Annotated in this window: 76 protein-coding genes, 1 tRNA gene and 1 pseudogene; 34 read left to right on the top strand and 44 right to left on the bottom strand. The window is 67.9% G+C overall.

Annotated elements, in window-relative coordinates; all coding sequences use genetic code 11:
• On the top strand, positions 1–335 hold a 335-nt coding region (locus HUA78_RS31480; RefSeq protein WP_174477818.1), incomplete at its 5' end, for a peptidyl-prolyl cis-trans isomerase.
• 610 nt (positions 336–945) lie between these two features.
• On the opposite strand, the gene HUA78_RS31475 is transcribed toward HUA78_RS31480, so the two are convergent.
• From HUA78_RS31475 to HUA78_RS31465, 3 genes are all read right to left on the bottom strand, one after another.
• The gene (locus HUA78_RS31475; protein ID WP_174477817.1) at positions 946–1,227 is read right to left on the bottom strand and encodes an SUKH-3 domain-containing protein; all 282 of its coding nucleotides are present in this window, start codon (positions 1,225–1,227) and stop codon (positions 946–948) included.
• 6 nt (positions 1,228–1,233) lie between these two features.
• On the bottom strand, positions 1,234–1,776 hold the full coding sequence (locus tag HUA78_RS47795) for a pentapeptide repeat-containing protein (RefSeq protein ID WP_174477816.1): 543 nt from the start codon (positions 1,774–1,776) through the stop codon (positions 1,234–1,236).
• A gap of 832 nt (positions 1,777–2,608) precedes the next feature.
• A complete protein-coding gene (locus HUA78_RS31465; protein ID WP_174455313.1) occupies positions 2,609–3,724 on the bottom strand; it encodes a hypothetical protein in 1,116 nt (371 codons plus the stop codon).
• A gap of 566 nt (positions 3,725–4,290) precedes the next feature.
• Between HUA78_RS31465 and HUA78_RS31460 the strand changes: the two genes are divergently transcribed.
• Positions 4,291–5,286 (top strand): peptidyl-prolyl cis-trans isomerase, encoded by a 996-nt coding sequence (locus HUA78_RS31460; protein ID WP_174455311.1) that lies wholly within the window; start codon positions 4,291–4,293, stop codon positions 5,284–5,286.
• Positions 5,287–5,667: 381 nt separating this feature from the next.
• The gene (locus HUA78_RS31455) at positions 5,668–8,223 is read left to right on the top strand and encodes an RCC1 repeat-containing protein (protein ID WP_254623985.1); all 2,556 of its coding nucleotides are present in this window, start codon (positions 5,668–5,670) and stop codon (positions 8,221–8,223) included.
• Between the two features lie 62 nt (positions 8,224–8,285).
• Here the strand turns inward: HUA78_RS31455 and HUA78_RS31450 are convergent, their stop codons facing one another.
• Positions 8,286–9,491: a PLP-dependent aminotransferase family protein gene (locus tag HUA78_RS31450; protein ID WP_174477815.1), complete on the bottom strand. Its 1,206-nt coding sequence runs from the start codon at positions 9,489–9,491 to the stop codon at positions 8,286–8,288.
• Between the two features lie 224 nt (positions 9,492–9,715).
• On the opposite strand from HUA78_RS31450, the gene HUA78_RS31445 reads away from it, so the two are divergent.
• On the top strand, positions 9,716–11,302 hold the full coding sequence (locus HUA78_RS31445; protein ID WP_141644535.1) for an MBL fold metallo-hydrolase: 1,587 nt from the start codon (positions 9,716–9,718) through the stop codon (positions 11,300–11,302).
• On the opposite strand, the gene cysC is transcribed toward HUA78_RS31445, so the two are convergent.
• The 3 genes from cysC to cysD are packed head-to-tail and all read right to left on the bottom strand — an operon-like array spanning position 11,299 to position 14,025.
• Positions 11,299–11,856 carry an adenylyl-sulfate kinase gene (gene cysC / locus HUA78_RS31440; protein ID WP_174455310.1) on the bottom strand — a complete coding sequence of 186 codons (558 nt, stop codon included), beginning with the start codon at positions 11,854–11,856 and terminating at the stop codon, positions 11,299–11,301. The genes HUA78_RS31445 and cysC overlap by 4 nt on opposite strands.
• Before the next feature lie 7 nt (positions 11,857–11,863).
• Positions 11,864–13,120, bottom strand: coding sequence for a GTP-binding protein (locus HUA78_RS31435; protein ID WP_174477814.1), 1,257 nt, complete (start codon positions 13,118–13,120; stop codon positions 11,864–11,866).
• Complete coding sequence (gene cysD / locus HUA78_RS31430; protein WP_220137878.1) at positions 13,120–14,025, bottom strand: sulfate adenylyltransferase subunit CysD; 906 nt, start codon at positions 14,023–14,025, stop codon at positions 13,120–13,122. The genes HUA78_RS31435 and cysD overlap by 1 nt, the downstream gene beginning before the upstream one ends.
• Before the next feature lie 164 nt (positions 14,026–14,189).
• Here cysD and HUA78_RS31425 point away from each other — a divergent pair, with 164 nt between their 5' ends.
• Positions 14,190–14,975 (top strand): thioesterase II family protein, encoded by a 786-nt coding sequence (locus tag HUA78_RS31425; RefSeq protein WP_141644539.1) that lies wholly within the window; start codon positions 14,190–14,192, stop codon positions 14,973–14,975.
• 3 nt (positions 14,976–14,978) lie between these two features.
• Here HUA78_RS31425 and HUA78_RS31420 read toward each other — a convergent pair whose 3' ends face one another.
• Positions 14,979–15,758, bottom strand: a complete 780-nt coding sequence (locus HUA78_RS31420) for a 4'-phosphopantetheinyl transferase superfamily protein (protein ID WP_141644540.1) — start codon at positions 15,756–15,758, stop codon at positions 14,979–14,981.
• A gap of 83 nt (positions 15,759–15,841) precedes the next feature.
• Between HUA78_RS31420 and HUA78_RS31415 the strand changes: the two genes are divergently transcribed.
• The 6 genes from HUA78_RS31415 to HUA78_RS31390 all read left to right on the top strand — a co-directional run bounded on the left by HUA78_RS31415 (position 15,842) and on the right by HUA78_RS31390 (position 23,499).
• The gene (locus HUA78_RS31415; RefSeq protein WP_174477813.1) at positions 15,842–17,056 is read left to right on the top strand and encodes a phosphatase domain-containing protein; all 1,215 of its coding nucleotides are present in this window, start codon (positions 15,842–15,844) and stop codon (positions 17,054–17,056) included.
• Positions 17,057–17,299: 243 nt separating this feature from the next.
• The gene (locus HUA78_RS31410) at positions 17,300–18,550 is read left to right on the top strand and encodes a glycosyltransferase family 2 protein (RefSeq protein ID WP_174466168.1); all 1,251 of its coding nucleotides are present in this window, start codon (positions 17,300–17,302) and stop codon (positions 18,548–18,550) included.
• Complete coding sequence (locus tag HUA78_RS31405) at positions 18,547–19,647, top strand: hypothetical protein (RefSeq protein WP_174466169.1); 1,101 nt, start codon at positions 18,547–18,549, stop codon at positions 19,645–19,647. Before HUA78_RS31410 ends, HUA78_RS31405 begins: the two co-directional genes overlap by 4 nt.
• Before the next feature lie 33 nt (positions 19,648–19,680).
• Positions 19,681–20,811 carry a hypothetical protein gene (locus HUA78_RS31400; RefSeq protein ID WP_174477812.1) on the top strand — a complete coding sequence of 377 codons (1,131 nt, stop codon included), beginning with the start codon at positions 19,681–19,683 and terminating at the stop codon, positions 20,809–20,811.
• Between the two features lie 143 nt (positions 20,812–20,954).
• Complete coding sequence (locus HUA78_RS31395; protein ID WP_371745697.1) at positions 20,955–21,533, top strand: hypothetical protein; 579 nt, start codon at positions 20,955–20,957, stop codon at positions 21,531–21,533.
• Positions 21,534–21,618: 85 nt separating this feature from the next.
• Complete coding sequence (locus tag HUA78_RS31390) at positions 21,619–23,499, top strand: Vps62-related protein (protein ID WP_174477810.1); 1,881 nt, start codon at positions 21,619–21,621, stop codon at positions 23,497–23,499.
• Between the two features lie 27 nt (positions 23,500–23,526).
• Here HUA78_RS31390 and HUA78_RS31385 read toward each other — a convergent pair whose 3' ends face one another.
• Positions 23,527–24,630, bottom strand: coding sequence for a mannosyltransferase family protein (locus HUA78_RS31385; RefSeq protein ID WP_254623984.1), 1,104 nt, complete (start codon positions 24,628–24,630; stop codon positions 23,527–23,529).
• A gap of 210 nt (positions 24,631–24,840) precedes the next feature.
• On the opposite strand from HUA78_RS31385, the gene HUA78_RS31380 reads away from it, so the two are divergent.
• Positions 24,841–26,427, top strand: a complete 1,587-nt coding sequence (locus HUA78_RS31380; RefSeq protein WP_174477808.1) for a carboxypeptidase-like regulatory domain-containing protein — start codon at positions 24,841–24,843, stop codon at positions 26,425–26,427.
• Between the two features lie 67 nt (positions 26,428–26,494).
• Here the strand turns inward: HUA78_RS31380 and HUA78_RS31375 are convergent, their stop codons facing one another.
• The 5 genes from HUA78_RS31375 to HUA78_RS31355 all read right to left on the bottom strand — a co-directional run bounded on the left by HUA78_RS31375 (position 26,495) and on the right by HUA78_RS31355 (position 33,683).
• Positions 26,495–27,082: a hypothetical protein gene (locus HUA78_RS31375; RefSeq protein WP_174477807.1), complete on the bottom strand. Its 588-nt coding sequence runs from the start codon at positions 27,080–27,082 to the stop codon at positions 26,495–26,497.
• Positions 27,083–27,550: 468 nt separating this feature from the next.
• Entirely contained in the window at positions 27,551–28,804 is a 1,254-nt protein-coding gene (locus tag HUA78_RS31370) for a carboxypeptidase-like regulatory domain-containing protein (protein WP_174477806.1), read from the bottom strand.
• Positions 28,805–29,100: 296 nt separating this feature from the next.
• Complete coding sequence (locus tag HUA78_RS31365) at positions 29,101–30,402, bottom strand: ankyrin repeat domain-containing protein (RefSeq protein ID WP_254614415.1); 1,302 nt, start codon at positions 30,400–30,402, stop codon at positions 29,101–29,103.
• 348 nt (positions 30,403–30,750) lie between these two features.
• Complete coding sequence (locus HUA78_RS31360) at positions 30,751–32,367, bottom strand: Rieske 2Fe-2S domain-containing protein (protein WP_174477805.1); 1,617 nt, start codon at positions 32,365–32,367, stop codon at positions 30,751–30,753.
• Positions 32,368–32,612: 245 nt separating this feature from the next.
• Positions 32,613–33,683, bottom strand: a complete 1,071-nt coding sequence (locus HUA78_RS31355; RefSeq protein ID WP_174455297.1) for a carbohydrate-binding protein — start codon at positions 33,681–33,683, stop codon at positions 32,613–32,615.
• Between the two features lie 350 nt (positions 33,684–34,033).
• On the opposite strand from HUA78_RS31355, the gene HUA78_RS31350 reads away from it, so the two are divergent.
• Positions 34,034–35,020 carry a TerC family protein gene (locus HUA78_RS31350; protein ID WP_174455296.1) on the top strand — a complete coding sequence of 329 codons (987 nt, stop codon included), beginning with the start codon at positions 34,034–34,036 and terminating at the stop codon, positions 35,018–35,020.
• Positions 35,021–35,175: 155 nt separating this feature from the next.
• Here the strand turns inward: HUA78_RS31350 and HUA78_RS31345 are convergent.
• From HUA78_RS31345 to HUA78_RS31320, 6 genes are all read right to left on the bottom strand, one after another.
• A tRNA-Val gene (locus HUA78_RS31345) sits at positions 35,176–35,247 on the bottom strand.
• A 74-nt stretch (positions 35,248–35,321) separates the two neighbouring features.
• Positions 35,322–35,591, bottom strand: coding sequence for a hypothetical protein (locus HUA78_RS31340; RefSeq protein ID WP_141641290.1), 270 nt, complete (start codon positions 35,589–35,591; stop codon positions 35,322–35,324).
• A 14-nt stretch (positions 35,592–35,605) separates the two neighbouring features.
• On the bottom strand, positions 35,606–36,031 hold the full coding sequence (locus tag HUA78_RS31335; RefSeq protein ID WP_141641289.1) for a hypothetical protein: 426 nt from the start codon (positions 36,029–36,031) through the stop codon (positions 35,606–35,608).
• A gap of 6 nt (positions 36,032–36,037) precedes the next feature.
• On the bottom strand, positions 36,038–37,657 hold the full coding sequence (locus HUA78_RS31330; RefSeq protein WP_141641288.1) for an Hsp70 family protein: 1,620 nt from the start codon (positions 37,655–37,657) through the stop codon (positions 36,038–36,040).
• A gap of 89 nt (positions 37,658–37,746) precedes the next feature.
• Entirely contained in the window at positions 37,747–39,828 is a 2,082-nt protein-coding gene (locus tag HUA78_RS31325) for an ATP-dependent helicase (protein WP_174477804.1), read from the bottom strand.
• A gap of 53 nt (positions 39,829–39,881) precedes the next feature.
• Positions 39,882–41,573 (bottom strand): HEAT repeat domain-containing protein, encoded by a 1,692-nt coding sequence (locus HUA78_RS31320; protein WP_174477803.1) that lies wholly within the window; start codon positions 41,571–41,573, stop codon positions 39,882–39,884.
• 136 nt (positions 41,574–41,709) lie between these two features.
• Between HUA78_RS31320 and HUA78_RS31315 the strand changes: the two genes are divergently transcribed.
• Positions 41,710–42,576 carry a CHAP domain-containing protein gene (locus HUA78_RS31315; protein ID WP_141641285.1) on the top strand — a complete coding sequence of 289 codons (867 nt, stop codon included), beginning with the start codon at positions 41,710–41,712 and terminating at the stop codon, positions 42,574–42,576.
• Positions 42,577–42,637: 61 nt separating this feature from the next.
• Here HUA78_RS31315 and HUA78_RS31310 read toward each other — a convergent pair whose 3' ends face one another.
• The 5 genes and pseudogenes from HUA78_RS31310 to HUA78_RS31295 all read right to left on the bottom strand — a co-directional run bounded on the left by HUA78_RS31310 (position 42,638) and on the right by HUA78_RS31295 (position 48,432).
• Positions 42,638–43,822: a glycosyltransferase family 2 protein gene (locus tag HUA78_RS31310; protein WP_174455291.1), complete on the bottom strand. Its 1,185-nt coding sequence runs from the start codon at positions 43,820–43,822 to the stop codon at positions 42,638–42,640.
• Between the two features lie 169 nt (positions 43,823–43,991).
• Entirely contained in the window at positions 43,992–46,619 is a 2,628-nt protein-coding gene (locus HUA78_RS31305; RefSeq protein WP_254623983.1) for a hypothetical protein, read from the bottom strand.
• Between the two features lie 6 nt (positions 46,620–46,625).
• Positions 46,626–46,724 (bottom strand): annotated as a pseudogene (locus tag HUA78_RS47790) (zinc-ribbon domain-containing protein); the annotation flags it as partial.
• Positions 46,725–46,733: 9 nt separating this feature from the next.
• Positions 46,734–47,150: a helix-hairpin-helix domain-containing protein gene (locus HUA78_RS31300; protein WP_174477801.1), complete on the bottom strand. Its 417-nt coding sequence runs from the start codon at positions 47,148–47,150 to the stop codon at positions 46,734–46,736.
• A 4-nt stretch (positions 47,151–47,154) separates the two neighbouring features.
• A complete protein-coding gene (locus HUA78_RS31295) occupies positions 47,155–48,432 on the bottom strand; it encodes an aspartate kinase (protein ID WP_174477800.1) in 1,278 nt (425 codons plus the stop codon).
• Between the two features lie 107 nt (positions 48,433–48,539).
• On the opposite strand from HUA78_RS31295, the gene hutH reads away from it, so the two are divergent.
• Positions 48,540–50,066 (top strand): histidine ammonia-lyase, encoded by a 1,527-nt coding sequence (hutH, locus tag HUA78_RS31290; protein WP_174462065.1) that lies wholly within the window; start codon positions 48,540–48,542, stop codon positions 50,064–50,066.
• Positions 50,067–50,153: 87 nt separating this feature from the next.
• On the opposite strand, the gene HUA78_RS31285 is transcribed toward hutH, so the two are convergent.
• The 7 genes from HUA78_RS31285 to HUA78_RS31255 form a co-directional block, all read right to left on the bottom strand.
• Entirely contained in the window at positions 50,154–50,429 is a 276-nt protein-coding gene (locus tag HUA78_RS31285; protein ID WP_174462064.1) for a hypothetical protein, read from the bottom strand.
• A gap of 115 nt (positions 50,430–50,544) precedes the next feature.
• Positions 50,545–51,174 carry a violacein biosynthesis enzyme VioE gene (gene vioE / locus HUA78_RS31280; RefSeq protein ID WP_174455285.1) on the bottom strand — a complete coding sequence of 210 codons (630 nt, stop codon included), beginning with the start codon at positions 51,172–51,174 and terminating at the stop codon, positions 50,545–50,547.
• 7 nt (positions 51,175–51,181) lie between these two features.
• On the bottom strand, positions 51,182–52,471 hold the full coding sequence (locus HUA78_RS31275; RefSeq protein ID WP_174462063.1) for an NAD(P)/FAD-dependent oxidoreductase: 1,290 nt from the start codon (positions 52,469–52,471) through the stop codon (positions 51,182–51,184).
• Positions 52,472–55,483 carry an iminophenyl-pyruvate dimer synthase VioB gene (gene vioB, locus HUA78_RS31270; RefSeq protein WP_174477799.1) on the bottom strand — a complete coding sequence of 1,004 codons (3,012 nt, stop codon included), beginning with the start codon at positions 55,481–55,483 and terminating at the stop codon, positions 52,472–52,474.
• Positions 55,480–56,784 (bottom strand): FAD-dependent oxidoreductase, encoded by a 1,305-nt coding sequence (locus tag HUA78_RS31265; RefSeq protein ID WP_174455282.1) that lies wholly within the window; start codon positions 56,782–56,784, stop codon positions 55,480–55,482. The genes vioB and HUA78_RS31265 overlap by 4 nt, the downstream gene beginning before the upstream one ends.
• A gap of 518 nt (positions 56,785–57,302) precedes the next feature.
• Entirely contained in the window at positions 57,303–59,069 is a 1,767-nt protein-coding gene (locus HUA78_RS31260; RefSeq protein ID WP_217442654.1) for a thiamine pyrophosphate-binding protein, read from the bottom strand.
• Positions 59,070–59,327: 258 nt separating this feature from the next.
• Positions 59,328–60,275, bottom strand: coding sequence for a pirin family protein (locus HUA78_RS31255; protein WP_254614411.1), 948 nt, complete (start codon positions 60,273–60,275; stop codon positions 59,328–59,330).
• Between the two features lie 69 nt (positions 60,276–60,344).
• Here HUA78_RS31255 and HUA78_RS31250 point away from each other — a divergent pair, with 69 nt between their 5' ends.
• The 4 genes from HUA78_RS31250 to HUA78_RS31230 all read left to right on the top strand — a co-directional run bounded on the left by HUA78_RS31250 (position 60,345) and on the right by HUA78_RS31230 (position 82,248).
• Entirely contained in the window at positions 60,345–63,290 is a 2,946-nt protein-coding gene (locus HUA78_RS31250; RefSeq protein WP_254623982.1) for a hypothetical protein, read from the top strand.
• 178 nt (positions 63,291–63,468) lie between these two features.
• Positions 63,469–75,597 carry a non-ribosomal peptide synthetase gene (locus HUA78_RS31245; protein WP_174477797.1) on the top strand — a complete coding sequence of 4,043 codons (12,129 nt, stop codon included), beginning with the start codon at positions 63,469–63,471 and terminating at the stop codon, positions 75,595–75,597.
• Positions 75,598–75,660: 63 nt separating this feature from the next.
• On the top strand, positions 75,661–76,962 hold the full coding sequence (locus HUA78_RS46775; RefSeq protein WP_254614409.1) for a hypothetical protein: 1,302 nt from the start codon (positions 75,661–75,663) through the stop codon (positions 76,960–76,962).
• 207 nt (positions 76,963–77,169) lie between these two features.
• A complete protein-coding gene (locus HUA78_RS31230) occupies positions 77,170–82,248 on the top strand; it encodes a tetratricopeptide repeat protein (protein ID WP_174477796.1) in 5,079 nt (1,692 codons plus the stop codon).
• 24 nt (positions 82,249–82,272) lie between these two features.
• On the opposite strand, the gene HUA78_RS31225 is transcribed toward HUA78_RS31230, so the two are convergent.
• On the bottom strand, positions 82,273–83,010 hold the full coding sequence (locus HUA78_RS31225) for a molybdopterin-binding protein (protein ID WP_174462056.1): 738 nt from the start codon (positions 83,008–83,010) through the stop codon (positions 82,273–82,275).
• Positions 83,011–83,172: 162 nt separating this feature from the next.
• Here HUA78_RS31225 and HUA78_RS31220 point away from each other — a divergent pair, with 162 nt between their 5' ends.
• Positions 83,173–83,796, top strand: coding sequence for a hypothetical protein (locus tag HUA78_RS31220; RefSeq protein ID WP_174462055.1), 624 nt, complete (start codon positions 83,173–83,175; stop codon positions 83,794–83,796).
• Positions 83,797–83,805: 9 nt separating this feature from the next.
• Here HUA78_RS31220 and tmk read toward each other — a convergent pair whose 3' ends face one another.
• Both tmk and HUA78_RS31210 read right to left on the bottom strand, forming a co-directional pair.
• Positions 83,806–84,462: a dTMP kinase gene (gene tmk, locus HUA78_RS31215; protein WP_141641270.1), complete on the bottom strand. Its 657-nt coding sequence runs from the start codon at positions 84,460–84,462 to the stop codon at positions 83,806–83,808.
• The gene (locus tag HUA78_RS31210) at positions 84,459–84,797 is read right to left on the bottom strand and encodes a hypothetical protein (protein WP_217440105.1); all 339 of its coding nucleotides are present in this window, start codon (positions 84,795–84,797) and stop codon (positions 84,459–84,461) included. Before HUA78_RS31210 ends, tmk begins: the two co-directional genes overlap by 4 nt.
• A gap of 214 nt (positions 84,798–85,011) precedes the next feature.
• Between HUA78_RS31210 and ribB the strand changes: the two genes are divergently transcribed.
• Positions 85,012–86,166 (top strand): 3,4-dihydroxy-2-butanone-4-phosphate synthase, encoded by a 1,155-nt coding sequence (gene ribB, locus HUA78_RS31205; RefSeq protein ID WP_141641268.1) that lies wholly within the window; start codon positions 85,012–85,014, stop codon positions 86,164–86,166.
• Between the two features lie 69 nt (positions 86,167–86,235).
• Here ribB and thrC read toward each other — a convergent pair whose 3' ends face one another.
• From thrC to greA, 5 genes are all read right to left on the bottom strand, one after another.
• Positions 86,236–87,573, bottom strand: coding sequence for a threonine synthase (thrC, locus tag HUA78_RS31200; protein WP_174464923.1), 1,338 nt, complete (start codon positions 87,571–87,573; stop codon positions 86,236–86,238).
• The gene (locus HUA78_RS31195) at positions 87,570–88,130 is read right to left on the bottom strand and encodes a hypothetical protein (protein WP_174477795.1); all 561 of its coding nucleotides are present in this window, start codon (positions 88,128–88,130) and stop codon (positions 87,570–87,572) included. Before HUA78_RS31195 ends, thrC begins: the two co-directional genes overlap by 4 nt.
• A 124-nt stretch (positions 88,131–88,254) precedes the next feature.
• Positions 88,255–88,899: a protein-L-isoaspartate(D-aspartate) O-methyltransferase gene (locus tag HUA78_RS31190; protein ID WP_174462053.1), complete on the bottom strand. Its 645-nt coding sequence runs from the start codon at positions 88,897–88,899 to the stop codon at positions 88,255–88,257.
• A 156-nt stretch (positions 88,900–89,055) separates the two neighbouring features.
• The gene (gene recG, locus HUA78_RS31185) at positions 89,056–91,854 is read right to left on the bottom strand and encodes an ATP-dependent DNA helicase RecG (RefSeq protein ID WP_254623981.1); all 2,799 of its coding nucleotides are present in this window, start codon (positions 91,852–91,854) and stop codon (positions 89,056–89,058) included.
• A gap of 185 nt (positions 91,855–92,039) precedes the next feature.
• Positions 92,040–92,558, bottom strand: coding sequence for a transcription elongation factor GreA (gene greA / locus HUA78_RS31180; protein WP_141641263.1), 519 nt, complete (start codon positions 92,556–92,558; stop codon positions 92,040–92,042).
• A gap of 185 nt (positions 92,559–92,743) precedes the next feature.
• Between greA and HUA78_RS31175 the strand changes: the two genes are divergently transcribed.
• The 10 genes from HUA78_RS31175 to HUA78_RS31130 all read left to right on the top strand — a co-directional run bounded on the left by HUA78_RS31175 (position 92,744) and on the right by HUA78_RS31130 (position 102,585).
• The gene (locus HUA78_RS31175) at positions 92,744–93,274 is read left to right on the top strand and encodes an FHA domain-containing protein (RefSeq protein ID WP_174459380.1); all 531 of its coding nucleotides are present in this window, start codon (positions 92,744–92,746) and stop codon (positions 93,272–93,274) included.
• Positions 93,275–93,328: 54 nt separating this feature from the next.
• Positions 93,329–93,739: an MGMT family protein gene (locus HUA78_RS31170; RefSeq protein WP_174467316.1), complete on the top strand. Its 411-nt coding sequence runs from the start codon at positions 93,329–93,331 to the stop codon at positions 93,737–93,739.
• A gap of 96 nt (positions 93,740–93,835) precedes the next feature.
• Entirely contained in the window at positions 93,836–94,378 is a 543-nt protein-coding gene (locus HUA78_RS31165) for a D-alanyl-D-alanine carboxypeptidase family protein (protein WP_174459378.1), read from the top strand.
• 190 nt (positions 94,379–94,568) lie between these two features.
• Positions 94,569–95,444, top strand: a complete 876-nt coding sequence (locus tag HUA78_RS31160) for a TIGR04222 domain-containing membrane protein (protein ID WP_174477793.1) — start codon at positions 94,569–94,571, stop codon at positions 95,442–95,444.
• Positions 95,445–95,628: 184 nt separating this feature from the next.
• The gene (locus tag HUA78_RS31155) at positions 95,629–96,621 is read left to right on the top strand and encodes a TIGR04222 domain-containing membrane protein (protein ID WP_174477792.1); all 993 of its coding nucleotides are present in this window, start codon (positions 95,629–95,631) and stop codon (positions 96,619–96,621) included.
• Entirely contained in the window at positions 96,618–97,463 is an 846-nt protein-coding gene (locus HUA78_RS31150; RefSeq protein ID WP_174477791.1) for a DUF692 family multinuclear iron-containing protein, read from the top strand. Before HUA78_RS31155 ends, HUA78_RS31150 begins: the two co-directional genes overlap by 4 nt.
• Entirely contained in the window at positions 97,460–97,924 is a 465-nt protein-coding gene (locus tag HUA78_RS31145) for a hypothetical protein (RefSeq protein ID WP_174477790.1), read from the top strand. The genes HUA78_RS31150 and HUA78_RS31145 overlap by 4 nt, the downstream gene beginning before the upstream one ends.
• A gap of 108 nt (positions 97,925–98,032) precedes the next feature.
• Entirely contained in the window at positions 98,033–100,306 is a 2,274-nt protein-coding gene (locus tag HUA78_RS31140) for a DUF4139 domain-containing protein (RefSeq protein ID WP_174467314.1), read from the top strand.
• Positions 100,306–101,868: a mucoidy inhibitor MuiA family protein gene (locus HUA78_RS31135; RefSeq protein WP_141641299.1), complete on the top strand. Its 1,563-nt coding sequence runs from the start codon at positions 100,306–100,308 to the stop codon at positions 101,866–101,868. Before HUA78_RS31140 ends, HUA78_RS31135 begins: the two co-directional genes overlap by 1 nt.
• 12 nt (positions 101,869–101,880) lie before the next feature.
• Entirely contained in the window at positions 101,881–102,585 is a 705-nt protein-coding gene (locus HUA78_RS31130) for a hypothetical protein (RefSeq protein ID WP_174467313.1), read from the top strand.
• Positions 102,586–102,619: 34 nt separating this feature from the next.
• On the opposite strand, the gene HUA78_RS31125 is transcribed toward HUA78_RS31130, so the two are convergent.
• Positions 102,620–104,848, bottom strand: coding sequence for a transporter substrate-binding domain-containing protein (locus HUA78_RS31125; protein ID WP_174467312.1), 2,229 nt, complete (start codon positions 104,846–104,848; stop codon positions 102,620–102,622).
• Between the two features lie 188 nt (positions 104,849–105,036).
• On the opposite strand from HUA78_RS31125, the gene HUA78_RS31120 reads away from it, so the two are divergent.
• The gene (locus tag HUA78_RS31120) at positions 105,037–105,630 is read left to right on the top strand and encodes an HD family hydrolase (protein ID WP_174459372.1); all 594 of its coding nucleotides are present in this window, start codon (positions 105,037–105,039) and stop codon (positions 105,628–105,630) included.
• A 16-nt stretch (positions 105,631–105,646) separates the two neighbouring features.
• On the opposite strand, the gene HUA78_RS31115 is transcribed toward HUA78_RS31120, so the two are convergent.
• Positions 105,647–106,495, bottom strand: a complete 849-nt coding sequence (locus tag HUA78_RS31115; RefSeq protein ID WP_174462231.1) for an MBL fold metallo-hydrolase — start codon at positions 106,493–106,495, stop codon at positions 105,647–105,649.
• Positions 106,496–106,589: 94 nt separating this feature from the next.
• Here HUA78_RS31115 and HUA78_RS31110 point away from each other — a divergent pair, with 94 nt between their 5' ends.
• Complete coding sequence (locus tag HUA78_RS31110) at positions 106,590–107,402, top strand: hypothetical protein (protein ID WP_174477789.1); 813 nt, start codon at positions 106,590–106,592, stop codon at positions 107,400–107,402.
• Complete coding sequence (locus HUA78_RS31105; RefSeq protein WP_174467310.1) at positions 107,399–108,307, top strand: DUF3396 domain-containing protein; 909 nt, start codon at positions 107,399–107,401, stop codon at positions 108,305–108,307. Before HUA78_RS31110 ends, HUA78_RS31105 begins: the two co-directional genes overlap by 4 nt.
• A gap of 12 nt (positions 108,308–108,319) precedes the next feature.
• Here the strand turns inward: HUA78_RS31105 and HUA78_RS31100 are convergent, their stop codons facing one another.
• Together HUA78_RS31100 and def are read right to left on the bottom strand one after the other, a co-directional pair.
• The gene (locus HUA78_RS31100; protein WP_174467309.1) at positions 108,320–108,961 is read right to left on the bottom strand and encodes a glutathione S-transferase N-terminal domain-containing protein; all 642 of its coding nucleotides are present in this window, start codon (positions 108,959–108,961) and stop codon (positions 108,320–108,322) included.
• An 88-nt stretch (positions 108,962–109,049) separates the two neighbouring features.
• Entirely contained in the window at positions 109,050–109,664 is a 615-nt protein-coding gene (gene def / locus HUA78_RS31095; RefSeq protein WP_174467308.1) for a peptide deformylase, read from the bottom strand.
• Positions 109,665–110,192: the final 528 nt, after the last annotated feature.

Below are 110,192 nucleotides of genomic sequence, written 5' to 3'. Positions count from 1 at the left end.
TGACCCAGGCCTGGGGCGCCGCGCTGGCGGATGCGGCGTTCGGTCTGAAGTCGTCGTCTGAGATTGGCCAGGTCGTGGAGACCGACAAAGGCTTCCACCTGGTGAAGTTCCAGAGCCGGCAGGTCGGGATGAACCAGACCTTCGAGCAGGCGAAGCCGCGCATCGAGGCGCGCCTGACGGGCGAGCGCCGCTCCAAGGCGATGGAGGGCTTCATCGACGGACTGAAGGCCCAGGCGAAGATCGAGGTGAAGGAAGACGCCCTCGAGCAGTTGAAGATCGAAGGCGCGGAGAACAAGCCCGCCGCCCCTGCTCCGACCTCCCAGCCTCACCCGTAGCCGGCTCGCGCGCCCCACGACCGCCTCAGAGGCTCAGTTCGCGATCCATCCGCAGGGAATGCGGCCGGTAATCATCGTCCCCTTGCAACACAAATACGCGGACCTGGACGCCTAGAACAAATTGCCCCGAAGGCAGAACATCGCCTCGGTCGAATTGCATCAGATCATACACACCGAACCACGGACGCGTTGGAGAGACTATCATCTCTCCACGAACAATCCCCAGATGCCCTCGGGTAGCTCCGCCATAGCCAGCGGACTCTCCATCAGGCAACCAGAGACAGAGTTCAGTGACGTCTACACGGTCGGACAGGGTCACCTCTGAGCTGGACGACAAGCAAAAAACAACGGGTAGGGTATTGAGTCCGGCCTTCGGCAAAAAGCCCTCGACGAAATGAACACTCAACTGAAGGTCTGGCGTCATAATGGATTGCCCGCTTTAAATATCTGAGCCCCCTTCAGGGGAGCCAGGTCGCGCACGTCGCAGTGAGAGATATCCCTCAGAAACTGAAGGGCCTCCTCGAGTGTGCTGAAGCCCTTGACGACCTCGGTCGCAGCCTCCTCAAGAACCATTTGCGCCTCAGGAACCTCAAAGGAATGGGCGACAAACTCACCTCCAGGGCCATGCAGAACCAGAAAACAACGCCTGAACACAGGCCAGATCATCCACATCAATCCATTTACACGCCGCACCAACATCAAAACGCATCAAATCGCCATTCCGACCATGAAACTGCAGCCCGCCAAGCGACCGAAGAATCTTCATTGCGGCCGAGTGCATGACAATTCCTTCATCCTCCAACACCCTTTGCATCGGCTCAGTTGGAATTTCGCGCTCAACGAACCACCCACCGGCCACTAGAACAGAAACAACATCGTCATCGAGAATCACGACCAATCACCGTTTCGTCGCCTGAAGTCTCGCACCATCAAGCTGTACATACTCCATGTAGGCCCCAGTCAGATCAGCCCCTTCCAAGTCCGCCCCACGAAGATCCGCACGACTCAGATCGACGCCATCAAGCATCGCTCGCTTCAAGGATGCCCCCTCCAAGTCCATTGACGACATATCCGACATACTCAGAGTCGCATCATCGAAACATGCGGACGGCGCCCGTGCCCCATGCAGCATGACACCTGACGCCTTTACTCGTTTGAGCGACGCAGCACTCAGATTAACTGCCAGCAGATAGGCCCCCGTCAGGTCACAATCATCTAGGACAGCATAGTTCAACCAAGACCCATGAAGTTCGACTCCGGCCAAACTCATCCCGCTGAGGTCTATTCCCCGGAGGTCGGCTCCAGCAGGAACCCCATCCACACCAGGCAGCTCCCGGACCTCATCCAACCACAATCCACTGTGGAGCCCTATACAGACCCGGCGCCAGATGTCCTGACCACTTGGCGTATGCCATCGCCGCACCAGAAAGTCGCTTTCCATTCCCATCTCCCATGACATCACTCACATACAAAACCGTCAACACTCGCAAGTAACGCTGAAACAACACCGATACAAGTCAGAGCCCACTCTCCCTCATTCGCCTGAAACACTCTTCCACGGGCCTTCCCTGAAATCGCTCAGCAAGCGCAAGCACCTCGCGCCACTTATACAAATTCTGTGAGACAACCTCCTCCGTGCCCCCGACTGCCGTGAGCACCAAAAGGAAATCTTTCTCATACGCGTTCTGCTTTCCGGGGGGTCTGTTCGGATCAACTACTCGACCCGCTGGCCTGAACCGTATCTCCACCAGGTCCATCGCGACATCCCGAGACCCCGTAACCGCCGGATGCCCCTTGGAACAGAGCTGCTCCGCGAAGTTCGGCACAATTTCGTCATCCCGCTCGATGTGCCAGGCATGGCCGAAGTCACAAACATACAACCAGTAAATACGCATACTCCGCCTCACTCAGTTCACAGAACGCAATGCGCGGCATTCGCAGGTTCGCCAGTGTGAGGAAGTCACTGTGAGTCGCGGAGAGCCCCCATCCACAGCTCCCACTGAATTCCCCTCCTCCTGGCAAACTCGCGCAATTCACCATCAAGTCCGTGGGCCGCAGTATATCGCGACTCAGTCGTGCACACCTCATTCGATGGCAGCCCCGACGCATCAAGCTCAGCCAGTTCAGCATCAGGCTCGTGTCACACCAGCACGGAAACTCCGCGTCACTGCCAGCAGGGGACTCTCACTCCGCGGCAAGGGCCTTACCCATGCGCGGGCCCCTACAGCGGGGTCCGCGATGGGGAGGCGGAAGCATCGCTCGTGACGTGGGCGCTACAGCGCGGCCTGGAGCGTCTGCTCCAGCTCTTCGCGCGTCTGCCAGCTCACGGGACGCAGGCCCGCCACCAGTTCCAGCGTCCCACTCGAGACGGTGACGGCGGCGTGAAGGTCCGTACGCAACTGGATGCGCTTCACCTTCTCCCTCAGCGCGGTGCGGCCGATATCGTCCTTCTGGAGGGACTCCAGCACCTCATGTACACGCGCCACGAGGAAGCCGAGCGCGCGCAGCTCCTCGGCGCTCGCGGGATTGACTCCCGGGGCCAGCGCCAGCGTCAGCGGAGACTCCGTGACGGCTCGAAAGCGGGATTCCAGCGCGCCGAGCTGACGACGAAGCTCGAGCAGTGAAGGAACAGGCACGGCATCGCGCTTCAGCTCACCGAACGACGCGACATCGTGGACCGTGACGGTCTCGATGGTGCCCACGGGGATGATGACCGCGTCCTCTTGGGGGTAGCCGCTCTCGCGGGGGATGAGGAGCAGGATGGCACGGCCCTCGCGACGGTCCTCCAGCATCTCTCGGACGATGCCGGTGACGGCGCGGCCACTGCGCAGGGACAACGTCGCGCGGGGCAGCAGCAGGGGAATCCCCGAACGCTGCCGCCCGCTGATGCGCAGCAACACCTGGAGCACGGCGTCCAGCCCCTTGGCATCCGCATCCAGAAAGGCACGCAGGGAGTCACCCGTGTACGGGTTCGGCAGCTCCGGGGCGGCCTCGATCGTCCTCCGGATGGACTCCTTGCGGTCCTCCACCTGGTCCACATTCGTGACGGGCTCGTGGTCCAACGTGAGCACCCCGTCCTGAAACGTGGCGATGCTGGACGAAGAGGAGTTGCTCGACGAATTGCGGATGACGATGCGCTTGAGCGCGCCTCGCAGGAACTCCCGGCCCAGGTCGTCCTGGCCCAGGGCCGCCAACGCACCGATGAGCGGCCTGAAGTAAACCTGGGGCCACGCCTCCGCGTAGAGGTCCGCATAACCCTCCGCCGTGAGACTGGCCCAGTCGACCTCGATGGGCACCTCGAAGCGCGCGGCGGCCTCGAGGTCCTTCTTTATCTTCGGGTAGTGCGTCTCCTCGAACTGCTTCGCGGCCTTGCGTTCGGCGAGTCCCATTCAATTCTCCAGACGGAGGGGATGGGCGAGGAGTCTCGCCCGATCCCCCACAAGACGCCCAGGGCCGCCCGCACGTTCCGTGTCTCCTTGAGTTCTCCCCGGCCCCACGCACTGACCGGCCTCCCCCTCGAAGACCCCACATTCCTGGGATGGACCTGCCCGGGTGGCTCCCTCCACCCTGCTCTCCTACCGGACACACCCTGTTCGCGAGAGGAGAGGACCCCGGATGTTCATCCCCCTGCCGTTGTCACGCCTCGCGACCCAACGCGTCCTCCTCCTCTGGATTGCCCTGGGCATCGTGAGTCTGGTGGTCAGTCTGGGTGGGTTCCTGAGCCCCTGCCAGTGGACCCCCGAGCGGGCATTTGCTCGCGCCTGTTCGCCACAACAACCCAAGGAGCCGTGACTGCGGGCAGGACGTTCCACCGGGGTGGCCGTCATCACACCAGGGAGAGCCGCGCCTGGCTGGCACACGGGGCCTTCAGGGCATGGGCGCGCTTGGATGCTCACTCGGAACAACGGGGTTCGCACCTCCCTCCCTGTTGGATATACGCTGGTCGAGTCCGCCCATGCACACGCCCTCCGTCCGAACCCGAGTCCTGTCCGCCATCGTCGCCGTCCTCGCCCTCTCCGCCTGTGGCGGTGGCAGCGCCCCCCCAGCGGAACAGAGCGCCAAGGACACGGGCCCCGCGGTCGCGGTCGTCAATGGCCGCTCCCTGTCGACCCAGGAGGTGAAGGCGAAGCTGGACGAGCAGCCACTGTTCGTGCGCAGCCGCTACGCCACACTGGAGAAGAAGAAGGAGTTCCTGGACAACCTCATCCGCTTCGAGCTGCTGGTGCAGGAAGCTCGCAAGCAGGGGCTGGAAAAGGACCCGGAGATCAAGGCGACGCTGGAGAAGGTGATGGTGCAGAAGCTGCTGCGAAAGCAGCAGGAGGCCGCCGCCGGGACGATTTCCGAGCCGGAGCTGCGCAAGTACTTCGACGAGCACACCTCCGAGTTCGTGAAGCCCGAGCGCGTCCGGGTGAGCCACATCTTCCTGGAGGCGCCGCCGGCTGACGCCGCGAAGCGCACGCAGGCGCGCACCACCGTGGTGAAGCTGCTCGCGGACCTGAAGACAAAGGAAGCCGGCCCCATCAAGAGCGCCTTCGAAATGGCGGCCACACAGCAGTCCCAGGATTCCGCCACCAAGGCCGCCGGGGGCGACCTGGGCTTCCGCAGCCGGGAGGAGCTGACCCAGGCCTGGGGCGCCGCGCTGGCGGATGCGGCGTTCGGTCTGAAGTCGTCGTCTGAGATTGGCCAGGTCGTGGAGACCGACAAAGGCTTCCACCTGGTGAAGTTCCAGAGCCGGCAGGTCGGGATGAACCAGACCTTCGAGCAGGCGAAGCCGCGCATCGAGGCGCGCCTGACGGGCGAGCGCCGCTCCAAGGCGATGGAGGGCTTCATCGACGGACTGAAGGCCCAGGCGAAGATCGAGGTGAAGGAAGACGCCCTCGAGCAGTTGAAGATCGAAGGCGCGGAGAACAAGCCCGCCGCCCCTGCTCCGACGTCCCAGCCCCACCCGTAGGCGGCTCGCTGCGACACACCGAGCCGGCGTACCGCCTCAGCGGTTCGCGCCGGCTCGCGAGCCCGACCTGATCGCGACAGAAGGCATCACAGACATCACGACCCCGCCAAGGACCCGCGTGTGGTGCGGAGGGCCAGCTGTGCAGCCCCCTATACACGTGCGTCATTGGGCATACATGGGCGTGCACACCCCTGCATTCTCGAGTGACTCCTCTTCGTGGGAGCAGGCGGGGCACGCTTGGTGCACAGGTGGCCCGGAGTCGGCCCCTCGTTCACTTCATGTGAACCCGGCATGAAGTAGGCTGCGATTGCCAGCGCCCGCGTGCCGAACACCGTCCGCAGCCGTTCAGTCCCTCGAATCTTCGCAAGGATTGAAATGCCCATGCAGCGACACAGTCGTTTCGCCCTCCCACTCCTGCTGGCCTCGGCGTTGCTGACCCTCGGCGCCGGCTGCTCCTCCAACCCGGAGCCGACCGACGATTGTACGACAACCCCCGCGAGCTGCACCCCAGACGCGGGCCCACCCGATGCTGGCCCTCCTCTCGAGCCGCCCACGCTCATCGAAACCACCCAGTCCGCCGTCAACACCAGGCCTGGAGAGGTGGTCTCCCTCCGAGTCATCACGCGGGACGACAAGACGCCCCAGCTCACCTACACGTGGACGGCCAGCACGGGCTCGCTCGGGACTCAGACCGACACAGTCAACATCAGCGAGGTGAAGTGGACCGCGCCCCCCTGTCTGCCCGCGGGGACTCGCATCTCCGTCACCGCCACCGTGACGGATGATGACGACCTCTCCACCACCCAGACGTTCCTGCTGTCAGCCCACCCCTGCACGGGCCCCATGGTCTCCGGGGGCGCTCGCCACTCGCTGACCTTGCGCGCGGATGGCACCGTCTGGGCATGGGGTAGCAACGCTTTCGGCCAGCTTGGCGATGGGACCGCCCTCGACCGCGACACCCCTGTCCAGGTGGCCGGATTGACGAACATCACCGCCGTGGCCGCGGGAGAGTCCCACTCGCTGGCCCTGCGCGAGGACGGCACTGTCTGGGCCTGGGGCTACAACGTCCGCGGCCAGCTCGGCGATGGAACGACCACGGACCGTTCCACGCCCACACAGCTGCTCGGGCTGACCCGGGTCATCAGCATCGCCGCGGGGAGCTATCACTCCATCGCGCTCCGCGAGGACGGCACCCTCCGGACATGGGGTAGCAACTCTTTCGGCCAGCTTGGCGACGGAACGACCACGACCCGAAGGTCGCCCGTGCCGGTATCGGGGCTGAATCGAGTCACCCGCGTCGCCGTCGGCAAAGCCTCTCAATCCCTGGCGGTGCGCGCGGACGGTACCGCCTGGGCGTGGGGCTTCAACGCCTCGGGCCAGCTCGGCGATGGAACGACCACGGACCGCTCCACGCCCGTGCGAATCGCGGGGTTGGGGCCGGTCGTTGCCCTCTCCGGCGGCCTGGGCCGGTCCATGGCCCTCCTCACCAACGGCAGCGTCTGGGCATGGGGCTTCAATTACAAAGGCGCCCTGGGAGATGGGACGGAGTTCTCCCGGAACGAGCCCGTGGAAGTCACCGGGTTGAGAGGTGTGACGACCCTCGAAGTGGGAACCAGCCACTCCCTGGCCACGCGTGACGACGGGACGGTCTGGGCGTGGGGGGAAAACCAATACGGTCAACTGGGAGATGGAACGGCGGTGGACCGCCACACGCCCGTCCAGGTGCCGGAGCTGACCGGCGTCGTTTCCGTCTCCGCCAGCGAGGAGCACTCTCTCGCGCTCCTTCGTGACGACACCCCGCTGGCCTGGGGCCACAACGGAGACGGGCGCCTCGGCGTGGGAGCGCCTCCTCGACGCCACACACCCACCCAGGTCCCCGGGCTGACAGGTGTGCTTCACGTCGCCTCGGACGACCACCACTCACTGGCCCTGCGCGAGGATGGCACCGTCTGGGCATGGGGTGACAACGACAACGGCCAGATTGGCGATGGGACCTTCCTCCGGCGCCCCTCCCCGGTGCAGGTGTCCGGACTCACCGACATCGTCGCCATCGCCGTGGGCGACACGCACTCACTGGCCCTGCGTGGCGACGGCACCCTCTGGGCATGGGGCACCAATGCTTCCGGCACACTCGGCGATGGGACAACGGTCATCAGCCGCAAAGCCATCCAGGTACCCAACCTCACCCACGTCACCCGAATCGCCGTGGGCATGAAACATTCGCTCGCCCTGCGCGAAGACGGCACCGTCTGGGTCTGGGGCAGCAACCTCTTCGGCCAGCTTGGCGACGGAACAACCACCGACCGAAGCGTGCCTGTTCAGGTGCCCGGCCTCACCCACGTCACCCGAATCGCCGCGGGTGGGTACCACTCACTCGCCCTGCGCGATGACGGCACCCTTTGGGCCTGGGGCCTCAACGTCGTCGGCCAGCTCGGCGATGGAACGAACACCCACCGCCACGTGCCCTTCCCGGTGTATGCGTTGACCAACGTCTTCGATGTGGCCGCGGGCAGGGACCACTCGCTCGCCATGCGGACGGATGGCACCGCCTGGGCCTGGGGATGGAACAAGCAGGGACAGCTCGGCACCGGACGGGACACAGGTGGACGGATAGCGGATCGGATGAGCGGGCTGACCCACATCCGAGCCCTGGCCGGCGGCGGCGAGCATTCCCTGGCCCTGCGCGAGGACGGGACGCTCCTGGCCACGGGTAGCAACAGCCACGGCCAGCGCGGAGACGCCAGCTCCGGAGACCAACTCACCGCGCTCCAGGTGGCCGGCATCTCCAACCTCATCCACATCGCCGCGGGCAACCGCCACTCCCTGGCCGTCCGCGATGACGGCACCGTCTGGACCTGGGGCGACAATCTCATGGGTCAGCTTGGCGACGGGACCTCGGCCGACGTCCACCACCCGAGGCAGGTCACGCTGCCGTAATCGACTGAAGGGAGGGGGCCTCCTAAGCACCCGTCCCCTTCCCTTCGCGTCCAAAGCCAGACTCAACCTGCCCGAAGCACCGTGCCCAGCCGACGCACGGCCTCCTCGATGCGCGCTGGATCACAATTCGAGAAGTTCAATCGCAGCCCATGTGACGCCGAACGCCCGCCACTCACGCCGAAAGCCTGCCCCGGAAGAAACGCCACCTGCTGCGTCTCCAGCGCCCGGGCCAGCAACACCGTGGTGTCGCTCCCCTCCGGCAACTCCACCCAGACGAACATCCCGCTCGTGGGCTTCGTCCACGAAGCCCCGGCCGGCAGGTGCGTCTCCAGCGCCCTCAGCAACGTGTCCCGCCGCAGCCGGTACTCCCCTCGCAGCCGCGTCAGGTGTGCCTCCAACTTCCCCGACTGGAGGAACGAGAGCACCATCCGCTGCGTGAAGGTCGCCGTGTCGATGTCACTCGACTCCTTCACCGTCGCCAACCGGAAGACCAGCGACTCCGGCACCACCACCCAGCCCACCCGCAGCGCCGGCGCCAGGATTTTCGAGAACGAGCCGACGTAATAGACCCACTGCGCGTCCAACGAGCGCAGCGGAGGCAGTGCCCCGCCCTCCTCGTAGTGGAGCAAGCCGTACGCATCGTCCTCGATGATGGGCATGCGGTACTCCCGCGCCAGCCCCACCAGTCTCTCCCGCGCATCCATCGCGAGGCTCGTCCCGAGCGGATTGTGCCCGTCACTCATCGTGTAGAAGAACGCCGGCCGCTCCCCTGACGCGAGCAGCGACGCCAGGCCGTCCAGGTCCAACCCCGTCCGCGCATCCCTGCGCACCGTGAGCCGCCGCGCCTGGAACGGATCCAACACCTGCTGGAAGCCCGAGTACACCCGGTCCTCCAGGAGCACCGTCTGCCCCGGCTCCAGCAAGAGCCGCGTCAGGAGGTTCAGCCCCTGCTGCGCCCCCGTCGTCAGGAACACCTGAGTCGTCGAGCAGCGCACCCCGCGCTTCGCCATCAGCGCCACCACCTGCTCGCGCAGCGGCTCCAGCGTCGGCGAGTACTGCAACGCCCCCACCTGCTCCGCCAGCACCCGCGCCGCCGCCTCCGCCATCCCCTCCGTGGGAAACAACTCCGCGGCCGGCAGCCCCAACGCAAGCGAGAACACGCCCGGCCGGGTGATGATCTGCAGCATGTCCTGGATGGCCGAGGGCGCCAGCCGCCGGGCCCAGGACGCCAGCGGCAACTCCGAAGAGGAAGTCGAGGATGCCGTCACGTGGAGAAGCCTCCGGACGCTGACGCACAAAACGTGCGCACTCTTGAAGGTCCGACGTAATGGTAGCGCAGGCGAAATCCGCGAGGGCTAAAAGCCGTTAGAGGGAGAGACTCGCGGTGTGGACTCAGGGCCCACCCTTACAGGTCCAGCAGGCAGGCGAACGTCATCAGGGGCTTCCCTGTCTCCATGCCCTCCCAGATAATCAAACCTCGCCTGGAGAACCGATGCTGGACCGACCGATGTACCTCAAGCCCAACGTGGCGATCGAGCCACTGTACAACCAGTGGTACGCCTGGTGGTACCTGCTGTCTCCCGCCACCGCGCCGCTGTTCGTGACGAACCTGCACCAGAAGTTGATGCAGTCCTTCGTCGCAAACCCCGACGTCCACGTGGCCGCGCTGAAGAACCCGATGTTGATGGGCGGCCCGTTCATCAACCACCCCACGGCGCGCGCGGCCCGGGTGAAGGAGCTGCTCGAGCGGACGCTGCGAGACCAGGCGCACATGCTCGCGTACACCAAGGCGGTGGCGGAGCTGGAGCAGCTGATGGCGCCAAACAACGGCGGCTCGCTGGAAGCGCTCTACCCCAAGGTCCCGGACCTGCTGCGCGGCTACGTGGAGCTCACGTACGACCTGAGCAACCGCGCCAGCGCGCGCTTCATCGAGCCGCTGCTGTACAAGAGCCGCTTCTATCAAGAGTCCTCGCAGAGCGTGACGCTGATGCAGGTGGACGGCGACTGGCGCCCGTACATCTTCAGCACGCCGCGCCTCGAGGAGGACATGCCGGTGCACCTCAAGGTGCCCTACCGCCACGAGGGCCTGGACGCGCTGTTCCGCATGCGCCACACCCCGGGCTCGCCGGGCCAGGTGGCGGAGATGCTCGGCGTGCCGTCCTCGGCCGCCGCCGCGTTCGCGGACCTCTTCACGGACGCCGTGCCTCGCAAGGCGCCTCGCTATGACGGCGAGGGCGTGCGGGTGCGCTACTTCGGCCACGCCTGCGTGCTGCTGGAGACGAAGGAGGTCAGCATCCTCACCGACCCCGTCATCAGCTACGAGTTCCCCACGGACCTGCCGCGCTACACGCACGCGGACCTGCCCGAGCACGTGGACTACGTGGTCCTCACCCACGGCCACGCGGACCACTTGATGATGGAGACGCTCCTCCAGCTGCGTCACCGCGTGGGCACCATCATCGTCCCGCGCAACAACGGCAACTCGCTGGCGGACCCCTCCCTGCGGCTGATGCTCCACCACACGGGCTTCAAGAACGTGGTGGAGATCGACGACCTCCAGGAGATCACCATCCCCGGCGGCTCCATCACCGGCCTGCCCTTCCTCGGCGAGCACAGCGACCTGGCCATCCAGGCCAAGACGGCCCACCTGGTGCGCGTGGGTGGCAAGTCCATCCTGATGGCGGCGGACTCCAACGCGATTGAGCCGCGCATGTACCAGCACCTGCGCGACATCATCGGCCCCATCGACATCCTGTTCCTCGGCATGGAGTGCGAGGGCGGCCCGATGAGCTGGATGTACGGCCCGCTCCTGTCCAACCCGCTGCCCCGGAAGATGGACCAGGCGCGGCGCCTCAACGGCTCCGACTGCAACCGCGCCATGGAGATCACCAACCACCTGACGCCCAAGGAGGTCTACGTCTACGCCATGGGCCAGGAGCCCTGGCTGCGGCACGTGATGATCCTCGTCTACAACGAGACCACCCCGCAGCTCATCGAGTCGAACAAGTTCATCGACCACTGCCGCTCCAAGGGCATGCAGGCCGAGCGCCCCTACGTGCGCATGGAACGCGTGCTCTAGGCGGCGCGAGGCACCAGGAGTCCCCGGGTCTGGAGCGCGGCCAGCACGCGCTCAAGGCCCGCCTCCAAGGGCTCCGAGCTCGAGCGGACGGTGACTTCGGGCGCCTCCGGAGCCTCGTACGGGTCCGACACGCCGGTGAAGTGGGGCAGCTCACCGGCGAGGGCCTTCTTGTAGAGCCCCTTCACGTCGCGCGCGATGAGCGCCTCCAGCGGCGCCTCGATGTAGACCTCCAGGAAGGCCAGCCCCGCGTCCGCGGCCAACTGCCGCACCTCCGCGCGCGAGCTCTGATAGGGCGAAATCGCGGCGACGATGACGCCGACGCCGTGCCGGGCCAGAAGGCGCGCCACGTGGCCGATGCGCCGGACGTTCTCCTCCCGGTCCTCCCGCGAGAAGCCCAGTCCGCGCGTCAGCCAGGTGCGCACCTCGTCACCGTCCATCACCTCCACCGGACGCAACGGCTCCAGCCGCGAGCGCAGCGCCCGCGAGAGCGTGCTCTTGCCCGCGCCCGACATGCCCGTCAGCCAGAGAATGAATCCGGAGCCTTGCCGATTCATGCGCACCTCAGACCGCGGGTCCGTTGATCATCCCGGCACCCACCGTCGCGTTCGTGCCTTCGTCGATGAGGATGAAGCTGCCCGTGTGCCGGTTGCGGCGATACTCGTCGAAGAAGAGCGGCACCGTGGTGCGCAAGGTCACCCGGCCAATCTCGTTGAGCGCCAGCCGGGGACTCGTCTCGTCCCGGCTCAGCGTGTTGACGTCCAGCCGGTAGTGCAACTGCTTCACCTGGGCCCGCGCCGAGCGCGTGGTGTGCTTGAGCGCGAACCTGGCTCCCGGCTGGAGCGACACGCCCTCCGCCAGCCAGCACACCATCGCATCCAGGTCCTGCCCCACCATGGGCGGATTGCCCGGCCGGCACAGCATGTCGCCCCGGCTGATATCCAGCTCGTCCGCCAGCGAGACATTCACCGACATGGGCGGGAACGCCTGCGCCACGGCCTTCCCCGCCAGGTCCAGTTCGCGGATGCGCGTGGTGAAGCCGGAGGGGGGCGCCATCACCTCGTCGCCCGGCCGCAGCACGCCGCCCAGCACCTGCCCCGCGTACGCCCGGTAGTCGGGGAACTTCGAGGACATGGGGCGGATGACGCTCTGCACGGGGAAGCGCACGTGGATGAGGTTGCGGTCCGACGCGATGTGCACGTTCTCCAGGTGGTGCAGCAGCGTGGGGCCCTGATACCAGGGCATCCGCTCCGAACGCGTCACCACGTTGTCCCCGCCCAGCGCGGAGATGGGGATGAACGACAGGTCCGCCACGTCCAGCTTCATGGAGAACTGGCGGAACTCCTCGCGGATGCGCTCGAAGACCGCCGCGTCGAAGTCCACCAGGTCCATCTTGTTCACGCAGAGGACCAGGTGAGGCACGCGCAGGAGCGAGGCCAGGAACGCATGGCGCCGCGTCTGCTCCAGCACGCCCTTGCGCGCATCGACGAGGATGAGCGCCAGGTCCGCGGTGGAGGCCCCCGTCACCATGTTGCGCGTGTACTGGAGGTGCCCCGGCGTGTCCGCGATGATGAACTTGCGCTGCGCCGTGGCGAAGTACCGGTAGGCCACGTCGATGGTGATACCCTGCTCGCGCTCGGCCTTCAGGCCATCCAGGAGGAGCGCCAGGTTGACGTACTCGTCCCCTCGCGCGCGGCTGGTGCGCTCCACCGCAGCGAGCTGGTCCTCCAGAATCGAGCGGGTGTCATGGAGCAACCTGCCGATGAGGGTGCTCTTCCCGTCATCGACGGAGCCCGCGGTCGCGAATCGAAGCAGTTCCACTAGAAGTAGCCCTCGCGCTTGCGGTCTTCCATCGCCGTCTCACTGAACTTGTCGTCCGCCCGGCTCGCGCCCCGCTCCGTGACACGCGAGGCGACAATTTCCGTGATGACCTCCGCCACCGTGACGGCGCCGGACTCCACGCACGCGGTGCAGGTCATGTCCCCCACCGTGCGGAAGCGCACCGGCGCCGTGGTGACCTCCTCGCCCGGAAGCAGCGGCAGGTAGGGAGACCACGCCATCAACATGCCGTCCCGGCGGAACACCTCGCGCCGGTGGCTGAAGTAGATGGACGGCAGCGCCACGCCCTCCCGCGCGATGTACTGCCACACGTCCAGCTCCGTCCAATTGGACAGCGGGAAGACGCGCAGGTGCTCTCCCCGGCGGTGGCGGCCGTTGTAGAGGTTCCACAGCTCCGGGCGCTGGTTCTTCGGGTCCCACTGACCGAACTCGTCGCGGAACGAAAACACCCGCTCCTTCGCGCGCGCCTTCTCCTCGTCGCGGCGCGCACCACCGAAGACGGCGTTGAAGCGGTGCTTCTCGATGGCCTCCAGCAACGGCACCGTCTGCGCGCGGTTGCGCGAGGCGCGCGGCCCCTTCTCCTCCGCCACCCGGCCCCCGTCGATGGCCTCCTGCACGGACGCCACGAGCAGACGCGCGCCCAGCTCCGCCACGCGCGCGTCGCGGTACTCGAGCACCTCCGGGAAGTTATGCCCGGTGTCCACGTGCATCAGCGGGAACGGGAGCGGCGCGGGCGCGAAGGCCTTCACCGCCAGGTGCAACATCACCGCGGAGTCCTTGCCGCCGGAGAACAGCAACACCGGGCTGTCCAGTTCGGCGACCACTTCCCGGATGATGAAGACGGACTCCGCCTCCAGGGCGTCCAGGTGCGACAGCTCGTAGCTCACGCGAAAAACGCTAGCACGTCTTCCGAGGAGTCCCGCCAGTCCACTCATTCACGAATTCCGAGCAGAGACAGCCAGTCCTGTACGCTGGGTAGAAGTCTTCAACACGCTCGAAGTACCGGGGCCTTGACCCGTTTTCCTCGGCTGTGCGACAGAACCATACCGCCATGCCCAGTGCTCCCACCCCGAACCCGAACTCTCCCGAACGTTGGTTTCCCTCCCGGAAGCCGCTGACAGACCCTCGCCTGCGGCTGTTCTGCCTGCCGTTCGCCGGAGGCAGCGCGTCCATCTACAGCGGCTGGCAGGGAGGCCTGCCTCCGGGCGTGGAGCTGTGCGCGGTACAGCTGCCCGGCCGTGAGCGGCGGTTGATGGAGAAGCCCTTCGACAACATGTCCGCGCTGATGGACGTGCTGCTGCCGGTGCTCGCTCCGCTGCTGGACAAGCCGTTCGCCTTCTTCGGCTACAGCATGGGCTCGCGCATCTCCCTGGAGCTGACGCGGCGCCTGCAGGCGCGCAACGGCCCGCTGCCCCGGGGCCTGGTGCTGGCCGCGTCCGGCGCGCCCCGCGAGTCGGACCGCAAGCCCATCCACCACCTGCCGCAGGAGCAGTTCATCGAAGAGCTGCGGCGCTATGACGGCACGCCGGAGGAGATCCTCCAGCACCGGGAGCTGCTGGAGCTGCTGGTGCCCACCCTGCGCGCGGACTTCGCGCTCGCGTGGTGGGAGAACGGCCCCGGGCCCGTGAAGCTCGACGTGCCCATCTCCGTCATGGGCGGCACCGAGGACAAGCACGTGTCCCTCGCGCGCCTGGAGACGTGGCGCGAGGAGACGCGCAACGCCGACTTCCGCATCCGCCACTTCGAGGGCGGCCACTTCTTCCTGCGCAAGCAGCAGCCCGCGATGCTCGCCGCGCTGGGCGAGGACCTCACGCGCTGGATGGCCGCTCCGGCCTGAGGCTCACGCCGCCTCGTCGAAGCGGGGCGGCGCGTCCGACTCCAGCGGCACGGTGAACTGCCACCGCACGCGGAAGGGCCGCTCCCTTGGCCCCCGCATCGCCACCGCCGCTTGATGGCGTTCGGAGGGACGCAGTTGCATGAAGCGCCAGGTCTCCGGCGTGTCCACCATCCGCGCATCGAAGGAGATGCGCGGCTCCTTGCCGGCCTCCAGGTGGAAGGCGAACTGGTCCAGCGGCAGGGACAGCCCCGCGCCCCGGGCCTTGATGTAGGACTCCTTGAGCGTCCAGTACTCGAAGAAGCGCCCGCGCTGCTCGGCGGCGGGCAGGGCCCGGAGGGCGGAGATCTCCGGGGGGGCGAAGAAGTGGTCGGCGATCTCCACCGTCTCGCCCGGCCGCTGGGCGTCCTCCACGTCCGCGCCCAGCTCCGCGTCGAGCCCCACCGCCACCAGCGCCATGCCGTCCGTGTGCGACAGGTTGAAGCGCAGCCGCGCGCCCCACTCACCCCGCACCTCCGGCCTCCCGTACGCGTTGGTCGAGAAGCTCCACGCCGAGGGCGCCACCGGCGCGTAGCGCGACAGCGTCAGCCGCACCAGCGCGTGACTCACCAGGTATTGCCGCTGGTGACGCTCGAAGCGGAAGCGCTTCTGCTTCTCGCGCTCCCCTGAATCCAGCAGCCCCCAGTAGGCGTCCAGGAGCCGCTGTTCCTGGATGCGCTCGGGCTCGACAATCCACACATGGACTTCGTCCGGACGAAGCTCCAGCGGAACGGCGACAGTCGACATGCCTCACCTCTACCACGCCGGGCCGCACCCCGCGTAGGCTCGGAAATCCAAGTCCGGCCTCGCGCCGGAATGGGGGGAGCAACATGGATCCGCACGCCGCGACGAAGAAGCTGGAGACGCTGCGCACGCTCATGGCCGGCCACACCGATACCAGCGAGGAGCGTCGCATCCTGGACCTCCTGCGCGACGCCAACGCCGCCGAGCTGAACTACCTCCTGGCCAACATCGACCTCGAGTCCCTGCTGGGGGACATGGATGACCGCATCTTCGGGCCGGACCACCACACCGCCCTGTTGACGATGCTCTGTCGCGAGCGCGCCGCCCAATTGGCCCTGCCGGTGCGCGCAAGCCTGGTGACAGCGCTCCAGCGCGGGGGCACCCCCGCCACCGCGGAGCGCGCCCTGCGCGACATGTTCCTGAGCGTGCACGGCCGAGAGCTGACCGCCTTCAAGAACCTGCTCGACGCCGGCAACAACCACCAGGACCTGGAGAAGCTCCTCTTCGACGACGTGGACGACCCGGCGCTGCGCGAGGAGATCCTCGCGCACATCCTCCGCGAGGGCGAAGCGGCACCCAGTGGCGAGAACAAGGTCCTCAGCGACATCGACGACACCTTCTTCGCCAACCTCAAGGACACCCGGTACCCGTCCAAGACGGTGTACCCGGGCGTGCTCGCCTTCTACGCGGAGCTGGACCGCGGCCCGGGCATCATCCCCGGCCGGGAGGGCGACCTCACCTTCGTCACGGCCCGGCCCATGGACCCGCTGGGCGCGGTGGAGAACCTGACCTTCGACTCCCTGCGCAAGCACGGCGTCCCGCCCCATGTCGTGCTCTCCGGCAGCCTCACCCACCTGCTGGGCAACTCCCGCATCGCCGCGAAGAAGTTCGACAACTTCCAGCGCTACGTGCGCGTCTTCCCGGAGTACGGCTTCGTCTTCGTGGGCGACAGCGGACAGGGCGACGTGGAGTTCGGCGACAAGATGCTCACCGCCGCCCCGCACGCCGTCCACGCCGTGTTCATCCACGACGTGGTGGACACCCCGGAGATCACCCGGCGCGCGTGGCGCGAGAAGCGCATCCACTTCTTCGACACCTATGTGGGCGCCGCGCTGGAGGCCTTCGCGCTGGGCCTCATCTCCCGCGACGGACTTGCGCGGGTGGCCATCGCCGCGCGCGAGTCGATGGAGGGCATCGCCTTCACCTCCGCGGCCCAGCGAGATGCCCGCAAGGTGGAGCTGACCCGGGACCTCCAGCGCGCGGACGCGCTGACGTCTCCGTCGCCTCCCGCGGCGCACTGACGCCTCCCAGGCGTCGAGCACGAGAAGCTCGGGGGTGCCCTCCGGGCCCGGCGCGCTGACGCGTACCGGACGGCCTCCGGCGCGCGATGACGCCTGGGTGAGCAATCCCCTTCCACCGTCCCTGGGGGCAGTTGGCGTGGGCCCAACCCCCACCAACTTTCCCCCCGCTCCCTCATGGGAGAAATGGGGGCGGCGCGGGCCGCCACGGGGAAGGGGTGGCGGCGTGATGGGGGACGGGACCTGATGGAGCTCTTTCCCATCCAACTGCTGTTCATCGTCGTCTTGATGAACCGCTACATCCTCGGTCCGTTCCTGCGGCGCCTGCGCGGGTCCAGCATCGACCGGGTGGACGACACGTACCGGCCTCGCGTCGCCATCGTCATCCCCCTCTTCAACGAGGGGAAGGGCATCTTCCACGCCATCCGCAGCCTGCTGGAGCAGGACTACCCCAGCGACCTGCTGCAAATCGTGGTGGTGGACGACTGCTCCAACGATGACAGCTACACGTGGGCCCTGAAGGCCGCGGAGGGACACGCCAATGTCCTGGTCATGCGCAACCCGGAGAACATGGGCAAGCGCAAGGGCATCAACCGGGGCGTGAAGGCCGCGGTCGACGCGGAGATCATCGTCTCGGTGGACTCCGACGTCATCGTGGACCGCTCCGCGGTGCGCAACCTCGTGCGCCGCTTCGTCAGCTCCCGCATCGCGGCCGTGGGCGGACGGACGTACGTGACCAACCGGCACCAGAACTGGCTGACGCGGATGGTGGAGATCAAGTTCCACTTCGCCCAGCAGTGGCTGAAGGACCTGGAGCGCAGCTTCCGCCAGGTGATGTGTCTGTCCGGCTGCCTCACCGCGTATCGCCGGCATGTGCTCCTGGAGCTGGAGCCCATCCTGGAGGCGCGCTCCATCGCCGGCATCCCCATCAAATACGGCGAGGACCGGTTCCTCACGCGGCAGATCGTCAAGCACGACTACGAGACGGTCTACACGCTGGACGCGTTCTGCTTCACCGCCGCGCCCGCGACGCTGGCCGGCTACTTCTCCCAGCAGCTGCGGTGGCGGCGCTCCAACCTGGTGGACCTGCTCGGCGGCCTGTCCCACGCGTGGCGCCTGCACCCGGTCATCACCATCCACTACGTGTCCCAGCTCGCGCTGCTGCTCGCCTACCCCGTCGTCATCGTCCACAACGTCCTCACCGGCGAGTTCCTGGACATCCTCTCGTTCCACTTCCTCGTCATCGGGTTGCTGGGAATCATCTACCGACTGGAGACGCGGCATCTGCCCGAGGACCGGCGCGTGCATGGGGCGTGCTTCCTGCCCATGGCGCTGCTGATGCCGGTGACGTACGCGCTCTTCACGCCGTTGGCACTGCTGACACTGGACTCCGGGAGTTGGGAGACGCGGGGCAGCCCCAGCGTCGCCCCGGCTCCCTCCACCGAAGAAAACCGGAGCGGACTGCCGCCCAACCCCGCCGGAGAGGGCTCGCCATGAACCAACGTGTCGCGAATCGCATCAATGCCATCGCCGTGTCCACGTACAAGCTCCTGGGCTCGGTGCTCCTGGGGATCATCCTGGCGGCGCTGGTGTCCTTCCTCGCGGTCCAGGGCTTCTTCCTCCTGAGCCATGGCTGGGTGACGCCCACGGTGGTGTCCCCCACGGACCCGCAAATCCTCTCACTGAACACGCAGCTCGCGGCGCAGACGTCGGCGAGAGACCACGTCGTCGCCGAGCGGCGCGCGGTGGAGAACCGCATCGAGGATGCGGAGCGCACCGTGTCCGCGGAGCGCGCCTTCCAACAGCGCTTCCTGGTGGCCCTGCGCGGCGAGCGTGCATCCAAGGACCGCGCCGCGAAGCGACTGGCCTCCCTGCGCCATGAGTACGGCCGGGCCCGTGAGGAGATCCTCAAGTCCAACCGGGCCTACGCGGGGCTGTCCCGCGCACGCACGGACGCGATGTATGGCGCGCGGCTGCTCCAGCAGGAGGACAAGCTCACCATCAATCACCACCTGGCGCAGCTGGCGCAGAGCAACCTGGCCCTCGCGCAGACCACGGTGGACATGGAGACTCGAGTCGACTCGCTCCATCGGGAGCTCGCGGGGCTGACGGCGGTGCAGAACGGCATGGGCAAGGACGGCACGCCGGTGGGAATCACTCCGGACGTGCTGCTCCTGGAGCGCGAGTACACGCACTCGGTGCTGGAGCAGGCCCGCGCCGTGGCGACGCTGCGAAGCCTGGAGCATGACCTGAAGGCGCTCGACGACGTGTCCCAGCGCTACGAGGCGCTCATCGTGTCGCTGCGAGCCTCGCCCTATCTGCGCGCCATCGAGAAGGACCTGACGGTGGCCTTCGTGCCCTACGAGAACCTGAACAACGCGGCCGTGGGCACGCCCCTCTTCGCGTGCGCCGCGAAGGTCGTCTGGTGCCGCGAGGTGGGCGTCGTGGGCCGGGTGCTGGAGGGTGAGGTCTCCATCAAACACCCCATCCGTCAGCACATGCTGCGCGGGGTGATGGTGGAGGTGAAGCTCACGGACTCCGCGTCGGCGCGCGAGGACCTGCTGCACCTGGGCCGCGCGCCCCTGGTGCTGTGAGGGCATGCGCACATGAAGACGTGGAGAAGCCCCATGCGGAAGACTCTCACTTGTGGCGTGTTGGTGTTGCTCGCCGCGCGAACCCCGGCGGCTCACGCGGAGCAGCCCACCGAGCCGGCCACTCCCGACGCCAGTGTGGAGCAGCGCGCCGCGGGTTACTGCGACTGGGTTCAAGGACTGGGCGACGCGGAGGCCGCGCTGGAGCTGGCACCCGAGGTGTTCGGCAGCTTTGGCGTGGTGAACACCGGTGAGGCCGAGGGCGGCGTCCCGCTGGGCAAGCCGAAGCTGCGGGTGACGGCGGGCCTGAGTTACGACTTCGTGGGCCTGTACCGGAGCCACAAGATTCACCGACGCGCGGCGGCGGAGTGCCGCCGACACCAGGCGCTCTCCTCGCTCCAGGCGGCGGTGAGACAGGGCATGGGGCTGGGTGAGGACTCGGCGCTGGAAGCCCGGGCCCGCGTCCTCCAGGACGCCCTGCCCCGCGCCGAGGAGCTCGTCAACGCCTTGCGCGCGGACCTCCGGGACGGCCGGGCGACGCTGGAAGAACTCAACGCGATGCAGGTGCGCCTGGACAACCTGCGCTCCCTGAGCACGGACACCGCGCTGGCGCGAGAGCGCCTGGCGTCGCGCCCCGAGTTTCCTCGCGGACAGCGACTGGAGCCCTTGCTGGAGGAGCTGCGCGCGGCGGATGACGCGGTGGAGGTCGCCACCGGAAGCCTGCGCCGCGCCAAGGCGTGGGAGCTGAGCGTGCGCGGAGGGTATGACGAGGTCTTCGACGTGGAGCAGGAAGTCCCCCTCTTCGGGCAGGTCATGCTGACGTATGACCTGGGCCACCTGTGGCAAGGCAAGGCGAATGCCCGGGCCCGCGACGGTCGTCGACGTTCGACGACGAATGACGTGGACGGCGTGCATCAGAAGATCTCCGAGTTGCTTGTGGAGCTGCGCTCGCGGCATCGGACGGAGGAGGCTCGGCTGAGGGAGGTCTCCGCGCTCGTGTCGGACCTGGAGGGACAGCTTCGCGAAGTGGAGGCACTCCAGACGCGGGAGATACGCCGCTTCCGCGACTATCTCCTCCTGGAGCTGGCACGGTTGCGCGCGGAGCAGGCGTACCTGACGGCGCACGTGGAGGCGCTCACGTCCTTCCTCGGGACGACGCGTCCCTGATGTCAGCCAGGGCCCCGAGCCGTGTCCTCGTGGCCTGTCTGGGGTTCGGCGTGCTCTCTGTCCTCGGGTGGGCTCGGCCTCCGCCCGGTGACGCCCAGAGTCCCGGCGCCATCCGAGGCGCGGGCGCGCGGAAGAAGGAACGTGTGACGACCTTCGCCCTGGTGCCCTTGTCGAAGTTGCGGGTCACGCAGGGCGCGCTGCGCGAGCGGACCGATGGACGGCTCGACGTGGAAGGCGCACGGCTGCGAGCCATCGTTCCCGGCACGAACACGACGTCACGCGCGGAGCTGCGCTTCTCGCTCCGAGGCTCCTCCAGCGAGCAGCGGGCCCTGCAGTCCGGAGAACAGCGACAGCAGGTGGGCCTCAAGCTGCGCGCGCGCGACGGCTGCAACGTGCTGTACGTGATGTGGCGCTTCGCTCCGAAGGCGGACGTCGTCGTCAACTACAAGCGCAACCCCGACCAGCACCACAGCAGTGATTGTGGCAATCGAGGCTATGTCACCGTCCGCCCGTTCCGACGCAGCGCGGTGAGCGCGCCCTCCAAGGGAGAGGAACACGCCCTGCGCGCCGAGCTGGCCGGAGTGACGTTGCGCGTCTGGGCGGACGACTCGCTGGTCTGGGAGGGCGACCTTCCCCCAGAGGCCCTCGCGCTCGACGGCCCGGTGGGTCTGCGCTCGGACAACGTGCGATTGACGCTCCAGCTCCGAGTCCCCCCACCCTGACGCATTCCTTCCAGGTGCCAGACTGGTGTCTTGAAGAGACTTGAGGGCATCCTGCGCGTCCACGCAGGGACATGAAGAGGCCCGTATGCTCGCTGGACGTCTGGGTTCACTCCGCTGGCTCGTGCTGTCGTCGTTGGGAGTGGGCGCGCTGGGGTGTGGCGGTTCGCTGGAGGCCGTCGAAGACACGTCGCCGCGCGACACGGAGGCCGCCCTCACGGGACTCCAGGGTAACACCGTGTATGGGCGATGGCTCGGCTCTGGTGGACGCAATCCCACCCATCCCGGCAACCGCACGTTCTTCGTCGACCACGCGGGCCCCACGGCGACGGTGACCTTCACCCTCACCTCGTCCGTGGATGCGTACCTCTACCTGCTCGACGCCAGCGGCAACGTGCTCGCGGAGGACGACAACAGCGCGGGCAACCTGGGCGCGCGCGTGTCCCTCTCCCTGGCCCCGGGCACCTACAAGCTCGTCGCGGCGACCGCTTCACCGGGCCAGAGCGCGGACCTCACTCTCGCCTCCGACAGGGCGCCGGTGCGCTTCAGCCAGCGACTGCTCTTGAAGCCCGTGTCGACCTTCCAGTGGATCTACGACGACAGCGGCACGGGCTCCAACAACGACGTCTCCATCTGGCGCCCCAACCTCGCCCAGGCGCCCGGCTATTACTCACTCGGCGATGTCGCGATGCCCAACGGCGGCGGAGGCCCCACTCCCGCGACAGCGCTCGTGGTGCAGGGCGAGGGAGACCTGCTCGCCCGCCCCGTGGACTACGTCTGGGTCTGGGACGACAAGGGCTCCGGAGGAACCCACGATGGCTCGTTCTGGGAGCCCGTGGCGCCCGCCGGCTACACCTGCCTGGGCGCGGTCGGGGTGCTGGGTTACGGCAAGCCCTCCACGGACCTCATCCGCTGCCTCAAGAGCGAGTACGTGGTGGCCGCCGACCCTGGCGCCGTGTGGAACGACAGCGGCTCTGGCGCGAACAACGACGTGGGCCTCTGGCAGAGCAACGCCAGGGACCACCGGGGACTGCCTGTCGCCACCTTCGTGGCACGGCCCAGCCACTCCGACACGGGAGGCAGTCGCTACTGGGCCCTCAACAAGAGCGCGACGGCGCACCCGGAGCTCCAGGGGCTGCCCGTGAGCGCCGCGACGGCGGCGGCCTTCGCCCCTCGCGTGTGGATGCACCCCGGCGAGGCGTACTTCCCCTCCTCCACGGAGTTCCACCTCGCCAACGTCCACGTGGAGGGCGGCCATCAGGTGACGAACCAGGCCCTGGGCTGTGACTCGTGTACGGACCCGCAGTTCCTGGATGGGCAGCGGCCGAACCAGGCGCCCGTGCCTGTCTATGCGGAGCTCATCACCCGCACCGTGAATGGGCTGCCCACGTCCACGACCGACGTGGTGTATTGGATGTTCTACCCGTACAACAATGGCAAGCGCGTCTGCATTGGCTGGTACTCACCCTGGGGCTGCGTGGGGGGCTACTCCACCTTCGGCAACCACGTGGGGGATTGGGAGCACGCGACGGTGCGCTTCGTGGAGGGCCGGCCGGCGCAGGTCTACCTGAGCCAGCACTCCAACGGGCAGACCTTCACCTATGGCGACAAGGGCATGGGCTTGCTGGGCTGGCGGCCGGAGCTCTTCTCCGCCCAGGGCTCCCACGGCGTCTACGCGGATGCGGCCCGGCACATCTACCGGCAGTTGCCCAACGGCGACTTCCTGGCGGATGACACCGGACGCGGCATCGCCTGGGACACGTGGAGCGCCCTGGTGCCGTTCGACTGGCGCACGCCGGGCACCTTCGAGGGGAGCCTGGCGTGGCTCAATCGCACCGAGCGCTGGGGCAATCCGAAGTCGGGCTGCGAGGTCTCCGAGCCCATAGCGGGGGAGTGCGTCCTCAACGACGGGCCCACCGGCCCCATGTCGAAGAGCGCATCACGGCCGGACTTCCTGCCCCTCGACTGACACGAGAGGGGCACTCGCCTTGCGGCCCTAGTTGATGGGGTACGCGTGGACGAAGAGGAAGACGAGCATGCCCTGGAACAGCGCGAAGCCGAGCACCACGGGCCCTCGCAGCGCGGGGTGCCGGCCGAGCCAGGCCCCCAGGGGCAGGAAGGCGGGCCACACGGCCGCGCTGTAGCGGCCCAGGCCCACCAGCCCGACGATCCACAACACGAGCATCAGCGGAACGCCAAAGGCCGCCAGCGCCCACCAGCGCCGGCGCGCCAGGAGCAGCAAGGCCCCCACGCCGGGGACGAAGGAGAGCGCCACGTAGAGGCTGACCTCGGGCGCCCAGTCACCCTTCCACCAGGTCAGCAGCCCCGCCCAGGCCCCCGCCCACTCGCCTCCGCGCACCTTCCACCAGATCTGCGGGTCTCCGAACTTCCGCCAGAGGAAGACGAAGTAGAGCGAGGTCATCACCAGCGGTATCGCCAGCGCGAGCATGTCGCGGTGGAACCACGCCCGAAGCCCGCCCCCACGAGAGCGCACCTGCTGGAACAAGAGGGACAGGCCCGCCGCCAGGGACAGGTGCCGCGCCAGACCGCCGAAGCCCAGGGCGAGCGCCGCCCACCAGTGACGGCCGCGCAGACTCAAGAGCAGCGCGAGCGCGGTGAGGAACACCATCCACGACTCGGGGTAGCCCGCGGACTGGAAGAAGGCGAAGGGATACGCCGTGAAGAGCAGCAGCGAGACACGGGCCGTCTCCTCGCCTTCCAGCGCGCGAAACAGCCGATACAGGACGATGAGTCCCAACAACCCGGCGACGTTGGCCACCAGCACCAACGAGACCTGGATGCTCAGGCCCGTGGCGTCTCGCACCCACCGCCCCAACATGGGCAGCAACGGGAAGAAGTTCGTGGCCTGGGGGCGCTCATAGCCCTTCTGCGCGATCTCCATGTACCAACCACAGTCCCACCGACAGAACGCATCCAGCCCCGCCGGGCCCACCTGCTGGAAGGGCGCGCGGTGGAGCCTGTTGTCGAACGCGAGCGATACGCGCGCGAGCAGCAACAAGGCCAGACGGCTGAAGAAGAAGAGCCCCACGGGAAAGGCCAGCTCCGCGCCCAGCACGCGCAACCGCGCGCCCAGGGACATAGGCAGCGGCGCCTCTCCTGAAACAGGAACATCGGTGGACATGCGGTGGAGAAATCCGAGGGTGCGGGAACGGCGGACACCCTACCCTACTCCTTCGCCCTTCACAGCGGGGAAGACCCCGGCGGCCGTGCCCAGAACGACCCCGGGAATGGTAGTCTCATCTGTCTCGCCCAGGTTGCGCGGGTGCGAGGAGCCTGGGAGGTCCACATCATGCGTGCAAAGGCTGGCTGGGTCGCGACCGCGGGAGTCGTGACGGCCCTTGGAGTCGCCGCGCTGCTGCGCCAGGAGCTGACGGCGCGAATCCGTCCGCCTCCTCCGGCCGCCATCACGCCCGTCCCCCTCCAACCCACGGCCCCTCCCGCGAGCCCCTCCGCGCCCAGGCCTCGTCCACCACTGACGCCGCCCACGCGGGATGGGACGGGACTCGCGGAGGTCCGCGTCGTCTCCGCCCAGGACCAGCGGCCTCTCGCGGGAGCCATGGTCGCCATCATTCGCGAGCCCGTCGACCTGGCCAATCCCTTGGAGTCCGCGCTCACGGATGAGCAGGGCCTGGCGCGGTTCCCCGCCGCGCTCCCCGGGCACTTCCACCTCTGCGCGCGCGGCGCGGGGCACGGCGAGGACTGCGAGCCGGACGTGGGCCTCGTCGCCGGAGGAACCATCACCGCCCACCTGGCGCTGCCTCCCGGCGCCACCGTCACCGGACAGGTGCGCAAGCTCGATGGGACGCCCGCCCAGGGGGTGCGATTGATGGCCAGGGGCGAGCGCTCAGTCGAGAAGTGGATGCCCACCCAGGCCATCACGGACGCGCAAGGCCACTACCGCCTGGATGGCGTTTCGCCGGGCCCCGTCTACATCCATCCCTTCTCCCCCGAGGGCCAGGGGCTGGGTCGCGACCTCGACGTCAAAGCGGGAGAGGAGGCTCGGCTGGACATCCAGTTCGCGGGCTTCACCACCGTGACAGTCCAACCCTCGCGCAGCCGCAATCGCCGCTGGTCCCGGTTCAAGAAGTCCAACAACGTGGATGTCATCGAATCCGTCTCCGTCGGCGTTCCGCTGCGGCGTCAGGACGATGGCGGTTGGACCGGCAACGTCGAGGTGGGAAGCCACACCGCGCACGTGAGCGGCGTCCACGGCTGGTCGACCCTCGACGGATGGAAGAAGGTGGAATTGGCCCCCGGAGTCCCGCTGTCCATCAAGGTTCCGTATGACTCGAACGTCCACGGAGTCACCATCGGGCCACCCCATCCTCCGGTGCCGCACTACTTCGAGCTGGCGGGTCATGTCCTCATGCCGGACGGCACGCCCGCGAAGGGGGCACGCATCTCCGTGATGAAGCCCACCCAGTACTGGAGAGGCTGCAGTCAGAGCCCTCGTTACTTCAGCCAGATCCGCTTCGAGGGCTCGGCCTTCGTGGTGAATCCCGTCGTGGGGACGCAGACCGTCGTCCATGCGTGGCTCGATGACGGCCGCGCCGGCAGCGTCACCGTCACGGCCACCGAGGGCCAGAGGGTGGTCGCGGACATCCGCTTGGAGGACACCGGCGCCGTCGTCGGCCACGTCGACGTCACCCAGGAGGGGACGTATGTCGTGGGCCCGCGCCTGAACGTCGACGACTGGATCTACCACCCCATGTCCTTCCGGGGGGCGGACGGGCGCTTCATCGTGGCGGGTCTTCCCCCGGGAGAGCACTTCCTGACGATGGAGGGGAGTCTCGACAAGCGCCCCTTCGTCATCGAGGGCGGGGCTCGCACGGACCTGGGACACCTCAAGGCGGACACGCTGGCCCGGACGCCCTGACTCGCGCGAAGCCCTCGCGTCGGGTCCCGGCGCGCCTCGGCGAGGGCCGAAGCGCTCGGGCGACACTTCAGAGCACGGTGCGGATGGACCGGTCCCCGGCGATGTACTGGTTCAGCGTGTAGCCGAAGTCCGACGTACAGCCGGCATCCACCTTGCGGAGCGCCGCATACAGCGCGCGGCCCACCGGGACGGTATCGAGCACGGACCTCACGCTGAAATGCTCTTCATGCGCGGTGACCTTGAGGTCCTCGTCGAGCACGACCTTGTGCACCGCTTGATAGGTGAAGGAATCCCCGACCAGCTTCTGCCAGGGGCGCCACAGGAGGAAGTGCTTGAAGACCAGCGTGCACGTCACGTCGGCCAGCACGACGTGCGAGCCGTCCGGACGGACGGTCTCCGCGACATCCCCGAACACGATGCGGCAGTCCGTGAGGAACGTCCGGTTGACGTAGACGAGCCGCCGGATGCTCTCGATTCCCTGCACCGTGAGGAGCGGATCCTGGAAGGTGGCATCGGGATGGTAGTGCTTCGTCGCGGCCGCCCGAGGCGGGCGCTCGTCGACGCCATAGAGGATGGGCAGGATGCTCCGGACGAGCTCCGCCGCACTGCTTCGGGACTCATGGAGAGACAGGGTGGAATGCGCGACATCCCTCATCTGGGATACCTCCGACTGGGGTGGTGAAGCTGCTTCGAGCCCGAGCACGCATCAAGCCCGGACAGAAAAACCACGCGGCGGCGCCAGGCCCGTCAGCGCGCCCTGGAGCAGCGCGGAGCGCGGGGAACTCAGCGGCAGGGCTGGCGGCATGGAAGGCGCGACGGTCACCGCGGCGTTGCGAGGCGCTCCCCAGCAGTCGCCCCGAACAAGCATGACGGCGTCGCGCGCGACCCCCGCGCCAATGACAGCCACACGACGTCGACGGAAGGGGGTTCGCCCTGTGGGAATGGCACGCATTCGGAGGCCGGGATGGTCTCCGTTCGGGCGGGGGCTCGTAATCGCCTGTCAGTCGCGGATGGCTGTCGGCTGCTGGACGGCGACCTTTCCGGACACGGCACCCTTCATTTCGGCGACGACAAGGCCCCGGCGCGCGAGCACGCCGGAGCCCCTTGCAACCATCGACTCAGGTCAAGGCAGCGGCGGCAGCGTCAGCACGCCGTTGCACTGGCCGGGGGAAGCAGGCACGCCGGCGCCGCCCCACGGCGCGCCCGTGTTCACCGTCACGCTGCCGCTGGGCGGCGGCGGACACCCGAAGCCCGAGGCCTGGCGCACGGTGACGTTGACGTTGGCCGGCAGGTTGTAGAGGACGTCGGTGCCCGCCCCCACGCACATGTTGCGCGTCTGCGTCCCACCGGTGGGGATCGGAATCTCCAGCTCCAGGCAGATGGGCAGCACGGTGCCGGGCGGCAGCGACGCGGCGTTCACCACCACGCGCAGACAGGCGGGGTTCGTCTTTTCGATGTCCGCGTTGACGAAGCCAATCTCGCTGGTGTTGCCCCCGAAGCCGGTGGACGAGATGCGGCTGCAGTCGTCAGGGTCACACGTGACGGTCTCACGCACCCCGCACTGCGTCGGGTTGGGCGCCCGCGTGGCGGGGGCGGCCTGCTGGTTCCACACGTTGGTGCCGACACCCATGGACCACAGCGCGATGGAGCTCGGCGCGGAGCCGGCCATGTCGTTGGTGAGCGGGATGAAGATGCGGGCCGTCGCGCCCGCGCGCAGCTTGAGCAGGGTGCCCTTGGCGTCACGCACCTCCGTGTAGATGGCGCCACGCGACTCCAGGAAGACCGTCTGGCCCGCGCGGTTGATGGCGGCGTCCGCGCCCGGCATCGCGAGCAGGCCCGTGTCGATGTAGCGCACGCCCACCGTGAACGGGGGGACGGGCTGCTCACCGGAGGGGCCCTGGAGCGCGCTCAGGTTCACCTGGATGGAGGCGCCGCTGCGCGGGTCCGCCACCGTGGGGGTGCCGCCAGTGAAGGTCTGACGGTGGAGCGTGTGGAGCACGAACCGGGCCCCGAGCACGTTGCGCGTGATGGCGCCGACGTGGGGCATGTACCCCGGCGCGGTGATGGTCAGCGCGGAGCCCATCGGCGCCGGCGCGGACACGGAGAACGAGCCATCCGCGGCCGTGAGCGTCCCAATGCCACGCAGGTCCACCATCGCGCCAGCGACCGGCGCGCCCGTGGCCGTCGTGACGACGCCACAGGCCGTCAGGCCCGTCGACGAGGGCGTACACTGGACGAGCGGACGCGCCTGCTCCACGGAGGGCTGAGGCTCGACCTCCGCGTCAGGCGCGCCACAGCCGCCACCGAGCACCACCGCGCCTCCGAGCAGACCGCACAACCACAGCCACTGCTTGCCAGCGATTCTCGACAGAGACATCACATACCTCCGGATTGGGAGAGAGGTGGCATCGGGCTCGATGACACCCAGGAACACGATATGTGATTCGTCTGACGTTGACACGACTGGCACAGGCGTTTCAATCCCGGCGTCAATATCCATCCAAACACAGTCATACCACACACGACCCACGGCAGGCGGGACCCTCATGTGACATGAAGCGCTACAAACAATGCCTCTCAGCTGGCGGCGTGTGACATGGAATGCCACAAACATCGACGTCCGACCCCAGCACATACGGGATTCCCGCAAGCGCCGGGGCGAACCAAGTCTCATCATTTCGCCAGTGTGGCTTTCCTTCCGCCCGGCGGCCGCGGCGCCCCCAGGAGTTCGGCGAGCCGCGGGTTCTTGTGGCGCAGCGCTTCCTGGGCGGGGGTCTTCTCCCCCGCGTCCTTGCGCGTGACGTCCGCGCCCGCGCGAAGGAGGAGCTCGATGACCGGCTCCCGGTCCAGGAAGCACACGTGCTGGTGCAGCGGTGTCCAGCCGTCGCCCCCGTTGGGGTCGGCGCCCACGTCGAGCAGTGCCTGGGCCACCTCAGGCACCTGGGCGTTGAAGAGCGGGGTGCGTCCATTCTCGTCGAGCGCGTCCACCTGGGCTCCGCCCTTGACGAGCACGGGGATGCAGGAGACCGCGCCATCCTCGGCCGCGAGGTGCAGCGGCGTGGCCGACTCGGCGGCGACGGCGGACGTGGAGAGTCCCAGGGCGAGCAACTCCCGCACCAGCGCCGCGTCATCCACGCGGGCGGCCAGGTGGAGCAGCCCCTGCTCATCCTCGTCCTGGACGTCCAGGTTCGCGCCCAGCGCGCGCAAGGCCAGCACCCGGGCCACTCGACCTCCGCCGAAGCCCGGGCCGAAGAACGGGGCGGCGTCCTGCCCCGCCGCGAGCAGCAGGCCCGCGTCAAGCTGACGGGCCTTCTTCCCCTTGGGCCGCGCCGCCGGCTTCTGCTTTCGCAGCCACGCCACGAAGCCCTCGTCGGAGAAGGCCCCCTGCAGACCGCTGAAGCAATCCGGGCCGTCGTCCTCCACGTCGAGGGTTCGCTGCTCGGGCGCCGCTTCCAGCACGGCGAGCAGCTTCTCGTAGCCCTTCGTCCCCGGGCCCTTCCGCAAGGTGCGCCAGGCGTCGAGTCCCCGGCGCGCCCGCGCATGGTCCGGCAGCGGGCGCAGCCCCTCGGCCTCCTCCAACGCGGCCTCCACGGCGTCGAGCTGGGCGTCCGTGGGACTGCCCCCGACGACCTCCTCCGCCCACAGGCTCAGGGCCAGCGAGCGCGCCCGCTGGGCATCGCTCAGGTCGCCACCGGCCCGGGTGCCTCGCGTCAGCTCGAGGACGCGGTCCCTGGCCCTCCAGTGCTCCGCCTTCAGCGTTCGCTCCCAGCGACGCGGATCGGTGCGACGCGAGGCGTCCAGCGCCCAGCTCAGGGAGTGCAACGCCATCAGTCGCTCTGGCTCGGCCTCCAGCACCTGGCGCAGAAGGGGAACCGCGTCATCCAGTTGAGGCGGCGACTCGTCGAGCAGGCCGTCCACCTTCTTCATCAGCCTGGCGACATCCATCTTCTTCGGGGGCTTGGGGGCATGAGACATGGCGGACCGAAAATACCGCCCATACCGGCCGCCGGGCTCACCTTTTCACCCAGGGACGCCCGATGAATCCACCGGCTCCCATGAATCCCCGGATTCATTCCGATACACAGACAGACATCCACCAGAACCCAGGGATTCCCGAGCGGGTCAGACGCTCCTCCTGCCAGCCCATTCCAAGCCATCCATGGAAACCCTCGGGCGGCATTGATTCATCGAGTGCTTCGGTCAGGCGGGAGCTCAGAACGTCACCGTGAACGCGAGGCTGGCGTCCATTGGCATCCATTCCTCGCCCAGGGCGGCGTCAGCTTCGAGCCCTGAGCGCCCCACCTCACACCTCGCGTCCGCGAGCTACACGCGAGGCTCGACGACTGGCGCGGGGACGGTGGGCTTCTCCGTCTCCTCGGGAACGGCGTCCGTCGCCGGCTCCGCGCAGAGCGTGGAGCCATTCATCAAACAGCGACCTCCGTCGTCCAGGTCGAACTGCCAGCGGTGGCGAGGACAGACGAGGTACTTGCCCTCCTCCACCCAGCCCTCCGCCAGGTCCGCGCCCTGATGCGGACAGAACCGCTGCACGGAGAAGCGCTTCTGCCCCACGGACACCACCGTCCGCTCGCGCTGCGACTCCGTGGAGCGCACGCCTTCGCAGAAGGCGCGCATGTCTTCGATTTCCACCCCCAGGAAGCCATGGAGGATGGGCTCATAGACGTCTGGCGACCGGCTCAGCCGCAGGCGGAACGACAGCAGGAAGTCCTCCCACGTCAGCTTCCTGTCGAGCACTCGCACCATGTCCGCGGCGGAGACCTTCATCGTGTAGCGCGTCGTCTCGCGAAGCTCGGAGACCTCGTCCACGCGCCGGCCCTTGAAGTCCACCCGCAACAACCGCTCCGGCAACTCCGTCAGCTCCACGTACAGGGGCATGCCCACGCGCTCGTGCAGGTCCAAAAGGTCCAGCTTGCGCTGCAGCTCGACGCGCAGCCGCGCGTGAATCTCATCCACCTCCGCGCGCAGCATGTTGCGGCGCCGCTCCCGGAACAGCGGCGCCATGTCGTCCGCGTACTTCCGGAGGTACGCATCGAAGCCCCCTTCCGTCACGCGCTCCTGGTCGAGCGAGACGAAATCCAGCGAGCCGATGTCCAGCACGTCCCCGGGCATCGGCTCCAGGTACTTCGACGCGGCCCCCGGAAGACGCTGCTCCAGGAACCGGAACAGCGTGGTGGCATTGGGGAAGATGTTCACCTTCTCGAAGTTGAGGTGGAACAGCGTCGGGTCCAGGAAGCACGCGGGCCCCGCGGACGCGAGGTAGGCCCGAGGGCGCACCACCTCCAGCGCCCGCGCCACCGCCTCGAACTTGCTGTCGCGCTTCTTCAGCGAGATGGCCGCGTACGTCTCCGGCGAGTACTCGTAACAGGTGGGGTGCCAGATGGCGCCGGAGAACTGGGCCGTGAAGACGTCGATGGGCCCCTCCTCCTCGGTGATGCGCGCCAGCCGGTCATGCAGCTTGCAGTCGTTGAGGTTGATGAAGCACTGGCCGTCCCCTCGCACCATGACGGCCGAGTCCCGGTTGGTGCCCTGCTCCGACACGTAGAGCTTGAGGTAGCCCCCCTTGAAGGGGATTTCGCGGCCATCCTCACAGGCGATGACGCGCTTGCAGCCGTACTTCGCGAAGATGTCCTGCAGCTCCGAGCGCAGGAAACGAGGAATCACCACCGTGAAGTCGCGGCGCTGGAGCGTGGCCAGGAACTCCGGGTCGAAGTGGTCCTTGTGCTCGTGGCTGACGTAGAGGAAGCGCTCCCGGCCCGGCGTCTCCAGCAGCTCGCGCACGCGCGGAGCCAGGTGGTGGTTGCGCGGCAGCTGCATCCACGCCGAGTCGAAAGCGCCCCGCTCGGTCAGCCACGGGTCCATGACGACGACGCTCCGCGCGGTTTCCACGGCGAAGCCCGCATGGCCCAGGAAGGTGATTCGCATGAACGCCGCCCCTCGCCCGAAGTGGACCGGCGAAGCGCCGCGCCCACACCCTCGGATGCCGTCCGCTCCCGCGCCGGCGCGAAGAAGGCTGCGCGTTCCCGGACACTCCGGCCACCTGCCTTGGGGTCTCGCACCTCGTTGGCGCGGAGACATGAAGCCCCCGGACACGAAAAAGGGCGCGGAAGGCTTCCGCCCTCCGCGCCCTGACACGGCCGCGTCCACCGCGGTCCGTGACGCCCCATCAACTACGGCTGGATTTCACGAACGGACAGCCACTTGAAGTCGACGTCCTCCGCGTTGTCCCAGCGGAACGTGGCGATGGGGCCACCCCAGGTGATGGGCATGGGACCGACGGAACCACCGCAGTGCTCGGCGTCACCGCCCCAGTCTCCCGCGTCGACCATGTCGTGGACCTTCTTCCACGTCACCTTGTCGGCGTTCTCGTTGACGTACAGCTCCAGCTTCACGGCCTCCTTGCCGCTGACGGTGGTGTTGCGCATCACCGCCTTGAAGCCCACCCAGCGGCCCTTCAACGCCGACGTCGCGGGCTTGTAGGGCGCCTGCTCGTAGGACACGTGCCACGTCTCCTTCTGCCAGCGGGCACGGCCGTCGTAGTGCAGACCGCCCTTGTAGCTGCTGCCCTCGCAGCCCGACTCCTTGTCGTTGTGCTTCCCGCCCCGCGCATACCAGTCGAAGTTGTCCGAGCCGTCGGAGGCGGAGTTGAGCTTCACGAAGCCCGTCATCTCCAGGTTCTTCCAATCGTTCGCCGCCTGCATGTAGCCACGGCTGGCCAGCACGTCCCGGTCATAGGTGGGGATCTTCGCCGCCGAGTAACCCGTCGACGTGGTGACCCCCATGCGAACCTGGCTGCTCTTCATCTTCCAGGAGCCATCCGAGTTGCGGGTGATGGTGCCCTGGGGATCGAACCGCGAGTCCGACGTGGGGTTGTCCGACAGTGACCAGGCCTCGCCCCCTGCCTTGGAGGGATAGAGCATCGTCACGCCGAACGCGTCCGCGCCTGGCTGCTCGGGCGTGGGGTCCGGATTGGGCGTCGGCGTCGGGTCTGGATCGGGCGTCGGCGTCGGGTCCGGATTGGGCGTCGGCGTCGGGTCCGGATTGGGCGTCGGCGTCGGGTCCGGCGTGGGCGTCGGGTCCGGAGTGGGCGTGGGGTCAGGCGTGGGGACCTGGGGCTGCTCGGGAGGCGACTCGGTGCCACCACCGGGGGACGTCGTACCAGAGGAGTCAGCGCCACAAGCCGTGGCGGACAGGGCAAGCAAGGCCCCGCAAATCGAGGAGAGAAGACGGTTCCGGGTCAAAAGGGCGGTCCTTCTTCGAGGGGCCACGAGAGTGACAGGAGCCGCGGACGCCAATCGCCCTGCGAGCCCTCGCCGCGCCCGTCCCGCCGGAGGCCAGGAATGCCTCCGAGCGCGGACGCCTGGTTGGTCTCAATGGCCCGGTGACTGTCGAGTTCCAACCGGACGGGCCGAAACCCACCACGTCCCGCAACCCTTCCCCAGCCAGCGTCGCCCGCTCCAGCCCCCCTCGGGCTGGCCCCTCCCGGGACAGGCCTCCATCCGCTCCCGGCATCTCTTAGGTTTTCTCGATGGAGCGCAACCGGAATCCCTATTTGTCGATGAGAACGGGCGCTCTTATCTGAAATCCACCTATGGAATCCCTACAAACCGTCGGCAGTCCCGCCCTGTGGGGCGGCTTCATTGCCTTCGTCATCGCCATGCTCGCCCTGGACCTGGGCGTCTTCCACCGGAAGGCCCACGCGGTCGGCTTCAAGGAGGCGCTGGGCTGGAGCACGGTGTGGATCAGCCTGGCGCTCGTGTTCAACGCGGGGTTGTGGTGGAAGTTCGGCGGGGGTCCGGCGGTGGAGTTCCTCACCGGCTACCTCATCGAGAAGTCGCTCTCCGTCGACAACATCTTCGTCTTCGTCGTCATCTTCTCCGCGCTGCGAATCCCCGCGCTGTACCAGCACCGGGTGCTCTTCTGGGGCATCCTCAGCGCGCTGGTCCTGCGGGCCATCATGATCTTCGCGGGCGTGGCCATGCTGGAGCGCTTCCACTGGCTCATCTACGTCTTCGGCGCGTTCCTCATCCTCACGGGCCTGAAGCTCTTCTTCCAGCGCAACAAGGAGGACCACCCGGAGGACGGGTGGATGATGAAGATGGCGCGGCGGACCATCCCCTCCACGCCCCGCTTCGACGGGCACCACTTCTTCACCGTGGAGAACGGACGCAAGCTGGCCACGCCGCTGTTGATGGCGCTCATCCTGGTGGAGGCGTCGGACATCCTCTTCGCGCTCGACTCCATCCCCGCCATCTTCGCCGTCACGCGGGATCCGTTCATCGTCTTCACGTCCAACATCTTCGCCATCCTCGGCCTGCGCTCGCTGTTCTTCCTCCTGGCCGGGGCGGTGGAGAAGTTCAGCTACCTGAAGGTGGGCCTGTCGGGCGTGCTCGTCTTCGTGGGCACGAAGATGGCCATCATCGACTTCGTGAAGATCCACCCCGCGGTGTCCCTGGGCGTCATCGCGGGCCTGCTGGGCCTCAGCATCGTCGCGTCGCTCATCAAGTCGCGGAACACGCCGCCCCACGCGCCGGTGACGCCCGGCGCCGAGCCGCTCGCCAAGCCGTCGGAGGGCTGAAGTCCACCCCGCACGGGGAACTCGCGGCGCGCCTGGGAGTCCATGCCCGGGCGCGCCGAGCCGACACTCCGAAGAGACATCCGGCGCTGCCTGAGCCGAAAAGCGAAGAGGCCGTGAACCCTTGGGTTTCCCCTTGGATTCACGGCCTCTTCTGTTGGGCGCAGCAGGGCTTGAACCTGCGACCCCTGCCGTGTGAAGGCAGTGCTCTACCACTGAGCTATGCGCCCGCGCTTCGTGTGCGACCGAGACGCGACGAGGGGGTAAATGCCATCTGCCCCCGTGGGTGTCAACGCAATTTCAACTACAGCCCATCCAGCTTCTCTTCCAGTTCGCGCAGCCGACGCTTGAGTCCGGAGAGCTGCTTTCCCACGGCCTTGAACTCGCTGCGCGGCGCGAAGTGGAACGCCTTCAACAGCTCCTCCTGGCCCCGGTCCAGCGCCTGTTTGCCACGCTGAACCTTGCCAATGGCGTTGGCGATGGCCATGGCGCGACTCTCGTCGGCCATCAGCTTCTCCACCGCCTTGCTGGAGACCTCCAGCGCCTGCTTCTTCAAGTCGTCACGGATACCCATGATTGCCCCCCGGCCTACGGCTCGTCGACGAACTGCGTCTGCAGCTTCGCGAAGACTCGGTCCGCGATGCCCTTGTACTTCATGCGCTCGATGAGCGGCTGCAGGTCACCCTTCATGGTGATGCGGCGCTTGAGCACCGCCTCCACCGGGTCCAACGTCCCCTGGAGCAGCTGCTTCCAGACGGTGTACGGGGCGCGCGCCAGATAGATGGGCTCGAGCTCATCCAGGTCGTCCGGGTCCGCGAGCACACGCGCCTTCTCGATGCGGCAGTCACCGGGGACGACGTGGATGACGAACGCCTTCGCCAGCTTGCCGGGCTCCGCTTCGATGACCGCCCCGAAGTCGCCCTTCCAGCCCCTGCCGGCCACCGCGCACTCGGGATCTTCGTTCGTGAGCCGGACCGCTTCGTCCAGCCACTCTTTCGACGGGAACTTCGCCATGCCCCACTAACCTCTCCGGAAGATGCTCTTGATGCTCGAGAGGAGGCCCCGGTCATCGTTGGTGCCGTTGGAGCTGGGCACCGGCTGGGTGTCGCGCTTGATGACGACCTCCTGGAGCGCCTTCTTGAGCTGCTCCGGGGTGTCTCGGGTCGCCAGGTCCACCTTCCGCATGCCGCTGGCCTCTTCCACCATCACCTGGAGCAGACACTCCTCGGTGAGGCGGAAGTCGATCTTGCGACCGGCGGCGGCGGAAGGAACACGGACGGTGCCCAGGTACTCGTTGTCCACCATCAGGTCGCTGTCGCCCTGGAAGATGTCCAGCTCGATGAAGGGCGCGCCGGGCTCCTTGGGAGGAGGCAGGCGGAAGCTCTTCACCATGGGGATGAGCGAGTTCTTCTCGATGATGCGCTTCACGCGGCCATTGGGCAGCGCGTAGCCAATGGGCATGGACAGCGCGTCCAGCAGCGTCACCGCGTCGATGCTGCCCAGCGAGTCACCCAGCAGCGCCGCGCCCAGGGCCACGCACTCGTCGGGGTGCACGCCCTTGCGAGGCGGCTTGCCGAAGTGCGCCTGGATCTTCTGCTGCACGAGCGGCATCCGGCTCTGCCCGCCGACGAGGATGATCTCGTCGATCTCCGAGCGGGCGATGCCCTTCTCCGCCAGCACGCGATCACAGATGTCGAACGTCCGGTCCACCAGGTCGCCGGTGAGGCTGTTGAGGAACTCGCGCGTCAGGGGGATGCGCAGGTCCAACGGCTTGCCCTTGCGCTCGTCGATGAAGGGCAGGTCGATGACGACGTTGGGGATGAGCGTCAGGTCGATCTTCGCCGCCTCGGCGGCGTTCTTGATGCGCTGGAGCGCGATGGGGTTCTCGGCGAGGTCGACCTTGGTCTCCTCGCGGAAGCGCTCCAGCACGTACTCCATGATGCGGTTGTCGAAGTCCGCGCCGCCCAGGAAGGTATCGCCGCCCGTCGCGAGCACCTCGAAGACATTGCCGGACAGGTGCAGGACGGAGACGTCGAAGGTGCCGCCGCCCAGGTCATAGACGAGGATCTTCTGGTCCAGGCCCCGGTTGAAGCCGTAGGCCAGCGCCGCCGCCGTCGGCTCGTTGACGATGCGCTTGACGTCGAAGCCGGCCAACCGGCCCGCCTCCTTCACCGCCTGGCGCTGGTTGTCGTTGTAGTAGGCCGGGACGGAGATGACGGCCGCGTCGATGGGGCCGCCCAGGAACTGCTCGGCGATGGTCTTCAGCTGGGACAACACGAAGCTGGAGACCTGGGGCAGCGAGTAGAGCTTGCCGTCCAACATCACTGCGGCGTCACCGCCAGGGCCTTCGACGATGTCGTACGGGAAGGCACCGCGGAGGTCTTCCACGGACTTGGAATGGTACTTCCGTCCGATGAGCCGCTTGGTCCCCCACAGCGTGTTGCGGGGGTTGGTGACCATCTGATCCTTGGCCACCCCACCCACCAGCAGGTCACCCTTGGACGACAGGGCGACGACGGAGGGGAGGATGAGATTGCCGCGGTCCGTGGGGACGATCTTCGGGATGCGGTTGCGCACGGACGCCACCAGCGTGTTGGTGGTGCCCAGGTCAATCCCGACGATGCGAGGTCTGTCCGCCATGAAGTTCACAGGCGCGGGTCACAAGACGCACGCCCTCGTCCCACTCTGTATCACGTCGCGACTTCGCGCGCGCGTTTCTGGGCGTCCGCTCAGTCCTCCGGCTCGGACCCCATCGGCCCAGGCCCAGGCAACCCCAGGGGGAGCCCCCCCAGTACCGCCTCGGCGGAAGCCAGGACGAGCCGATCATAGGGAGCCCCCTCCCCGGCTGGCAGCTCTTCCAGGAAGCGGGACGGCCGCAGGAGGATGCGCTCCCCCTCCCGGGGCAGCACCGACAAGGGGTACACCAGCGCCAGGTGGTCCCGGGCCCGAGTGGTGGCGACGTAGAAGAGTCGTCGCTCCTCCTCTTCCTCCTCCGCCGAGCGGGCGGCCTGGGACATGGGAAACCGCCCGTCCACCAGCCAGAGGACGAAGACGGCCCGCCACTCCAGCCCCTTGGACTGATGGACGGTGGTGAGTGTCAGGACGTCTCCGGGAGCCCCGGCCCCCAGGGCCTCCTTCGCGGCGAACTCCGCGACGAGCGCGAGCTCCGACAGGAAGCGGGGCAGGTCCTCGAACCGGCGCGCGTACTCGGCCAGCTGCCGCAGGTCGTCCTCCCGGCCTTCCTCGGGTGAGGACTCCGCCGCGAGGACCTCCGCGTACCCTCCCGCCAGCACCTCCTCGATGAGAAGACCCGGGTCAGCCGCGGCCTCCGGACGTCCGAGCCGACCCATCAGCTGAGCGAAGCGCTCGAAGCCCGGGCGCGACTTGCGCGACAGATGGGTCCGGACCTCATCGCGCGCGAGGCCTTCCGCCAGGGACAGTCCCTCCGGCAGCGCGCGAAGGGACGTCCACAGGTGCTCCGCCGTCGTGGGCCCCACCCCGGGCACCGCGCGCACCACCCGCTTGAAGGCGAGCTCATCCCCGGGGTTGTTCACCAGCCGCAGGTGGGCCAGCACGTCCTTGACGTGGGGCTGCTCGAAGAACCGCACCCCCGAGCGGACCCGGAACGGGATGCCCAGGCGCGTGAGCTCCAGTTGGAGTTCGAGCGAGTGGTTGTGCGCGCGATAGAGGACGGCCATCGCCTCCAGGGACAGGCCTCCGTCGCGCAGCTCCAGGACACGGCGGGCCACCCAGGCGGCCTGGTCGGCGGCGTCGAGCGCGGGGACGACGACGGGACGGGCCCCCGAAGGACGCTCCGCGACGAGCGTCTTGGGAAACTGCCGCTCGTTGCGGGAGATGGCCGCGTTGGCGAGCTGGAGGACCTCAGGGGTCGAGCGGTAGTTGCGAGTGAGCGTGAAGACGGCGCAGCCGGGATGGCGCTCGGGAAAGCCGATGATGTTGGAGAAGTCCGCACCCCGGAAGCTGTAGATGGACTGGCAGTCGTCCCCCACCACCGTCAAGTCACAGCGCTCGCCGGCGAGCAGATCCACCAGCTCTCCCTGGAGCTTGTTGGTGTCCTGGTACTCGTCCACGAGGACGCTGTGGAAGCGCTCGGTGAGCTGGGCGCGCACCGTGGGGTATTCGGTGATCAGCCGCTTCAGGTTGAGCAGCAGGTCATCGAAGTCCATCAGGTGCAGCTGCGCCTTGCGCTGCCGGTAGCGCGCCGCCGTCGCGAGGATCTCCGGGGCCAGGGGAAGAAACTGGGGCCGCCGGTCGAAGAGGACCTCGGAGACGGCCTGCTGGAGATTGGTGGCCAACGACACCAGGTCCAACACCAGCTCCGGTCGAGGGAAGCGCTTGTCGCTCTTGAGCTTGCGCTCGGCCAGACAGGTGACCATCAAGTCCCGGGCGTCCTCCCGGTCCAGCACGGTGAAGCGGTCCGAGTAGCCCAGCATCCCCGCGTGCTGGCGCAGGAGCAGGTGCGCCGCGTGGTGGAAGGTCCCTCCGAGGATGCGCCGCACGTCCGCGAACGAGCCCGCCAGGTCCGCCACCCGCCGGGTCATCTCCCGCGCTGCCTTGTTGGTGAAGGTCAGCAGCAGGAGGTTCTCGGGCTGGACGCCACGCTCCAGCAGACGCGCCACGCGGAACGTGAGCGTGCGCGTCTTGCCGGAGCCCGCGCCGGCGATGACCAGCACTGGCCCGGCCTCCGCCTCCACCGCCCGCAGCTGCTCCTCGTTGAGCAGGCCGGCGTAGTCGATGCGCGACGAGGCGCTCGTCGGAGCGACGGTCCGAGGGGTGGGCTGGGTGACCATGGGGCGGCGAACTCTAACCGCCCCGCCCTCCGGGGACGAACGGATCAGTCGGCTCAGGGCACCGGCTTGAGCGCCGTCAACCGCGCGGAGGCCGCCTCGCGGACCTGGGGCGAGGGGTCTCTCTCCCGCGCCAGCTCCAGGAGCAGCCGTCCCACCTGCGGCAGTTTCGTTCCCACCGTGGCCAGCGCCGCGGTGCGCTCCTTCACCCCACCCTCCAGCCGCTCGCTGACACCCCGGTCCGCGCAGGTGCGCACGCCCGGGCTCTGCTCACGCAGGAGCAGCTCCGCGTCCGCCAGTCGCGCCTCGGCCAGCCGCCGCGCCTCCTCCGCCCGACGCTCGAACTCGGCCAGGTCCTCGGGGAACTCGTTGGACGCCGCGCGGGCCCGGGAGATGGCCCCGGCCGCGAAGCGAGCGTTGACGGCCGCCGCGCACAGCTGCCGCGCGGAGGCCAGGGGCACGCGGCCCTCCGCCGTCACCGTCTCCTCGCGCGCCACGCCCAGCGCCCACACGGCGAGCTGCCGCGCGGCCACCGCCGCGGAGAACGGCTGCTTGCGCGCCTCGCGGATGTCCACCCAGCGTCGCAGGACGACGGGGTCCGGCACGCCCGTATCGAAGGCGCGCTGATACTCCGTGGAGGCCTGGGCGAGCTGACCGGACAGGTCCAGCAGCACCGCCACCGTGAGGTACATCTCCGCGCTGCCGGCCCGCTCGCGCAAGGCGTCCAGCCGCGAGGCCACCTCGTAGTCGGCCACCGGACGCGGCAGCGAGGCCAGCACCGTGCGCAGCGACTCGAGCGCGTTCTGCCGGATGAGCGGATTGCGCGCGGAGCGCAGCGCATCCAGCAGCGGATCCACCGCGCGCACGGACACATGCTGACCCATCTCCTCGGCCGCCTGCCACCGGTCCAACGCATCCGGCGCCACCATGGCGCGCTTCAGGTCCTCCAAGTCCCTCAGGTAGTGCCCCACGTACGCCGCCTGCACCAGCGGCTCCGGCTGGGCCAGCGCGGCCTTCTCCGCGCGAGCGCGAGCCAGCCGCGCCGGAAAACCCGTGAGTGTGGGCCCCAGGGGATGCGTCTTCACCCGGGCCTCGGCCTCGTCCACCAGGCCCGAGACGAGCAGCCCTTCCACTTCCAGCTCCAGCAGGAGGCCGCGCGCCTCCTCGCGGTGCGTCCCCGCCGGGAAGTCCTTGAGGTACGCGAAGAGCTTCGCCGCGCCCCCGGACCTGGCCTGCGCGAAGGCCTGCCCGTCCAGCCGCGACTCCACCTCCATGCGGCGCGGATCATCCGGGCGCTCGCGCAGGTACTCGGCCAGACGCCGGGGGTCCTGCGTCGTCGCCAGCTCCCGCGTCTCCACCTCCGCCATCAGCCGCTTCGCCTCGTCGCGCTGCAGACCCTCCGGGTGCTCCTGGAGGAACTGCCGCCACGCGGCCACCGTGGCGGCCTCCTTCGCGGCGTTGAAGCGCAGCCCTTCCAGCAGCGTCTTCGCGGTGCGCGTGTGCGGCGCGTCCGGGTACACCTCCAGGAAGCGCTTGTAGGCGAGCACCGTGTGGAGCTTCTTCGCGTCCTCGAACTCCAGTTCCTCCAAGCGCGACTCGGCGGCGTCCGCGTCCGGGTGGGTCGGGTTCTCACGCAGGAAGGCGCGGTAGCCCTCCACGGTGTCGGTCCTGGCGGCGCGGTCATACGGCGACGGCAGACAGCCAGCGGACAGCAGGAGGATGGCGAGGGCTCGGCGGAGGGAGACCATTCTCCTGGGAGCAATACCGCACCCGGGCGCCCCCGGAAACCCGAGCCGTCACGGACGGTTGCCTGGGTAGGTTTTTTGACGACACAAGCCACCGGGGCGACCATGGGTGCCTCAGGACGCTACAGGGAGGTCGCGCATGCGGTGGCTCACGCTGATGGGAATCCTCGCGATGACGGCGACGGGCTGCGCCACCCCGTCGAACCGGCTGGAGCCGTGGCTGGACTCCTACGCCGTGCGCTACCGCTCCGCGTCTCCGCCCGCCTTTCCGCGCGAGTCGCTCTCCAGCCCCGTGGCCCCCAAGGCCCAGACGGCCGAGCGGAAGGCCGCCCCCGTCAAGCGCACGCCCGCGCGCGCCACCGCCGCCCGCCCCACGAAGGGCAAGCCCGCCACCGTTCCGGCGAGCACGCGCGTGCGGCCCGCCTCGGCCGATGCGCGCGCGACGGTGCTCGCTTCGGCCCGATCACTGGTGGGCAAACCCCAGGTGACGCTCGACGGACGCAAGTACCCGGCGGACTGCACGGGACTCATCGAGGGCGTCTACGCCCAGGCGGGCCTGTCCTTCCGAGGGACGCTCAAGCCCGGCGACAACGGCGTCACCGCCCTCTACCGCTACGCCCGCGCGAATGGCCGCGTGTACTCGGAAGGTCGCCCCGCGGCGGGGGACCTGGTCTTCTTCAACGAGACGTATGACCAGAACCGGGACGGCCGCCGCAACGACGGCCTCACGCACGTGGGCATCGTCGACTCCGTGGATGCGCAGGGCACCGTCACCGTCATCCACCGGGTGCGCCGGGGCGTCGTGCGCTACCGGATGAACCTGGCCCGCCCTCACCTGCCCAGGGACCCCAAGACGGGCGCGGTGCTCAACGACCTGCTGCGCCACGCGGGTCCGAACAAGGACCCGGTCCTCACCGGCCAGCTCTTCGCCTCGTTCGGCAGCGTGCTGCCCCCCAGCCCCGCGACGAAGAAGCCCGCACCCGTCCCCGTCGCCTCGCTGCGGTAGAACGACGAGGCGCCCGGCCCCCAGAGGGACCGAGCGCCAGGACGCACGACGTGCTCGCGACTCAGGACGCGCGAGCGGTGCGGTCCCACGCGGCGCGCTGCGAGTTGCGCAGGAAGCGCCAGAAGCCCACGACGATGGCCAGGTTCATGGTGACGAAATAGTAGGCCACCGAGGCGACTCGCTTCGCCGCGCCGCGCTTCAGCACCCCCACCTTTCCCAGATAGGCCAGGGCATAGAACAGGCCCTGCCCCAGGAGGGTGAAGCGGTAGAACACGCTGTCGAGCAGGAACAGGTTGGCGATCAGCGCCAGTCCCATCAGCGCGGGCGCACACCAGCGCAAGAGCTTGTGCGACCAGAACGCGAACGCGGGGAAGCCCGCGGTGGGCAGGAGCAGGCCCGGCACCATGCGGAGACTCTGGAAGTTGCCCGCGGCGATTCTCGCGCGACGGCCGAACTCCTTGCCGTAGTCCTCCGTCGTCTCCTCATGGGCGACGGCCTCTTCCTCATAGGCGACCTTGTAGCCCTTCTCGAGGATGCGCAGCGGGATGACGAAGTCGTCGACGATGGTGGACGGCGGCAGCTCCGTGAACAGCGTGCGACGGATGGCGTACAGGCCTCCGTTAGCCCCCACCACCGCGCCCCGGCGCCCCTCGTACATCTTGATGAGGGACTCGTAGCTCCAGTACGCGCTCTCCTCGTAGTCCTGCTTCGTCGGATTGTAGAGGCGCAGCTTGCCGCAGACGGCCCCGACTTCAGGGTCCTCGAAGTGGCGCACGAGCTTCTGGATGGCCTCCGGTTCAATCATCGTGTTCGCGTCCGAGAGGACCACGATGTCGCCCTTCGCCGTTGGAATGCAGCGATTGAGCACCGTCGTCTTGCCCGCGCGCGGCGCCGGCGACAACCGCACCCGCTCATCCTGGCACTGGAGGACCCGCTCGTTCGTTCCATCCGTCGAGCCGTCCGAGCCAATCACCACCTCGAAGCGCTCCGCCGGATACTCGAGCGCGAGGCTGTTCTCCAGCTTCTGCTCGATGCAGGACACCTCGTTGTACGCGGCCACGACGAGGCTCACCGACGGAGCCGGCCCCCGACTGGCCGCTAGGCTCCGACGCGGCGCCCCACCCCGCATCGCCCGGATGTTCTGCGCCACCTGCGCCGCCCCATCCAGCACGAACAGGCTCAATGGGTAGAGAAAGTACGTGTGCGCCAACAGCAGCGCGGCACACCAGAAGAAGACCTCCGCCATCGACCATGCCTCCCAAGACCCAGTCCCCGACTCCGCACGGGTGACCAGCAAGAGGCATGCCCCGCGCACCGGCGCGCGTTCCGCCCGAAGAACCTGGGAAAGGCGAGGATCATCGCCACGGAGGGACTGGACTTTCTCCAGCCTGCCTCGGAACGCGACGGACGTCGTTTCAGGGCTGGAAGCCCGTGGCATCCAACTGTTCGAGCAGCTTGCGCGCCAGCTCGTGGTTCGGATTGAGGGCAATCACTTCGTCCAGGAGTGAACGCGCCGCCTCCGGCTTCTTCTGACGCAGGGCCAGGCGAGCACCCAGGACATGGGCGCGCAAGAGCGTGCCGTCGGCCTGGCGCAATGCCTCCAGCTCGCTCACGGATTGGGCCACGGAGTCCGGAGGAGAACCCGAGCTGAGCACGTACTCGGCCTTGGCCACGGTGCTCCAGATCTTCGGGGCGCTCTCCACGTTGCGCAGGCGCTCCGCCAGGGCCAGGGCATCCGGAGCCGCCGTCACTCCGGCGTGCAGGGCCAGCGCCTTCACCCGAGCCGCCAGGGCCGGGGCGGGCTCCACTTCCGGCGCGGCTTCCAGCTCGGAGGCGAGGACGTCTACTTCCTTGCGAAGCGTGTCGACCTCGACCCGCAGCGGGCCGCTGAGCTGAACGACCTCGGCTGTCGACTCGCGCAGCACGTTGACCCGGCTCTCCCAGTCCACCGACTCGCGGGTCCGGGTGAGGATCTCGATTTCGCGCTGGAGGTATTCGCTCCGCATTCGAAGTCGCTCGGCCTGGGCCTGGAGCTCTCCCAGACGCAGGGACAGCGCGCCGACGAGTTCGGCCCGTGCCTCGGTGTACTTGGGATGGACGGTCGTCAGGCCCCTGAGGGTCTTGATGGCCTGGTCCCTGGAGGTCGCGTCATCCCTCCGAAGCAGCGCCGCCGCGCGGTCCTTGTCCGCCACCGCGTCCGCCGGCATGTTCGCGTTGCGATCCCTCCAGGCCGGATAGGCGAGCACTCCCGCGAGGAGCACTCCCGCCGCCACCAGCAACCCGAGCCACAGCCGGGAGGAGCGACTCGACGGGGCCATCCCGGGGAACTCCGAGTCGTCCCTGCCCGCCGCCAGCAACTCGGGAGGAAGCGACACGGGGACCCGGCGCGAGGACGGGGTTCTCGGCTCGGAGGCTCCGAGACTGGCTCCCGCGCCAAAGGTCCCGACACCCGACATGTCCTCGGGCGGCAACCGCACACTCCCGGACGGGGCCCCAGGCCCCAGGGCCGCGCCGTACAGCGTCGTCTTGCGCTCCACCGGCGCCGAAAGCAGGCCCGTGGGCGACGACTCGGAACCGATGGCTCCGTAGCTCTGGGTGCCGCCAGGGGCATCCCCATAGGCGCGAGTCTGGGCCTCACCCGCGAGCGACGGTGCCTCGCCGGGGGCGGAGGGTGTGGACTGAGCGGCCATCGCGCCGAACGTCAGGGTCCGTCCAAGGGACGCAGGGGCCTCGGTCGAGCCCCCCGTCACCGGCGCAATCGAGGGCGGCACGGTGCTTCCCTGGGCCGCGAGACCGAAGACCTGGGTGGACTGCCTCACACCCCCGGCGGAGGAGCCCTGGCCCGAGGGATCCCCACTCGATGCGTGCGCCGGGCCCGGCACCGCGCCGAAGGTCTGCGTCGTGTTCGGCACGGAGCCGTGCGGGCCCGCATCCGCGCGCACCGGAGGCACGGCACCAAAAGTCTGCGTCGTGTTCGGCACCGCCCCGTGCGGGCCCGAACTCACCGGAGGCGCCGCACCGAAGGTCTGCGTCGTATTGGGCACCGCGCCGTGCGGGCCCGCACTCACCGGAGGCACCGCGCCGAAGGTCTGCGTCGTGTTCGGCACCACCCCGTGGGGGCCTGAATCCGAGCGCACCGGAGGCACCGCGCCGAACGTCTGCGTCGTGTTTGGCACCGCCCCGTGCGGGCCTGCACTCACGGGAGGCACTGCACCGAACGTCTGCGTCGTGTTCGGCACCGCCCCGTGCGGGCCTGCACTCACGGGAGGCACTGCACCGAACGTCTGCGTCGTGTTCGGCACCGCCCCGTGCGGGCCTGAATCCGAGCGCACGGGAGGCACTGCACCGAACGTCTGCGTCGTGTTCGGCACCGTGCCATGCGGGCCTGAATCCGAACGCACCGGAGGCGCTGCACCGAACGTCTGCGTCGTGTTCGGCACTGCGCCGTGCTGCCCCGAACTCACCGGAGGCGCTGCACCGAACGTCTGTGTCGTGTTCGGCACCGCGCCGTGCGGCCCCGAATCCGTGCGCACCGACGGCACCGCGCCAAACGTCTGTGTCGTGTTCGGCACCGCGCCGTGCGGCCCCGAATCCGTGCGCACCGACGGCACCGCGCCAAACGTCTGCGTCGTGTTCGGCACCGCGCCGTGCGGCCCTGCACTCACCGGAGGCACGGCACCAAACGTCTGCGTCGTGTTTGGCACCGCTCCCTGGGAACCCGCCCCCGCGCGCACCGGAGGCGCCGCGCCAAAAGTCTGCGTCGTGTTTGGCACCGCTCCCTGGGAACCCGCACCCGCGCGCACCGGCGGCACCGCGCCAAACGTCTGCGTCGTGTTCGGCACCGCGCCATGTGCAGCGGTCCCCACGTCCACAGGAGGCACCGCACCGGACGCGCCCTGATTCTGGCCCGAGCCGAAGATCTGCGTCCTCAGCATGCTCGACGCGGCGGGACTCGAGGCCGAGGCCCACGAGCCGCTCGGTGTGCGTGGCCCCGCGGGGTCCACCGGTGGCGGACGCGGAGCCTCCGCCTGCGGCGAGGCCATGAACACATGGCCACAACGCGTGCACTGGACCGATGCCCCTCCCGGCGGCAGCAGGCGGGGATCAAGGACATACTGCATCGAGCACTGAGGGCAGGCGATCTGCACGTCGCGTGCTTACCACACGGGCCCGGCATCCGGAGTCGGCCCCAACAGGGTGGCCGCCTGGAGGGTCTTCAACCGGGCAGCACCCACCCCGGGAACCTCGTCCACCGCGTCCCAACTCCTGAAGCCACCCGCCGCCTCACGGGCCTCCACCAGCCCCCGCGCCAGCGACGACCCCACGCCCGGCAAGAGCGCCAGCTCCTCCTCCGTCGCGGAGTTCAGGTCCAACCGCCGCCCCAGCGCCAACGCCGTGGCCCCCGTCGGCACCTCACCCTCGCCACACGTGGCCACGCCATCGGCCCGAAGCCGCACGGACTCTGGAGCACAATCCAGCGCTGGCTCGGAATCCGGCCAGCGCCAGCGAGCCACCGCCCCCAGCCCGATCACTCCCAGCGCGACGACGGCGAGCGCGGCGGTGCGCCCTGCCACCGGCTCAGACCTTCTCGCCCTTGAGCGCGGCCGTCTCCGACACGGTGGCGACACCCTCGGGAGGCAGCGGCTGATCCAACCCGAACGCCGTGTGCAGCGCCCGCACCGCAAGCTCCGTGTACTTGGCGTGGACCACGCACGACACCTTGATCTCCGAGGTGGAGATGATCTGGATGTTGATGCCCTCGGAGGACAGCGCCGTGAACATCCGCGCCGCCACGCCCGAGTGGTTGCGCATGCCCACGCCGACGATGGACACCTTGGCGATGTTCTCGTCCGTCTCGATGCCGGCGGCGTGAATCTCCTTCACCGCCTCGCGCACCACCTCCTGCGCCTTGAGGAAGTCCGCCTTGCCCACCGTGAAGGTCAGGTCCGTGCGCCCATCCCGCGACGGGTTCTGGACGATGAGGTCCACCACGATGTGCTTCTCGTCGAGCGGTCCGAAGATCTTCGCGGCGACGCCCGGCACGTCCGGCACGCCACAGACGGTGATCTTCGCCTCGTTCCGGTCATACGCCACGCCGCGGACCAGCACGTCCTCCATGGACTTGTCCTCCTCACACACGAGTGTGCCCGGGTCCTGGGAGAACGACGACTTCACCCAGAGCGGCACCTTGTACTTCATGGCGAATTCGACGGAGCGGATCTGCAACACCTTCGCGCCCACGCTCGCCAGCTCCAGCATCTCCTCGTAGGCGATGCGCTCCAGCTTGCGCGCGGCGGGGACCATGTTCGGGTCCGTGGTGTAGACGCCGTCGACGTCCGTGTAGATTTCACAGGCATCCGCGCTGAGCGCCGCCGCCACCGCCACCGCCGTGGTGTCCGAGCCACCGCGCCCCAACGTCGTGACGCTGCCCTCCTCGTCCACGCCCTGGAAGCCCGCGACCACCACGATGTGCCCCTTGGACAGGGCCGCGCGGATGGGCTGCGCGTCGATGCTCTTGATGCGCGCCTTGGAGAAGGTGCTGTCGGTGACGATGCGCACCTGATGTCCCAGGAAGCTCGTCGCCTTGCCCCCCTGCGCATGGATGGCCATCGCCACCAGACCGATGGAGACCTGCTCGCCGGTGGCCACCACCACGTCCTGCTCCCGCTCGTCTGGCCGGTCGGTGATCTGCGCCACGAGTTTGAGCAGCCGGTTGGTCTCTCCCGACATCGCGGAGACGACGACCACCACGTCATGACCCGCCGCCTGGGCAGCCAGACAGCGGCGAGCGACATTCTTCATCCGCTCGGTGTCACCCACGGAGGTACCGCCATACTTCTGGACGATCAGCGCCACGGAGTCCGTGACCTCCCTCTTCAGTCGGCGGACCTATACGAGCACGGCTCCCGGGTGTAAAGCCCCGCTGCCGAAGACCCCTGAATACGCCTTCCCTTGGAGCCCCAATGTCGCGCCCCCGCATCCTCATCGACGGAGACACCCTGACGCTGGAGCAGATTCTCCAGGTCGCCCGGAACGAGGTCACCGTGGAGCTGGCCCCCGAGGCCGCCACCCGAGTCCGCGCCGCGCGCGCCCTCGTGGACCGGGTCGCCGCCGGAGACACGCCCTCCTACGGCATCAACACCGGCTTCGGCACCCTGGCCGAGGTCCGCATCGACAAGAAGGACCTGCGCGACCTCCAGCGCAACCTCATCCTCTCCCACGCCTGTGGCGTCGGCACGCCCCTGCCCCTCCCCGAGGCCCGCGCGCTGCTGCTGCTGCGCTGCAACGTGCTGGCGAAGGGCTACTCCGGCATCCGCTCGGAGACGCTGACGCTGGCGCTGGAGATGCTCAACCGGGGCGTCATCCCCGTGGTCCCCGAGCGCGGCAGCGTGGGCGCCTCCGGTGACCTGGCCCCGCTGGCGCATCTGGCGCTCGTCTTCATCGGCGAGGGCGAGGCCTTCCACGAGGGACAGCGGCTGCCCGCGCGCAAGGCCTTGGAGATGGCGGGCCTCCAGCCCGTCGTCCTGGAGGCCAAGGAGGGCCTGGCCCTGGTGAACGGCACCCAGGCCATGTGCGCGGTGGGCACCCTCCTCCAGCTTCGCGCCGAGTCCCTCGCGGAGCTGGCCGACGTGGCGGGCGCGATGACGCTGGAAGGTCTGCTCGGCAGCCACAAGCCGTTCATCCCGGAGATTCACGACGTGCGGGCGCATCCGGGCCAGAAGGCCTGCGCGGCGAACCTGCGGCGCATCCTGGTCAACAGCGAGCTGGTGGAGACGCACGTCAACTGCAGCAAGGTGCAGGACCCCTACTCGCTGCGCTGCATGCCCCAGGTGCACGGCTCGGCGCGCGAGGGCCTGTCCTTCGCCCGGCGCATCCTGGAGGTGGAGGTCAACAGCGCCACGGACAACCCGCTCGTCTTCACGGAGACGGAGCGCATCGTCTCCGGCGGCAACTTCCACGGCCAGCCCATCTCGTTGGCGATGGACGTGGTGGCGATGGCGCTCACGCAGCTGTCCTCCATCAGCGAGCGCCGCGTGGAGCAGCTGGTGAACCCGTCGCTGTCGGGCCTGCCCGCGTTCCTGGCGAAGAACTCCGGGCTCAACTCGGGCTTCATGATTGCCCAGGTGACGAGCGCGGCGCTGGTGGCCGAGTCGCGCGTGCTCAGCCACCCCGCGTCGGTGGACTCGATTCCGTCCTCCGCGGGCCGCGAGGACCACGTGTCCATGGGCATGACGGCGGCGCTCAAGGGCCGGCAGGTGAGCGACTTCACCCGCTCGTGTCTGGCCATCGAGCTGCTGGTGGCCGCGCAGGCGTTGGACTTCCGCCTGCCTGGGAAGCCCGGCAAGGGCGCGCTGGCGGCCTACGAGCTCATCCGCTCCAAGGTGCCGCACATGGACAGGGACCGCGAGCTGCACAAGGACATCGAGGCCGTCAGCCAGCTGGTCGACTCCGGCGAGCTGCTCGCGGCCGTGCGCTCCGCCACCGCCTGAGCGCAATGCCAGACTGAAGTGCGACGGCCCGCTCCCGGAAGCACTCGGGGGCGGGCCGTCTTCATTCAACGAGACGCGGAGCGCGCGTTACCAGCAGGTCCCGCCGACGTACTCGCGGAAAGCCGTAATCTTCCCCCAGGCCGACCAGAAGGAGCAGTCACAGCCCCGGCCGCCCACAATTGTGGTGTACGTCGCGTCGCTGTAATACGTGTACTCGTAGTTGAGCCCATCGCAGTTTTGGGCGGCGTCCTCGCGCGAGGTGAGGTCCTGGGCCTCGGTGTCTTCCACCGCCGCACCACCGCAGCCAGCCAGCATCAACCCCACCGCAAGCAACGCACCGCTGACGAACCTTCCAGCCTGCATTCGTGCCTCCAGGGACAGTCCATGGCCTGTACGACTTTTCCAGTTTAGCACACTGGACAGGTTGCGAGAATCTCGCCAGGCATGAGAGGGGATGCCGCATCGAGTCGAGTCCCCTTCAAGTTTCAACGACGCGCGGGACCTCCCCGGCCATGCCGGGTGGGAACGGGGTTCTCGGCATCGCGAAAACACTCTCGGGGATGTCTCCGACGAATACGTTCGGGAAATCACGCACCGAGACGTGCACCTTGTCGTTGCCGGAAACCATGCGGAGCAGCAGGTTGGTTCCAGCCTGGAGGTAGAGCGTCAGGGGCGCCTTGTTCGGCCTCTCGATGGTCCAGACATCCGCCAACTGGCCCAGCACAGGGTCACATCCAGCATGACGCGCGTTCCCGTCCAGCAATACGGTGCGAGGCAGGAACAACTCATGGAACGACGACCTTTCATCCGGCAACAAGGTCTCACAAAGGCGTTCCCCGATGGGGGTCGCCTTCTTCCAGTAGGCCATCTTCCTCTTGAAGCTCTGTCCGCGCGCGACATCGCCGACCTCCGACATCCAGAGGTGCTCCCCCCTCTCCTTCTCGGGCCAGGGATTGAACAGCCCGTCAATTCGGCAGACATCGCGAGCGTAGTTGAACCAGCAGTAGCCAGAAGTCATCTGGTCGCCACGCAGCATGGGCGACCAATAGGAGACATAGGCGCTACTCCACTGCATTGGCAGGAGCGGCGGAGGGGGATGTGCTTGCATGGCCGAGCTAGTTCATCCTTCCAAGCTTGTACCACACATTCTGCTTCCGCTGGATTCGCTGCAACTCGTCGTAAGGGACCGAATCGAAATACAGCTTCTCCGCCATGTCCGGCGGATAGAGGCTGGGAAATTTCTGATGCATGTAGCGGGCATACTGGGCCCGCAAGAAGAAGATGAAGCGAGGATTGCTCAGCATCTCGTAGTTCGCGATGGACATGTCCTGCATCGCATCCGCCTGCACCTTCCGCTGGCGGGTGAACTCCGGGAGCACGACCTCAAGGTCATGGGCGTGTTTGTCCAGCAGGGTGGAGAAGACATAGGCATCTTCCAGGGCCATGTTCATGCCTTGCCCCATGAAGGGTGCGGTGGCATGCGCCGCATCGCCCATCAGCACTGCATTCCCACGATAGTGAAAGGTGCTGGAGCGAACATTGACGAGGTCGTTGCTGGGCAGTGTCATGAACTGCTCCAGCATTTCTTGCCGGCGGGCGAGCGGCAGGCCCCCGAAATAGTGGTTGAAGAAGGCGCGCAGGGTGTCTCCATCTTGCGTCGCCAGGCTCAAGGCCCCCGTGTATGGCAGACAAATCGCGAAGCTGATGCTATCACCGGGGATGGTCGCCGCGCGGCCGGCGAAGAGCCCCTTGGAGTCCATGCCAAAAAAATACAACAGGTCCTTCCGATAGCCCAACTCCGCGGCATTGGTGAGGACCAGCGTCTTGTAGCCGTGGCGGAAGAAGGTCTGTTTGAATTCGAAGCGCCGCAGGCCGCTCTGCATGGACTGGCGTACCGCGGAGTGTGCGCCATCCGCGCCGATGATCAAATCCCCTTGATGGCGCTGGACCCCACCGTCGTTTTCCTGGACGAGGACTGACTTCTTCTCCAGGTCGACACCCAGGCATCTGGATTCGAAGTGGTACTTCACGCCGAGAAGGGCGGCGTGCTTGTTCAACAGCCTTTGAAACGCCAACCGATCCAGGGACAGAGGGGAAATCCCCTCGGACGGAGTGAGTTCGCGGATCCTGTACTTTCCGCCAACAGAGAAGGCCATGCCGGCGATGGGTTCGCCGCACCGCTTCAACTCTTGTGGCTCAATCCCGGCCCGCAGCACCGCCTTGATGCCCCTGACGTTCATGCTGACGCCGATGGCGCGCGAGCTGGTCATCTCCAGGGAGGAGAAGGTGTTCTGCAGCGGGTCTCTCCGCCTTTCGACGACACGAACGTCGTACCCACGCCGCGCCAGATAAATGGCGGTCAGGCTGCCTGCCAGTCCGCCGCCCACAATGATGGCTTTGTGCATTCAGGCCTCCCTTGGAATGTTCCCCTGGGCCAGATCGGTCAGTTGACGATTGAAGAACTCCAACATTTCTATCGGTGCCACGCCGACAAGGTCCGCGCCAATGCCGCGGGCCACCTGCGCCAATGTCAGGCATTTCTGAGCCAGCATCTGGCATCCCGAGGCGTAATCGCCGCCGACCTGGCCCTTGACTGGCTCGGGCACTGGCGGTCCGGCATTGCGCCCGGGCAGACCCGACGGCGTATTCATCAAGGTGATCGACAAAGGGCGCAGCAGACCCGTCATGATGTCGATGGAGGCATTCATCAAGCGGGAGCGGCGCAAACTGCCCAGCGGTCTTTGCGCGAAATGATGGGCCATCAGTAGCACCATCAACTCATGACACCCTTGATACAGGCCCATCAGCGACCTGGCATCCTCGTTCACCACCTGGACACAATCGTCGCGTGGCTCCAGGGCCGGATTCCTCAATGCCGGTACGGCCGGCTCAAACGGTTTCTTCTGGGCGCTGAATCGGGTGGCCATGCGGCGCAGTCTTTGAAAATGCGAGGACTCGAAGGATGGGGCATCGACCGCGACACCCTCTCCCTGCTCGGTGACATAGTCGATGGAGAAGAGCGCGCTGTCCCGATCAAAAACCTCCAGCTGATACCCTGGGAACAGCTTGTTCGTCAGTTCATTCAAGAAGAGATGATGTTCCCCGCCGCGTTTGCCGGGGCGGGTGTCGAACAGGTCAGGCAGCTCACGAAGCGCCTGGCGAATCGAGCTGTAGAAATCCGCGATGGACTTTCCTGGCACGGGGATATGTCCAGGCCATTCAAACCGAACGAACCTGGCGAGCACATGCTCCGAGAAGGGCTCGAAGGAAAACTCGGTATCCAGACCAAAATGGAGCCGCGCCTGCGCGCCCACCATGGGGGTGCCCGCATGGAAGGGTTCGCCCAAGGCCATCAGCACATTGTTCATCACGAGATAGTGAATCATCTCTTCATGCGCGATTTCCAGCAACGTGCCGCGCACACCACTGTTGCGGCGCCTGTCCTCGGTGCCGCAGGCCAGCTCCAGCTCCGCCATCTGCCAACGGCCCGCCTGAACCTGCTTGAGCCCTTGTTCGTAGTTGGGAATGGAGTAGGCGGCATACAGATACTGAAACAGCAGGGACAGCTCCAGGTCGATCGCTCTCTTCAACTCCTTGACCAGGTGGGCCCTACTGCTGATCGGCTGCGGACCAGGAGGCTCAGGAAGGGAGGTCCTGGAGGCCGCTTCGAGGTGCGTCAGGTATTTCAGGAACAGCTTGGACTTGGGCAGGGAGAGTTCCCTGGTGCTCGGCATGTAGTAGCTTTTGTCCCGGTTGAGCGGATCGCACATCTGCCACATCAGCCGGGAATACGTTTCGCACTTACAGCGGTCCGCCAGGCTGAACACCTTGTTCGACATGAAGGGGTATACCAGCTCGTAATAGCTCATGACGTGCTGATACAAGAATGCATAGTCCACCTGCTCGGCGGGGACCTCATCCAGGTGCCAGTCGTCGGGCAATACCCTGACGCCAATGGACTGGCTGTCTTCTCCGGCGCTCAGCGCAACGCGAGTCGCGCCAGGGCGTTGGCCCGTAAGGGTGACTTGCGCATAGCCAGCCCCCAGTGCCGACGAAGTCAGGTGCGCAGTCAGCATGCCGGAGTCTTCAGCCTGCACCGCGAGCGCCGAGTGCGATGCCAGTTCGCCACGGAGGCGGCTTTGCACGGTGATGGTCTCCGGGAAGACCTGGTCCTTCCGCTTGTTGGGCGCCTCCAGAAACAGGTGGTTGCTGTCGGACTGCACCACCCAATCGGCTTCTCTCCACTGGGCGTGTTCGCTTGTCAGGAGAAGCGAATCCGTGGCGGAGTTCAACAACGGCACATCCAGCACGCCATGATGGCGCCAAAAATCGAGGTAGAGTTTTTCAGGGATTCTGGCAACCAGTGCGCCGGACTGGTTGAGGAGTGCAAGATCTCCCAGCGGCAGTTTTCCGCCCAAGGCATGGGTGGGATGCTGGTCCGAGACAGGTTGGGCGCTTCGGGTCGTGAATGGGACGGCGGTCGGCATGTTGAGTGACACCCGGTCCGACTGCACCCTCACCACGACCGGTCCCAGGCCGGGCTGGCGTGGCACCAGCAGACGCCCCGTCGGATAGGTTTCCAGCTCATGCCGGCACCACAGGCCAACGGTGCCAATCAGATCATAAAAGACAGGTGAATCCGCCCCCCGCGGCGTCGACATGTTGAACAAGGCGTACTGGACCGTCAGTCCCTGTACCTCGTCGCCCTCCAGCGCTTGCAGCACGGCCTCCAGGCCGGGAGATGGGGATGCTTGCGACGTGGGTAGAAACTGGGTGTCGTTTTTTGAAACGGAGAATTGAAACAGCCGCGAGCGGGTGAATTCTTCGGCGAGGAAGTGGTCGTTGCGCTCGACGACATGCCCGGTCCCCACCCAGCGAACGGAATGAGCCCGCGGAATGCTCGCCGTGAGCAGCGCCGGAGTGTGAGGCGTAGCGTGCTTGTCGCTCAGCGTCACCTGTCCGGCGTATATCAAGGTGGTGTCGGCCCGGCTGGGGTTGTTGTCCACCCATCGGGCGCGATTGAACGTCGTGCGAAGGTATTCGTTGTAGTTTCCCCAGAGCGCCAGTTGGGCCCCCACCAGACTGTCGCTGGTGTCGAGGTCCCCTTCCCGCAACTGCACGCCCGTGATCCTGACGTTTTCCCAGGAGAAGTGATTGTTGCCGCCGAAATTGTAGCCGGCGGCCTCGCTGAAGATTCCTCCGGAGTCCGCCCTCCCCTCCGCGTCGTATCTGGGAGCCAGCTGCTTCAGGTGCTCATGGAATTCGGAGGGCGGCCGGCGAAGATCGAACGGAGCCCCCTCCATGAGGACGGTATTGGTGGCGATGTCGATCTGGCCATGCGTGTTTCGATTCGCGGTTGGAACATTGGCGCGAGCAAAGCCTCGAAAGAACAGCCGAGGAAAATAGAGGATACTCATGGCGTTCGACAAGCGGTGCTACGAGGGCTTTGTTGATACCGGTTCTCTGAAGCGCTGGTGAGCTGTTCCAGCAAGAGCCGAACTGCTTGATGCGCGCTGAGCAGTCCACCTTCCATCCAGCCGCCATGCGGCGTGTAGGCATCTGAGCAGGCGATGACACCATCGCGATGAACCAAGGCGGTGGGCTGATCCGCCTTGGATTCCAGACAGAACTCCACTCCATGTGGCCAATGCTTGTGAAAATGGTCCTTGATGGGAGGTAGGGGCTTTCCACCGAGGGGGAGAACCTGTTCCAGGCAGGCGCGCACCCTCTTCAAATAGACGTCCTCGCCTTGCTCCAGGCTGTCCTGCCAATACGTCGCGTTTTCGCCGTCGGTGTAGAACTGTACGTATTTTTCGCCTTTGAAGTAGATCTTCCTCAAAGGGTTGTTAACCACCAGGACCTTGTCTGTCATCTGACAGTCTCGCCACCAGGCGCCATTGAAGGTCAGAAACCCCTTGAACAAAGGCAGGGAGCCATATTGGTAGGGACTCCAATGGGTGGGAAAGCCGAGATTGAGCTGTGTCATGGCGGAGGGTGGGATGGCCAATATGACGTGCCGCGCCCGATGTATTTGTATGTTGTCTTGATGACTGAAGGCGAGGCCGTATCCATCTCCTGAGCGCGAAACGGAGAGCAACCGGTGTTCCATCCGAAACTCGACCCGGCCCTCCTGTGCCTGACACTGAAGGCGCGCCAGCAGCTGGCCGTAGCCTTCCGGGGCATAGCGCCATTGGTTGCTTGTGTCATCAACCAGGCTTTGCGTTTCCGGGTGCTTCTTGATGATGCTGTATGCCATGGACGCAGAGACCATCGGCAGAAGGAGGGCGTCATACCCCATGGCCTTGATGATCTTCCTGGCCTCCCCTTCCCCCAGATAGTGGCTGACGAATTCCAGGAATGAGGCCTGGGGATGCTCATCCAGATTGGAGAGCAAGCCAAGCAAGGTCGCTCTCAGCTTTCCCTGCATGTCGTCTTGAAATACGGCTTGAGTGAATGGGTAGGTCGCATGTTGATGTTGGAAACAATGCATGAGCGCCTGGAAACGTGGATGCAACTGCGGCGAGTAGCGAGCGGCACCCAGCTCGGTGATTTCCCCACCGTCCAGCTTTCTTGACTGGATGCGGCCTCCCACGCTGGCATTCAAATCAAACACTCTGACGCGCAGACGGTTGCTCAGGGGGGAAGTCGCCAATCCAGTGGCGCAGGTCAGCCCTCCGATTCCGGCACCAACAATGCAGACATCTGAATGATGTGTCATCTCAAGGTTCTGGACAGAAGAGGGACCACTGGGGCGGATCCTCATCGTGCTGAGCAAAAAGCATGGCTCAGCCCTCGGAATCCAGCCGACGAAGATCTGATGGCCCCTGGAGTAAGTCACGCTCGCCCGCTGAATACAACCGACCAGGCAGTACTAGGAGAATGTTGATAAACGCCGCCCCGATAGTTAACGGGCTTTGCCAATCACTCTCTCGACTGCTCAGGAAGCGGAAATGCGACGGCCCGCCCTGGAGACATTCCGGGGCGGGCCGTTTTCGATTCACGACGACGTCTGCTCATTCATGCTTCAGGCGGCGTGGGGCACAGACTCGTGGCACGAGTGTATGTCGTCGTCTGGTCCCACCTCGTCCAGGGTCCGCAGCCGCTGTACCCCACGATCACCGTGCGCGCCGCGGTGGAGTAGTCGAGGACAGCTTATGGGTTGTACGGCACTCCCAGACCAACACACTGGGAGTAATTTCCCCATCCCGCCGCCCCGCAAGGGAATGCACCAGGGGCTCAGAAGCGAGGCAGTCCGCTGTCGTCCCGGTATGACAAGGAATAGAGGGAGGCCCCCATCTGGGCCAGGCCCGCGGGGGCGTCCAGCGGAGCCAGCCGAACCTCCACGAACACCAGCCGTCCGCCGCGCTGGGCACGCACCGCCTCGGCCAAGACAGGCGCCACCTGCTCCGGCTTCTCGATGAGCAAGGTCAGCGACTGACCTGGAGCCCCCAGCGCATCACAGACGGCCGGGTAGTTCCACTTCGGGATGTCATTGTAGACGGACTCCGGACCGACGATGAGGCGCTCGATGGTGTAGCCCGCGTTGTTGATGAGGAAGACGAGGGGCTTGAGCTTCAAATGCAGCAACGTGGAGAGCTCCTGGGCCGTCATGATGAAGGAGCCGTCGCCGATGAAGAGCAGGTGGCGCCGCTCCGGGGCCGCCGCCAGGCTGGTGCCCAGCAACGCCGGCAGCGTGTAGCCGATGGAGCACCACAGCGGCTGGGCCACCCAGCTCACGCCTCGGGGAAGCTGCGTGGATGAAAAGCCCACCATGGGGCTGCCCGCCTCGACGACGAGGACATCCTCCGGCTCCAGCAACCCCGCGAGCGCGGGCCAGAGCTGCGCGTGGGTCAGCGGCGTCCCGGTCTTGGGGATGGGCACTGGCGCCCGGGCCGCCGCCGTGGCTCGCAGCCGGGCGGAGCGGGGAACAAAGTCCTGGGCCCCCCGAGCGCCCAGCGACTCCGTCAGCTCCTCCAGCACCTCGCTCAACACCAGTCCGCTGTACAGGGACGGTGGCACACCCTGCGTCCCCTGCCCCAGCGCGGCGCTGAAGAGCTGGAGATCCACCAGCCGGGCGGACTCCAGGCGATGAGAGAAGGAGTGCGTGTTGAGGTCCGTGAAGCGCGTGCCCAGGGCTACCACGCAGTCCGCGCCGTCCACCCAGTCCCGCACGTATGCATCGGACAGGCGCCCGCCATAGAAGCCGAGGAACGCCGGATGCCCCTCGTCGACCAGGCCCCGCGCTGAGCTGAGCAACGCGATAGGAAGTCGGCCGGCCTCCGCCATCGCGAGCACCTTCGACGCGAGGCCGAAGCGCTGGATATCGCTGTCCACCAGCAGCGCGCACCGTCGGGCACCCCTCAACCTTGGCACCAGCTCCTCGAGGAGCAGCCGAAGACTGTCGGGGTCGCTCCGTGGAGCCTCCTGCACCAGCGGTGCCTCGGGAGCTGGGACGTGCTGGAACGTCACGTCGGAGGGGAGCTGGAGATACACGGGCCGCCGCTCCCGGAGACACGTGCGCAGCACCCGGTCGATCTCCTGGGGTGCATTCGCCTGCGTCAGCACCGCTTGCGCAACAGTGAAGGGCGCCACGCTCGCCAGCGTGTTGCCGAAGTCTCCATCCCCCAGGCTGTGGTGAATCACGGAGCGCTTCTGGAGATGGGACAGCGGAGGGGCTCCGGTGATGGCCACCACGGGCACCCGCTCGGCATACGCGCCGGCGATGCCGTTGATGGTGCTCAACTCCCCCACGCCGTAGGCCGTCAGCAGCGCGGCAACCCCTCGCATGCGGGCATACCCGTCCGCGGCGTAGGCGGCATTGAGTTCGTTGCAGCACCCGACCCACCGCAGCCCCGGATGCTTGAGCAACTGCTCGAGCACGCCCAGGTTGAAGTCTCCCGGGACGCCGAAGACATGGTGGATGCCCAGCTCCTGCAAGCGGGCCAGCAGATAATCTCCGACAGAGACGGACACTTCTCGCGACTTCATGTTCGGATGGCTCACGGCGATTCCTCCCCGCACAAGAGACTCGCTCGGGCATCTCCAGACACCCAAGGTCACTGCGAAAGGATTTGCATCGCGAGCCTCACAACTCAATCCGTGAAAACCCTGCCCTCCCTCGCCCGTCGGCTTCCCATCAATCCAAGCGGCGGATACTGAAATGGAGAGTGTTTGCACAAGGATTGAGCTGCCTCGGGGCACACAGACACTCCCCGCAGAAGGACCTCCTGCGGGGCTGTCTCAATCAACCTTGCGGGCGTGTCAGGGATAGCGGGGCACGTTTGGCTCGGGCTCCGGGAGCGGAATGAATTCCGTCTCACCCGGGACCTGGCCGATGCGCCCCGCGAGCCAGTCTTCCTTGGCCTGCTCGATGCGCTCCTTCGAGCTGGAGACGAAGTTCCACCAGATGTGACGCGGCCCATCCATGGGCTCACCGCCAAAGAGCAACAGGCGCGAGCGCGTGGCCCCACCGCCCCGGGCGACGACGTCCGCGCCCGGACGCAGCACCAGGAGCTGACCGGGACCGAAGCTCTCGCCGCCGACCTCCACCTGCCCCTCCGCGATGAACAGGCCCCGCTCCTCATGCACGGACGGCACGGGAAGCCGGGTGCCCACGTCGAGCTTCACGTCCGCGTAGAACAGCTCTGACTGCGTCTTCGCCGGAGAACGCTCGCCGAAGAGCTCGCCTGCGATGAGCCTCAGCTCCAGGCCGTGGTCCTGGATGACCGGAAGCGCCTCCACCGGCGTGTGTACGAAGGACGGCGCGACCTCCTCGTGCTTGCCGGGCAGCGCCACCCAGAACTGGATGCCGAACAGCCGGTTCGCCTTCACGCGCGCCTCCGGCGGCGTGCGCTCCGAGTGGACGATGCCGCGTCCCGCCACCATCCAGTTCACCGCGCCGGGCCGGATGGTCTGCACCACGCCCAGCGAGTCCCGGTGCAGGACCTCGCCATCGAACAGATACGTCACCGTGGCCAGGCCAATGTGCGGATGGGGCCGCACGTCGAGCCCCTTGCCCGCCTGGAGCACCGAGGGCCCCATCTGGTCCAGGAAGATGAACGGGCCCACCATCCGCCGCCGCGACGACGGCAGCGCCCGGCGCACCTCGAAGCCATCCCCCAGGTCCCGCGTGCGCGGAACGATGACGGTCTCCAGCGCGGAGCCAGGCTCCGCGTCGACATAGGGTTCCTCGGGCATCTTCCAGGCCATCGGCTCACACTCCTGTAAAAATTCGCTCCGTCCGGACATGCCATGGGTAGGTCCGGACACTCCAGACCCATGAGACTGCGTCACCGTCACGGGCATTTCCACGAAAGCGAATGCCAGTATTTACGGTTCACACCGTATCCACGGAAGATTCCGTATTCCCTTCCAACCGTCACTCCCTCGACGGAGGGAGGGAAGAGTCCCTCTCCCCTGGAGGATGATGTGAAACCCCGGTGCACTGCCGTTCGAGCTGGTTCGCTGAGAAGCGTTGTCTTGACGTTGCTGCTGGCGGGAGTCTTTTCAAGCCGCGAAGCCGTGGCGGCGCCCTTCACGCTCTTCGAAAGCGGACAGGTGCGGCCCCTGGCCCTCTCCCCTGACGGAAGGCTGTTGTTCGCCGTCAACACTCCGGACAACCGCCTGGAGATCTTCCGCGTCGGCAACAGTGGCCTCAGCCACCGGGGCTCGGTGCCGGTGGGCCTGGAGCCCGTGGCCGTCGCCGCGAGGACGAACGACGAGGTCTGGGTCGTCAACCACCTGTCTGACAGCGTCAGCATCGTCCGCGTGGACGGTGAGGGAAACAGCGGCATCGTGACGCGCACGCTGCTCGTGGGTGACGAGCCTCGGGACCTGGTCTTCGCGGGCCCGGGCCGGCGGCGCGCGTTCATCACCGCGGCGCATCGCGGACAGAACGCGCCGTTCGACCCCCAGCTCACCACGCCGGGCGTGGGCCGGGCCGACGTCTGGGTCTTCGACTCGGACCACCTGGGCAGCTCGCTGGGCGGCACGCCGCTCACCATCCTGTCGCTGTTCTCCGACACGCCCCGGGCCCTGGCGACGACGCCCGACGGCTCGCGGGTGTACGCGGCGGCCTTCCACTCCGGCAATCGCACCACGGTGCTGCACGAGGCGGCCATTCCCAACGGTGGCGAAGCCGCGGGCGGCGTTCCGAGCCCCAACACCAACTTCGCGGGCGTCCCCGCCCCGGAGGTCTCCGTCATCGTCAAGTACAACGGGCAGGACTGGGTGGACGTGGTGAACCGCTCGTGGACGCCGCAGGTGCGCCTGTCCCTGCCGGACAAGGACGTCTTCGCCATCGACGCCACCTCCAACCCGCCCGCGCCGCTCACCGGCAGCGGGAGCGTCTACGCCGGCGTGGGCACCATCCTGTTCAACATGGTGGTCAACCCCGCCAACGGGAAGGTGTACGTCAGCAACACCGAGGCCCGGAATGACCTGCGCTTCGAGGGGCCCGGCACCTTCGCCAACACCACGCTGCGCGGCCACATCCACGAGAGCCGCATCACCGTGCTCGGCCCCACCAGCGTCACGCCGCGCCACCTCAACAAGCACATCAACTACGGCACCTGCTGCGCGCCCACGCCCAATCCGGAGAGCGAGAAGAGCCTCGCGCAGCCGCTGGGCATGGCGGTGACCTCCGACGGCGCCACGCTGTTCGTCACGGCCTTCGGCTCCTCGAAGCTGGGCGTCTACTCCACCGCGGCGCTGGAGGCGGACACCTTCGTGCCGAACGCCGCGAACCAGATTCAGCTCACCGGCGGCGGCCCCACGGGGCTGGTGCTGGACGAGGCGCGGCGGCGGCTCTACGTGCTCACCCGCTTCGACAACGCCATCTCCGTCATCAACACGACGACGCGCCAGGAGATCGCCCACCTGCCCATGTACAACCCGGAGCCCGCGAGCGTGGTGGAGGGCCGTCCGTTCCTCTACGACGCCCGGAACAGCTCCAGCCACGGCGACTCCTCGTGCGCCAGCTGCCACATCTTCGGCGACTTCGACAGCCTGGCCTGGGACCTGGGCAACCCGGACGGCGCGGTGAAGAACAACCCCAGCCCCGTCGTCCCCATCATGCCCGAGTTCGGCAGCGATCCGACGTTCGGCCAGAGCACGGCCTTCCACCCGCTGAAGGGCCCGATGACGACGCAGAGCCTCCGAGGCATGGCCAACCACGGCCCCATGCACTGGCGAGGAGACCGCAACGGCGGAGACAGCGCGGCGAACGCCCAGCCCAACAACGGCTCCTTCAATGAGTCAGAGGCCTTCAAGCAGTTCAACCCGGCCTTCATGGACCTGTTGGGCCGCAACGCCCAGCTCACGCCGCAGCAGCTCCAGAAGTTCACCGACTTCGCGCTCCAGGTCGTCTATCCGCCCAACCCCATCCGCAAGCTGGACAACTCCCTCACGACCACGCAGCAGGCGGGCCGGGACTTCTTCCTGAACACGATGACGTTCTTCCACGGGCCCTGCGGCTCGTGCCACACGCTCGACCCCAACGCGAACCCTGGCGAAGGTGTCTTCAAGGGCTTCTTCGGCACGGACGGCCGGTCGTCGTTCGACGTGGTGCCGCAGTTTCCCAAGGTGCCGCACCTGCGCAACGCGTACCAGAAGGTCGGAATGTTCGGCGCGCCCTTCGCCACGGGCAATCTGCCCGTGGATCCCTTCATGGGAGACCAGGTGCGCGGCTTCGGCTTCAACAGCGACGGCACCGTCCCCACCCTCTTCACGTTCAACAGCGGCTTCGACTTCCACCCCATCTTCAACTCGGTGGGCATCCCGGATACGCCGGAGGGCGTCGCGGCGAAGAAGAACATGGAGCAGTTCATCTTCGTCTTCGACACGAACCTGGCGCCCATCGTCGGCCAGCAGGTGACGCTGACGGCAGCCCAGGCCGCCGTGGTGGGGCCGCGCATCAACCTGCTGGTGGCGCGAGCGAACGCGGGCGAGTGCGACCTGGTCGCCAAGGGCCGGGTGGGCCCGCACGATGCGGGCTTCCTCTACGTGGGAGGAGGTCAGTTCATCGTCGACCGACAGGGTCTGCCAGGAGTGTCGGACGCAAACCTTCGCGCCGCCACCACGGCGAGCAACGGCGTGCTGACGTACACGTGCGTGCCCCCGGGCTCGGGAACGCGCATCGGCATCGACCGGGACCTCGACGGCTTCCGCGATGGCGACGAGCGCTCCGCTGGCACGAACCCGGCGGACCCGACGAGTCACCCGTAATAAACTGAAACACAACTCAACGGAGATCCGCCTCATCAGGGCGGGGAGGACCAGCCAATCTTGCGCATGTCTCGGCAAGCCTCCTAGATATGACTCACGCGTTCCGCCCCGTCTCATCGGCTGCCGTGCCCCCCGCGGCAGCCGTCGCTTTCTCATCCTGTGAGGGCGACGCGTTGACATGCTCGACGCCCTCTCCTTGTCGGCTCCCTCTCCGGCTTCTCTTCCCTCCAACATCGCGGACGCCTTCGAAGCCCAGGTAGCGCTGCGTCCTCACGCTGTCGCGGTCAGCAGCGACAGCGTGAGCCTGACGTATGCGGGACTCGACGCGCGGGCGAACCAGCTCGCGTGGCGCCTGCGCGCCCAGGGCATCGGTCGAGAGCATCCCCAGGTGGGCGTCTGTCTCCCGCGCTCGGCGGAGCTGCTGGTCACCCTCCTCGCCATCGTCAAGGCGGGCGGCGCCTACGTTCCGCTCGATCCCGACTACCCGTCCGAGCGACTGCGGTTGATGGCGGAGGACGCGGGGGTCCACGCCATCGTCACGCAGACGGGCCTGCGCTCCCGCCTGCCGTCGGGCGGTGTGCCCACGCTGTGCCTGGACGCACTGGAGGCGGAGCTGGACGCGCTTCCCGCGCATCCGCCCAAGCGGGAGGTCTGCCCGGACGACCTCGCCTACGTGGTCTTCACATCGGGCTCCACGGGCAAACCCAAGGGCGTCTGTGTTCCCCACCGGGGCGTGTTGCGGCTGGTGCTGGGCGCCAACTACGTGGACGTGGGCCCCGACGACGTGCTGCTGCAGCTCGCGCCCGTGGCCTTCGATGCGTCGACCTTTGAAATCTGGGGAGCGCTCCTCAATGGCGCGCGGCTCGCCGTGTTCACCCAGGGCGCCGCGGGGCTGGACGAGCTGGGTCCCTTCCTGGAGGCGCAGGGAGTGACGGTGGTCTGGGTGACGACGGGCCTCTTCCATCAACTCGTCGAGCTCGGCCTGCCTGGAATGGGCCGCGTGCGCGAGCTGCTCACGGGAGGCGAGGTCCTCTCCGTGCCCCATGCGCGCAAGGCGCTGGAGCAGCTTCCGCACATCCGGCTGGTCAACTTCTACGGGCCCACCGAGAACACGACGTTCACCAGCTTCCACCCGATGCGCGGAGCACTGGAGACAGATGACACCACGGCCGTCGCCATTGGCCGCGCCATCTCCGGGACGCGGATGTATGTACTGGACGAGGCGCTGCGGCCCGTTCCCGTCGGAACCGTGGGTGAGCTGTACACGGGGGGCTTGGGCCTCGCGTGGGGATACTGGGAGCGCGCGGACCTGACGGGAGAGCGCTTCCTGCCCGACCCCTGGAGCGATACGCCCGGTGGGCGGATGTACCGCACCGGAGATCTGGTGCGGCGGCGCGTCGATGGAGTCATGGAGTTCATCGGCCGTCGCGACCACCAGGTGAAGCTGCGTGGCTTCCGAATCGAGCTGGGGGAAGTGGAGAGTGCGCTGCGCCAGCATTCCTCCGTGCTGGAGGCCCTCGCGCTCGTGCGAGAGGACTTACCGGGAGACCGGAGGCTGGTCGCGTACGTCGTCGCGCGAGCGTCCTCCGTCGAGCTGCGCGAGCACGTGCAACGCCTGCTCCCCGGGTACATGGTGCCCGCCGCCATCGTGGTGCTGGACGCACTGCCACTCACGCCCAACGGCAAGGTGGACCGCGCGTTGCTGCCCACACCCCAGGCGCACTCCGAGGACTTCATCGCGCCGGAGTCGGCCCTGGAGACCGCCGTCGCGCGCATCTGGGCGGAGGTGCTGGGCATGGACGCCGTGAGCGCCACCGCGAACTTCTTCGACCTGGGGGGCCACTCGCTGCTCGCCACGCAGGTCGTCACCCGGATGCGCGAGGAGACACGGTTCCACCTTCCGCTGCGTGCGCTCTTCGATCAGCCCGTCCTACGCGAGCTTTGCGCCCGTCTCGAGGAGACCCCGAGCGCGTTCTCCGAGGACCTCATCCGACCCGCCCAGGGCGAGGCGCGCTTGAGCCCATCGTTCGCGCAGCAGCGCCTGTGGTTCCTCGACCGGTGGATGCCAGACACGGCCGTCTACTCCCTGCCCATGGCGTTCCGGTTGGAGGGGCCTCTCGACGTCACGGCCCTGGAGCAAAGCCTCCAGGCACTGGTTGACCGTCACGAGTCCCTGCGCACGACCTTCCCGGGCGAAGGCGCTCCCGTGCAACTCGTGGCGGAGTCCGTGTCCGTGCGGCTGGAGCGGAGCTCCGTGAGTTCAGTCGAACAGGCCCATGCCCTGCTGCGTGCCGCGGCGGAACGTCCGTTCGACCTCGCACGTGGTCCGCTCTTTCGAGCGCTGCTGGTGACGACCGCTGCTCACGAACATGAGCATCTGTTGCTGCTCAACCTCCACCACATCATCGCCGACGGCTGGTCCTTCGGCGTCCTCTACCAGGAACTCTCCGCCGAGTACCTCGCTCGACTCCAGGGTGTGGCCTCCTCCCTCGCCCCTCTCTCCATCCAGTACGCCGACTTCTCCTCCTGGCAGCGTCACTGGCTCTCCGGCGACACCCTCTCCTCCCAGCTCTCCTTCTGGACTCGCCTCCTCGACGGCGTCCCTCACGTCCTCTCTCTTCCCTCTGACTTTCCTCGTCCCTCTCTCCAATCCTTCGAGGGCTCCACTCACCGCTTCTCTCTTCCCCTCCACCTTCGCGACTCCCTCGACTCCCTCTCCCGTCTCCACGGTGCCACCCTCTTCATGGCACTGCTCTCCTCCTTCCAGCTCCTCCTCTCCCGCTACTCCGGCCAGCTCGACTTCCTCGTCGGCTCTCCCATCGCCAACCGCACCCGTCCTCAGCTCGAATCCCTCATCGGATTCTTCGTCAACACCCTCCCTCTCCCCGCTCGCCTCTCCGGCAACCCTTCCTTCCTCGACGTCCTCCTTCGCACTCGCGACTCCTGCCTAGGCGCCTACTCCCACCAGGAGCTTCCCTTCGAGAAGCTCGTCGAGGAACTCCACGTCGAGCGCGAGCCCGGACGCAGTCCGTTGGTCCAGGTCCTATTCGCGCTCCAGAACGCTCCCGGGGGACAGCTTCAGCTTCCAGGGCTCCAGGTCGCTCCGCTGGATCTGGAGACACGGACGTCGCGGTTCGAGCTGTTCCTCGCGCTGGAGGAATCCCCCGAGGGACTCCGGGGCTCCATCGAGTACTCCACCGCGCTGTTCGCTCCGCACACCATCGAACGGATGGCGGAGCACTTCGTGCGACTCGTCGAGGCGTTCGTCCGGGAACCCGAGCGTCCTTGCGGACAAGTGCCGATCCTCTCCGACGACGAGCAACGCCAGTGGCTCATCGACTGGAACCACACGGCGCGCGCCTACCCGTCCGAGTCGTCTCTCGTGCGCCTCTTCAATGCACAGGTGGCGCTGCGGCCCGAAGCCGTGGCGGTTCGACAGGGAGAGCGCGCGCTCACCTATGCCCAGCTCGATTCGCGCGCCAATGCGCTGGCCCAGGTACTGCGAGCCCAGGGCGTCAACCGCCGGCATCCGCAGGTGGGCGTGTGCCTGCCTCGGTCCCCGGAGCTCATCGTCGCGTTCCTCGCGAGTCTCAAGGCCGGCGGAGCGTACGTTCCGCTCGACCCCGAGCACCCCACGGAGCGACTGGCCTTCATGGCCCATGACGCCCGACTCGCGGCCATCGTCTCTCACGATGCGCTGAGCACGCGGCTTCCCGAGGGACCGTGGCACGTGGTGAACCTGGATCGGCTCGGGGATGCGCTGGAGGGTTCGGCGTCAACTCCGTGGGTGGATGACAGCACCGCCGATGACCTGGCGCACATCATCTACACCTCCGGGTCCACGGGGCGTCCCAAGGGTGTCTGCATTCCACACCGGGGTGTGGTTCGCATGGCGCTCGACCCGGACCAGGTCCGCCTGGGGCCAGACGACCGGGTCGCCCAGGTGACCACGGTGACGTTCGACCTCTCCACCTTGGAGATCTGGGGTGCGCTGCTCAATGGCGCCGCGCTCGTCATCTTCGACAAGGACGAGGTCATCCAGCCCGACGTCTTCGCGCGCCACCTGCGGGAGGAGCGCATCTCCGCGCTGGTCGTCGCGACCGCCATCTTCCACCACACCGCGCGCACGCACCCTGATGCGTTCGCGGGGTTGCGCTGGGTCATCTTCGGAGGAGAGGCCGCCGACGCAACGACTGTTCAACGCGTGCTCACACACGGAGCACCGGTCGCATTGGTGAACGGCTACGGCCCCACCGAGAACACCACGTACAGCACCTGGTATCAGGCCCAGCCCTCCACCGAGCTGTCGGTCCCCATTGGAAGGCCTGTCTCCAACAGCACCGCCTATGTGCTCGATGCGAATCTGCAACCTGTTCCTCGGGGTGTCGCGGGTGAGCTGTTCGTCGGAGGCGACGGCCTCGCCTGGGGCTATTGGGACAGACCCGACCTCACCGCCGAGCGCTTCATTCCCCATCCCTTCAGCACGACTCCGGGCGCGCGCCTCTATCGCACGGGCGACCTCGTTCGCTTCCGTCAGGACGGAGAGCTGGACTTCATTGGCCGCCGCGACAACCAGGTGAAGCTGCGCGGATTCCGCATCGAACTGGGTGAAGTCGAGGCCGCGCTGCGTGCCCATCCCGCCGTGCGCGACGCCGTCGTGCTCGTGCGAGAGGACTCGCCGGGTGACAAGCGACTGGTCGCATACGTCGTGACGCGAAGCTCCGGGACACTGTTGCGTGAGCACCTGGGACAACAGCTTCCCAGCTACATGGTGCCCTCGGCGGTCGTCGTCCTCGACGCGCTTCCACTCACACCCAATGGCAAGGTGGATCGGCGCGCGTTGCCGGCGCCTGAGTTCGGAGCGTTGGAGACGGACTCGTTCGTCGCTCCACGCACGGAGCTGGAGTCGCGGCTCGCGGCCATCTGGGCCGCTGTGCTTCAGCTCGACAGCGTCAGCGTCACCGCGAACTTCTTCGACCTGGGCGGGCACTCCTTGCTCGCCACCCAGGTCATCTCTCGCATCCAAGAGCACCTGGGCACGTTGATTCCCGTTCGCGCGCTATTCGAGGCGCCCTCCATCGAGGCCCTTGCTCGCGTCGTCGAGCAGCGCCGAAACGACGTTCCTGCTCCGACAGACGTGGCCCTCGTCCCAACGGTGAGCAGAGACGCGCCGCTGCCGCTCTCCTTCGCGCAGGAGCGTCTCTGGTTCCTCAGCCAGCTTCATGAGCAGCAGGCCGTCTACAACATGCCCTTCGCGCTGCGTCTGGAGGGCGCTCTTGACGTCGCCGCACTCCACGACAGCCTCCGCGCGCTCGTCCTTCGTCACGAGGCTCTCCGCACTCACTTCCCCGGCGACGGCGTTCCCTCTCAGCACATCTCCGACTCCCTCGACTTCGACTGGGAACTCGTCGACCTCTCGTCCTCTCCCAACTCCGACGACGAAGCCCTTCGCCTGCTCCAACTCGACGCCGAGGCTCCCTTCAACCTCGCCCTCGGTCCTCTCTTCCGCGCGCGCCTCTTCCTCCTCGCGCCTCAGCGGCATCTGCTGCTGCTCAACCTCCACCACATCATCTCCGACGGCTGGTCCTTCGGCGTCCTCTACCAGGAGCTCTCCGCCGAGTACCTCGCTCGACTCCAGGGCGTGGCCTCACCTCTGCCCCCGCTCTCCATCCAGTACGCCGACTTCTCCTCCTGGCAGCGTCACTGGCTCTCCGGCGACCCCCTCTCCTCCCAGCTCTCCTTCTGGACTCGTCTCCTCGACGGCGTCCCTCACGTCCTCTCTCTTCCCTCTGACTTCCCTCGCCCCTCTCTCCAATCCTTCGAGGGCTCCACTCACCGCTTCTCCCTTCCCCTCCACCTTCGCGACTCCCTCGACTCCCTCTCTCGTCTCCACGGTGCCACCCTCTTCATGGCACTGCTCTCCTCCTTCCAGCTCCTCCTCTCCCGCTACTCCGGCCAGCTCGACTTCCTCGTCGGCTCTCCCATCGCCAATCGCACGCGTCCTCAGCTCGAATCCCTCATCGGCTTCTTCGTCAACACTCTCCCTCTCCCCGCTCGCCTCTCCGGCAACCCTTCCTTCATCGACGTCCTCCTCCGCACTCGCGACTCCTGCCTTGGTGCCTACTCCCACCAGGAGCTTCCCTTCGAGAAGCTCGTCGAGGAACTCCACGTCCAGCGCTCCTTGAGCCATGGCCCTCTCGTCCAGGTCATGTTCGCTCTCCAGAACGCGCCCGGTGCACCGCCGTCCTTCCCGGCGCTCAGCGTCGAACACGTCGAACTCCATCCCCGAACTTCCAAGTTCGACCTCACGCTCTCTTTGGAGGAGTCCTCGGATGGCCTTCACGGCGTTTTCGAGTTCGCCACCGCGCTCTTCGCGCCAGCCACCGTCGCGCGAATGGCGGACCACCTTCGCAGGCTGATGGAGCAGGTCGTCCGGACTCCGCACGTCTCCATCCACTCACTGGACCTGCTCTCCGCCGACGAGCGTCGCCAGTGGCTCGTTGAATGGAATGACACCGGCCGGCCGTATCCGGCCCACTCGTCCATCGTCGAGTGCTTCGCCACCCAGGCCGCGCTGCGTCCCGACGCCATCGCCGTGCAGTACGGCTCCGACTCGCTCTCGTACGGCGAGCTGGATGCTCGCTCGAACCAGCTCGCTCGCATCCTTCGTGCTCACGGAATTGGCAGGGCGCGTCCTCAGGTCGGGGTCTGCCTGCCCCGCTCTCCCGAGCTGATTGTCACGCTGCTAGCCATCCTCAAGGCGGGTGGCGCCTACGTCCCGCTCGACCCGGATTACCCCTCTGAGCGTCTCGACTTCATGGCTCGCGACGCACAAGTCGTCGCCGTCGTCACTCACGAGTCGCGCAGAGAGAGCGTGCCTTCGGGTGATTGGCGACTCCTGAGTCTTGACCTGCTTCGCGAAGCGCTGAGTGCGAACAGCAAGGCGCCGTTGGAGTGCGACCTCGGTCCAGATGACCTGGCGCACATCCTCTACACCTCAGGTTCGATGGGTAGACCCAAGGGTGTCTGCATCCCCCACCGAGGCGTCCTCCGCCTCGTCCTCAACTCCAATGACGTTCAACTCGGGCCCGACGACCGCGTCGCCCAGGCCGCCACCGTCGCCTTCGACGCCTCCACCTTCGAAATCTGGGGCGCCCTCCTCAATGGCGCCGCCCTTGTCATCCTTGAGAAGGATGACGTCATCGACCCGGCTGTCCTCGCCCGTCGTCTCCGCGACGAGCGCATCTCCGCCCTCGTCCTCACCACTTCTCTCTTCAACCTCGTCTCCCGCTCCGAGCCTTCCGCCTTCTCTCGCCTCCGCTTCGTCCTCATCGGCGGTGAGAACGCGGACCCCTCCTGCATCAACCGCGTCCTCTCCTCCGGGCCTCCTCAGCGACTGGTCAACGGCTACGGCCCCACCGAAAACACCACCGCCAGCACCTGGCACCCCACCCTCTGCCACCAGGAACTCTCCGTCCCCATCGGCAGGCCCATCGCCAACAGCACCGCCTATGTGCTCGACGTGCATTTGCAGCCCGTGCCCATGGGCGTCACAGGGGAACTCTTCGTCGGAGGCGATGGCCTCGCCTGGGGCTACTGGAACAAGCCCGACCTCACCGCCGAGCGCTTCATTCCCCATCCCTTCAGCGAGGCTCCCGGCGCTCGCCTCTACCGCACCGGTGACCTCGTCCGGCTTCGCACTGACGGTGCTCTCGACTTCATCGGCCGCCGCGACAACCAGGTGAAGCTGCGTGGCTTCCGCATCGAGCTGGGTGAAGTCGAGTCCGCCATCCGGGCTCACCCCGACGTGCGCGACGCCGTCGTACTCGTGCGGGAGGACTCGCCGGGTGACAAGCGACTGGTCGCCTACGTCGCGACGGAGCTCGCCGGCTCCGTGTTGCGCGAGCACCTGGGGAAACAACTTCCCAGCCACATGGTGCCTTCGACGGTCATCGTCCTCGCCGAGCTGCCCCTCACGCCCAACGGGAAGATCGACCACCGCGCACTCCCCGCACCCGAGGCGAATCGCGTCGACGGTGAGGCGTTCGTCGCTCCACGCACGGAGCTGGAGTCGCAGCTCGCAGTCATCTGGGCAGTGGTGCTTCAGCTCGACAAGGTCAGCGTCACCGCGACCTTCTTCGACCTCGGTGGGCATTCATTGCTCGCCACGCAGATCATCTCGCGGAGCCAGGAACGTCTCGGTGTTCCGCTGGCCGTGCGGATGCTCTTCGAAGCACCGACCATCGAGTCCTTCGCACAGGCCGTGGATCAGCGCCTCCAATCAGCGCAGACGGTTCAGAACACCTCGCTCATTTCGACGGTGAGCAGGGATGCACCGCTGCCGCTCTCCTTCGCGCAGGAGCGCCTCTGGTTCCTCAACCAGTTCCATGAGCAGCAGGCCGTCTACAACATGCCCTTCGCGCTTCGGCTGGAGGGTGCTCTCGACGTCGCCGCCCTCCACGACAGCCTCCGCACGCTCGTCCTTCGTCACGAGTCCCTCCGCACTCGCTTCCCAGGCGATGGCGAGCCTTCCCAACGCATCTCCGACGCTCCCGACTTCGACTGGGGACTCATCGACCTCTCGTCCTCTCCCAACCCCGACGACGAAGTCCTTCGCCTCCTCCAGCTCGATGCCGAAGCGCCCTTCAACCTCGCCCTCGGTCCTCTCTTCCGCGCGCATCTCTTCCTCCTCGCGCCTCAGCGGCATCTGCTGCTGCTCAACCTCCACCACATCATCTCCGACGGCTGGTCCTTCGGCGTCCTCTACCAGGAGCTCTCCGCCGAGTACCTCGCTCGACTCCAGGGTGTGGCCTCCTCCCTCGCCCCTCTCTCCATCCAGTACGCCGACTTCTCCTCCTGGCAGCGTCACTGGCTCTCCGGCGACACCCTCTCCTCTCAGCTCTCCTTCTGGACTCGCCTCCTCGACGGCGTCCCTCACGTCCTCTCTCTGCCCACTGACTTCCCTCGCCCCTCTCTTCAATCCTTCGAGGGCTCCACTCACCGCTTCTCCCTTCCCCTCCACCTTCGCGACTCCCTCGACGCCCTCTCCCGTCTCCACGGTGCCACCCTCTTCATGGCACTGCTCTCCTCCTTCCAACTCCTCCTCTCCCGCTACTCCGGCCAGCTCGACTTCCTCGTCGGCTCCCCCATCGCCAACCGCACCCGTCCTCAGCTCGAATCCCTCATCGGCTTCTTCGTCAACACCCTCCCTCTCCCTGCTCGCCTCTCCGGCAACCCTTCCTTCCTCGACGTCCTCCTCCGCACTCGCGACTCCTGCCTCGGTGCCTACTCCCACCAGGAGCTTCCCTTCGAGAAGCTCGTCGAGGAACTCCACGTCCAGCGCTCCCTGAGCCATGGCCCTCTCGTCCAGGTCATGTTCGCTCTCCAGAACGCGCCGGCTGGACAGCTTCAGCTCCCGGGACTCGTGGTCGATACCCTGGAGTTGCACCCGCGCACGTCGAAGTTCGATCTCACCCTGTCGTTGGAAGAGACGCCTCACGGACTCAACGGTGTCTTCGAGTTCGCCACCGCGCTCTTCACGCCCGCGACCATCTCGCGCATGGCGGACCATCTCCGCGGCTTGATGGAGCAGGTCGTCCGGACTCCGCACGCCTCCATCCACTCCCTGGAGCTGCTCTCAACCGACGAGCGTCGCCAGTGGCTCGTCGAATGGAACGACACCGGCCGGCCGTATCCGGCCCATTCGTCCATCGTCGAGCGATTCGCCACCCAGGCCGCGCTGCGTCCCGACGCCATCGCCGTGCAGCACGGCTCCGACTCGCTCTCGTATGGCGAACTCGACATGCGCTCCACTCGACTCGCGCGCATCCTCCGTGCGCAGGGGGTCGACAGAGCACGTCCCCAGGTCGGAGTCTGCCTGCCCCGCTCTCCCGAGTTGATCGTCACGCTGCTCGCCATACTCAAGGCAGGCGGCGCCTACGTCCCGCTCGACCCTGACTACCCTTCCGAGCGCCTCGACTTCATGGCTCGCGACTCACAGGTCCAGCGCATCGTCACGCAGACCTCGCTGTCCGTGCGCGTTCCCCACGGTGACATCGAGCCGCTGTGCATCGATGCCCTGCCACCTGTCTCCGATGACGAGCTTCCTCGGCTCACTCACGACATGGGGCCCGACGATCTCGCTTACGTCACCTACACCTCGGGCTCGACGGGTCGCCCCAAGGGTGTCTGCATTCCCCACCGCGCCGTCCTTCGACTCGTCCTCGACTCCGACTACGTCCAGCTCGGACATGATGACCGCGTCGCCCAGGCCGCCACTGTCGCCTTCGACGCCTCTACCTTCGAAATCTGGGGCGCCCTCCTCAACGGCTCCTCCCTCGTCATCCTCGACAAGGATGACGTCATCGACCCCTCCATCCTCTCCCGCCGTCTCCTCGACGAGCGCATCTCCGCCCTCTTCCTCACCACCGCTCTCTTCAACCTCGTCTCGCGCTCCGAGCCCTCCGCCTTCTCCCGTCTCCGCTTCCTCCTCTTCGGCGGCGAGAACGCGGACACCTCCTGCGTCAACCGCGTCCTCTCTCTCGGGCCTCCTCAGCGTCTCCTCCACGTCTACGGCCCTACCGAGAACACCACCTTCAGCTCCTGGCACCCTGTCCTCCTCCACCACGAGCTCTCCGTTCCCATCGGCAGGCCCATCGCCAACAGCACCGCCTATGTGCTCGACGTGCATTTGCGGCCTGTCCCCACGGGCGTCACCGGGGAACTCTTCGTCGGTGGCGATGGCCTCGCCTGGGGCTACTGGGACAGGGCCGACCTCACCGCCGAACGATTCATCCCCCATCCCTTCAGCTCGGCTCCCGGCGCGCGCCTCTACCGCACCGGTGACCTCGTCCGCCTTCGCCACGACGGCGCTCTCGACTTCATCGGTCGCCGCGACAACCAGGTGAAGCTGCGCGGCTTCCGCATCGAGCTTGGCGAAGTCGAGTCCGCGCTCCGCTCACACCCCGACGTGCGCGATGCCATCGTCCTTGTGCGCGAAGACACGCCGGGAGACAGGCGCCTTGTCGGCTACGTCGCGACAGAGTTGGAGCTGACGTCCACGGTTCTTCGCACCTTCCTCCAGGGGACCCTCCCTTCGCACATGGTCCCCTCCGACTTCGTGGTCCTCCCGTCACTCCCGCTCACGGCGAACGGCAAGGTCGACCACCGTGCGCTGCCCCGACCCTCCGCTGCAGGGGATGACTCGAATGCACGCGTGGCGCCGCGCACGCCGCTGGAGGAGGACATCGCATCCCTGTGGGCGCAGGTCCTCGGCCGCGAGTCCATCAGCGTGACGGCGAGCTTCTTCGACCTGGGTGGACACTCGCTGCTCGCCGCACAGCTCGTCGCGAAGCTGTCCGAGCGCTTCGGCTTCAAGGTCCCGCTCCAGGTCCTCTTCCAGAGTCCCACCGTGGCGGCGCTCGCCTCCTGGGTTCAAGACAAGCTGACGCCCGGTGAACTCGACACCGCGCCCGCGCTTCCCGACGGTATCGTCTTGCTCCAACGCGGACGCGACGACCTCCCGCCACTCCTGTGCATGCACCCGATTGGCGGAACCGTCTTCTGCTACCAGGACCTCGTGCGCGCGCTCGGTCCGGAGCGCTCCGTCTACGGCTTCCAGGCCCCGGGCGTGAATGGCGAATGCGAGCCACTGCAGACCATCGAGCAGCTCGCCTCCGTCCACCTGAACGCCCTGCTCCAACTGCGTCCGCGCCCGCCGTACTACCTCGTGGGCCTGTCGATGGGCGGCACCATCGTCTACGACATGGCGCAGACCCTGCGGCGACTGGGAGTCCCACCCTCGCTGCTCGTGTTCCTCGACACGCCAGGGCCAGGTCAGCTCCCCAAGCGCTTCGAGGACGACGCGGAGCTGCTCGCCGCCACGTTCGGTGACTCGTCGGAGGCGCTCATCTCCCTCCTGCGCGGACTGGACCCGCAGGCCCAGATGCTCGAGGTGCTGCGACGCGCCCGCGACGGCGCCGTGGTACCCGACTCGTTCTCCCTCGTGGACCTCCAGGTCTTCCTCTCCGTCTGGAAGGCCCATATGCGCGCGCTGTTCAGCTACGAGCCGTCGCCCACCGAGGGCACCGCCATCTACCTGCGCGCCCAGGAGTACGTCCCGCCACACCCTCGACACCCCGAGCGGCCGTGGCAGGAACTCGTCAAAGGCGGACTGGAACTCATCGGCGTCCCCGGCAATCACCAGACGATGATTGAACCGCCCCAGGTCACCGTGATGGCCCGGCACCTGAACGACTTCATGCGGCGAATCGAAGAAGCGGTCCTTCCGAAATCCACGGGGACTTGAGCGCCCCCCTCGCGAGTCAACTCACCCGTTTACCCCTCCCTCGTCCCGTGCGAACAATCGCCCATGCCCAACTGGAAGCACCTGCAGAAGCTCAACAATGGCGAGGCCATCTGGTACTCCGACCCCCAGCTTTCACTGAAGGGCGAGGTCTGGCTCTACTCTGCGGGTGGTGAGCTGCGGGTCTGGAGCGACGGAACCCTCTCCAAGAATCAGCCCGAGGCGTTGAAGCTCAGCTCGCCCGTGCAGGCGCGATTCACGCTCTTCAAGCCCATGTCGTTGCTCTTCGTCGACGTGGAAGTACGAGGAGCCCAGGCCGTGGTCCGACGCGGCACCATCAACGGCGCCTTCAACGTCTCGCTCCTCGACGCAACGACGGGCGAAGCCCTGGTGGCCCGCTATCGCACGCTCGGATTCCGCGACGCCAACCCGTGGAACGCGACGAAGAAGCGCGTGGTCATTCGCGAATACATCCAGGGCGACTCCACGTTCTGGGCCATGAAGGTCGATGGGCCTGTCATCATGGACGGCTACGACAAGGAGACCGCCACCGAGAGCCACGAGGCGGCCATCGAGCGGGCGGAGAAGCGCATCCGCGCCAAGGAGAAGGTCGGCTTCGTCCTGCGGACCATCGACCTCCGCGATGCCTCGCATCCCAATCCGGAACCGAAGGCACCCAAGGGCGCGCCGAAGAAGCCCTCCGCGCCCAAGGGCCCGTCGTTCACGAAGCCCAAGAACGCCTACGAGGCCGTCGACACGGCCATCGCGATGCTGAAGGACCTCCACGACCGCTACCCCAAGGCGCACTTCGTCGCGGAGCACCTCGACGTGAAGAAGGAGCCCGAGCGCATGGACTCCCTCGACCAGCAGCTGTCCATCTTCAAGCGCCAGTACAAGCACCGCATCGGGAGCTGGGAGGGAGCGAAGGCGCTCAAGCCCCTGAAGAAGGAGTCGAGCTGGGACTACTTCCAGCGCGTGTACGGCACTGTCACGTGGATCGTGGACAACGCCATGGACCGCGGCCTGCCCACGTTTCCCTGCGGCAACGTCACGGGCGGCGGTTGGAGCTGCCTGGAGATCGCCGACGACGTGTACGACATCGACGGGCTCGTCGAGGCCACCGAGAACAAGGACCTGGAGAACCTCTTCGTGTTCCACGGCGGGTGGCACGTCGGCCGGTCCTTCGCCTTCGACCAGCGCACGACGTCACCCACGGGCGAGCACGCCGTCATTTCCTTCGACGAGGGCATCCAGGACCTCCCCAAGAAGACCCCGGCGGGTCGAATCCAGCCCTTCGGGCTCTGGCTTCACAAGCATGTGACCCGGCTGATCCACATCGCCGAGGAAAACCTGCGCGAAGGGCTCTGAGCTTCACGGGCCTGAAGCCGACAAGAGACGGTGGGCGCAAGCGAGGCGCCCACCAGGAGTCCAGAGCGGGGGCCTGCCTGCTCCCCGGGTATCCGGACACCCAAATCGCCAGGAAAGACGGGAAGTTGAGGGACCGGCCAAGCGCGTGTTACGACCGCTCCCGGCCATTCTCCTCCTCTCAGAACTGGCCCCCGGAGCCGGCCTTCCATGAGCGAGCGCAACGACATCCCGCGACCCCCAGTCACGGTCGCCCCTCCTCCGCCTTCAGGGGCGCCCGCGAAGTCCGGCCCCAGCGCCACCGAAGTGCTGACGCAGTCCGTGCAGGCCGCGCCCCAGGCGATGCCCGCGCCCAGCGCGGAAGACGAAGCCCGCGAGCGCATCGCCTCGCTGGAGCGCGAGGCACGGACGCTGAGCACCACGGATGGTCCCGCGGCCGCCCAGCTCTTCCATGAGGTGGGCCTGCTCTGGGAGGAGCCGCTCAAGAACCCCCGCAACGCGGCGGTGGCCTTCCAGAACGCGTACAAGCTGGCGCCCCGGTACCTGGTCAACATCCGCGCCGCGCGGCGACTCTTCGCGGACGTGGGCAACTGGCAGATGGTCATCCAGCTGCTCGACGCGGAGCTGGCCGCCACCGAGGACGCGCGCCACCAGGCCGCCCTCCTGTTCGAGAAGGGCATCGTCCTCCAGGAGCGGCTGTCCCGCGACGATGAGGCCAGTGCCTGCCTGCGCCAGTGCCTGGAGCGGCGGCCCACGGACGTCGTGGTCCTCACGCAGCTCGAGTCCGTCTACGCCGCGCGCAACGACGCCGCCGCACTGGTGGAAGTCTACCGGTTGCTCGCCGCCACCATGCAGCAGCCGTCGCTGCGCGCGCACTACCTGACCTCCGCGGGCCTGCTGCTCGACGAGCGCCTCAAGCAGCGCGAGCCCGCCGCCGCGCTGCTGCGCGAGGCCTTCGCGCTGGACCGCTCGGATCCGCTGCTGCTCGCCGCGCTCAAGCACGTGGCCGAGCGAGAGGGACGCACCGAGGAGCTGCTCGCGGCGCTGACCGCCGAGGCCACCGCGCTGGGCTCACAGGCCGCGCCCGCCTATCTGCAGATCGCCAAGGTGCATGAGCGCCTGGGACAGAAGGAAGAGGCCCTGGCGGCGCTGCTGGACGCACGCCACGCCGCACCCAATGAGCCGCTGGTGCTCAGCGAGCTGGCCGGCATCTACGAGACGCAGGGCCGTTACGAGGAGCTGGCGGACGTGCTGCTGGCGCGCGTGGGTTCGCTCAACGACGAGAGCGAGCTGGTGGCCACCAACCTGCGACTGGCCGCGCTGTACGAGGAGGTCCTCAAGCGCGAGGTGGACGCGGCGGCACGGTATCAGGCCATCGTCGCGCGCATCCCCGGCCACGCGGCGGCGCTCGCGGGTCTGGGCAAGCTGAACTACCGGATGCAGAACTGGGAGGGCCTGGTCGCCGTCTTCGACGCGGAGGTCGCCGCCGCCGAGGACGCCAAGCAGAAGGCCGCGCGCATGTACAAGGCCGCGGAGATCCTCGAGGAGCGGCTGGGTCGGCAGGAAGACGCCATCTCCCGCTACAACTCCTGCCTCCAGTTGCAGCCCGGCTACCTCCCCGCGCAGAAGGCGCTCACCCGCCTCTATGAGCGCCAGGGTCGCTTCGCGGAGCTGGTGGCGATGTTCGAGCAGGACCTGCTCCAGACGTCGGACAGGGATCAGCTCATCACCACGCTCAACAAGATGGCGGGCGTGTACGAGGACCGGCTGGGAGACCTGGACCACGCCATCGAGTGCATGAAGCGCATCCTCGACCTGGCGTCGGACCACCTGCCCACCATCCGCAACCTGGCGCGGCTGTACGAGCGCGCGGGCCGCTACCGGGAGCTGCTGGAGACGCATGACCTGGAGGCGTCGCTCGCGGGCGACACCAAGCAGGTGCTGTCGCTCCTGCACCGCAACGCGGAGATCCTCGACGAGAACCTGAAGGACCGCCCGGGCGCCATCTCCGCCTACGAGCGCGTGCTGGCGCTGTCGCCGTCGTACCTGCCCGCGCTCAAGGCGCTGGGCCGGCTGTACGCGCAGGACGGCCGCTGGGCGAAGCTGGTGGACATGTACCGGGCGGAGTCGGAGAGCTCACCCTCCACCGACCAGGCCGCGGCGCTCATCTACAAGATTGGCGAGCTGTACGAGCAGCGGCTGTCGCAGGAGAACGAGGCCATTGCGTCGTACCAGGAGGCGCTGATGCTGGCGCCCAGCTACTTCCCGGCGCTGCGCGCGCTGGCCCGCATCTACCGGGCGCAGGGCGCGTGGGAGAACCTGGTGGAGATGCTGCGCGAGGAGGCCGCCAACCGCACGGACCCGCTGGAGCGCGCCAACGCGCTCTTCCAGGCCGCCGCCATCTGGGAGGACGCCCTCAAGCGGCCGGAGCTGGCCATCGAGACGTACCAGGAAGTGCTGCGCCTGACGCCGGGCCACGCCGCCACGCTGCGCGCCCTGGAGCGCCTGTTCCTCGCGCAGGACAACGTGAAGGAGCTGGTGTCCATCCTGGACCGCGAGACGCAGGTGGGCGGCACGCCCACGGCCAAGGTGACGGCCTACCTGAAGCTGGCGCGGCTGTACCTGGACCGCTTCCAGGAGCCCTCGCGCGCGGCGCTGTGCTGCGAAGCGGTGCTCGGCCTGGACGCGGGCAACCTCACCGCCCTCACCCTGCTGGAGCGCATTCGCGCGTCGGACCGGCCGCGCCGCGCGGAGCTGCGTCAGCGCATCGCCGAGCGCGTGAATGATCCACGCCTGGCCACCGCGCTGCGGCTGTCCGCCGCGGTGGACCTGGACAAGGGCCCCGCCGAGGGCACGCTGGAGGCGTACAAGCGCGCCTTCGAGGCGGACCCTGGCGACGCGCGGCTGGCCTTCGCGCTGGAGCGCTCGCTCAAGCTCGCCGGTGACGTGTCGGGCCTGGCCCGGCTCTACACGCTGCGACTGGCGCACGCGCGCGACGCGGAAGAGGCGCTGGAGATGCTCCTGCGCACGGCGGAGCTGGCGGAGATCCGCTTCGGCGACCTGGAGCGCGCGGCGGCACTCTACAAGCAGGCGCTGGAGCTGCATCCGCAGTGCCTCCCGGCGCTGCAGGGCACGCGGCGCGTGGCGATGCGGCGCGGAGACGCGGCCGAGGCCCGGGCCGCGCTGGAGACCGAGGCCCGGCTCAGCAAGGACCCGCGCGGCGCCATCGATGCGTTCATCGGCGCGGCGCGGCTGGCGTCGTTCGTCCAGAAGGACACCGACGGCGCGGCGGCCCTCTACAAGCAGGCGCTCGAGAGAGATCCGCTGCACCCGGCCGCGCAGGCGGGCCTGGAGGAGCTGCTCGCCCACCGTGGAGGCTCCGCGGACCTGGCCGCGCTGCACGAGCGGCGCGCTGACGCGAAGCTGGCGCAGAAGGACCACACCGCGGCGGCCACGGGCTTCGTGAGCGCGGCGCGACTGCACCACGCGGCCCTGGGAGACCGGACGCGCGCGGTGGCGCTGCTGGAGAAGGCCCTGGCCGCGCAGCCGGGCCACATCGAGGCGCTGGAGCTGCGCGGTTCGCTGCTCCTGGAGGCCCAGCAGTACGCGGAGGCCGCGGCCATGCTGAGCCAGCGCGTGCAGCAGGGCGGAGACGCCCGGACGCTCGCGCCCTTCCACCTCACGCTGGGTTCGCTGTACCAGACGCACCTGAATGATCCAGGCCGCGCGTCCTCACACCTGATGACGGTGCTCGCCGCGCAGCCTCGCCATCTGGAGGCGCTGGAGCGACTGGCCACGCTGCATGCCCACGGCCGCAACTGGTCGGGCGCGGTGGACTGCCTGCACAAGCTGCTCCAGCAGGAGCTGCCCGCCGAGTCTCGCGCCCGTTTCACGCTGGAGCTGGCGCGCACGTATGACGAAGGCCTGGGCGACGCGGGCGCGGCCACGCCGCTGTATCGCCGCGCGCTGGAGCTGACGCCGGGAGACCCGACGCTGGTGGACCGGCTGGTGACGCTGTACGAGCGCGCGCGCAACCTGCCGGAGCTGGCGCAGTTGCTGGAGGCGCAGGCGCAGACGACGGCGGCCACGGACCCGAAGCGCGCGGCGGCGCTGCGGATCCGCGTGGCGGAGCTATTCGCCGGCCCGTTGTCCGAGCCCGCGCGCGCCACCGCGCTGTACCGGCAGGTGGTGGAAGGCGACGGCACCAACCTCACGGCGCGCACCGCGCTGGCGGGCCTGTATGCACGGGACACTTCGTCCGTGCCGCTCGCCGTCGAGGAGCACCGGCAGATCCTCCGCCAGGACCCGACGCGGGTGGACAGCCTGCACGCGCTGTTCAAGCTGTGGGAGGGCCTGAAGCAGCTCGACAAGGCCTTCTGCGTGGCGTCCGTGCTCCAGTTCCTGCGCTCCACGAACGAGGCGGAGCTGGCCTTCTACACGGAGGGCCGCACCCGGCTGGCGCAGGAGGTTCGCGAGGGGCTCACGTCGACGGACGTGGACTCCATGCTGCTGCACCCGGGCGTCCGGGGGCCGCTGCTGGAGGTGCTGCGCGCCATGGGCGATCAGCTCGAGAAGGTCTACCCCCCGAGCTTCGACATCGTCGGCGTCAACCCCAAGACGGACAAGCTCAAGACGGACAGCGCCGTCTACAAGGCCATCCGCACCGTCGCGCAGGTGTTCGGCGTGGAGGAGTTCGACGCGTACCAGGCGCGGCGCGGCCTCACGGTGCTGGAGACCACCGAGCCGTTGTCGGTGTGCATCGGCCAGGACGTGGTGCGGCGCTTCAACGCGCGCGAGCAGAAGTTCCTCCTGGGCCGCGCGGCGCTGGGCCTGTTGAACAAGGCGGCGGTGCTGGAGAAGCTGTCGCAGGGCGAGACGGCGGAGCTGTTCGGCAGCGCCATCCGCATCCACGCGCAGCAGTTCTCCGCGCTCGGCCGTCGCAACGACGAGACGGTGAAGCAGCTGCGCAAGGCGTTCTCGCGCAAGGCCATCAAGGCGCTGGAAGGGCCGGCGATGGCCCTGGGCGACGTGCAGAAGCTGGAACTGGCGCCGTGGCTGGACGCGCTGGACTACTCGGCGGACCGCGCCGGTCTGCTCATCGCCGGCGACGTGTCCGTGGGCCTGGGCATGGTGCTGCGCGAGGACCCGAACTTCGCGGGCGCCCGGTTGGACACCCCGGAGCCCATGATTCAGGCCGTGCGCGAGGGTGAGCGGCTGCGCACCCTGCTCGCCTGGTCCTTCACCGACGACTTCTTCCGGCTCCGTCAGCGGCTGGGACTGTCGCTGTAGTCGAGGCGCACGGCGGGAGGGTTGCTACTCCCGCCGCAGCACCGCGCCCTCGGGGAGCCCGCCGATGATTCGCGCGACGGCTTCCTCCACGGGACCACCCTCCGCGGCCTCCACGGTGATCTTCACCCGGTAGTCCTTCCCCGGGTCGAACTCCGGATACGAGCCGATGGCCACGTGCGGCATGTTCAGCGCCACGTTGTCCAGGACGGCGGCGATGTCGCTCTCGCCCAGTCGCAGGTACAGGCAACTGAGCACCACCGGGGTGCCGCTCAGCCGCGCCAGAACCGTCTCCAATTGCATCCGGAAGAGCTGGGGCACGCCGGGCAGGAGGAACACGTCCCCCACCGTCAGCACGGGGTACCAGGTGCCCGCCTGGGGCAGCAGCACCGCTCCCTCCGGGGCGTCCGCCAGCCGCATCCCCTCTGGCGTCACCTTGCCATCGGGCGCTCGCGCCTCGATGAGGGACACCATCTCCGGCAACCGCACCACGGGCTTGCCCAGGGCCAGCGCCACCGCCCGCACCGTGACGTCGTCGTGCGTGGGGCCAATGCCGCCGCTGGTGAACACGTAGCGGGCCCGCTGACGCGCCCGGTTCATCGCATCGACGATGGCGTCCACGTCGTCCAGGATGGTTTCCACCGAGCGCAGGACGATGCCCACCTCGCGCAGCCTCTTGATGAGGTGCGGGCCGTTCTGGTCCTGGACCTTCGCCGTCAGGACCTCGTTGCCGATGATGATTGCCGCCGCGCCAGTGCGCTCCATAGGAAGGGCGGACTGTAGCGCAACGGCCGGGGAGTCCGCCGCGCGAGTCACGAGGATCCGTCGTCGCGTCAGAATTCCGAGGCGCGGCAGACCCCCTCCGGAGGGCCTCTCTCCCCGGGGGACAAGGGCATCCGGATTGCATTTCCTGGAGGCATGCGCTCCATGCCCCCCCGGTCCGCCCGACGTCCGTCCGCCCTGTTCCTCGCGTCGCTGCTGTCCCTCGCCGCCTGCGGTGACGACGCGGTGAGCGACTCGCCCCTCGACTCGTCCATCGAGCACTACGAGGACTCGGGCGAAACGTTTCGCGTGACGTACGACGAGGGCTGGATGGCGTTCGACCAGCACCGCTCCGCCGAGTTCGAGAGCGGAGCACCTCGGACGCTTCGCCTGTGCGGGCTGAACGACCCGTCGAGCGTCGTGGCCGACGACGAGACCTCCGCATGTGTCTCCGTGCGCTTCGACAAGGAGGTCCTCGGCGCGGGCCCCATGACGCTCGCGGTGGCGGGTGACGCCATCGCCGCCCCCACGGACTCGTTCCGGGACATCACCTTCACCCCACGCAAGGGGCACTCCCCGAAGCTCCAGGCCGTCTTCGTGGCGACGGGTTGCTACGGCACCGTCCCCAAGGAAGCCCTGACGCAAGAGGTGGCCGGGCAGCTCGTCCTCGAGGAGAACAGCGACACCCGGGTCCGCGGGCGCCTGGTGCTGCGCAGCGTCGGGAAGACGGCGGGCCGCTGCTCGGGAGATGGGGCGGAGGTCGCGCTGAGCTTCGACGTCGCGCGCTGACCCGCTCCTTCAGCGCTTGCGGCCCAGCAGCTTGCGAATCTCCGCCAGCGACGCCGCCGTCACCGCTTCAATCCCCTGCTCACCGTCGATGTGGACGATGCGCTCCTTCTTCGCGCGGCGGCGGATGGCGGCCAGGTACTGCTTGGCGATTCGCCGCTGGGCCTCGTCCGCTTCGAACAGCTCCGCGGCCCCGCCACGCGCCGCCCGGCGCTTCGCCGCCACCTCCGGCGCCACGCCGACGAACAGCGTCAGGTCCGGGGACACCGCGTACCCGTTCACCGCCTCCACCCAGGCCATGGGCAGCGACGCCCCCTGGTAGGCCAGCGAGGACAGGACGTACCGGTCGCACAGGACGAGCTTCCCCTCCTCCAGGGCGGGCAGCACCCGCGCCGCGAGGTGGTCCGTCCGGTCCGCCGCGAAGAGCAGCGCCAGCGTCTCCGGCGCCAGCGGGCCCGCGCCATTCGGCAGGCCCAACCGCCCGGTGAGGGCCTGGCGAATCAACGTGCCCACGGGGCCATCCGAGGGCTCACGCGTGGTGAGCACCGCGTGCCCTTCGGCGCGGAGGGCGGAGGCCAGCCGCTCCGCCTGCGTGGTGGTGCCGGCTCCATCGAGCCCCTCCAGGACGATGAACCGCCCCCGTCGGGCGGACTTGCGGGCCGCGCTCACCGGGGCAGCAGCGCCGCGGGGTCGTCGAGCCGCAGCTGGCTGCGCAGCTCCAGCAGCGTCTGGAAGCGCGTCAGCTCATCGGCCAGCACGCGTCGCCCCACCACGTAGCGGCGCAACGCGTACGCCAGCAGGCCCAGCGCCAGCAGCGTCACGCCCCAGGCCATCAGCGGGGTGCGAAGGGAGTCATAGAACAGCTTGCCAGCGGCCCCCGCGAACATGAGGGCCGCCAGGGTGGCGACCCCCGTGTGGGCGAAGTGGGTGGTGCTCTGGCGGACGGACAGGCTCTCCTGGAGCTGGTCGAGCTGCGTCCTCAAATCCTGGGTATCGGCGCTCATCACGGAGCCGGGCACCCTACAGCAGCCTGTTCCACGCGTCGAGTCACTCGCCCCTGGCGACCCCAACCTTCTGGGTCCCAACTAATTCCAGCGACACCGCAACGGGCGAGCGAGGGGGCCCTCGCGAATGGCTCATCCACCCCATCACCCGAGCGCACGGCGTCAAGCAGGTTGGCTTGCCAGCCCCGGACGCAGACGCTACATGCGCCAACACATGCAGACTCGCGAGCGGACCGAATCCTCCATGCGCCCTGACGACCTCCAGATCTCCTCCATCGAGGACGCCATCCGCGACATCCGCGACGGCAAGTTCGTCATCGTCGCGGACGACGAGGACCGGGAGAACGAGGGCGACCTCATCATGGCGGCGGAGAAGGTGACGCCGGAGCACCTGGCCTTCATGGTGCGCCACACCAGCGGCATCGTCTGCATGCCCATGCTGGCGGACCGGCTGGACGCCCTGCGGTTGCCTCAGATGGTGGCGGACAACAACGAGTCCCACCGCACCGCCTTCACCGTCTCCGTGGACTACCGGCATGGCACGACGACGGGCGTGTCGGCGGCGGACCGGGCGAAGACCATCCTGGCCCTGGCGGATCCGGAGAGCCAGGCGAACGACTTCCTGCGCCCCGGCCACATCTTCCCGCTGCGCTACCGCGATGGTGGCGTGTTGCGCCGCGCCGGCCACACCGAGGCCACCGTGGACCTCTCGCGGCTGGCGGGCCTGGGCTCCTCCGGCATCCTGTGCGAGCTGGTGAAGGACGACGGCACCATGATGCGGATGCCGGACCTCAAGGCCTTCGCCCTGGAGCACAAGCTGGCCGTCATCACCATCGCCGACCTCATCGAGTACCGCCGCCGCAAGGACCGGCTGGTGCGCCGCGAGCCCGGCCAGCACACCGTCACCACGCGCTACGGCGACTTCACCGCGCTCACGTACACGTGGCTGCCGGACGGCGCCAAGTCGCTGGTGCTGGTGAAGGGTGACCCCGCCTCCCGCCCGAGCGCCCTGGTGCGCCTGCACGCCGCCTGCACCCTGGGCGACGTGTTCGGCTCCCCCACCTGCAACTGCAACGTGCTGTTGGACCAGTCGCTCGCGCGCATCGCCCGCGAGGGCACCGGCGTCCTGGTCTACCTGCCCGGGATGCACGGGGGCGACTTCGGCATCAGCCACAAGCGCAACACGGACGGCAGCGCCGACATCCGCACGGGCCCGCACGAGACGAGAGACCTGGGCATGGGCTGCCAGATCCTCAATGACCTGGGCGTGCGCTCGCTCCAGGTGATGACCAACACGGACATCACCTACCGCGGGCTCGCCGGCTTCGGCCTCACCATCGACAAGCGCGTCCCGCTGCTCGCGGACTGAAGCACCCGCGCTCGGAAAACCCGGGGGCTCCCCTCCTACGGGAGCCCCGCCCTGCCGCACCGCGCGGCGTCAGCCCAGGTCCGACAGGGCCTCGCGCACGGCGTCCAGGTTCGCGGGTAGTTGCACGGGAGGGTTCGCATAGCGGCTGGTGACGTCCGCCAGCGTGCCCCGGTGGTAGCCCACCTTGAAGTCCGCGAACTTCAGCCCGTGCGCGGTGGATACCACCGCCACGCGAGAGCCCTTCGCGATGACTCCCTGGGCCACCAGCTTCTCCAGCGCCGCGAGCGCCACGCCCGTCTGGGGACAGGTGAAGGTGCCCTCCTTGTCCGCGCGCGCGGCGGCGTTGGACAGCTCCGACTCGGTGGCTTCCTCCACCACGCCGTCGAAGGCCTTGAGGATTCGCACCGCGCGTCGGAAGGACACCGGGTTGCCAATCTGGATGGCGGACGCCAGCGTGCTCCGCGCCTGCATGGGCACCAGCTCCTTGAACCCGCCCCGGAAGGATTGGGTCAGCGGATTGGCGCGCTCCGCCTGTGCGACGGCGATGCGCGGCCGGCGGGTGATGAGCCCCAGCTCCAACATCAGCTCGAAGCCCTTGCCCAGCGCGCTGGCGTTGCCGAGGTTGCCGCCCGGAATCACCACCCAGTCCGGAGGCTCCCAGCCCAGGTCCTGGCACAGCTCCACGGCGACCATCTTCTGCCCCTCGATGCGCAGCGAGTTCATCGAGTTGGCCAGGTACAGGCCCGTGTCCGCCGTCACCGCCTGCACCAGTCGCATGCAGCCATCGAAGTCCGTGTCGAGCGACAGCACGCGCGCGCCATTGGCGATGGGCTGCACGAGCTGCGCGAGGGAGACCTTGTCCCGGGGCAGGAACACCACCGCCGGAATGCCCGCCGCGGCGCAGTAGGCGGACAGCGCCGCGGAGGTGTCACCCGTGGACGCGCACGCCACGGCCCGCAGCGGCACGCCCTGGGCCCGCATGTGCTTCACGGCGGAGACGAGGACCGTCATGCCCCAGTCCTTGAAGCTGCCCGTGGGCGACACGCCGCATTCCTTCAAGTCCAACGCGGCCAGCCCCAGCTCCGACGCCATGCGCGGCAGGGGCTTCAAGGGCACGCGGCCCTCGCCCAGGGAGACGATGTCCTCCACGGGAAGCTGGGGGTAGGCCCACTCGCGCTTGCCCCACACGCCCGAGCCATCCGGCAGCCGCGCCGAGCCGAAGCGCGACTCGAAGCGCCGCTTCCACTCCGCCGCGGGCACGGCTCGCAGGGCCGCCACGTCGTGACGCACCTCCAGGAGCCCCTCGCAGCGAGGGCACCGGTAGACGACGTCCAGGAGCGAGGCGCGGAAGTCACAGCCCTCGCTGCACGCGTACTCCGCCCGGAAGCCGGGCTCCGAGGCGCTCACGCCCCCTCCTGGAGCCGGGTGCCGCACTCGGAGCAGGCGCGTCCGGGACGCCCTCGGGTATGGCACGAGGGGCAGGCCATCCACCCGTCCTCCTCCCCCTTCGCCGCCACGGCGGTCGCCGCGGGCCGAGCGCGCGGCAGTCGCATGCCACAGTTGTCGCAGAGCAGTCCCACCGCCTGCACGTTGCGGCAGTAGCGGCAGGTGACGGCGCCCAGCGGGGCCGGGGTCCTCACGCCGTCATCCTGCGCGCGCCCCGTGTCCAACTCCTCGAGCGCCGCCACGGGCATCTCACCCGTCGGTGCCGCGCGCGTCAGCTCCAGGTCCTGCACCACCTGGGCCGGCAGATCCGGCCCGCTGCGCAAGCGCGTTCCGTCCAGCTCCGGCAGCACGGGCGCGTCCACCGCGTCACGGCCCCCCGCATGCGGCGTCAGCTCCAGCTCCGGCAGCTGTGCCACGGGGGGAGTCGCCACATTCACGGCGGTGGGAAACCGCTTTCCGCAGACGTCACATTCGGTCCCTTCGGGCTGAACGTGGTCGCAGACCGGGCAGATGATCATTGCGCGACGTTAGCGGGCGGCCCTGCTCGGGGGCAACGCGCCTTCGAGGGCCCTGACGGCATTCAAGCATCCGGGCGGACCATCCCTTCCTCCGCGCCAGGCCAAGGCCGCCCCCCGCGAGCTTTCAGGGGAGAACCGGACGAGGCGGTCCCCCCGTCATCGGGACGAAGCGGACGGGAAGCAGGGACTCCACCTGGGGCAAGGCCCCCGGCTCTCGTGCTCGATGGATGCGCAGCAGCTCCTGGGTGCCCCCCGTGGGCCCCACGGGGATGACCATCCAGCCACCGCGATGGAGCTGGCCAAGCAGCGTGCTGGGAACCTCGGCCGGCGCGGCGGTGACGAGGATGGCATCAAAGGGCGCCTGCTCCGGCCAGCCATCGGTGCCATCGCCTTGGCGGAAGTAGACGTTCTCGAAGCCCAGTCGCAGCAGCCGCCATCGCGCCGAGCGGGCGAGTTCTGGGACGATCTCCACCGTGTACACCTCGCGGCAGAGCAGCGACAGGACCGCCGTCTGGTAGCCGGAGCCGGTGCCTATCTCCAGGACGCGCTCATGCCCCTTCAAGGCCAGCGCTTCGGTCATCAGCGCCACGACATAGGGCTGGCTGATGGTCTGGCCATGGCCGATGGGGAGCGGCACGTCGGCGCCGGCCTCGAGACGCTCTGCCTCCGACACGAAGTCCGCGCGCGTCAGTCGCGAGATGGCTTCCAGCACCCGTCCATCACGGATGCCCTGACTCGACAGGTACTCGGCGCGTCCCCGGTCACCCATGCCTGGAGTCTAACCATGTCGGGATGGGCGGGCAGGGACTCCGGCGCCCTACCAGGGTCGGTGCGTTGCGTCCCCACGGTGTTCGAGCCCCGGGCCTGTGCTTCCCGCAGCAGCTCGGCCAGTGGGTGGGGGGACGGGCAGCGCGAGGCGAACGCCCTACCCCACCCGAGCCAGCGCGAGTCGTCCTTCCCAGCGTTCATCGAGTGCCTTCACCAGACTCTGATGCTCGGGGGACTCCATCTCCGGGTCTCTGGCGAGGATGCGCCGGGCCTCGACCTGCGCCATCGACAGCAGGTCTCCGTCCCGCGCCAGGTTGGCCACCGCCAATTCCGGCAGGCCGCTCTGCCGCGTGCCCATGAATTCGCCGGGCCCGCGAATCTCCAGGTCCTTCTCCGCGATGACGAAGCCGTCGCTGCTCTGCTCCATCACCGCCAGTCGCTCGACGGACTCCATCGAGCGCGCGCTGTTGGCCACCAGGTAGCAGAAGCTGGCCGCCGCGCCACGGCCCACGCGCCCCCGGAGCTGGTGGAGCTGCGACAGGCCGAAGCGCTCCGCCGCCTCCACCACCATCACCGAGGCGTTGGGCACATCCACGCCGACCTCCACCACCGTGGTGCACACGAGGACCTGCAGCCGCTTCTCGCGGAAGTCCTCCATCACCGCGTCCTTCTCCTCGGCCTTCATCCGCCCGTGTAGCAAGCCGACGCTCGCCTGGGGGAAGGCCAACCGCAGCTTCTCCACGCCGCGCGTCGCGTCCTCCAGGTCCAGCTTCTCCGACTCCTCCACCAGCGGATACACGACGTAGGCTTGGTGCCCCTTGGTCAACTCGGTGGCGATGGCTTCGTAGACGCGCGCGCGCTGTTTGTCGTTGAAGACGCGCGTGTTGATGGGCGTTCGTCCCGGTGGGAGCTGGTCGATGATGGAGAGGTCCAGGTCCCCATACAGCGTCATGGCCAGCGTGCGGGGAATGGGGGTGGCCGTCATCACCAGCACGTCCGGCTTGGGGCCCTTGCTCATCAGCGAGTGACGCTGAAGCACGCCGAAGCGGTGCTGCTCGTCGATGACCGCGAGCCCCAGCCGAGCGAAGGCGATGTCCTGCTGGATGAGGGCGTGCGTGCCCACGGCCAGGTGGATGTCGCCTCGGGCCACGGCCTCGCGCACCTGTCGCTTCGACTTCGCCGTCCCCGCCGCGCTGAGCAACCCCACCTCGAAGCCCAGCGGCGCCAGCACCTTGCGGAAGGTGCGCTCGTGCTGTTCGGCCAGGATTTCCGTCGGGGCCATCACCGCGACTTGATAGCCGTCCAGCAGCGCGACAATCGCGGCGACCATCGCCACCGCCGTCTTGCCACTGCCCACGTCACCCTGCACCAACCGGTTCATCGGCTCGGCGCGGGCCATGTCCCGACTCAGCTCTTCCACCACTCGTGCCTGGGCGCCGGTGAGCTGGAAAGGCAGCGCGGCGCGGGCCTTCTCCAGGCGAGGCGCGGACACATCGAAGCAGATGCCTTCCTCCGCCTTGATGCCCTGACGCTTGAGGGCCATGCCCAACTGGAGGAAGAACAGCTCGTCGAACGCGAGCCTGCGATGGGCCGGGCTCTGATGCGCATCGAGGGACTCCAGGTCCGCCGCGTCCGGTGGGAAGTGGATGAAGCGCAGCGCCTCCGGCAACCCCATCAACTCCAGCCGGCGACGCAGGTCCGCGGGCAGCGGGTCCTCCAGCTCGTGCGCGTACTGCTCGCCGACGCGCGCCGCCAGCTCGCGGAAGGAGCGCTGCTCGCCTCGCTCGAAGCCGGGGTACACGGGGACGATGCGGTTGAAGTGGACCGAGGTGGCGGACTCCATGTCTTCCGCAGGCTCGATTTCCGGGTGCGCCATCTCGCGACCATTCATCGTCGCGCGCACTTCACCGGAGAGGACGATGCGCTTGCCCACCGTGAAGCGGCTCTTGAGCCAGGGGCCCGCGTGGAAGTACGTGGCGGCGATGCTGCCCGAGCGGTCTCCCACCACGGCGCGGAACATCCGCCGCCCCTGCTTGCCCGGGACGTAGTCCGCGACCTTCACCATGCCCACGGTGACACCGCGCTCCCCGGGCTCCAGTTCGGCGATGGTGCGCAGACGTCTGCGGTCCTCGTAGCAGCGCGGCAACAGGAAGAGGATGTCGCCCATCCGGCGAAGGCCCTTCTTGTCCAGCGCGGAGATGAGCCGAGGCCCCAGGCGCTTGCCGAGCGTCTTCAGCGGCGAGGACAGCGGACCGGAGCGCGGCGCGATGGACAGGAGCTTCGCCTCGGAGCGGGACGCCTCCGCCGCCACGGCGCGCTTCTTCTTGCGCTGCTCCTTCTTCGCCTTGGCCGGAGGGGCCCCGGACTCCGCGCCCGTGTCGAGCGAGGCCTGTCGGGCGCCACGTCCCCCCGGGCGCATCTCTCCCCGAGCAGGTTGCACGTTGCCGGGTCGTGCGAGGCCCGCCTCCGCGCCATAGGACCGAGGGTTCGCCGTCGGCGACGCGACACCGGTCGTCGAGCGGGGCTCGGGAGCCTTCGCGCGAGGCGTGGGAGGCAGTGGGTCGTTCGACTTCCACGGAGGCGTCTGCACGTAGCCCGGAGGCGGCGCGACAGGGCCACTCTCCGCCCCCACGCGCGTTCGGCCACGGGCTGCAGGCTCCAGCAAGGCTTCCTGTCCGCGCGTCCGTGAGGCGTCTCCGGTTCGCCCGGGTTCACCAGGTCCCTCGGACCTCGGAGCGGCCTGGGCGATTCCGTCCAGTTCGACGGGCAACGCGACGCCGCTGAGCTTCAGCGCCATGACCACGCGACGCAGCGCGGCCTTGCGGCGCTCGGGCGTGGGATGGTCCACATAGGGCAACGCCGCGCGCAGGTGCCCAAGCGCCTCGGAGTCCACACCGCTGGCTCCCGCCAGCGCGCGCTCCATGACGGACGTCAGGTCCTTCAAGGTCGCGAGCATGGCGAAGTCACGCTGGCACGCGTACCGAAGGGGTCCCACAAGACTGGCGAGCGGATGGTTCACGCGTGAGTCACGTCCATCCATCCTACGGAACGGGGGTGACGTCTCCCAGAAAACGCGACCGGGGAAGCGAGCTCAGGCCCGCTCCCCCGTCGGCTTTCTCTCGAGAAGGATACCGCTGACGTTCAGCCCTCGCTGGGCGGAGCCTCGTCCTCGGGGTCTTCGAAGCGAATCTCCTGGACCTCCAACTCACGCGTCCCACCCGGACTCTGCACCGTGGCGATATCGCCCTTGCGCTTGCCGATGAGAGCCCGAGCCACCGGCGACGTGACGGCGAGCCACCGCTTCTTCAGGTCGGCCTCCAGCTCCCCCACGAGACGGTAGGTGACGGGCTTGTCCGTCTCCGTGTCCAGCAGGTCCACGGTCGCCCCGAAGACGACCTTGTCGCCACCCAGCTTGCTGGTGTCGATGACCTCGGCGCGCGCAATCCAGTCGTTGAGGTCCAGGATGCGACCCTCGATGTGCGACTGCTTCTCCTTCGCCGCGTGGTACTCGGCGTTCTCGCGCAGGTCCCCATGGGCCCGGGCGACCTCGATCTCCCGTGAAATTTTACCCCGCTCGACAGACTGCAAATGCTTGAGCTCCGTCTTGAGCTTGCGCAGTCCTGAGGGGGTCATCGGGATGTTGTCGCTCCCGCTCGCCATCGACACAGCTCCTTCCACCACTCCCTGGTTCACTAAAGATTGAGGGCCGGCGCTCCTCCCGGAGCCCGGCCCCCACCATGAAGTGCTCAATGTAGGGAACCCGTGACATGCAGGTCAACGAAAGCCGTACATGACACCCTCCGGGCCGCTGGGCGCACGCGGGGTGACCCGCTAGGCTGCCCCGCGTGCTGTCCGTCCAGGAACTCCGCGCGCTCGCCGCGTCACTGCCCGCCAAGGACTTCGAGCGGCAGCTCGGGCCCTTCGCCCTCATCCAGCGCCCTCCCTCGGAAGCCTCGGCGGCGGTGCTCGCGCCCACCCGCATGGCGGACCCCGAGGACATCAGCCTCGGAATGATGACCTTGCTGTTCGAATTCGAACACCTGCGCGTCGTGACGCTCCCCCCGCTCCACTCGACGGACCACCTGACCATCGGCCGGCGCATGGACTGCGACTTCGTCATTGACGACGCGTCCGTCTCCAAGCAGCACGCGGAGCTGCGCTGGAACGAGGCCGAGAACCGCTGCACGGTGAAGGACCTGGGCTCCACCAACGGCACCTTCCTCAACGCCGGCACGCTGGGAACCCGCGTGGCCACGCTGCGCGACGGCGACATCCTCAGCTTCGGCAACGTCCAGTTCTGGTACCTGGAGGCCAGGACGCTGCACGAACGGCTGCGAGCAGGCGAGGCCACGGGCCTGGGCTCTCGCAGCGGTTAGCGCTCGCGTCGAGTCGCGCTGGATGGGTAGCTTTCCCCCAGGAGCCCGAACGTCATGACGCAGAGTCCGCCGCGCGACGAGCGCGACTACTACGAGCGCATCTACACGCTCGTCGAACAGGTACCGTGGGGCAAGGTGGCCACGTACGGAGACATCGCGACCCTCCTCGGCGAGGAAGGCTGCGATGCCCGTGTCGTGGGCCATGCGCTGGGCGCGCTGGGTGCTCGCTCGGCCACCGTCCCCTGGCAGCGCATCATCAACCGCACGGGTGGCATCAGCCTGGACGGACACAGACAGCGCGAGCTGCTGGAAGCCGAGGGCGTCGCCTTCGACGAGAAGGGCCACGCGAAGATGGACGCGCACCACTGGAGCGGCCCGAGCGAGGAGTGGGCTCGCGCCCATGGCTTCAAGACGCTCCCACGCCCCGTGGAGAAGCCGTCGTCCGCGCAGCTCTCCTTGTTCTGATCGGCGGAAACTCCGACGAGGGCTCGGTTTCCCGCCTGCTTGCCTGCGGGAATAAACGCGCGAGAGTCAGGTCCTTTCCCCAGACCGGATTCCGCCATGTCGCTCGCGCTCTTCCGCTGGAGTGTCATCCTCACGTGCCTGTTCACGACCGTCGCCTTCGCCGGTGAGTCCCGTCCCCGGCGTCAGAAGGTGAAGGCCGCGAAGCTCGTGCGGGTCGAAGGCGGCCACCGGCTGCATCGCGACACGGCGACGGCCCTCGAACGCATGGCCACCGAAGCGACGAAGGACGGCCTGGTGTTGCGAGTCACCAGCGGCTACCGCTCCCTGCGCGAGCAACGGTGGCTCTACGAGGAGTACCGCCGGGGCCGTGGCAACAAGGCGGCGCGGCCCGGACGCTCCAACCACCAGCGAGGGCTCGCGGTGGACCTCGTCATCGGTCAGCGCACCTCGAAGCGCTACCTCTGGCTGGAGGCCAACGCGTGCCGCTTCGGCTTCCGCCGCACGGTGCCCTCGGAGCCGTGGCATTGGGAGTACCGCCCCAGCAGCACCTTCCCTCCCGTGGTCGGCTTCGACTGCCTGGGCAATCCCACGCGCCCTCCCGTGTCCCCGGAACCGGTGGCGCGCAAGGACCCGAGCTGAGGCTCACGCGCGCCCCGCTCGGCGCGACACAGCGCGGCGTGGCGGCTTCACGGTAGACTGCTCCTCTCCAGGGCGCGGACATCGGACGCTCCGGTGACACCGGGACGTCACGAAGACGTCACGGGCCCTCGCTGTCAGCGGCTTCGCGGTGCGTTTCATGAGGGGGTGAACCAGCATGGAGGCCGCCACGATGAATCCATTGGAGATGTCGGGCCCGCAGTTCCTCGAGCTGTTCGCCGCACTCTTCGCGTTCGCGTTCCTGGTGGGACTCCTGCTGCGCTACCTGCTGCGCCAGCCCGGAGGTGACCCCGGTGCCCTGCCCCTGAACCCGGACCCCTATGAAATCGCCATGCTCTCGGGCCCGAAGGCCGTCGTCCACGCGGCCCTGGCCAGGCTCCTCCACGACGGCTCGGTTCGCATGCATGGGGCGCGACTCGAGGTCACCGGTTCTCGCCGCCCGGACGCCGCCTTCATCGAGCGCGTCGTCTGCCGCGCCGTCACCGATGGCGAGGTCAAGTCGTCCGAGCTGCTGGCGCGCGCCGAGCCCGCCATCCAACAGCTCAAGCCCGCACTCATCGAGCGCGGATGGCTCGTCGATGACACCTGGGGCTGGCGCGCCCGCTGGTTGCCGCCACTCCCCGCCCTCGCGGTGCTCCTGCTGGGCCTGACGAAGATCTCCGTGGGCCTGGAGCGCGACAAGCCCGTGGCCATCCTCGTGGTGTTCTGCTGCGTGGCCACGGCCGGCATCGGGCTCCTCGCGCGGCGGGTCTGGACGAGCCGCCAGGGAGACTCGGTGTTTCAGAAGCTGCGGTGGCGGGAACAGCCCCTGAGGACCGCCGCGCGCAGCGCCGAGGCCCCCGAGATGCTGAACGGGCACGACGTCGGCATGGCCGTGGCCCTCTTCGGCCTGGGCGCCATGTCCACGAGTGACTTCGAGCTGCTGCGCCGGGAAGTGGATCCTGGGAGCAACTCCTTCGGGTTGGGCGATTCGTCCGGCGGAGGAGATGGCTGCGGTGGAGGCGATGGCGGCGGGGGTGGCTGCGGCGGCTGCGGAGGTGGCGATTGACGAGCCTGTCGCTCCAGGGTGTCGGCAGCCGCGGGTGCGGGCCCATCCGGGACGATTGAACATCACGACGGTCCGGGATTGGACGTGGCGGTGGCAAGCAAGCGTGACTCAGACATCACGGGACCTGACAGTCATTGGCATACCGGTGCGCTTCATGCAGGGACCAACCCGCATGGAGGTCCACATGATGAATCCCATGGACATGCATGGCCTGAAGCTCCTGTTCGTCCCGCTGAGCGTCCTTGTGTTGATGGTCGGGTATTTTCTGCGCAGGGTGCTTCGCCTGCCCGGTGGCGACCCCGGGGTGCTCCCCCTGCGGCCGGACCCTTATGAAGTCGCCATGCTCTCGAGTCCTGCGGCAGTCGTGAATACAGCCCTGGCCAGGATGCTCCATGAAGGAGTCATTCGGATGAACGGGACGCGACTGGAGACCACGGGCGCGCTCTTGGCCAACGCAACCTTCGTCGAGCGCGTCGTCTACAGCGCTGTCGAACATGGAGCGGTGAGGTCGTCCGAACTGCTCGCGCACGCCGAGCCTGCCCTCAATCGGCTGCGGCCCATCCTCATCAACCGCGGCTGGTTGGTCAGTGAGACGGGGAACTGGTGCGCGCGCTGGCTGCCAACGTTCCTGAGCCTCACCGTCCTCGGGCTTGGGTTGGGACAGTTCGTGAAGGAGCTGGTGCATGACAAGACCATCGGCCTGCTCGCGTTGTTCTGTATCGCTCTCATCGCCTTCACGATGCGCCTTGCTCGGCCCGTCTGGCGAAGTTGCCGAGGAGATGCCGTGCTCAAAGCGATGCGTTTGAAAGAGCAGCCGTTGAAGCTCACCGCGCAAAACGCCGATTCTCCCGACCTGCTGAGCAGCCACGACCTCTGCATCGCCGTGGCGCTGTTCGGCCTGGGGGTGGTGGCAATGGATGGCTTCGACTTGCTGCGCCAGGAGCTGATCGCATCGAAGTCTTCCGGGATTCTGGGCGATTCGAGCGGTGGCGACTGCGGTGGCGGCTGCGGCGGGGGCTGCGGCTCGGAGAACGACCGCGCCGGTGGGTGCGGCGGGGGCAGTAGCTGCAGCGGCGGTGGTGGTGGTGGTGGTGGTGGTGACGGCGGCGGTGGTGGTGACGGCGGCGGTGGTGGTGGTTGCGGCGGCGGCGGTTGCGGAGGAGGAGGGAGCAATTGACATCCCTTTCACTGCACGGGGTCGGCATCGGCTGGCGCAGGGAGCTGGCGTTGTTCATCGACCGACTGCCGTCACCCGGCTTCGTGGAGGTCCTCGCCGAGCACCTGCCTTCCTCGGGCGACGTGCCACTGCCCCTGGTGCGACTGGGCGAGCGCGGCGTCCCCGTGGTGCTGCACGCCGTCTCACTGGGATTGGGTTCGGCGGAACCACCCGACTCCCGGCGCCTGGGCTGGCTGGCGCGGCAGGCGGAGCGCGTGGGCGCGGTCTGCATCAGCGAGCACCTCGCGTTCGTCCGCGCGGGAGGGCTCGAGTCCGGACACCTGCTGCCACTGCCCCGCTCGGAGGATGTGTTGGACGTGCTCGCGGAGAACGTGCTGCGCGCCCAGGCGGCGCTGCCGGTGCCCCTGGCGCTGGAAAACGTGGCCGCCCTGTTCGAGTGGCCCGATGCCACATTCTCGGAAGCGGAGCTGCTCGCGGGTGTGCTCTCGCGCACCAACGCCTCGCTGCTGCTGGACGTGGCCAACCTCCACGCGAACGTGCTCAACCACGGCTCGGATGCGGACGCAGTGCTTGCCTGCGTGCCACGCGAGCGACTGGCCTATGTCCATGTGGCGGGTGGAGTGCAACGCGGCGGCCTGTACCACGACACCCACGCGCATCCACTGCATGCGGGCCCCCTCGCCTTGCTGGAGCGGCTGGCGGAGCGACTGGGGCCGGTACCGGTGATGCTCGAGCGCGATGACCGATTCCCCTCCGAGGCGGAGCTGGCCTCTGAGCTGACCTCGGTGAGGACAGCCCTGGACCGGGGCGCCTCGCGATGGCGCGCGGCGGCCCGCCCATGAGCGCGCGCGAGCGCCTGGCCCAGGCCCAGGCGGAGCTGGTCCATGCACTGGGCGCGGGCGCACCGGTGCCCGCGGGCTTCGATTCGGCCCGCGTGCTCGCGGCGGCGCAGTCCCTGCTTCACAAACGCCGACGCGGTGTCGAGCGCGCATGGCCTCCGCTCGCGGCGGCGCTGGGCGCGGACTTCGCGGTCCGCTTCGAGCACTGGGCTCGCACCCATCCCATGTCCGTGGAGCCGGATGCCCTCGCGGAGGGCCGGCGCTTCGCCGCCTCGCTCCAGGACGAGGGACGACTTCCCGCCCAGGTGTCCGGGGTCCTGATGGACTTCGACGCGCGTTGGCGTTTGACACCGGCGGGAGAACGTGTGCGACGCCGGGGCTTCTGGCTCGTGGTCCGACGGGACGTCACGACGCGGCGCTTCCGGGTGGCCTTGCGTCTGCCCGGAGGGCGGGTGCTGCGGTAGGAGTGGAGCGTCAACACCGCCCCTCCCGCCGGAACGACACCGTGGGGGGCATGATTCTGGCGCCCATCTCGACTAGCCTTGCGACTTCATCCCGAGCCGAGGGGGCGCATGCTCGTCGTGCCATCCATCCTGGATGCAGTCACCGTTCACGCAGAAGGGGCGCTGTGTACTCGCATCGCCACCTTGCAGCTCGTGGAGGACCGCGTCCCCACCGAAATCCAGCTCAACGGACTTCCGATGTCACTGCGCCCCGGAACCCTCCGGGCCGCTGTACGACAGGGGCCTCCCGGGCTCTCCATCCGCGCCATCCGGCCGACTTTCGACGTCCAGCTCCCGCCCGAGGTCGACGTCCCCGGTGAGCACCGCGCCCTCGAGGAGGCGCTCGCGCGAGTCTCGGATGTAGTGGCGCGGCTGGAGGGCGTTCAACGCGAGCTCCAGTCCATCGGCAAGCTCAAGCCCACCTTCGCGCCGCAGAAGAAGGACGCCTACGTCCCTCACGAGGCCCCGCTGGCGGCGCTGCTGGCGCTCACGTCCTTCGTGGACACGGAGCTGACGTCCCTGAACGCGCGGAGACTGGAGCTGGAGCAGGCGCACCGTGACGCGGAGGCCGATGTCCGGCTGCGGCGCCAGCGACTGCACGAGGCCTCTTCATCCGTGCGGGGCGAGCGGGCCCGCGTGTACCGCGCCGCCGTCCTCACCTTGTCCGGCAACCCCTGGCCCCGGGAGACTCCGGCGCTCATCTCGCTGGAGTACGCCGTCCCGGGCGCGCGCTGGGTGCCGACCTATGACCTGCGCCTGCCCCGGACGCTGGAGGAAGGCACGCTGCGGATGCGCGCCTCCATCATCCAACGCACGGGCGAGGACTGGACGGGCGTGAAGCTCGCGGTGTCCACGGCCGCGCTGGACCGCAAGGCCGAGGTCCCCGAGCTGAAGGCGCTGCGCATCGGCCGCCGCCAACCCCCACCGCCTCGCTCCGGTTGGCGCGAGCCGCCTCCCGGACTGGACGAGCTCTTCGCCGGCTACGACACCCTCCGGCAGGCCGCCAGCCCCCAGTCCGCGCCGAGGGACGAGCCCGTCTCCGGTGGCCTCTACGATTCGTCTGGCGTGGAGTTGGAGGAGCCGGGGGAACGAGAGCGGAGCAAGGAAGCCGCCCCCAAGGGGGGACGCGCACTCCCGAAGCCCATGCCTCCGAAGAAACGCTCCGTGGGCAGCGCCTCGGCCTCCGCGCCACCTCCACCGCCCGCGCCCGCGGCGGCTCCGCGAAACATGGCGCCAGGCTCTCGGGGAGGTTCGACCCAGGCCGGGGAGTTTGAGTCGCTCAGGCGCTCTCGCGGCTCGGTGGCCCCCGCCGAGATGGATGACGAGCAGCTCGACATGCCGCAGGACGCGGAGGAGGAAGGAGGCTCCTCGCGCGTGTACGCCGACATGGCGGATGGGAGCCTGGGAGGAGGCGGGGCGCAGGACCGCCCGAGCGCGGTGCCCCGACTGGAACCCTCGGACTCGCTGCTGGACTATGACCGCCTGTCGTTGACACCCGCGGACGACCTGGACGGACGTGGCCGGCTGCGTCCCCGCCCGTCGCACGTCACCCGGGAGATCCTCGCGCTGTCGGCCGTTCAGATTCAGGTCAACATCCTCTCGTTCGTCGCGGTGAGCGAGCAGGAGGTCAACAGCCTCTGGCGCGTCCCGACGCCCACGTGGACGGTGCCGCCCCGCGAGTCCGCGATGCACTTCGATGCGCGCTTCGACCTGGAGACGCGCGCGGATGTGCCTTCGGACGCCGCGTGGCACACGCTGCCGGTGCTGTCCGTGCCGGTGGGCCTGTCCGCCGAGTACGTCTGCGTGCCCTCGGTGGAGTCCCGCGCGTTCCGCACGGTGCGGGTGGAGAATCGAACGCCCTATCCGCTGCTCGCGGGCCCGGTGGACGTCACGCTGGGCGATGAGTTCCTGATGACGTCGCCCTTGCCCACCATGCCCCCAGGCTCCACGCAGCGACTGGGGCTGGGCGTGGAGGAGTCCATCAAGGTCGCGCGCAACACGCGCTTCGACGAGGCCACCGGCGGCATCTTCGGTGGCGCGACGATGCTGACCCACCACGTCTCGGTGGAGCTGGCCAACCGGATGTCCAACCGGATTCTCGTCGAGGTGTGCGAGCGAGTGCCCGCCGTCCCCACGGGGTTCGAGAAGGACATCAAGGTGGAGGAGACGGAGGTCGCGCCGGTCTGGCAGAAGCGCACGCCGTTGCCAGGAGAAGTCCCGGTGGAGGGCGAGCGCGCGTGGCGCGTGGTGCTCCAGCCGGGTGAGGCCCAGACACTCAAGGCGACGTGGACCGTGAAGATTCCCGCCAGCAAGATGCTCGGCGGTGGAAACCGGAGGACATGATGAGCACGCCCCTCACCCTGCCGGTGGTCAAGGTCACCGTCCTGGAAGATCGCGCGCTCGTCGAGCGCCGAGGTGAAGTTCCCCTGGTGCCAGGTGCCCAGCGCCTGGTCATCGCGGGGTTGTCTCCGCTGGCGGTGGACCGCTCGCTCCAGGCGAAGCTTGCCGGAGGCACCGTGTCCCAGGCGCGCGTGCGGCGCGCGAAGAAGCCCCAGCCTCCCGAAGCCCGACGCGAGCACGCCACCGAGCTGGGCCGGCGCGTGGCGGAATTGGAGCGCCAGGAGCGTCAGGCCCGCGCGGACCGGGAGCGACTGAGCACGCGCCAGGGCCTGCTGACCACGGCGCACGCGGACGTGTACCGCGCCATCTCCGAGCAGGCCGGTGGTGGCAAGGCGCAGGCGGAGGAATGGAAGCAGCAACTGGACACCGTGCGCCAGGCGCTCGAGGTCGCGGACGAGGCACTTCGCGGTGCGCTGCGCGAGGAGCAACGGCTGCAGCGGCAGCTCGAGGAAGCGAAGCGAGCGCTTGCGGGGACGCAGCAGGCGGAGGCGAAGCTGGACGTCCACGCCGAGCTGGAAGTGGGCCACCCAGCGGGAGGCACCGCGCTCCTGTCCATCACATACCTGGTGCCGTGCGCGGCGTGGCGTCCGGCCTATCGCGCGACGCTGGAGCAAGCCGCCAGCGGCACGGGCCAGACGGTGCGTCTGGAGTGCGAGGCGGTGGTGTGGCAGCGCACGGAGGAGGAGTGGAAGGACGTGGAGCTGGCGTTCTCCACGGCGCGGCCGACGCTGGGCGCCACCCCTCCCCGGCTGGAGACGGACTGGCTCTTCCTGCGCGACAAGACGGAGCGCGAGAAGCAGGTGGTGGAGGTCTCCATGCGCGAGGAGGTCATCCAGACCACGGGCGAAGGTGGCGGAGGAAAGCGCGACGAGGGCCTTCCGGGCATGGACGACGGCGGCGAGGCCCTGACGCTCGCGGCGACCCACCGCACCACGGTGCCCTCGGACGGTGAGCCTCACCGCGTCCCCATGTTCCACTTCACCGCGCCCGCGGCCTCCGAGCTGCTGGTCTGTCCGGAGCTGTCCCCGCTGGCGCACCGCGTGGCCCGCTTCGACAACGTGGGGCCGGCGGTGTTGCTGGCGGGTCCCGTGGACCTGGTGCGGGTCAGTGGCTACGTGGGCCGCTCGCAGCTGCGCTTCACGGGCAAGGGCGAGCGCGTGCGACTGGGCTTCGGCAGCGAGGATGCGCTCCGGGTGGCCCGGCAGACGGACCTGCAGGAAGAGACGAGCCGCCTGACGGGGCGCAAGGTGAAGACGCACCACGTGAAGATGTTCCTCTCCAACATGAGCGCGCAGCCCGCGTCGGTGGCGCTGGAGGAACGGATTCCCGTGTCCGAGGTGGAGACCGTGGAGGTGAACCTCCTGAAGGACGGCACGAAGCCAGCGCCCACGCGGGTCAGCGCGGACGGCATCGCCCGGTTCGAGGTGACGGCCGCGCCGCGTTCCCAGCAGGAATTGACCCTGGTCTATACGGTGTCCAGCGCCTCGAAGGTCGCGGGGCTGTAGAGGAGGTTTGTCATGCGCACCGTGTTCGGCCTGCTGTTCGCCCTGGGCCCGGCCTTCACGGCCGGGGCCTCCTCGTCACCGCCGGGCACCGCGTCGGACATGGCGCAACGGCCCCCGCAGCTCTCGGTGGAGTTCGGGGGCTCGTGGGCGCGGGTGCAGCACCCGACGGCCTACATGCTCGATTGGAGAGACAGGACGAGCACGCTGGGGGCTCGCGCCAGCGCGATGCGCCTGGCGGGCGGGCTGCACTTCAACATGGTGCGGAGCTCGGACCGGAGCGACTGGTGGTGGACCAACGGCGTGGAGTGGTACCTGACGGGGGGTGACCTGCAGGTCCTCTCGGTGCGGCCGGGGTTCGAGAAGCGCTTCGCGCTGACGGGCAAGCTGCTCTTGGGCCTCAGTCTCTTCGGCGCGGCGTCCGAGGTGAGCCTCGCCTCCGGGCGCATGTTCGCAACGGAGCCTGACGGGACGGCGGCCCCGGAACCCGACTCGGGCGCCTTCCAGCGTCGCGTCCGGAAATGGACCTTCGGTGGAGGCGGCTCGGCGGCGCTCCAGTACCAGCTCAACCGCTGGGTCCACACCCGCGTCAACGTGGGCTACACGCAGTACGTGAAGCAGGTCCGGAACTTCGGAATGGTGGCGGACTCGGAGCCCGACACGTTCTCCGTGTCACTCAGCGGCCCCTGGGCCGCCGCGTACGTGGGCGTGAGTCTCTGAGTCACGACCGAAACCCCGAGCCGCGCTTGGGGCGTCAGTGCTGCACGACGGCGATGTAGTTGCCGTAGCGCGTCTGGATTTCGGAGACGTACTTCACCGGCTCGGAGCCTCGGCAGTAGCCGTGTCGCGCGCGGCGATAGTGCTGGGGCTTCTCCAGCAGGAGCATGGCCTTCTCCACGTTGCCGAACCAGCGGTTGGGGTCCCAGCCCTGCTCCTGCGCCAGCCGCCGCGCGTCCAGCACATGGCCCAGTCCCGCGTTGTAGGAGGCCAGGGCGAAGCGCAGCCGCTGCTTGAAGGGAATCTCCGGAGCGATGCGGCCGATGAGCTGGTGCATGTACTTCACGCCCGCGTGGATGCCCTGCTCCGGGTCCTCGAGCTTCCGGAAGCCCAGCTCCTTGCCCGTGCCGGGCATGACCTGGAAGAGCCCCTGCGCGCCCACCCAGCTTCGCGCCCGAGGGTCGAAGCGGCTCTCCTGGAACATCTGCGCCACCATCAATCGCCAGTCCAGGCCGTAGCGCTGCGAGTAGGACTGCACCAGCACGTCATAGGGAGAGATGGCACCGGTGAGGACCGCCTCGTCCGTCGTCGCGGGAGCCTCGCTCCGGTGGCCCTCGAAGTAGCGGCGCCGGGCCAGATTGTACTCGGTGCCCCGGTAGGTCTTCTGCACGAAGCCGTCGAGGAAGGCTCGCAGCTTCACGTTCTGCGGACGCACGGCGAAGGCGATGCCGTGGTGCCCCTCCGTGCCGGCGCGAGGCCCCTGCCCCGGTAGCGTCACTCCCGCCTCCACGTCATCGCGGTACACGCGCTCGGCGGCGAGGATGTGGCTGTCCGTCACGGTGAAGGGAATCTCTCCGCGAGCCACCTGGTCGATGAGGGTCTCCGCGTCCTGGTCCTCGGGTGCCTCGACGACCGTGAAGCCGTGCTGGGTCGACGCGTCCTTGAGCGTGGCGAAGTGACTGGATGAGCGCCGGACGTGGACAGCCTGGCCCTTCAGGGCCGCCACGGAGTCGAGCTTCGGTGCCCCCGCGCGCTGCACGATGACTTCGTCCACGAAGAGATAGGGGCGGCTGAAGGCCACCTCGCGCTGACGCTCCGGCGTCACGGTGAGCGCGGCGGCGACCACGTCTCCTCGGCCCTCCTTCAACCAGGTGAGGAGTTCTTCATACGAAGGAGGCACCACGACCTCCAACCGCACCTTGAGCGCGGCGGCGGCGAGCTTCGCCATCTCGTAGTCGAAGCCCGCCTGGTCGCCTCGGTGGAGGAAGTACGTGACGGGGCTGTTGCGAGTGAGGACTCGCAGCACACCGCGCTTGCGGATGGCGTCGAGGTCCCCCGTGAAGCGCTGCTCCCTGTGGTCGGTGAGCGCGCGCTCCACGAGGAAGGCATCCAGGGCACCGCGCAGCGCGGGGTTCTCCGGCCGCACGGCCCAGGCGAGGGCGCGCTTCTCCGCGATGGGAAAGAGGCCCTCCACATCCGGGTTGTACGTCTCGATGGCCGCGAGAAGGTGACTGTCCACGACGGTGAGCGGGACTTCTCCCCGCGAGACCTTCCAGGCGAGTTCCTCGGAGTCGGTGCTCTCGGGCACGGGCACGATGGTGAGCCCCGAGGCCTTCTCCTTCGCGAGAGCGGCGAGCGACGCGGCGAAGGTGGAGCTGGCGCGAACGTGCACGGCGCGGCCCGCGAGTTCCTCTGGCTTGCGAGGCAGTCCGGTGGCACCTCGCTTGCCCACGACGACTTCGTTCACCAGGGCCAGGGGGCGGGTGAACGCGAGGTCCTTGGAGCGCTCGGGGGTGACGGTCAGGTCCGCGGCGATGACATCTCCGCGCCCCTCTCGCAGCGAGGGGATGAGCTGATCGAAGCGCTCCACTGCGAGGAACTCGATGGACATGCCGTGCTTCTCGGCGAAGCGCTCCAGCAGCGCGCGGTCCTGCGAGCGGGGCGTGCCCTGACGCGGCAGAAAGTCCTCGTCGGTGCCTTCCACGAGGACACGCAGCACACCGCGCTTGCGCAGCGCGGGGAGGTCTCCGGTGAAGGGAGGCTCGGGCGGCTTCGCGGGCTCGGCGGTGACTTGCGCCACCTCGGCGGGAAGCGGCAGGGCCTGCTCGGGGAACGGAGGGTCCTCCGGCTCCATGGCGGCGACAGGCGGGGGCGGTGCTGGCGGCGGAGCGGGCGGCTCCTGCTTGCAGGCGGTGACACTCACGAACAGCGCGGCCATGAGCAGCCACTGCGACGCGCCTCGGCACTGACGAGAAGAAGACTCCATGGGTGCTTCCCCCTCCTCCGGACCGTGTCCAACGTCGCGGACCCGACCCTCGTCCCCCGTCTAGCCGAGGTCGTGGGGTGAAATCACGCAGGCCCCTGAAATGCGCACCGGGAGGGCCATGAGAGGCCACTCAGCCTCACCTGGAGTACGGGAGTGCGCGGGCTCGTGGGTGTAGCGTGGAGGGACGCATGAAGACGAAGAGCTCGCCACCCATCGCCCTGCTCGGAGGGCGCAAGACGCTCCCGATCATCGAGACGTACTTCGAGCTGAATCACCTGAAGCAGCTCTTCCGTCAGGGATGGTTGCGAGTGGGGATTGCGCCGGAGCGATGCGAGAGCGTGGCCGAGCACTCGCTGTTCGTCGCGCTGCTCTCGCTGTTCATCGTGGACAGTCACTTCCCGGAAGCGGACGCGGGGCGGGCGATGCGCATTGCCCTGTTGCATGACCTCGGCGAGGCGTATGTCGGCGACCTCACGCCCCATGACGGAGTGGGACGCGAGGACAAGCACGCGATGGAGCGCCGGGCGATGGAGCAGCTCGTGGGCAAGCTACCGCGGGGCGCGGAGTACCTGGCGCTGTGGGACGAGTACGAACAGGGCAGCTCGTTCGAGGGACGGCTGGTGCGGCAGGTGGACCGGCTGGAGATGGGCCTCCAGGCGTGCGTCTACGAGTACCAGGGAGCAGGAGACCTGTCGGAGTTCTTCGCGTCGGTGGAGAAGGCGCTGGAGGCGCCGGAGCTGCGCGCGGTGCTCGCGGAGCTGGAAACACTGAGGCCCGACTGAGTTTGTAACGCGAGGCTCAGCCGAACCAACGACCGGACTCGGGTGCGAAGACGCGCACGCGCTCGGCGAGCGTGGGCGGGAGGCGCTCGCGAATCAGTGCGTGCACTTCCTGAGGGCCGAGTGACTGGCTGAAGTGCATGAGGACGATGGATTCGTTGTGGAAGCGGTCGGCCTGGGCGATGAGTTCGTCGAGGTGGAGGTGGGCGCGGTCTCTCGCATCCTGCACGGGGCGCTTCGGGTCGACGAAGGTGGCTTCGAGGATGAGGACGCGCGAGTCGAACAGGGAAGGCTCGGTCTCCAGCACGCGGGCGAGCGTGTCGGTGGCATAGGCCAGCTCCAGGTGGTCCACCTCGGTGAGGAGGTTCTCGCCGGCCCTGCGACGCTGGGCGATTTCCTGCGGAGGCAGGCCGAGGAACTCGGGGCGCAGCTTGGAGACGCGGCGGATGAACTGGTAGCCGAGCGAAGGGACGGGGTGGTGCGTGCGGAAGGCGCGGACGTGAAGCCCCTGCCCGAGCGGCTGGACGTCACCGGGGAGCATGGGGACGGTCCGCACGTCCATGGATGTGTGATGGAGGCGGGTGAGCACGCCGAGGGCCTCACGGACGGGGGCCTCGATTTCGGCGGGGAGAAAGACTTGAGGTTCGCCCTTCCCTAGGAGCCGACGGATGCCCAGCAGAGAGCCGAGCCCGCTGGCGTGGTCCGGGTGGGCATGACTGAGGAAGATGCGGTCGGTGCCCGCGAAGGAGCGGATGGGGATGCCCGCGTCGAGCACCACGTCCAGCTCGGGGACCTGGAGGGAGGTGTAGACGCCGCCGACAGAGATGCCTCGGACGGTATAGGGGCCTGCCTGGACCTCGGTGAGCATCGCCATGTTTATGGCGTGACTGCCCCCTGGTCGCAACCCACGTTGGGGCGTGGGTGTCATCCGCGTCATGATGGGTGAAGAAGGAGGACCGCGGATGGAGCGATCCCGACGACGGCGAAGGATGTGGGCCTGGGCGCTGCTGCTCGCGGCCTGCGCGGGCACGCCCGAGCGCACGTCGACAGGGCGCTACGAGTTCGACTCGGCATCCAACAGTTGTCGACAGCGGCCGGAGCTGTGCGCGCGCATCGCTGGAGAGGAAGCTGTCGTCCCTCCTGTCCGGCCGATTCAGGCCATGGTCTCCGCCACCCGGACCGCCGCCGCCGCGATTCGCGTGCTCGACTCCGCCACCCAGGCGCTCATCGAGGAGCGCCTCAAGGAGTGCGCGGACCAGGCTCGCTCCTCCGTGCTTCTCGAACACCGGGGCGGACGGGCCCCCACGCGCAGCGAGTGCAATGAGTCGCACATCGATGAAGCATCCAACCGCCGCATGACTCTGGCCATGCAGCTCGGGTGTCTCATGCATCGCGTGGCACTCGATTGTAGTGAAGCGGCGCTGGAGAAAATCATCCCAGGAGGCTTCAGCCGCGAGCAGCGCTACCGTTACGACAAGTCGCGCAGGACTCTCGCGATGGTCAGCGAGGAAGAAGCTCGCGGCCTCCTCAAGTTGGGCTGCGGCAGTGAGCTGAAGGGAACACTGGTTCCCGATCTCGTCATCCACAACGGAGATCCACTCAGCGCCCATGCCATCTACGATTTCAAGTTTCCCTGCACCGGAACGAACATGACACCATGGCACGAGTACCCTGCGGGCCACGTATACGGAGGCATGACCCAGAAGATGATCTATAGGGAAGCCTTTGGTGTTCCCGCGTCACGAGTCCTTCCGCGCTGGGGGGTTCTGCCATGAGTGATCACTACCCCCGAATTCGTCTCATGTATGGCGAACTCCTTCTGGTGCGCGAAGGGTTGAGCTTCGTCTTCTTCATGGACCGCCCCCATCAGGAAATCGCTCAAGCGATCGTCGCGGCAATGGAGGCGTATCTGCAAGCAATCGGCCCCAACGCCATCGGGAGATATGCCAGCGAGGATGGCGAGTGGATTGACCTGACAGAACAGGAGTGGTCATTCGTCCGCGCGAAGCTTCTCGAACGGAAAGCGCCGCTGCTCCTGCTGCACGATGAGGAAGACGCACGCTATCAATACCGGTTCGAGTACTTCGGTAAGCCGCCTGACGCCGCGCTAGGCCCTGAAAAACGCCACCCTGTCTGCGCGGTGCGCTTCTGGCTACCGACCGAGTACCTGGAACAGAACGGACCCGCCAAGGTGCGTGAGCTGGCACTCAAGATCGCAAGCCTCCTGCCGTTCTGCTCGGGACATGTGGGCCTCGCCTTCAATGGCGAACTTGATGTCGCCGGGATGATGGCCGAGGTCCGCAAGGTGTGCTTTCGCTACCCAGGCCTGGACCTCCTCGAACTGGAGCACGTCTCCTGGGAGCTCGGCACCCGCGTGCGCGGACCCGCATGGCTCACCTTCCTCGGCCAGCCTGCACTCGCGGGCCTTGGTGGCGTGTCGGCACTTCGTGAGCAACTCCGCGCGCCAGGCACCACCGTCGACGCCCTTCCCGGAGACAGCGCCATCATCACCCTGGGCTCCTGGCCCGAGGCCGGTGACACCCTGCACGACAACACCCTGCCCGCATACCGCGAGCTGGCCCGCGTCCTGGAGCCCTGGCTCTTTCACGAGAAACATCCCTACAGCCTCGGACTCCCCGCGGACGAGTTGCTTCGATGGGAGCGTCGCTTCCTCGATTGAGGCACGCCGAACTCACGTGTCGAAACGAAAGGTCGTCTCCTGGCTGGAGGCTCGCGTCTCGAACCGCTGACAGAACGCGTTGAGTTCTTCGTAGGAGGCCGTCGGCAAGACCTCCCGAAACTCCAGATGCTTCACGAGGCAGAAGAGCGTGACCTCCAGAAAGCTCAGGTCCCGATCCGGTGGAAGCGCGGCGAGCACCGGCGTCGTGTTCTCCTCCAGCCACGACATCATGCTGACCAGCCCCGTTCGCATCTTCGACTGATGGGCACTCTCTCCCGTGCCCCCCAGCTTGGACATGATCAACGTCACTTCCGTCGACATGGCCTGAAGGACAAGCTCCTGCGCATTTGCGAGCACCGGAGCCTCCAGGTCCTCGGGCCAAACCACGCGAGGCGTGAGGCTCGACATCCGACGAAGCTCCCGGCAGACGTTGAGCGCCCCGAACCAGACACCTCGGGACGTTTGCATGACCGGAATCCGCAGTGCGGGGTTGCCCCCGTAGTCCTCCGGATTCGAGGACAGGAGGTCTCGCAGGACACGGAAGGAGTAGTCGACACGCAGCTCCGCGGCGAACATCCGCGCGATGCGTGTGAAGTGAGAACTCGAGCGGCCGATAATGACAGGCGTGGTGACGTCTTCGCGCACGACAGGCATCCGTGTTCCTCCGAGCCAACGAGCAACCTGCTGCCAGCGACAACCCCACACCCAGGCCGAGGGCCTCACCCTCCCCAATGAAAGCCGTTCAGGTCGACGACTTCTCGCGCCCCGGTGCCAGCCCGAGTGCAGCCCGCACCTCGGCGGTGGTGCGCCCCGCCCAGTAGCGCCGGTGGTTCTCCGCCGTCGCGAAGCTGCGCGTCTCCATCCGGTCCACGTAGAGCGTGCCATCCAGATGGTCCAGCTCGTGCTGGAGGATGCGCGCGTACCACCCCGTCGCCCGAATCGTCACCGGCCTGCCCTGCTCGTCCAGCGCATCCACCCGCACGCCTCGCGCCCGAGCCACGAGCGCCGCGAAGCCCGCGACACTCAGGCAGCCCTCATGAAACTCGGCGGGCGTCGCATCTTCCACCGTCAACTTTGGATTGATGAGCACGTGGAATGGCACCGGCGTCCGCTCCCGGTCCGACAGGTCTGAGGGCGACACACCGGCCTGGTACTCGGCCCGGTCCTCGACAACCACCAGCCTCAGGCCCACACCGACCTGCGGCGCAGCGAGTCCTACTCCTGGCGCATCTCGCATCGTGTCGCGCATCAACACGATGAGCCGCTGAATCTCGGGACTGCCAATCTCCTCCGGCGTCAGGTCTCGCGCCTTCTGCCGAAGCACGGGTTCTCCTGCTTGGACGATCTTGAGCACCATGACGCAAGCGTAGCAGGGCCCCTCACGACGACCTCAATCGAAAGCGCGACCTGTCGGCCATCAACCCGCCACGATTCCCGCACACCTGAACAGCCACGCGTCACGACAGGAAGCGTTCTGCATCACACGACTCCAGTCCGCGGGAACGCGTGGGCACGCAATCCCGAAGCCTCTCTTCCGTAGGGCTCGCGACCCGGGAATTGAAGCCGGGTAGACTTTCGAGGACAGAGGGCCGGCTCTGGAAGCCCCCACGGCGGCAACCCGTGGAACTTGCCAGGGAATGTGGGAGTCGCGATGCAGCGGTTTCGGCGCTTCGGGTGGGCCGCCCTGGTCTCACTCGTCATCCACGCGGCCCTGCTCGCCCTGCTTTGGGACGAGACGCCGCCTGTGCGTCCCACACCGGCTCCCTCGCGCCCGCCTCCCCTGTTCGTGGAGGTCATCACCGCACCGCGAGCCAAGCCTCCCGCACCCGCGAACCAACCCCCATCGACGACGCCACAGCGGCCCTCCCTTCCCCCCATCAAGCCT

It is taken from the genome of Myxococcus sp. CA033 (assembly GCF_013336625.1).
GTDB classification, from domain to species: Bacteria; Myxococcota; Myxococcia; order Myxococcales; family Myxococcaceae; genus Myxococcus; species Myxococcus llanfairpwllgwyngyllgogerychwyrndrobwllllantysiliogogogochensis.
Note: the sequence above shows the minus strand (reverse complement) of the source record. Positions and strands in the feature narration are given on the sequence as shown.

Excerpts from the sequence above, each read along its gene's own strand:
- def (WP_174467308.1), bottom strand. The coding sequence starts at position 109,664 with ATGGTGCTCAAGATCGTCCAAGCAGGAGAACCCGTGCTTCGGCAGAAG.
- HUA78_RS31100 (WP_174467309.1), bottom strand. The coding sequence starts at position 108,961 with ATGCCTGTCGTGCGCGAAGACGTCACCACGCCTGTCATTATCGGCCGC.
- HUA78_RS31120 (WP_174459372.1), top strand. The coding sequence starts at position 105,037 with ATGAAGACGAAGAGCTCGCCACCCATCGCCCTGCTCGGAGGGCGCAAG.
- HUA78_RS31210 (WP_217440105.1), bottom strand. The coding sequence starts at position 84,797 with ATGAGCGCCGATACCCAGGATTTGAGGACGCAGCTCGACCAGCTCCAG.
- HUA78_RS31340 (WP_141641290.1), bottom strand. The coding sequence starts at position 35,591 with ATGGGTATCCGTGACGACTTGAAGAAGCAGGCGCTGGAGGTCTCCAGC.
- HUA78_RS31140 (WP_174467314.1), top strand. The coding sequence starts at position 98,033 with ATGCTCGTCGTGCCATCCATCCTGGATGCAGTCACCGTTCACGCAGAA.
- HUA78_RS46775 (WP_254614409.1), top strand. The coding sequence starts at position 75,661 with ATGCCCAACTGGAAGCACCTGCAGAAGCTCAACAATGGCGAGGCCATC.
- HUA78_RS31370 (WP_174477806.1), bottom strand. The coding sequence starts at position 28,804 with ATGTCTCTGTCGAGAATCGCTGGCAAGCAGTGGCTGTGGTTGTGCGGT.
- HUA78_RS31115 (WP_174462231.1), bottom strand. The coding sequence starts at position 106,495 with ATGCTCACCGAGGTCCAGGCAGGCCCCTATACCGTCCGAGGCATCTCT.
- HUA78_RS47795 (WP_174477816.1), bottom strand. The coding sequence starts at position 1,776 with ATGGAAAGCGACTTTCTGGTGCGGCGATGGCATACGCCAAGTGGTCAG.
- vioB (WP_174477799.1), bottom strand. The coding sequence starts at position 55,483 with ATGAGTATCCTCTATTTTCCTCGGCTGTTCTTTCGAGGCTTTGCTCGC.
- HUA78_RS31365 (WP_254614415.1), bottom strand. The coding sequence starts at position 30,402 with ATGTCTCATGCCCCCAAGCCCCCGAAGAAGATGGATGTCGCCAGGCTG.
- HUA78_RS31460 (WP_174455311.1), top strand. The coding sequence starts at position 4,291 with ATGCACACGCCCTCCGTCCGAACCCGAGTCCTGTCCGCCATCGTCGCC.
- HUA78_RS31400 (WP_174477812.1), top strand. The coding sequence starts at position 19,681 with ATGCGGAAGACTCTCACTTGTGGCGTGTTGGTGTTGCTCGCCGCGCGA.
- HUA78_RS31320 (WP_174477803.1), bottom strand. The coding sequence starts at position 41,573 with ATGGTCTCCCTCCGCCGAGCCCTCGCCATCCTCCTGCTGTCCGCTGGC.
- recG (WP_254623981.1), bottom strand. The coding sequence starts at position 91,854 with ATGCTCGCGACCTTGAAGGACCTGACGTCCGTCATGGAGCGCGCGCTG.
- HUA78_RS31160 (WP_174477793.1), top strand. The coding sequence starts at position 94,569 with ATGAATCCATTGGAGATGTCGGGCCCGCAGTTCCTCGAGCTGTTCGCC.
- HUA78_RS31125 (WP_174467312.1), bottom strand. The coding sequence starts at position 104,848 with ATGGAGTCTTCTTCTCGTCAGTGCCGAGGCGCGTCGCAGTGGCTGCTC.
- HUA78_RS31425 (WP_141644539.1), top strand. The coding sequence starts at position 14,190 with ATGCCCAGTGCTCCCACCCCGAACCCGAACTCTCCCGAACGTTGGTTT.
- HUA78_RS31350 (WP_174455296.1), top strand. The coding sequence starts at position 34,034 with ATGGAATCCCTACAAACCGTCGGCAGTCCCGCCCTGTGGGGCGGCTTC.
- HUA78_RS31110 (WP_174477789.1), top strand. The coding sequence starts at position 106,590 with ATGGAGCGATCCCGACGACGGCGAAGGATGTGGGCCTGGGCGCTGCTG.
- hutH (WP_174462065.1), top strand. The coding sequence starts at position 48,540 with ATGTCGCGCCCCCGCATCCTCATCGACGGAGACACCCTGACGCTGGAG.
- HUA78_RS31155 (WP_174477792.1), top strand. The coding sequence starts at position 95,629 with ATGATGAATCCCATGGACATGCATGGCCTGAAGCTCCTGTTCGTCCCG.
- HUA78_RS31420 (WP_141644540.1), bottom strand. The coding sequence starts at position 15,758 with ATGTCGACTGTCGCCGTTCCGCTGGAGCTTCGTCCGGACGAAGTCCAT.
- HUA78_RS31265 (WP_174455282.1), bottom strand. The coding sequence starts at position 56,784 with ATGACACATCATTCAGATGTCTGCATTGTTGGTGCCGGAATCGGAGGG.
- vioE (WP_174455285.1), bottom strand. The coding sequence starts at position 51,174 with ATGCAAGCACATCCCCCTCCGCCGCTCCTGCCAATGCAGTGGAGTAGC.
- HUA78_RS31455 (WP_254623985.1), top strand. The coding sequence starts at position 5,668 with ATGCAGCGACACAGTCGTTTCGCCCTCCCACTCCTGCTGGCCTCGGCG.
- HUA78_RS31410 (WP_174466168.1), top strand. The coding sequence starts at position 17,300 with ATGGAGCTCTTTCCCATCCAACTGCTGTTCATCGTCGTCTTGATGAAC.
- HUA78_RS31390 (WP_174477810.1), top strand. The coding sequence starts at position 21,619 with ATGCTCGCTGGACGTCTGGGTTCACTCCGCTGGCTCGTGCTGTCGTCG.
- HUA78_RS31325 (WP_174477804.1), bottom strand. The coding sequence starts at position 39,828 with ATGGTCACCCAGCCCACCCCTCGGACCGTCGCTCCGACGAGCGCCTCG.
- HUA78_RS31330 (WP_141641288.1), bottom strand. The coding sequence starts at position 37,657 with ATGGCGGACAGACCTCGCATCGTCGGGATTGACCTGGGCACCACCAAC.
- HUA78_RS31165 (WP_174459378.1), top strand. The coding sequence starts at position 93,836 with ATGTCGCTCGCGCTCTTCCGCTGGAGTGTCATCCTCACGTGCCTGTTC.
- HUA78_RS31385 (WP_254623984.1), bottom strand. The coding sequence starts at position 24,630 with ATGTCCCTGGGCGCGCGGTTGCGCGTGCTGGGCGCGGAGCTGGCCTTT.
- HUA78_RS31415 (WP_174477813.1), top strand. The coding sequence starts at position 15,842 with ATGGATCCGCACGCCGCGACGAAGAAGCTGGAGACGCTGCGCACGCTC.
- HUA78_RS31275 (WP_174462063.1), bottom strand. The coding sequence starts at position 52,471 with ATGCACAAAGCCATCATTGTGGGCGGCGGACTGGCAGGCAGCCTGACC.
- HUA78_RS31195 (WP_174477795.1), bottom strand. The coding sequence starts at position 88,130 with ATGATCATCTGCCCGGTCTGCGACCACGTTCAGCCCGAAGGGACCGAA.
- HUA78_RS31245 (WP_174477797.1), top strand. The coding sequence starts at position 63,469 with ATGCTCGACGCCCTCTCCTTGTCGGCTCCCTCTCCGGCTTCTCTTCCC.
- HUA78_RS31405 (WP_174466169.1), top strand. The coding sequence starts at position 18,547 with ATGAACCAACGTGTCGCGAATCGCATCAATGCCATCGCCGTGTCCACG.
- HUA78_RS31465 (WP_174455313.1), bottom strand. The coding sequence starts at position 3,724 with ATGGGACTCGCCGAACGCAAGGCCGCGAAGCAGTTCGAGGAGACGCAC.
- HUA78_RS31135 (WP_141641299.1), top strand. The coding sequence starts at position 100,306 with ATGAGCACGCCCCTCACCCTGCCGGTGGTCAAGGTCACCGTCCTGGAA.
- HUA78_RS31250 (WP_254623982.1), top strand. The coding sequence starts at position 60,345 with ATGAGACTGCGTCACCGTCACGGGCATTTCCACGAAAGCGAATGCCAG.
- HUA78_RS31130 (WP_174467313.1), top strand. The coding sequence starts at position 101,881 with ATGCGCACCGTGTTCGGCCTGCTGTTCGCCCTGGGCCCGGCCTTCACG.
- HUA78_RS31360 (WP_174477805.1), bottom strand. The coding sequence starts at position 32,367 with ATGCGAATCACCTTCCTGGGCCATGCGGGCTTCGCCGTGGAAACCGCG.
- HUA78_RS31310 (WP_174455291.1), bottom strand. The coding sequence starts at position 43,822 with ATGGCGGAGGTCTTCTTCTGGTGTGCCGCGCTGCTGTTGGCGCACACG.
- cysC (WP_174455310.1), bottom strand. The coding sequence starts at position 11,856 with ATGAATCGGCAAGGCTCCGGATTCATTCTCTGGCTGACGGGCATGTCG.
- HUA78_RS31335 (WP_141641289.1), bottom strand. The coding sequence starts at position 36,031 with ATGGCGAAGTTCCCGTCGAAAGAGTGGCTGGACGAAGCGGTCCGGCTC.
- HUA78_RS31225 (WP_174462056.1), bottom strand. The coding sequence starts at position 83,010 with ATGGAGCGCACTGGCGCGGCGGCAATCATCATCGGCAACGAGGTCCTG.
- HUA78_RS31230 (WP_174477796.1), top strand. The coding sequence starts at position 77,170 with ATGAGCGAGCGCAACGACATCCCGCGACCCCCAGTCACGGTCGCCCCT.
- HUA78_RS31375 (WP_174477807.1), bottom strand. The coding sequence starts at position 27,082 with ATGAGGGATGTCGCGCATTCCACCCTGTCTCTCCATGAGTCCCGAAGC.
- HUA78_RS31305 (WP_254623983.1), bottom strand. The coding sequence starts at position 46,619 with ATGGCCTCGCCGCAGGCGGAGGCTCCGCGTCCGCCACCGGTGGACCCC.
- greA (WP_141641263.1), bottom strand. The coding sequence starts at position 92,558 with ATGGCGAGCGGGAGCGACAACATCCCGATGACCCCCTCAGGACTGCGC.
- HUA78_RS31190 (WP_174462053.1), bottom strand. The coding sequence starts at position 88,899 with ATGGGTGACCGGGGACGCGCCGAGTACCTGTCGAGTCAGGGCATCCGT.
- HUA78_RS31285 (WP_174462064.1), bottom strand. The coding sequence starts at position 50,429 with ATGCAGGCTGGAAGGTTCGTCAGCGGTGCGTTGCTTGCGGTGGGGTTG.
- HUA78_RS31445 (WP_141644535.1), top strand. The coding sequence starts at position 9,716 with ATGCTGGACCGACCGATGTACCTCAAGCCCAACGTGGCGATCGAGCCA.
- HUA78_RS31380 (WP_174477808.1), top strand. The coding sequence starts at position 24,841 with ATGCGTGCAAAGGCTGGCTGGGTCGCGACCGCGGGAGTCGTGACGGCC.
- ribB (WP_141641268.1), top strand. The coding sequence starts at position 85,012 with ATGCAGACTCGCGAGCGGACCGAATCCTCCATGCGCCCTGACGACCTC.
- HUA78_RS31220 (WP_174462055.1), top strand. The coding sequence starts at position 83,173 with ATGCCCCCCCGGTCCGCCCGACGTCCGTCCGCCCTGTTCCTCGCGTCG.
- HUA78_RS31105 (WP_174467310.1), top strand. The coding sequence starts at position 107,399 with ATGAGTGATCACTACCCCCGAATTCGTCTCATGTATGGCGAACTCCTT.
- HUA78_RS31315 (WP_141641285.1), top strand. The coding sequence starts at position 41,710 with ATGCGGTGGCTCACGCTGATGGGAATCCTCGCGATGACGGCGACGGGC.
- HUA78_RS31170 (WP_174467316.1), top strand. The coding sequence starts at position 93,329 with ATGACGCAGAGTCCGCCGCGCGACGAGCGCGACTACTACGAGCGCATC.
- HUA78_RS31145 (WP_174477790.1), top strand. The coding sequence starts at position 97,460 with ATGAGCGCGCGCGAGCGCCTGGCCCAGGCCCAGGCGGAGCTGGTCCAT.
- HUA78_RS31255 (WP_254614411.1), bottom strand. The coding sequence starts at position 60,275 with ATGGCCTGGAAGATGCCCGAGGAACCCTATGTCGACGCGGAGCCTGGC.